This is a genomic window from Shewanella sp. SM73, from assembly GCF_025653795.1.
GTDB lineage: Bacteria > Pseudomonadota > Gammaproteobacteria > Enterobacterales > Shewanellaceae > Shewanella > Shewanella oncorhynchi.
This window is the reverse complement of sequence record NZ_JAKKRY010000006.1, coordinates 1-115,343: the sequence shown is the minus strand read 5'-3', so window position 1 is coordinate 115,343 and position 115,343 is coordinate 1. Positions and strand designations below refer to the sequence as shown.

96 protein-coding genes and 2 tRNA genes (1 of these 98 running past the window's edge) are annotated in these 115,343 nt (G+C 45.9%); 63 read left to right on the top strand and 35 right to left on the bottom strand.

Features of this window, described 5'->3' with window-relative positions:
• The 13 genes from ftsH to rpsO form a co-directional block, all read left to right on the top strand.
• Positions 1-649: the 3' end of an ATP-dependent zinc metalloprotease FtsH gene (ftsH, locus tag L5M51_RS10795; protein ID WP_263172664.1), read on the top strand. 1,322 nt of this gene lie to the left of the window's left edge; the window shows 649 of its 1,971 coding nt (coding positions 1,323-1,971); its start codon lies off the left edge, out of view; it ends in the stop codon at positions 647-649.
• A gap of 210 nt (positions 650-859) precedes the next feature.
• Positions 860-1,693, top strand: coding sequence for a dihydropteroate synthase (gene folP / locus L5M51_RS10790; RefSeq protein WP_263172662.1), 834 nt, complete (start codon positions 860-862; stop codon positions 1,691-1,693).
• A gap of 80 nt (positions 1,694-1,773) precedes the next feature.
• The gene (gene glmM / locus L5M51_RS10785) at positions 1,774-3,111 is read left to right on the top strand and encodes a phosphoglucosamine mutase (RefSeq protein ID WP_263172660.1); all 1,338 of its coding nucleotides are present in this window, start codon (positions 1,774-1,776) and stop codon (positions 3,109-3,111) included.
• A gap of 194 nt (positions 3,112-3,305) precedes the next feature.
• Positions 3,306-4,088, top strand: a complete 783-nt coding sequence (tpiA, locus tag L5M51_RS10780; protein ID WP_006082720.1) for a triose-phosphate isomerase — start codon at positions 3,306-3,308, stop codon at positions 4,086-4,088.
• A 1-nt stretch (position 4,089) separates the two neighbouring features.
• Positions 4,090-4,425 carry a preprotein translocase subunit SecG gene (gene secG / locus L5M51_RS10775; protein ID WP_028761453.1) on the top strand — a complete coding sequence of 112 codons (336 nt, stop codon included), beginning with the start codon at positions 4,090-4,092 and terminating at the stop codon, positions 4,423-4,425.
• An 11-nt stretch (positions 4,426-4,436) separates the two neighbouring features.
• A tRNA-Leu gene (locus tag L5M51_RS10770) sits at positions 4,437-4,523 on the top strand.
• Between the two features lie 82 nt (positions 4,524-4,605).
• Positions 4,606-4,682, top strand: a tRNA-Met gene (locus L5M51_RS10765).
• Between the two features lie 173 nt (positions 4,683-4,855).
• Complete coding sequence (gene rimP / locus L5M51_RS10760; RefSeq protein WP_006082718.1) at positions 4,856-5,311, top strand: ribosome maturation factor RimP; 456 nt, start codon at positions 4,856-4,858, stop codon at positions 5,309-5,311.
• Between the two features lie 29 nt (positions 5,312-5,340).
• Positions 5,341-6,840, top strand: coding sequence for a transcription termination factor NusA (nusA, locus tag L5M51_RS10755; protein WP_028761452.1), 1,500 nt, complete (start codon positions 5,341-5,343; stop codon positions 6,838-6,840).
• Between the two features lie 25 nt (positions 6,841-6,865).
• Positions 6,866-9,508, top strand: a complete 2,643-nt coding sequence (infB, locus tag L5M51_RS10750) for a translation initiation factor IF-2 (protein ID WP_105251699.1) — start codon at positions 6,866-6,868, stop codon at positions 9,506-9,508.
• A gap of 57 nt (positions 9,509-9,565) precedes the next feature.
• Positions 9,566-10,024: a 30S ribosome-binding factor RbfA gene (gene rbfA / locus L5M51_RS10745; RefSeq protein ID WP_105251700.1), complete on the top strand. Its 459-nt coding sequence runs from the start codon at positions 9,566-9,568 to the stop codon at positions 10,022-10,024.
• A complete protein-coding gene (gene truB, locus L5M51_RS10740) occupies positions 10,024-10,989 on the top strand; it encodes a tRNA pseudouridine(55) synthase TruB (RefSeq protein ID WP_028761448.1) in 966 nt (321 codons plus the stop codon). The genes rbfA and truB overlap by 1 nt, the downstream gene beginning before the upstream one ends.
• Before the next feature lie 148 nt (positions 10,990-11,137).
• A complete protein-coding gene (rpsO, locus tag L5M51_RS10735; RefSeq protein WP_028761447.1) occupies positions 11,138-11,407 on the top strand; it encodes a 30S ribosomal protein S15 in 270 nt (89 codons plus the stop codon).
• A gap of 181 nt (positions 11,408-11,588) precedes the next feature.
• Here the strand turns inward: rpsO and L5M51_RS10730 are convergent, their stop codons facing one another.
• The gene (locus L5M51_RS10730; RefSeq protein WP_263172659.1) at positions 11,589-13,643 is read right to left on the bottom strand and encodes a putative bifunctional diguanylate cyclase/phosphodiesterase; all 2,055 of its coding nucleotides are present in this window, start codon (positions 13,641-13,643) and stop codon (positions 11,589-11,591) included.
• 195 nt (positions 13,644-13,838) lie between these two features.
• On the opposite strand from L5M51_RS10730, the gene pnp reads away from it, so the two are divergent.
• The 11 genes from pnp (at position 13,839) to deoD (ending at position 27,176) form a co-directional block, all read left to right on the top strand.
• Positions 13,839-15,938: a polyribonucleotide nucleotidyltransferase gene (pnp, locus tag L5M51_RS10725; RefSeq protein WP_263172658.1), complete on the top strand. Its 2,100-nt coding sequence runs from the start codon at positions 13,839-13,841 to the stop codon at positions 15,936-15,938.
• Between the two features lie 192 nt (positions 15,939-16,130).
• Entirely contained in the window at positions 16,131-17,033 is a 903-nt protein-coding gene (gene nlpI, locus L5M51_RS10720; protein ID WP_263172656.1) for a lipoprotein NlpI, read from the top strand.
• Positions 17,034-17,132: 99 nt separating this feature from the next.
• Complete coding sequence (prfC, locus tag L5M51_RS10715; RefSeq protein ID WP_105251704.1) at positions 17,133-18,713, top strand: peptide chain release factor 3; 1,581 nt, start codon at positions 17,133-17,135, stop codon at positions 18,711-18,713.
• Positions 18,714-18,804: 91 nt separating this feature from the next.
• Entirely contained in the window at positions 18,805-19,008 is a 204-nt protein-coding gene (locus L5M51_RS10710; protein WP_263172654.1) for a hypothetical protein, read from the top strand.
• Between the two features lie 10 nt (positions 19,009-19,018).
• The gene (locus L5M51_RS10705; protein ID WP_263172653.1) at positions 19,019-19,783 is read left to right on the top strand and encodes a TatD family hydrolase; all 765 of its coding nucleotides are present in this window, start codon (positions 19,019-19,021) and stop codon (positions 19,781-19,783) included.
• A 176-nt stretch (positions 19,784-19,959) separates the two neighbouring features.
• On the top strand, positions 19,960-21,255 hold the full coding sequence (locus L5M51_RS10700; RefSeq protein WP_131523244.1) for a NupC/NupG family nucleoside CNT transporter: 1,296 nt from the start codon (positions 19,960-19,962) through the stop codon (positions 21,253-21,255).
• 347 nt (positions 21,256-21,602) lie between these two features.
• Positions 21,603-22,442: an outer membrane protein OmpK gene (locus tag L5M51_RS10695; RefSeq protein WP_113939307.1), complete on the top strand. Its 840-nt coding sequence runs from the start codon at positions 21,603-21,605 to the stop codon at positions 22,440-22,442.
• 421 nt (positions 22,443-22,863) lie between these two features.
• Positions 22,864-23,634, top strand: a complete 771-nt coding sequence (gene deoC, locus L5M51_RS10690) for a deoxyribose-phosphate aldolase (RefSeq protein ID WP_006086931.1) — start codon at positions 22,864-22,866, stop codon at positions 23,632-23,634.
• A 184-nt stretch (positions 23,635-23,818) separates the two neighbouring features.
• A complete protein-coding gene (deoA, locus tag L5M51_RS10685) occupies positions 23,819-25,150 on the top strand; it encodes a thymidine phosphorylase (RefSeq protein ID WP_198572939.1) in 1,332 nt (443 codons plus the stop codon).
• 9 nt (positions 25,151-25,159) lie between these two features.
• Positions 25,160-26,374 (top strand): phosphopentomutase, encoded by a 1,215-nt coding sequence (locus L5M51_RS10680; protein ID WP_263172650.1) that lies wholly within the window; start codon positions 25,160-25,162, stop codon positions 26,372-26,374.
• A 91-nt stretch (positions 26,375-26,465) separates the two neighbouring features.
• Positions 26,466-27,176, top strand: coding sequence for a purine-nucleoside phosphorylase (gene deoD, locus L5M51_RS10675; RefSeq protein WP_006086929.1), 711 nt, complete (start codon positions 26,466-26,468; stop codon positions 27,174-27,176).
• A gap of 190 nt (positions 27,177-27,366) precedes the next feature.
• Here deoD and L5M51_RS10670 read toward each other — a convergent pair whose 3' ends face one another.
• Positions 27,367-28,401: a YtjB family periplasmic protein gene (locus tag L5M51_RS10670; protein WP_411569249.1), complete on the bottom strand. Its 1,035-nt coding sequence runs from the start codon at positions 28,399-28,401 to the stop codon at positions 27,367-27,369.
• Positions 28,402-28,480: 79 nt separating this feature from the next.
• On the opposite strand from L5M51_RS10670, the gene serB reads away from it, so the two are divergent.
• A complete protein-coding gene (gene serB, locus L5M51_RS10665; protein ID WP_263172646.1) occupies positions 28,481-29,461 on the top strand; it encodes a phosphoserine phosphatase SerB in 981 nt (326 codons plus the stop codon).
• A gap of 115 nt (positions 29,462-29,576) precedes the next feature.
• Positions 29,577-30,563 carry an alpha/beta fold hydrolase gene (locus L5M51_RS10660; RefSeq protein ID WP_263172645.1) on the top strand — a complete coding sequence of 329 codons (987 nt, stop codon included), beginning with the start codon at positions 29,577-29,579 and terminating at the stop codon, positions 30,561-30,563.
• Here L5M51_RS10660 and L5M51_RS10655 read toward each other — a convergent pair.
• Entirely contained in the window at positions 30,560-32,941 is a 2,382-nt protein-coding gene (locus L5M51_RS10655) for a PilZ domain-containing protein (protein WP_263172644.1), read from the bottom strand. The two genes, L5M51_RS10660 and L5M51_RS10655, sit on opposite strands and share 4 nt — an antisense overlap.
• A gap of 100 nt (positions 32,942-33,041) precedes the next feature.
• On the opposite strand from L5M51_RS10655, the gene radA reads away from it, so the two are divergent.
• The gene (radA, locus tag L5M51_RS10650) at positions 33,042-34,406 is read left to right on the top strand and encodes a DNA repair protein RadA (RefSeq protein WP_006082696.1); all 1,365 of its coding nucleotides are present in this window, start codon (positions 33,042-33,044) and stop codon (positions 34,404-34,406) included.
• A gap of 81 nt (positions 34,407-34,487) precedes the next feature.
• Here radA and L5M51_RS10645 read toward each other — a convergent pair whose 3' ends face one another.
• Positions 34,488-34,859 (bottom strand): PilZ domain-containing protein, encoded by a 372-nt coding sequence (locus L5M51_RS10645; RefSeq protein ID WP_263172643.1) that lies wholly within the window; start codon positions 34,857-34,859, stop codon positions 34,488-34,490.
• Positions 34,860-35,552: 693 nt separating this feature from the next.
• On the opposite strand from L5M51_RS10645, the gene L5M51_RS10640 reads away from it, so the two are divergent.
• Positions 35,553-36,905: an NCS2 family permease gene (locus tag L5M51_RS10640; RefSeq protein ID WP_105251716.1), complete on the top strand. Its 1,353-nt coding sequence runs from the start codon at positions 35,553-35,555 to the stop codon at positions 36,903-36,905.
• Positions 36,906-36,967: 62 nt separating this feature from the next.
• On the opposite strand, the gene L5M51_RS10635 is transcribed toward L5M51_RS10640, so the two are convergent.
• The 3 genes from L5M51_RS10635 to L5M51_RS10625 all read right to left on the bottom strand — a co-directional run bounded on the left by L5M51_RS10635 (position 36,968) and on the right by L5M51_RS10625 (position 40,497).
• Complete coding sequence (locus tag L5M51_RS10635; RefSeq protein ID WP_113939315.1) at positions 36,968-37,399, bottom strand: CBS domain-containing protein; 432 nt, start codon at positions 37,397-37,399, stop codon at positions 36,968-36,970.
• A 115-nt stretch (positions 37,400-37,514) separates the two neighbouring features.
• Positions 37,515-39,401 (bottom strand): lysophospholipid acyltransferase family protein, encoded by a 1,887-nt coding sequence (locus tag L5M51_RS10630; protein WP_263172642.1) that lies wholly within the window; start codon positions 39,399-39,401, stop codon positions 37,515-37,517.
• Positions 39,391-40,497: a UDP-2,3-diacylglucosamine diphosphatase gene (locus L5M51_RS10625; protein WP_263172641.1), complete on the bottom strand. Its 1,107-nt coding sequence runs from the start codon at positions 40,495-40,497 to the stop codon at positions 39,391-39,393. Before L5M51_RS10625 ends, L5M51_RS10630 begins: the two co-directional genes overlap by 11 nt.
• Positions 40,498-41,233: 736 nt before the next feature.
• Here L5M51_RS10625 and L5M51_RS10620 point away from each other — a divergent pair.
• The gene (locus L5M51_RS10620; protein WP_263172640.1) at positions 41,234-41,590 is read left to right on the top strand and encodes a nucleotidyltransferase domain-containing protein; all 357 of its coding nucleotides are present in this window, start codon (positions 41,234-41,236) and stop codon (positions 41,588-41,590) included.
• Complete coding sequence (locus L5M51_RS10615; protein WP_263172638.1) at positions 41,577-41,987, top strand: nucleotidyltransferase substrate binding protein; 411 nt, start codon at positions 41,577-41,579, stop codon at positions 41,985-41,987. The genes L5M51_RS10620 and L5M51_RS10615 overlap by 14 nt, the downstream gene beginning before the upstream one ends.
• A gap of 89 nt (positions 41,988-42,076) precedes the next feature.
• Here the strand turns inward: L5M51_RS10615 and ltrA are convergent, their stop codons facing one another.
• Positions 42,077-43,426 (bottom strand): group II intron reverse transcriptase/maturase, encoded by a 1,350-nt coding sequence (gene ltrA, locus L5M51_RS10610; protein WP_263172636.1) that lies wholly within the window; start codon positions 43,424-43,426, stop codon positions 42,077-42,079.
• Positions 43,427-43,913: 487 nt separating this feature from the next.
• On the opposite strand from ltrA, the gene L5M51_RS22835 reads away from it, so the two are divergent.
• The 3 genes from L5M51_RS22835 to L5M51_RS10600 all read left to right on the top strand — a co-directional run bounded on the left by L5M51_RS22835 (position 43,914) and on the right by L5M51_RS10600 (position 45,306).
• Positions 43,914-44,405 (top strand): DUF6864 domain-containing function, encoded by a 492-nt coding sequence (locus tag L5M51_RS22835; RefSeq protein WP_411569247.1) that lies wholly within the window; start codon positions 43,914-43,916, stop codon positions 44,403-44,405.
• Positions 44,406-44,407: 2 nt separating this feature from the next.
• A complete protein-coding gene (locus L5M51_RS10605) occupies positions 44,408-44,725 on the top strand; it encodes a hypothetical protein (RefSeq protein WP_263172635.1) in 318 nt (105 codons plus the stop codon).
• Between the two features lie 98 nt (positions 44,726-44,823).
• Positions 44,824-45,306 (top strand): hypothetical protein, encoded by a 483-nt coding sequence (locus L5M51_RS10600; RefSeq protein ID WP_263172633.1) that lies wholly within the window; start codon positions 44,824-44,826, stop codon positions 45,304-45,306.
• A gap of 529 nt (positions 45,307-45,835) precedes the next feature.
• On the opposite strand, the gene L5M51_RS10595 is transcribed toward L5M51_RS10600, so the two are convergent.
• Complete coding sequence (locus L5M51_RS10595) at positions 45,836-47,194, bottom strand: YjiH family protein (RefSeq protein WP_173243401.1); 1,359 nt, start codon at positions 47,192-47,194, stop codon at positions 45,836-45,838.
• Between the two features lie 705 nt (positions 47,195-47,899).
• Between L5M51_RS10595 and L5M51_RS10590 the strand changes: the two genes are divergently transcribed.
• Positions 47,900-48,613, top strand: coding sequence for a hypothetical protein (locus tag L5M51_RS10590; protein ID WP_263172631.1), 714 nt, complete (start codon positions 47,900-47,902; stop codon positions 48,611-48,613).
• 36 nt (positions 48,614-48,649) lie between these two features.
• Here the strand turns inward: L5M51_RS10590 and L5M51_RS10585 are convergent, their stop codons facing one another.
• Together L5M51_RS10585 and L5M51_RS10580 are read right to left on the bottom strand one after the other, a co-directional pair.
• Positions 48,650-49,537: a U32 family peptidase gene (locus L5M51_RS10585; RefSeq protein WP_263172630.1), complete on the bottom strand. Its 888-nt coding sequence runs from the start codon at positions 49,535-49,537 to the stop codon at positions 48,650-48,652.
• Positions 49,538-49,574: 37 nt separating this feature from the next.
• Complete coding sequence (locus L5M51_RS10580) at positions 49,575-50,585, bottom strand: peptidase U32 family protein (protein WP_263172629.1); 1,011 nt, start codon at positions 50,583-50,585, stop codon at positions 49,575-49,577.
• Positions 50,586-50,723: 138 nt separating this feature from the next.
• Between L5M51_RS10580 and L5M51_RS10575 the strand changes: the two genes are divergently transcribed.
• Positions 50,724-51,257, top strand: coding sequence for an SCP2 domain-containing protein (locus tag L5M51_RS10575; RefSeq protein ID WP_105251724.1), 534 nt, complete (start codon positions 50,724-50,726; stop codon positions 51,255-51,257).
• A gap of 109 nt (positions 51,258-51,366) precedes the next feature.
• Here L5M51_RS10575 and L5M51_RS10570 read toward each other — a convergent pair whose 3' ends face one another.
• The 3 genes from L5M51_RS10570 to yegQ all read right to left on the bottom strand — a co-directional run bounded on the left by L5M51_RS10570 (position 51,367) and on the right by yegQ (position 55,401).
• Entirely contained in the window at positions 51,367-53,256 is a 1,890-nt protein-coding gene (locus tag L5M51_RS10570) for a S8 family peptidase (RefSeq protein ID WP_263172626.1), read from the bottom strand.
• A 521-nt stretch (positions 53,257-53,777) separates the two neighbouring features.
• Positions 53,778-54,029, bottom strand: a complete 252-nt coding sequence (locus L5M51_RS10565) for a YfhL family 4Fe-4S dicluster ferredoxin (RefSeq protein ID WP_006082676.1) — start codon at positions 54,027-54,029, stop codon at positions 53,778-53,780.
• Positions 54,030-54,033: 4 nt separating this feature from the next.
• Positions 54,034-55,401, bottom strand: coding sequence for a tRNA 5-hydroxyuridine modification protein YegQ (gene yegQ / locus L5M51_RS10560; RefSeq protein ID WP_105251727.1), 1,368 nt, complete (start codon positions 55,399-55,401; stop codon positions 54,034-54,036).
• Between the two features lie 328 nt (positions 55,402-55,729).
• Between yegQ and L5M51_RS10555 the strand changes: the two genes are divergently transcribed.
• Both L5M51_RS10555 and L5M51_RS10550 read left to right on the top strand, forming a co-directional pair.
• Complete coding sequence (locus L5M51_RS10555; protein ID WP_028761421.1) at positions 55,730-56,572, top strand: HDOD domain-containing protein; 843 nt, start codon at positions 55,730-55,732, stop codon at positions 56,570-56,572.
• A gap of 90 nt (positions 56,573-56,662) precedes the next feature.
• Positions 56,663-58,156, top strand: coding sequence for a putative bifunctional diguanylate cyclase/phosphodiesterase (locus tag L5M51_RS10550; protein ID WP_263172776.1), 1,494 nt, complete (start codon positions 56,663-56,665; stop codon positions 58,154-58,156).
• Between the two features lie 214 nt (positions 58,157-58,370).
• On the opposite strand, the gene L5M51_RS10545 is transcribed toward L5M51_RS10550, so the two are convergent.
• Entirely contained in the window at positions 58,371-58,796 is a 426-nt protein-coding gene (locus L5M51_RS10545) for a thioesterase family protein (RefSeq protein ID WP_263172624.1), read from the bottom strand.
• 352 nt (positions 58,797-59,148) lie between these two features.
• Here L5M51_RS10545 and L5M51_RS10540 point away from each other — a divergent pair, with 352 nt between their 5' ends.
• Positions 59,149-60,129: a chemotaxis protein gene (locus L5M51_RS10540; RefSeq protein WP_028761419.1), complete on the top strand. Its 981-nt coding sequence runs from the start codon at positions 59,149-59,151 to the stop codon at positions 60,127-60,129.
• A 152-nt stretch (positions 60,130-60,281) separates the two neighbouring features.
• Here L5M51_RS10540 and L5M51_RS10535 read toward each other — a convergent pair whose 3' ends face one another.
• Entirely contained in the window at positions 60,282-61,538 is a 1,257-nt protein-coding gene (locus tag L5M51_RS10535) for an adenylosuccinate synthase (protein WP_028761418.1), read from the bottom strand.
• Between the two features lie 140 nt (positions 61,539-61,678).
• Here L5M51_RS10535 and L5M51_RS10530 point away from each other — a divergent pair, with 140 nt between their 5' ends.
• Positions 61,679-62,569 carry a LysR family transcriptional regulator gene (locus tag L5M51_RS10530; RefSeq protein ID WP_263172623.1) on the top strand — a complete coding sequence of 297 codons (891 nt, stop codon included), beginning with the start codon at positions 61,679-61,681 and terminating at the stop codon, positions 62,567-62,569.
• A gap of 28 nt (positions 62,570-62,597) precedes the next feature.
• Here L5M51_RS10530 and L5M51_RS10525 read toward each other — a convergent pair whose 3' ends face one another.
• Entirely contained in the window at positions 62,598-63,422 is an 825-nt protein-coding gene (locus L5M51_RS10525) for a substrate-binding periplasmic protein (protein ID WP_263172622.1), read from the bottom strand.
• Between the two features lie 327 nt (positions 63,423-63,749).
• Entirely contained in the window at positions 63,750-64,184 is a 435-nt protein-coding gene (locus L5M51_RS10520; protein WP_012089847.1) for a PACE efflux transporter, read from the bottom strand.
• Positions 64,185-64,274: 90 nt separating this feature from the next.
• Between L5M51_RS10520 and L5M51_RS10515 the strand changes: the two genes are divergently transcribed.
• Positions 64,275-65,162 (top strand): LysR family transcriptional regulator, encoded by an 888-nt coding sequence (locus L5M51_RS10515; protein WP_131523268.1) that lies wholly within the window; start codon positions 64,275-64,277, stop codon positions 65,160-65,162.
• A 99-nt stretch (positions 65,163-65,261) separates the two neighbouring features.
• Here the strand turns inward: L5M51_RS10515 and L5M51_RS10510 are convergent, their stop codons facing one another.
• Entirely contained in the window at positions 65,262-65,879 is a 618-nt protein-coding gene (locus tag L5M51_RS10510; RefSeq protein ID WP_263172620.1) for a TetR/AcrR family transcriptional regulator, read from the bottom strand.
• A 418-nt stretch (positions 65,880-66,297) separates the two neighbouring features.
• Here L5M51_RS10510 and L5M51_RS10505 point away from each other — a divergent pair, with 418 nt between their 5' ends.
• From L5M51_RS10505 to L5M51_RS10480, 6 genes are all read left to right on the top strand, one after another.
• A complete protein-coding gene (locus L5M51_RS10505) occupies positions 66,298-67,536 on the top strand; it encodes an efflux RND transporter periplasmic adaptor subunit (RefSeq protein ID WP_263172619.1) in 1,239 nt (412 codons plus the stop codon).
• Between the two features lie 13 nt (positions 67,537-67,549).
• The gene (locus tag L5M51_RS10500) at positions 67,550-70,708 is read left to right on the top strand and encodes an efflux RND transporter permease subunit (RefSeq protein WP_263172617.1); all 3,159 of its coding nucleotides are present in this window, start codon (positions 67,550-67,552) and stop codon (positions 70,706-70,708) included.
• 443 nt (positions 70,709-71,151) lie between these two features.
• Positions 71,152-71,829, top strand: a complete 678-nt coding sequence (locus L5M51_RS10495; RefSeq protein ID WP_263172615.1) for a methylamine utilization protein — start codon at positions 71,152-71,154, stop codon at positions 71,827-71,829.
• Positions 71,819-74,125, top strand: coding sequence for a GGDEF domain-containing phosphodiesterase (locus L5M51_RS10490; protein WP_263172614.1), 2,307 nt, complete (start codon positions 71,819-71,821; stop codon positions 74,123-74,125). Before L5M51_RS10495 ends, L5M51_RS10490 begins: the two co-directional genes overlap by 11 nt.
• A 76-nt stretch (positions 74,126-74,201) precedes the next feature.
• Complete coding sequence (locus tag L5M51_RS10485; protein ID WP_263172613.1) at positions 74,202-75,083, top strand: DUF3034 family protein; 882 nt, start codon at positions 74,202-74,204, stop codon at positions 75,081-75,083.
• Positions 75,080-75,556: a group I truncated hemoglobin gene (locus tag L5M51_RS10480; protein WP_263172611.1), complete on the top strand. Its 477-nt coding sequence runs from the start codon at positions 75,080-75,082 to the stop codon at positions 75,554-75,556. The genes L5M51_RS10485 and L5M51_RS10480 overlap by 4 nt, the downstream gene beginning before the upstream one ends.
• Positions 75,557-75,668: 112 nt before the next feature.
• On the opposite strand, the gene L5M51_RS10475 is transcribed toward L5M51_RS10480, so the two are convergent.
• Together L5M51_RS10475 and L5M51_RS10470 are read right to left on the bottom strand one after the other, a co-directional pair.
• Positions 75,669-76,142, bottom strand: coding sequence for an NYN domain-containing protein (locus tag L5M51_RS10475; protein WP_263146961.1), 474 nt, complete (start codon positions 76,140-76,142; stop codon positions 75,669-75,671).
• A gap of 115 nt (positions 76,143-76,257) precedes the next feature.
• Positions 76,258-77,118, bottom strand: coding sequence for an AraC family transcriptional regulator (locus L5M51_RS10470; protein ID WP_263172608.1), 861 nt, complete (start codon positions 77,116-77,118; stop codon positions 76,258-76,260).
• A gap of 193 nt (positions 77,119-77,311) precedes the next feature.
• On the opposite strand from L5M51_RS10470, the gene L5M51_RS10465 reads away from it, so the two are divergent.
• Positions 77,312-78,223, top strand: coding sequence for a DMT family transporter (locus L5M51_RS10465; protein WP_219254132.1), 912 nt, complete (start codon positions 77,312-77,314; stop codon positions 78,221-78,223).
• A 75-nt stretch (positions 78,224-78,298) separates the two neighbouring features.
• Here L5M51_RS10465 and L5M51_RS10460 read toward each other — a convergent pair whose 3' ends face one another.
• Complete coding sequence (locus tag L5M51_RS10460) at positions 78,299-79,066, bottom strand: AraC family transcriptional regulator (protein ID WP_219254130.1); 768 nt, start codon at positions 79,064-79,066, stop codon at positions 78,299-78,301.
• Positions 79,067-79,211: 145 nt separating this feature from the next.
• On the opposite strand from L5M51_RS10460, the gene L5M51_RS10455 reads away from it, so the two are divergent.
• The 3 genes from L5M51_RS10455 to L5M51_RS10445 all read left to right on the top strand — a co-directional run bounded on the left by L5M51_RS10455 (position 79,212) and on the right by L5M51_RS10445 (position 82,893).
• Positions 79,212-80,375, top strand: a complete 1,164-nt coding sequence (locus L5M51_RS10455) for a multidrug effflux MFS transporter (protein WP_263172605.1) — start codon at positions 79,212-79,214, stop codon at positions 80,373-80,375.
• A 679-nt stretch (positions 80,376-81,054) separates the two neighbouring features.
• Positions 81,055-81,858 carry a sensor domain-containing diguanylate cyclase gene (locus L5M51_RS10450; RefSeq protein WP_263172603.1) on the top strand — a complete coding sequence of 268 codons (804 nt, stop codon included), beginning with the start codon at positions 81,055-81,057 and terminating at the stop codon, positions 81,856-81,858.
• A 111-nt stretch (positions 81,859-81,969) separates the two neighbouring features.
• The gene (locus tag L5M51_RS10445; protein ID WP_263172601.1) at positions 81,970-82,893 is read left to right on the top strand and encodes a sensor domain-containing diguanylate cyclase; all 924 of its coding nucleotides are present in this window, start codon (positions 81,970-81,972) and stop codon (positions 82,891-82,893) included.
• Between the two features lie 117 nt (positions 82,894-83,010).
• On the opposite strand, the gene L5M51_RS10440 is transcribed toward L5M51_RS10445, so the two are convergent.
• From L5M51_RS10440 to L5M51_RS10410, 7 genes are all read right to left on the bottom strand, one after another.
• Positions 83,011-86,154: a multidrug efflux RND transporter permease subunit gene (locus L5M51_RS10440; RefSeq protein ID WP_263172599.1), complete on the bottom strand. Its 3,144-nt coding sequence runs from the start codon at positions 86,152-86,154 to the stop codon at positions 83,011-83,013.
• Positions 86,154-87,263: an efflux RND transporter periplasmic adaptor subunit gene (locus tag L5M51_RS10435; protein ID WP_105251741.1), complete on the bottom strand. Its 1,110-nt coding sequence runs from the start codon at positions 87,261-87,263 to the stop codon at positions 86,154-86,156. The genes L5M51_RS10440 and L5M51_RS10435 overlap by 1 nt, the downstream gene beginning before the upstream one ends.
• 210 nt (positions 87,264-87,473) lie before the next feature.
• Positions 87,474-88,268: a substrate-binding periplasmic protein gene (locus L5M51_RS10430; RefSeq protein ID WP_263172595.1), complete on the bottom strand. Its 795-nt coding sequence runs from the start codon at positions 88,266-88,268 to the stop codon at positions 87,474-87,476.
• Between the two features lie 247 nt (positions 88,269-88,515).
• On the bottom strand, positions 88,516-89,718 hold the full coding sequence (locus tag L5M51_RS10425; RefSeq protein WP_263172594.1) for a metallophosphoesterase: 1,203 nt from the start codon (positions 89,716-89,718) through the stop codon (positions 88,516-88,518).
• A gap of 287 nt (positions 89,719-90,005) precedes the next feature.
• Positions 90,006-90,476: a nuclear transport factor 2 family protein gene (locus L5M51_RS10420; RefSeq protein WP_263172593.1), complete on the bottom strand. Its 471-nt coding sequence runs from the start codon at positions 90,474-90,476 to the stop codon at positions 90,006-90,008.
• A gap of 2 nt (positions 90,477-90,478) precedes the next feature.
• Positions 90,479-91,171, bottom strand: a complete 693-nt coding sequence (locus L5M51_RS10415; RefSeq protein ID WP_263172591.1) for a DsbA family protein — start codon at positions 91,169-91,171, stop codon at positions 90,479-90,481.
• Positions 91,172-91,359: 188 nt separating this feature from the next.
• Positions 91,360-92,283 (bottom strand): MBL fold metallo-hydrolase, encoded by a 924-nt coding sequence (locus L5M51_RS10410; protein ID WP_263172589.1) that lies wholly within the window; start codon positions 92,281-92,283, stop codon positions 91,360-91,362.
• A 281-nt stretch (positions 92,284-92,564) separates the two neighbouring features.
• On the opposite strand from L5M51_RS10410, the gene L5M51_RS10405 reads away from it, so the two are divergent.
• Positions 92,565-93,506, top strand: coding sequence for a LysR family transcriptional regulator (locus L5M51_RS10405; RefSeq protein WP_263172588.1), 942 nt, complete (start codon positions 92,565-92,567; stop codon positions 93,504-93,506).
• Between the two features lie 187 nt (positions 93,507-93,693).
• Here the strand turns inward: L5M51_RS10405 and ettA are convergent, their stop codons facing one another.
• Positions 93,694-95,361: an energy-dependent translational throttle protein EttA gene (gene ettA / locus L5M51_RS10400; protein WP_028761391.1), complete on the bottom strand. Its 1,668-nt coding sequence runs from the start codon at positions 95,359-95,361 to the stop codon at positions 93,694-93,696.
• A gap of 189 nt (positions 95,362-95,550) precedes the next feature.
• On the opposite strand from ettA, the gene glyA reads away from it, so the two are divergent.
• The 9 genes from glyA (at position 95,551) to L5M51_RS10355 (ending at position 103,170) form a co-directional block, all read left to right on the top strand.
• Complete coding sequence (gene glyA / locus L5M51_RS10395; protein WP_263172586.1) at positions 95,551-96,804, top strand: serine hydroxymethyltransferase; 1,254 nt, start codon at positions 95,551-95,553, stop codon at positions 96,802-96,804.
• Positions 96,805-97,008: 204 nt separating this feature from the next.
• Positions 97,009-97,458 (top strand): transcriptional regulator NrdR, encoded by a 450-nt coding sequence (nrdR, locus tag L5M51_RS10390; protein ID WP_006082643.1) that lies wholly within the window; start codon positions 97,009-97,011, stop codon positions 97,456-97,458.
• 119 nt (positions 97,459-97,577) lie between these two features.
• The gene (gene ribD / locus L5M51_RS10385) at positions 97,578-98,732 is read left to right on the top strand and encodes a bifunctional diaminohydroxyphosphoribosylaminopyrimidine deaminase/5-amino-6-(5-phosphoribosylamino)uracil reductase RibD (protein ID WP_263172584.1); all 1,155 of its coding nucleotides are present in this window, start codon (positions 97,578-97,580) and stop codon (positions 98,730-98,732) included.
• Positions 98,733-98,743: 11 nt separating this feature from the next.
• A complete protein-coding gene (locus L5M51_RS10380; RefSeq protein ID WP_263172582.1) occupies positions 98,744-99,400 on the top strand; it encodes a riboflavin synthase in 657 nt (218 codons plus the stop codon).
• Between the two features lie 95 nt (positions 99,401-99,495).
• Entirely contained in the window at positions 99,496-100,599 is a 1,104-nt protein-coding gene (ribBA, locus tag L5M51_RS10375) for a bifunctional 3,4-dihydroxy-2-butanone-4-phosphate synthase/GTP cyclohydrolase II (RefSeq protein WP_028761388.1), read from the top strand.
• A 130-nt stretch (positions 100,600-100,729) separates the two neighbouring features.
• Positions 100,730-101,209, top strand: coding sequence for a 6,7-dimethyl-8-ribityllumazine synthase (ribE, locus tag L5M51_RS10370; protein WP_006082639.1), 480 nt, complete (start codon positions 100,730-100,732; stop codon positions 101,207-101,209).
• An 11-nt stretch (positions 101,210-101,220) separates the two neighbouring features.
• Positions 101,221-101,625 (top strand): transcription antitermination factor NusB, encoded by a 405-nt coding sequence (gene nusB / locus L5M51_RS10365; protein ID WP_006082638.1) that lies wholly within the window; start codon positions 101,221-101,223, stop codon positions 101,623-101,625.
• A 78-nt stretch (positions 101,626-101,703) separates the two neighbouring features.
• The gene (gene thiL, locus L5M51_RS10360) at positions 101,704-102,660 is read left to right on the top strand and encodes a thiamine-phosphate kinase (protein WP_049821775.1); all 957 of its coding nucleotides are present in this window, start codon (positions 101,704-101,706) and stop codon (positions 102,658-102,660) included.
• Between the two features lie 15 nt (positions 102,661-102,675).
• Positions 102,676-103,170, top strand: coding sequence for a phosphatidylglycerophosphatase A (locus tag L5M51_RS10355; RefSeq protein WP_028761385.1), 495 nt, complete (start codon positions 102,676-102,678; stop codon positions 103,168-103,170).
• Between the two features lie 136 nt (positions 103,171-103,306).
• Here L5M51_RS10355 and recN read toward each other — a convergent pair whose 3' ends face one another.
• Together recN and L5M51_RS10345 are read right to left on the bottom strand one after the other, a co-directional pair.
• Positions 103,307-104,965: a DNA repair protein RecN gene (gene recN, locus L5M51_RS10350; RefSeq protein WP_131523581.1), complete on the bottom strand. Its 1,659-nt coding sequence runs from the start codon at positions 104,963-104,965 to the stop codon at positions 103,307-103,309.
• Between the two features lie 128 nt (positions 104,966-105,093).
• Positions 105,094-106,056 carry an AEC family transporter gene (locus tag L5M51_RS10345; protein ID WP_263146999.1) on the bottom strand — a complete coding sequence of 321 codons (963 nt, stop codon included), beginning with the start codon at positions 106,054-106,056 and terminating at the stop codon, positions 105,094-105,096.
• A gap of 290 nt (positions 106,057-106,346) precedes the next feature.
• Between L5M51_RS10345 and lldR the strand changes: the two genes are divergently transcribed.
• Positions 106,347-107,246 (top strand): LysR family transcriptional regulator LldR, encoded by a 900-nt coding sequence (gene lldR / locus L5M51_RS10340; RefSeq protein WP_105251752.1) that lies wholly within the window; start codon positions 106,347-106,349, stop codon positions 107,244-107,246.
• A 21-nt stretch (positions 107,247-107,267) separates the two neighbouring features.
• Here lldR and L5M51_RS10335 read toward each other — a convergent pair whose 3' ends face one another.
• The 3 genes from L5M51_RS10335 to barA form a co-directional block, all read right to left on the bottom strand.
• Positions 107,268-107,501, bottom strand: a complete 234-nt coding sequence (locus L5M51_RS10335) for a DUF3319 domain-containing protein (RefSeq protein ID WP_006082632.1) — start codon at positions 107,499-107,501, stop codon at positions 107,268-107,270.
• A 157-nt stretch (positions 107,502-107,658) separates the two neighbouring features.
• Entirely contained in the window at positions 107,659-108,258 is a 600-nt protein-coding gene (locus tag L5M51_RS10330) for a YjaG family protein (RefSeq protein ID WP_028761381.1), read from the bottom strand.
• A complete protein-coding gene (gene barA, locus L5M51_RS10325) occupies positions 108,233-111,034 on the bottom strand; it encodes a two-component sensor histidine kinase BarA (protein WP_105251754.1) in 2,802 nt (933 codons plus the stop codon). The genes L5M51_RS10330 and barA overlap by 26 nt, the downstream gene beginning before the upstream one ends.
• 100 nt (positions 111,035-111,134) lie before the next feature.
• Here barA and rlmD point away from each other — a divergent pair, with 100 nt between their 5' ends.
• Positions 111,135-112,487 carry a 23S rRNA (uracil(1939)-C(5))-methyltransferase RlmD gene (gene rlmD / locus L5M51_RS10320; RefSeq protein WP_263172580.1) on the top strand — a complete coding sequence of 451 codons (1,353 nt, stop codon included), beginning with the start codon at positions 111,135-111,137 and terminating at the stop codon, positions 112,485-112,487.
• A gap of 152 nt (positions 112,488-112,639) precedes the next feature.
• Positions 112,640-114,847: a GTP diphosphokinase gene (relA, locus tag L5M51_RS10315; protein WP_028761378.1), complete on the top strand. Its 2,208-nt coding sequence runs from the start codon at positions 112,640-112,642 to the stop codon at positions 114,845-114,847.
• Positions 114,848-115,343 lie beyond the last annotated feature (496 nt).

The window sequence follows — 115,343 nt, the reverse complement described above, 5'->3', positions numbered from 1 at the left end:
GCACAAGGTGACTATCATTCCTCGCGGCCGTGCCTTAGGTGTGACTTTCTTCTTACCTGAAGCTGACTCAGTGAGCCAGAGCCGTCGTAAGTTAGAAAGCCAAATTTCAGTCGCTTACGGTGGTCGTTTAGCTGAAGAGCTTATTTACGGTACTGAAAAAGTGTCGACTGGCGCATCACAGGACATCAAATACGCGACATCTATTGCGCGTAACATGGTGACTCAGTGGGGCTTCTCGGACAAGTTAGGTCCATTGCTGTATGCAGAAGAAGATGGTGAAGTATTCTTAGGTCGCAGCATGGGTAAAGCCAAAGCCATGTCCGATGAAACTGCAACTATCATCGACGCTGAAGTGAAAGTCTTTATCGATAAGAACTACGCGAGAGCGAGACAGATATTGACGGATAACCTCGATATTCTGCACTCAATGAAAGAAGCCTTAATGAAGTATGAAACCATTGATTCACTTCAAATTGACGATTTAATGAAACGCCGTGAAGTGCGTCAGCCTGCTGATTGGCAAGTAGATGACAGTGGTTCTAACGATAAAGGCAATGGTCATGGTGAACCAGCAGCGAAAGCTGAAGACAGTGTGACTGCACCTGCTGAGCCAGAACTTAAAGATCCTGATGAATCTCCAGCTAAGTAATGTGTTGTGAAACCAAAGAAAACCCCGTGAAGGGGTTTTCTTGTTTTACCTTGTAGCAATTTGACTGCGCTGTCATTGGTACTCTCTGCCACCATTGATATTTATCTTCTGACATTGGTCTTTTCGGATAGAAAATGAAGGCTTGAAATTAATGACGCAAGTTTTGCCAGTGAGTAAAATCGTAAGTGTTCGTATTACAGGAGTAAATGCGTGTTTGAACTGATTGCTGGCACTAAACGCCTTGCGTTATCTTCGCCCATTGTGATGGGTATTCTTAATGTCACTCCCGATTCTTTTTCCGACGGTGGCCAATATTCTTCCTATGAGTTTGCTTGTCAGCATGCCGATGATATGGTGGCTCAAGGCGCGGGAATGATAGACATTGGCGGTGAGTCGACAAGACCTGGCGCCGTCGAGGTGAGCTTAGCCGATGAACTTGCGCGGGTGATCCCGTTGGTGAAATATGTTGCGGCGCACCATGATGTGTGGATTTCGGTCGATACCAGTAAACCTGAAGTCATGCGTCAAGCTGTTGCTGCGGGCGCACATTTGATTAACGATGTGCGTGCCCTGATGGAGCCTGGTGCGCTTGAAGCTGCTGCAGAGTTGCAAGTCCCTATATGCTTAATGCATATGCAAGGCGAACCCCAAAGCATGCAATTTGCACCGACTTACCATAATGTTATTGAAGAAGTTTCTGCCTTTTTAACTGAGCGGATTGAAGCTTGCTTGCGAGCAGGGATCCCCCGTGAATTATTAATACTCGATCCGGGATTTGGTTTTGGTAAAAGCTTAGAGCATAACTATGAATTACTGGCGAAGCTCGACTGTTTTGCCCAGTTTGATTTACCGATATTGATAGGATTGTCTCGTAAGAGCATGATAGGAAACCTCTTAGCAAAACCGACCTCAGAACGTCTTGCTGGGAGCCTTGCTGGCGCTATGATAGCGGCCCAAAAGGGCGCTCATATCATTCGTGTGCATGATGTTACTGAAACTGTGGATATGCTCAAGGTGTTACAAGCGACACAAGCGTATTTTTAAGCATCGTTATGCTCTCGTTAAGCATTTAATTAATATTATGATCCCAAATCATTGGGACACATTTGAGTTTGTGGAGCGATATGAAAGAACGTAAATTTTTTGGAACTGACGGTATTCGGGGAAAAGTCGGTTCAGGTCAAATGACGCCTGAGCTTGCGCTTAAGTTAGGTTGGGCGGCGGGGCGCGTGTTATCCCGCAGTGGTACCAAAAAGGTGATTATAGGGAAAGATACCCGTATTTCGGGCTATATGTTTGAGTCAGCATTAGAAGCTGGCCTTTCTGCTGCAGGCCTTAATGTGATGTTAATGGGACCTATGCCAACGCCAGCAGTAGCCTATTTGACGCGCACGTTTCGCGCCGAAGCTGGGGTGGTGATCAGCGCGTCACACAATCCGTATTACGATAACGGTATTAAGTTTTTCTCCACCGACGGCAGTAAGTTAGACGATAACCTAGAGCTAGAAATTGAAGCCGAGCTTGAAAAGCCCCTCGTTTGTGTTGAGTCGCATCTATTGGGGAAGGTATCGCGTATTGAAGATGCCCGTGGCCGTTATATTGAGTATTGCAAAGGTAATTTTCCTGCAGAACACACGTTAACTGGGCTAAAAATTGTGGTTGATTGTGCCCATGGCGCAACTTATCACATAGCGCCAGCTGTGTTTCGTGAGTTAGGCGCCGAGGTGATTGCCATTGGTGATAAACCCAACGGGATGAACATCAATGATAAAGTGGGCGCGACGTCCATGGGTAAAATTTGTGAAACCGTTCTAGCCGAAAGTGCCGATTTAGGTATTGCACTCGACGGTGACGGTGACCGTATTATGATGGTCAACAGCAAAGGCGAAGTGATCGACGGCGATCAAATTTTATATATTCTGGCCTGTGATGCGAAATCCCGTGGCGTATTACGCGGTGGTGTAGTTGGTACGTTAATGTCAAACCTTGGGCTTGATCTCGCCTTGCAAGCATTAGACATCCCCTTTGCGCGTTCGAAAGTGGGCGACCGTTATGTGATGGAACTACTTAAAGAACTCGATTGGCGCATTGGCGGTGAAAATTCAGGGCATATCCTCAATCTTGATCACGGCACAACTGGTGATGGCATAGTTGCGGGGATTTTAGTGTTAGCGGCTATGCGTCGTCAGGATGCCACGCTAGAAGAACTGACTTCTGCGATGGAAATGTTGCCGCAGGTGTTAGTCAATGTGCGCTTTGAAGGCGAACATGACCCTCTTAAGTCAGATAAAGTTAAAGCGGCGCAGGCACAGGTTGAATCTCAACTGGGCGTGCGTGGCCGAGTATTATTACGTAAGTCAGGTACTGAACCTTTGATCCGTGTCATGGTTGAAGGTGACGATCATAGTGCAGTATTGGCGCACGCAAATTTGATTGCGGATGCGGTAAAATCGGCAAGCTAATATTTGCTAATTTTGTAATGAGTGCGGCTGATACCAATTTAAAATTAAGGTGTTAGCTGCACAAATGAACAGAAAACAGCTTTGGCGTGTAAAAAATAAGCATTCCAACCTGATATCTGAAAAAATTCGAATTTAGCTATTGTAACTTAATAAGTGGTTCGCTATTATTCACGCCGCTTTCAGAGGAGACAGTGATGGCACTCAGACGTCCTATGGTAGCTGGCAATTGGAAGATGAACGGCAGTGCGGCATTAGCCCAAGAGTTGTTCAAGAAATTTGCCTCTAAGCTCCAAAATGATTCAGCTGAAGTGGTTTTATGCCCGCCTTCTATCTATCTAGAGAGCGTTAGGCAACTGCTAGAAGCAAACAAGGAAGCGTTAGACGGTTCACTTGTTAGGATGGGCGCACAAAACCTAAGTCAACATGACTTTGGCGCTTATACCGGAGAAGTTTCAGGTCAGATGCTCAAAGATTCAGGATGTCGATATGTAATTATCGGGCATTCAGAACGTCGCCGTATGTACGGAGAGACGAGTAATATCGTAGCGGAGAAATTCGCCGCTGCACAAAAGCATGGCTTAACCCCAATTTTATGTGTGGGTGAGTCAGGTCCAGCACGTGAAGCAAGACGCACCTTTGAGGTGATTGCTGAAGAGTTGGATATAGTGATCCAGAAAAATGGCACTATGGCTTTTGATAACGCTATTATCGCCTACGAGCCGCTTTGGGCTGTAGGAACAGGTAAAAGTGCTACACCAGAGCAGGCACAAGAAGTTCATGCGTTTATTCGCAAACGCCTCTCTGAAGTGTCTCCGTTTATCGGAGAAAATATCAGGATTCTCTACGGTGGTAGTGTGACACCGAGTAATGCTGCAGATTTATTTGCCCAACCTGATGTTGATGGTGGACTGATTGGCGGTGCTAGCTTAAACTCTAGCGAGTTTTTAAGTCTGTGTACCATAGCGATGAGCGCATAATATGTATGAAGTTCTAGTAGTTATTTACTTGTTGGTTGCATTAGGTCTAATAGGCTTAGTATTAATTCAGCAAGGTAAGGGAGCTGACATGGGGGCCTCTTTTGGCGCCGGTGCATCAGGTACTCTTTTTGGTTCAAGCGGTTCAGGTAATTTCCTGACACGCAGTACGGCGATTCTTGCCATTGCGTTTTTCACTTTAAGTCTGCTTATTGGTAACTTAAGTGCAAATCACGCAAAAAATGAAGATTCATGGAAAGATTTAGGTTCAGACACTGAACAGGTTACCCAACCTGTTGAGCAAGGAACCCAAAAGTCAGAAACGAAAATTCCTGACTAGTAAAAGGTGTCGCCGAGGTGGCGAAATTGGTAGACGCGCAGCCTTGAGGTGGCTGTGACCTAACGGTCGTGCGGGTTCAAGTCCCGCTCTCGGCACCAAATATAACTAAGATAGACGAGATAAGTTCTCTCTTAGTTATTGCAAGAAATGACGATAGTCAATATACTTGCACACAGTTGACGCGGGGTGGAGCAGCATGGTAGCTCGTCGGGCTCATAACCCGAAGGTCGTCGGTTCAAATCCGGCCCCCGCAACCAGCTCCTAGTAACGAATAGTTTTTGAATTCGTTATGGTTTACAGGTTCTTGAAATTAATGACCTCGTGATTACGGGGTTTTTTGTTATCTGGGACTTTTAAATTTGTCGCATGCTTCGTATGTGGCGTTGTACTAGGGCTATTAAGCCCTTTTTTGTTTTTTCGGGGGTCAATCTTGGCAACGTTAGAATTCAGACTGGCAGAAATGCTCAAAGTACCTGTGGAAGCATTAGGCTTTCAGCTGTGGGGCATTGAATATGTTCAAGCGGGTAAGCATTCCACACTGCGAGTGTTCATTGATGGTGAGAATGGTATCAATATTGAAGATTGTGCCAATGCAAGTCGCCAAGTCAGTGCTGTACTCGATGTTGAAGATCCTATTTCTACAGAATATACCCTAGAGGTTTCTTCGCCAGGCGTAGATAGACCCTTATTTACTGCTGAGCAGTACGCGGGCTATGTAGGCGAGGATGTAAAGCTTCAATTGACTATGCCGGTTGACGGTAGTCGTAATTTAAAAGGCGCCATCACTGCGGTCGACGGGCAAATGCTCTCGCTGAAAGTGAATGGTAAAGAGTTAGTTGTCGCATTGGATAATATCCGCAAAGGCAACTTAATCGCTAAGTTTTGATGGTTTCAAGGTGAACGAGGCAAGACGAGATGAATAAAGAGATTCTGCTAGTCGCTGAGGCGGTTTCAAATGAAAAGGCCGTTCCACGCGAGAAAATTTTTGAAGCGCTAGAGATTGCTCTGGCCACAGCAACCAAGAAAAAGTACGAAGGTGATATTGACGTTCGTGTTGCTATCGACCGTAAAACCGGTGGTTATGATACTTTCCGTCGTTGGATGGTAGTTGATGATCACGGTGAAGCGTTAGAAAACCCTTATCGTGAAATCACGTTAGAAGCGGCACGTTACGAAAATCCGGACATCCAACCTGGCGAGTTTATCGAAGACGATATCGAGTCAGTGGTGTTTGACCGTATTACCACTCAAACCGCTAAGCAAGTGATCGTACAGAAAGTACGTGAAGCTGAACGTGCACAAGTGGTTGAGCAGTTCCAAGATCAAGAAGGTGAGTTAATCACTGGTGTGGTCAAAAAAGCGACTCGCGAGAGCGTAGTGGTTGACTTAGGCAATAACGCTGACGGCGTATTGTTCCGTGAAGACTTAATTTCACGCGAATCTTTCCGTCCTGGTGACCGTGTGCGTGCATTATTGTACTCAGTACGTCCAGAAGCTCGTGGTGCACAGTTATTCTTAAGCCGTACTAAACCTGAAATGCTGATCGAGCTTTTCCGTGTTGAAGTGCCTGAAATCGCTGACGAACTGATTGAAATCATGGGCGCTGCTCGTGATCCAGGCGCTCGCGCTAAGATTGCCGTTAAGTCGAATGATCGCCGTATCGATCCTATCGGTGCGTGTGTGGGTATGCGCGGTGCGCGTGTACAAGCCGTTTCGAATGAACTGGGTGGCGAACGTGTTGATATCGTGTTGTGGGATGATAATCCAGCACAATACGTGATCAATGCCATGGCGCCAGCCGATGTTGCCTCTATCATAGTCGACGAAGATAACCATTCTATGGATATCGCTGTTGAAGCCGATAGTTTGGCACAAGCCATTGGACGTAATGGCCAGAACGTACGTTTAGCAACACAACTGACTGGTTGGGTTCTGAACGTTATGACAGTGGAAGATATGAATAAGAAACATCAGGCAGAAAGTGCCAAGGTGGTTGATTTATTTGTTAACTCACTGGATGTCGATGAAGATTTTGCACAAGTACTGGCAGATGAGGGCTTTACGTCGCTCGAAGAAGTTGCCTATGTGCCTGTGTCTGAACTATTGGCGATTGACGGTTTTGACGAAGATCTCGTCGAAGCTTTACGTGAACGTGCAAAAGCGGCGATCTCAACTCGAGCTCTCGCTACTGAAGAAGCACTGGATGGTGTGGAGCCAAGTGAAGAGTTGCTAGCACTTGAAGGTGTTGAAAGACACTTAGCCTATGTTTTCGCTAGCAAAGGTATTGTGACTCTAGAAGACTTGGCTGAACAAGGCATTGATGATTTGATCGAAATTGAAGAATTGACAGAAGAAAAAGCAGGTGAGCTCATCATGGCAGCCCGCAATATCTGTTGGTTTGGCGAAGAAGCATAAGTCGATCAACAGGGGGATTTAACTGATGGCAGATACTACCGTAGAGAAATTGGCCACGGAAGTGGGTAAAAGTGTTGAACGTCTGATTGAGCAATTCTCTCAGGCTGGAATTAAGAAAGGCCAAGCTGATAAAGTGACTGAAGCTGAAAAGCAGCAGTTACTGGATTATCTGAAAAAGCAGCACGGTGGCGAAAATGCGCCAACGAAAATGACGCTGCAGCGTAAAACCGTATCGACCCTAAGTGTGGCCGGTAATGGTGGTCAATCTAAAGATGTTAAAGTTGAAGTTCGTAAAACACGAACTTTCGTTAAGCGTGATGCTAATGAGGCTACTCTGAAGGCTGAAGAAGAAGCGAAGGCCGAAGCAGAAGCTTTGGCAAAAGCAAAGGCCGAAGCAGAAGCTGCTGCGGCAGCAAAAGTGAAAGCTGAAGCAGATGCTAAGGCAAAAGTGGAAGCAGAAGCCAAGGCGAAAGCTAAAGCAGCAGCCGAAGTGAAAGTGGTTAAAGATATGTCACCAGAAGCAGAAGCGGCTCGTCTAGAAGCTGAACGTTTAAAAGCGGCGCAAGAAGCGGCAACTAAACGTAAGCAAGACGAAGAAGCGGCTAAAGCGGCAGAAACTGCTCGCTTACTCGCTGAAGAACATTCTAAGCGCTGGGCCGAAGAAGAGCGCCAACGTTTAGAAGCCGAGAAAAACGGTGATCATCACATCACGACATCTAAAGTAGCTCGTGCTGCTGAAGATACTTCTGATCTGGATGAAGAAAAACGCGGACGTCGTGCTCGTAACAAGAGCAACGCGAAAAAACGTGGCGGCAAAGATGCCCGTGACGGCCGTGAAAAGCACATGCGTAACCGCAGTACTGCACCTGAGTCTATGGCGCATGGCTTCAATAAGCCTGTGGCAGCAGTGAGCCGTGATGTGCGTATCGGTGAAACTGTTACTGTTTCTGAACTTGCGCATTTAATGGCAGTGAAAGCGACTGAAATCATCAAACAGATGATGAAAATGGGTTCTATGGTCACGATCAACCAAGTGTTGGATCAAGAGACTGCCCAGCTAGTTGCTGAAGAAATGGGTCACAAAGTTGTGCTTATCCGTGAAAACGAACTTGAGCACCAAGTGCTACAAGACCGTGATGATGAAGATGGCATTAAGCTAGAATCTCGTGCACCGGTTGTGACTATCATGGGTCACGTTGACCACGGTAAGACTTCGTTACTCGACTACATTCGCCGCGCTAAAGTGGCTGCTGGCGAAGCCGGTGGTATTACTCAGCATATCGGTGCATACCATGTTGAAACTGAAAATGGCATGATCACTTTCCTTGATACTCCTGGTCACGCCGCGTTTACCGCAATGCGTGCCCGTGGTGCCAAGGCAACGGATATTGTTGTGCTAGTTGTTGCTGCCGATGACGGTGTAATGCCGCAAACAATCGAAGCTATTCAACATGCTAAAGCTGGTAACGTGCCATTAATCGTGGCTGTGAACAAGATGGATAAACCGGAAGCGGATATCGATCGCGTTAAGAGCGAATTGTCACAACACGGTGTTATGTCTGAAGATTGGGGTGGAGACAACATGTTTGCCTTCGTTTCAGCTAAGACAGGTGAAGGCGTTGATGAACTGTTAGAAGGTATCTTACTGCAAGCTGAAGTTCTCGAACTGAAAGCGGTACGTGATGGTATGGCTGCCGGTGTGGTCATTGAATCACAATTGGACAAAGGTCGCGGCCCTGTGGCTACGATTCTGGTTCAAGAAGGTACGCTGCGCCAAGGTGATATCGTTCTGTGTGGTCTTGAGTACGGTAAAATTCGTGCAATGAAAGACGAAAACGGTCGTTCAATCACTGAAGCGGGTCCATCTATTCCTGTTGAAATTCTAGGTCTGTCAGGCGTTCCGTCTGCAGGTGATGAAGCAACAGTCGTACGTGACGAACGTAAAGCTCGCGAAGTTGCCCTGTATCGTCAAGGTAAGTTCCGTGATGTGAAACTGGCACGTCAGCAAAAATCTAAGCTAGAAAACATGTTTGCGAACATGACAGACGGCGAAGTGAAAGAACTGAACATCGTTCTTAAAGCAGACGTACAAGGTTCACTCGAAGCGATTACTGATTCGTTAACAGGTTTGTCTACCGACGAAGTGAAAGTGAACATCATCGCTCGCGGTGTGGGTGCACTGACTGAAACGGATGCAACCTTAGCGGCTGCCTCTAACGCTATCATGGTTGGCTTTAACGTACGTGCCGATGCACAAGCCCGTAAGACTATCGAAAGTGAAAGTGTTGATTTACGTTACTACAGCGTTATCTATAATTTGATTGATGAAGTTCGTGCAGCGATGACAGGTATGCTGTCTCCTGTGTTCAAACAACAAATTATCGGTCTGGCTGAAGTTCGTGATGTGTTCAAGTCACCTAAGCTGGGTGCAATTGCTGGCTGTATGGTGACCGAAGGTACCATCAAGCGTAGCGCGCCAATTCGCGTACTACGTGATAACGTTGTTATCTACGAAGGTGAACTCGAATCGCTACGTCGCTTCAAAGACGACGTTGCTGAAGTTCGCAATGGTATGGAATGTGGTATTGGCGTTAAGAACTACAACGATGTTCGCGTAGGCGACCAAATCGAAGTATTCGAAACCGTCGAGATTGCTCGTACTCTGTAACGATAATAAGGGCGGCTTTAGCCGCCCTTATCAATTTAAGCTATGGTAAGAAATATTATGGCAAAAGAATTCAGTCGTACTCGTCGAATCGCTCAGCAGCTTCAGCAAGAACTTGCTCAAGTGCTACAGCGCGACATGAAAGATCCTCGTATTGGCTTTGTGACTGTGAATGACGTCGACGTCTCTCGCGATCTCAGCTATGCCAAAGTGTTTGTGACTTTTTTCGAAGAAGACAAAGCTGTCGTTCAAGAAAAGCTAAACGCTTTGATCAGCGCAGCTCCTTATATCCGCACTTTAGTGGCGGGTCGTATGAAGCTGCGTGTCATGCCTGAACTGCGTTTTATCTACGATAGCTCGCTAGTTGAAGGTATGCGCATGTCTAACTTAGTTAGCCAAGTGATCAACCAAGACAAAGCGAAGCAACAGCAATTTGGCAGCGAAGACGCATCGGTTGAAGATGAAGTCTTAGGTGATGATATTGCTGATGACGCAGATGAAACGGAAGGTAAAGATTAATGGCTCGTCGTCCAAAAGGTCGTTTTATCGATGGGATAGTGCTGCTGGATAAATCCACTGGCATGAGTTCTAACTTTGCATTGCAAAGGGTAAAGCGCTTTTTTAATGCGAATAAAGCTGGGCATACGGGCGCACTCGATCCGTTAGCGACAGGTATGTTACCTGTATGCTTAGGCGAAGGGACTAAGTTTTCTCAGCATCTATTGGATGCCGATAAACGCTACTTAGTCACGGCAAAGCTTGGCGAACGGACAGATACCAGTGATTCCGATGGTGAAGTGGTGCAAACCCGCGCCATTGATTTTACCGAGGCGCAGCTATTAACTGCGCTTGATTTCTTCCGTGGTGAAACTCAGCAAGTGCCTTCTATGTATTCCGCGCTGAAATATCAGGGTCAGCCCCTGTATAAATATGCTCGTGAAGGTATAGAAGTGCCGCGTGAATCTCGCCCTATTACGGTATTTGAGCTAAATTTCATCGGTCTTGAAGGCGATGAGCTGACCTTAGACATTCATTGTTCTAAGGGCACTTATATTCGCACTATCATAGACGATCTCGGTGAGATGCTCGGTTGTGGCGCCCATGTGATTATGCTGCGCCGCACCCAAGTTGCACAGTATCCCTATGCCAGAATGGTCACTTTAGAACAACTTGAAGCGCTAGTTGCTCAAGCACATGAACAACAGATAGATCCGAGCGTATTACTCGACCCTCTGTTATTGCCTATGGACACGGCCGTGGCCGATTTTCCAGAGGTGAATGTGCCGGATGCGATAGCTCCTTACTTAATGCAAGGTCAAGCGGTTCGTGTACCGGTTAATGCAGAATTGAAAACCGATGAGTTGGTACGTATCACTTTAGGTGATATTCGCCGGTTTGTGGGGATTGGCACAATGAACGAAGATGGCTTATTAGCGCCGAAACGACTCATTGTTATCCATGACGAACCTGCAGAAACGCATTAGCCCGCTATCCATCGACAAATGATTAAATTAGTTGATGCATTAGTCCCTGCCTTTTATTGCGCTAGGGTGGGTTTATGGGTAAAATAGCGCGCCCTCTGGCTGAGTTAGTGATCGGCTAGAGATTCATATTATTTATTTGGAGATATACATGTCACTAAGTCCTGAAGCAAAAGCAAAAATTTTGGCTGATTTTGGCCGTTGTGAAAACGACACTGGTTCAACTGAAGTTCAAGTTGCTTTGTTAACTGCGCAAATCAACCATTTGCAAGATCACTTCAAAGAGCACATTCATGATCACCACTCACGTCGTGGTCTGTTACGTATGGTTAGCTCACGTCGTAAGTTAACTGCTTACCTGAAACGTACTGATTTAGCACGTTACACTGCTCTGATCCAAAAGTTAGGTCTACGTCGTTAATTTCGCGTCGACTAACGTGAAAAAGGAGGCTTAGCCTCCTTTTTTATTACCTAAAATCCAACAGAATATTGATTGTGTAAACGAGAGATATAAAGAAGTTACAGTCTAATGTTTAGGTCCGTTATGCTTAGCTTGATGTGATTAAGCATCGAATCGAAACTTAAGTGCCAATGTAAGTATCCTAAGCCCCACGTAAACCATCAAGACTACTTATTGTTGCTGTTTGTGTTGCTATATACAGCGCTTCAAATTCTGCTTGGGGTAGAGGTTGACTAAAATAGAAACCTTGGCCGACTTGGCACTGATTTTCTTTCAACCAATCCAATTGCTGCTCGTTTTCAATGCCTTCGGCCACAATGGTCAAATTAAGCTGCTTTCCCAACATTAAAATGGTCGATGCAATTGCGCTATCCCCTGGTAGATCGGAAACGAAACAACGATCGATTTTCATGGTAGTGATAGGCAAATGGCGCAGGTAACAGAGTGAAGAATACCCTGTGCCAAAGTCATCGACGGCAATACCAAATCCGGCTGATTTCAATTGTTCAAGCTTAGCGATAGCGAGTTCAATGTCGTTCATCAACGAGGTTTCAGTGATTTCAATTTCCAGCAACTCGGGTTGGATTTGATAGCGTAATGCCATCTGTTTGATATCGGGAACTAAACTTGCATCGGCAAATTGCTGTGAGGCAACATTAATCGCAATTGGGATGGCATAGTTATATTTTTTCTGCCATTCCCTAAGTACTTTACAGCTTTGCTCTATCACCCAACGACCTATAGGAATGATGATACCGGTCTCTTCCGCGACGGGAATAAAGGAAATGGGGCTGATGAGTCGTCCGTCTTTTTGCCAACGGATCAAGGCTTCACAGGCGATGACTTTGCCCGTTTGCAGATCAAGTTTCGGTTGGAAATACAGTAAAAATTCATTGTTTTTTAACGCATCATGTAAAGATGCTTCAGTGCGTAAACGAACTGCTGCTCGCTCAGTCATCTGTTGTTTGAAGAAGGCCCATTGATTCGAGCCTGCAGCTTTCGCGCTGTACATGGCAATGTCAGCGTGACGGATCAAATCTTCAGCGCTGTTACCATCTTCGGGATAAATAGAAATCCCAATCGATGCGGCAGGATGAATTGCATGTTCATTTAATTGAATCGGGACATTGAGCTGGATCAGTAGCTTATCTACAAAATCTGCTGCTTGGTCTGGGGTGTGAACTGTATCGGCCAGAATAACGAATTCATCGCCACCTAAGCGGGAAACTGTGCCTTTATCACCAACGAAGCGTTCGAGAATACGGGCGATACGAGCGAGGAATTGATCGCCTAATGCGTGGCCAAGGGAATCGTTGATATTCTTAAAACGGTCTAAGTCGATAAACATCAATGCAAAGCTGCGTTTGTGTACTCGCGAGCGTTGGATAGTGACTGCGATGGTTTCAAGCAATAATGTGCGGTTAGGTAAACCCGTTAGCGGATCTCGGGTCGCCATTTTGCGCAGTTTGGACTGGGTTTGGCTAAATTGAATAAGAATTTGGTTGAATTTTGAGGTTACTAAGCCGAGTTCATCATCCTTGTGTGCGTTGGACATAGGTAAGAGATTTTCATCTGGAGAGTCGGGTTCGATCTTATCTATGGCCTCACTGATGCGTGCGATAGGCTGAGTCAGGAAGCGATGGAATACCACGGACAGCACTAAGGTGAGTAAGAGTGCACGAGCGAGAGTAGCAAAAAAACTAAATCTTAACTGCGAGAAGAGGGTGTTTGTTAGTTCTTGGGTATCGTAGAAAACCGTCAATGTACCAATGAGTTGCTGTTGTTGGGTACCTTCAAAATAAAAAGGCCTATACAAAGGGCGAGAAATTTCTTTGAGATCATCAAATAATTTATTACTTAAACTGATAAAAGTCTGTGAGTTATTCTGCTTATTATTACTGACAGAAACAAACATTGAGCCATCGTCCAGCTCAATCACCGCCGAGCCAACATGTTCGACTTTGATGGCACCCTCTAAAGTTTGACGGGCTAAATTATCATCTAATGCCCATACGGCATTTGCTGCAGGTTGTTCAACTGAATCAAGGAGTTCTTGCAGAGTGGTCGTGAGTTGTTGTTTGGTTGATACGACGACTAAAGCGATTTCAACAATAAAAATGGCAATGGCAAAAAATAGGGCAGTAAATACGACTAGGTTAGTTTGTTTCCACGTCAGTGACTTAAAACGGCCTGTCATCGGGCGCATCCTTCATGATAATTATTCACCATCGGCGAGATTTTCCGTATCAATATAAACCGCAACTCTTTGTTGATTTAACCACTTTAGTGAAAAGTTACGTATTTGTCATCATTATCTGCTCTTTATCTATTGATCCGAATTGCAGTATACTTACGCGCGTAATTCAAGGTCATTAATTAAGGAATGGGTCACGTGAATCCTATTGTAAAGAGTTTTGAGTATGGTCAACATACAGTCACCCTGGAAACAGGTGTTATAGCGCGTCAAGCTGATGCAGCCGTTTTAGCGAGTATGGGTGACACGACAGTGTTAGTCACTGTTGTCGGTAAAAAAGATGCAGATGCAGGCCGTGACTTTTTCCCTCTGACTGTTAACTATCAAGAAAAAACCTACGCAGCGGGTAAAATTCCTGGTGGTTTCTTTAAGCGTGAAGGCCGTCCTTCAGAAGATGAGACATTAATCGCTCGTCTGATCGATCGTCCAATTCGCCCTCTTTTCCCTAATGGTTTCAAAAACGAAGTTCAAGTTATCATTACCGTAGTATCTGTCGATCCACAAATCGAGCCAGATATCATCTCCATGATCGGTACTTCTGCGGCACTGGCTATTTCTGGTATTCCATTCAGCGGTCCTTTAGGTGCTGCACGTGTGGGTTACATTGATGGCGAATACGTGTTGAACCCAAGTGTTGCACAACTTGCAACCAGTCAACTGAACTTAGTGGTTGCTGGTACTGCTGGTGCAGTATTAATGGTGGAATCAGAAGCCCAAGCATTACCAGAAGAAGTGATGTTAGGTTCTGTAGTTTACGGTCACGATCAACAACAAGTGGTTATCAAGGCGATTGCTGAATTTAAAGCAGAAGCCGGTAAACCAACTTGGGATTGGACTGCACCAACGCAAGATGCCGATTTAGTTGCCCAAATCAAAGAGCTTGCTGAAGCTGGTTTAGGTGATGCGTATAAAATCCAAGTTAAACAAGATCGTTATGCTCAAGTTTCTGTAGTTAAAGCAGCAGCAAAAGAAGCCTTGTTAGCGAGTAATCCAAGCGTTGATTTACGTGAAGTTGACAACTTACTGGGTAGCTTAGAGAAGAAAGTGGTTCGTGGTCGCATCATCCGTGGCGAGCCACGTATCGATGGTCGTGAACCAGACATTATCCGTGCCTTAAGTGTGTTAGCGGGCGTATTGCCACGTACTCACGGTAGCGCATTGTTCACTCGTGGCGAAACTCAAGCGTTAGTCACTTGTACTTTAGGTACTGAACGTGATGCACAGAAGATCGACAGCATCATGGGCGAGCGCACTAACCGTTTTATGCTGCACTATAACTTCCCTCCATACTCTGTTGGTGAAACAGGCATGGTGGGATCACCTAAGCGCCGCGAAATCGGTCATGGTAAGTTAGCATGGCGCGGTATCAATGCTGTTATGCCTTCAGCTGCTGAATTCCCATACAGCGTGCGCGTTGTATCTGAAATCACTGAATCTAACGGTTCAAGCTCTATGGCGTCAGTATGTGGTACTTCTTTAGCGCTTATGGATGCTGGTGTGCCTATCAAGACTTCTGTAGCGGGTATCGCTATGGGTCTAGTGAAAGAAGGCGATGATTTCGTTGTTCTTTCTGACATCTTAGGTGATGAAGATCATTTAGGTGACATGGACTTTAAAGTTGCGGGTACGCGTGATGGTATTACTGCACTGCAGATGGATATCAAGATCGAAGGTATCACTAAAGAAATCATGGATATCGCACTGCAACAAGCCTATGGCGCACGTGTACATATCCTGAACGTGATGGATCAAGCGATTGGTTCACACCGTGATGATATTTCTGATCACGCTCCACGTATCACTGTTATTAAGATTAACCCAGAAAAAATCCGTGACGTTATCGGTAAAGGCGGCGCAGTTATCCGTGCTCTTACTGAAGAAACCGGCACAACGATTGAACTGGAAGATGATGGTACTGTGAAGATCGCTTCTTCAAACGGCGAAGCAACTAAAGAAGCTATCCGTCGTATCGAAGAAATCACATCAGAAGTTGAAGTGGGTCGTATCTACAATGGTAAGGTTATCCGTATCGTTGATTTCGGCGCGTTCGTGAACATTCTGCCGGGCAAAGACGGTTTAGTACACATTTCACAAATCAGTGATGAACGTGTTGCTAACGTGTCTGATCACCTTGAGCTGAACCAAGAAGTTGCCGTTAAGGTGATGGAAGTGGATCGTCAAGGCCGCGTACGTCTGTCAATTAAAGAAGCACAAACGAAAGAAGCTGCTGCTGAATAATGAGTCTTTGACTTATTTATAGGCACACACTTTCTAAGTGATTGCATCAAAAGGAGATCAAATGATCTCCTTTTTTGTTTTGGCATTAAGAAAGTCACTATTAATCTTAATTCCCTAATAGCGGTCCTGTGGTGGGATTGCTATCATGAAGATTCTTCTGCGTATGTTGGGAATCTAAAAAGGTAGAAATGGATGAGTCTTAAAATTAGAACCGCTGTCGTTGCTGTGCTGGCGAGTGCCAGTCTGTTGTTAGCCGGATGCGCAACCACCCAGTCTCCTTTAGATAACCATAATGATGTTGAAGGTAAATTGGTTGTCGCGCCGGTTATGCCTGATTATAAAGTCGAAGTGACACTGGCAAAACTCAACGAGATTTTGGCTACGGTCGAACTGACGAACGAACAGAAAGCCAGATTTCATTACGATCGTGGTGTGATTTACGACAGTGTAGGCTTAAGACTGCTCGCACGGATTGATTTTATGCAAGCGTTAAAACTTCAGCCTGATCTTGCTGATGCCTATAATTTCCTTGGAATTTATTACACCCAAGAAGGTGAATACGACAGCGCCTATGAAGCTTTCGATGGCGTATTAGAGTTAGCACCTAATTATGATTATGCCTATTTGAATCGCGGTATTGCTTTGTACTATGGCGACCGTATTGATTTAGCGACTAAAGATATGCAGGCGTTTTATGCAGGCGATAATAAAGACGGTTATCGGGCATTATGGCTGTATTTGATTGATTTGAAAGCTGACTCCGTTGAAGCTAAAAAACAGTTAGCGCAGCATCGTCAGAATTTAGAAAATGACGCTTGGGCGACCATTATCGTCGATTATTATTTAGGTAAAAAAAGCCGTGATGAGGTGTTTTCTGCCGCAAAAGTAGGCTTAACATATCCGAAAGAATATGCTGAACGTTTATGCGAAGCTTATTTTTACCTTGCAAAAATGGCGATAGAAACTAAGCAATATCAAGATGCGGCTAACTATTTTCGCTTAGCATTGGCAACCAATATCTATGATTTTGTCGAGCATAGATATGCGCGTATTGAACTCGCCAAAGTCAAAGGTTTGCTCGAAGCCACAAAATAACCTCTCTCAGCCCGAGTTCATCTCGGGCTTTGCCTAGCCAAGCTCGAACTGAGGCGCTATAATTTGCGCCTTTTTAGCGATACAAGTGCATAGGTTAACATGTCAGGCAATAAAGTAGAGGTCGATAAACGTCGCACCTTCGCGATCATATCGCACCCCGACGCGGGTAAAACAACCATTACCGAAAAAGTGCTGTTATTCGGAAACGCTTTGCAGAAAGCGGGTACGGTTAAAGGCAAAAAATCGGGTCAGCATGCTAAGTCTGACTGGATGGAAATGGAGAAAGACCGTGGTATTTCTATTACTACGTCTGTCATGCAATTTCCCTATGGTGGCGCCCTTGTTAACCTACTCGATACGCCTGGTCACGAAGACTTCTCTGAAGATACTTATCGTACTCTGACGGCCGTTGACTCATGTTTGATGGTGATCGACTCTGCTAAGGGTGTTGAAGACCGTACTATCAAGTTGATGGAAGTGACACGTCTGCGTGATACGCCGATTGTGACCTTTATGAACAAACTCGACCGCGATATCCGTGATCCTATTGATCTGATGGATGAAGTCGAAAGCGTGCTGAATATTGCCTGTGCACCTATTACTTGGCCTATTGGCAGCGGTAAAGAGTTCAAAGGTATTTACCACATACTGCGTGATGAAGTGGTCTTGTATCAAGGCGGTATGGGACACACGATCCAAGAGCGTCGTGTAATTAAAGGCATTAATAATCCTGATCTTGAGAAAGCGATTGGCAGTTATGCCGCTGATTTGCGCAATGAGATGGAATTAGTGCGCGGCGCGTCGCATGAATTTGACCATGCAGCTTTCTTGAAAGGCGAGTTGACGCCAGTGTTCTTCGGTACTGCGCTAGGTAACTTTGGTGTGGACCATATTCTTGACGGCATCGTCGAGTGGGCACCTAAGCCATTACCGCGCGAAAGCGATACACGCGTTATCATGCCTGATGAAGAAAAATTCACCGGTTTCGTGTTCAAGATCCAAGCAAACATGGATCCAAAACACCGTGACCGTGTCGCCTTTATGCGTGTGTGTTCTGGCCGTTACGAGCAAGGCATGAAAATGCACCATGTGCGTATTGGTAAAGATGTTAACGTTAGCGATGCATTGACCTTTATGGCGGGCGATCGTGAGCGTGCTGAAGAAGCTTACCCAGGCGATATCATCGGTTTACATAACCATGGCACTATCCGTATTGGCGATACGTTTACCCAAGGTGAAAAATTCCGTTTCACTGGCGTACCTAACTTCGCCCCTGAAATGTTCCGCCGTATTCGTTTGCGCGATCCGCTTAAACAGAAGCAGCTCTTAAAAGGCTTAGTACAGTTATCTGAAGAAGGTGCTGTACAAGTATTCCGCCCAATTGATACTAACGATTTGATTGTTGGCGCTGTGGGTGTACTGCAGTTTGAAGTGGTTGTTGGTCGTCTGAAGAGTGAATATAACGTCGAAGCTATTTACGAAGGTATTAGCGTGTCGACAGCTCGCTGGGTTTATTGTAAGGATGAGCGTAAGCTTGAAGAGTTCCGCCGTAAGTGTAGCCAAAACTTGGCACTCGATGGTGGCGATAACCTAACCTATATTGCACCAACTATGGTTAACCTTAATCTTTCGATGGAAAGATATCCTGATATTGAGTTTGCAAAAACCCGCGAACACTAATAGGGTTCGGTTTAGAATAGTGGTTGAAATGGCGGTGAATTCACCGCCATTTTTGTATCTAATGAAAACTAAAAATCGGTTCTGGATGTAAATGATGGCGAATTGGATCACAAAAACATGGCAGGCTTATATTCATTGGTGCGACCGAATGGGGCTGACACCTGAAAATCGTCGCTGTTGCATGCCGCGCCTTGAAGATCCTCCATTAGCGGTAAAATGCGCTAAAGCTTTGGTGGTTGACGCAACGGTATCGCTACCCGAACTTCATTCAATTGGTAAATCGACCGCAGAGTGAGGAATTTGCTGTGATTGATACCCACGCCCATTTGGATTTTGCTGAGTTTGATGTTGACCGCGACGATGTGGTGTTGCGAATGCACAGTGTTGGTGTAGATAATCTGATTATTCCTGGTGTGTCCCCGCGACATTGGCACAAACAGCTTGCCGTTGCCGAACAATACCAAACTTATTTTGCCCTCGGTATTCATCCTTGGTTTTGTCCAGAGGATGTTGATGCAGGGATCTTAGCATTAACATCTCAAGTTTCGGCGTTACTAGAATGTCCTCGCTTTGTTGCTATTGGTGAATGTGGCTTAGATAAGCTCTATTCCTCAACATGGTCTCAGCAGCTCGCATTTTTTGAGGCACAATTAGCTTTAGCTAAGTCCGTTAATCTGCCAGTTATTATTCATAGCGTAAAAGCACATTCAGAGGTTTTAGAGTGTTTGAAAAAGTATCAATTGCCTAGAGGCGGTGTGATACATGCTTTTTCTGGCAGTACTGAAATTGCACTGGAATATATCAAATTAGGTTTTAAGCTGGGAATTGGTGGTTTGATTATGAACCCTAATGCTAAAAAATTGCTCAAAACTGTCAGCGAATTACCACTTCAGCACTTCATACTTGAGACTGACTCTCCTGCAATGACACCGATAAATGTTACTGAAAAACGTAACCAGCCCGCTAACCTTGTTCTTTTTATAGACAAAATTGCCAATTTGCAAAAAAAATCAAGTGTTCTAATATCAGAACACTTGGTGTCGAATGTAATGCAACTGTTTGACCTTTAGCTGTTTTTAAATAAACAGGTGTAGGTCGCACTAGCATTCTGCACTAAGCGATTGAAATTAAACTCCAAAAATATGATCAAAACGACGATTTTCGACTTTGCCTCGGGTATAATCTGACTCGGAAATAGGTTGATTAACAACATAATTAAAAAGTGTTAACAATAGGGTGATGGTTAATGGATATATTAATGAGTTTAGTAGGGGTGGTCACCCTACTTGCGATAGGTTTCCTCCTATCGAATAACAAAAAAGCAATTAATTTACGTACAGTGGGTGGCGCGTTAGCTATCCAAGCTGCCTTCGGTGGTTTTGTACTGTATGTTCCAGTTGGTAAAGACATTCTGAAAGGGATGTCTGATGCGGTTTCTAGCGTTATTGGTTACGCACAAAACGGTATCGGTTTCCTGTTTGGTGATTTAGCTAACTTCAAACTTGGCTTTATCTTCGCAGTTAACGTGTTACCCGTTATCGTGTTCTTCTCTTCTCTGATTGCGGTTCTATATTACTTAGGCGTTATGCAGTGGATCATCCGTATCATCGGTGGTGGTTTACAAAAGGCATTGGGCACAAGCCGTACTGAATCTATGTCAGCAACTGCTAACATCTTCGTTGGTCAGACTGAAGCCCCATTAGTGGTTCGCCCATTCATTCCAACTATGACGCAGTCTGAACTGTTTGCGATCATGGTGGGTGGTTTGGCATCAATCGCGGGTTCAGTATTAGCTGGTTACGCGCAGATGGGTGTACCTATCGAATACTTAGTTGCCGCTTCATTCATGGCAGCACCAGGTGGTCTATTAATGGCTAAACTGATGCACCCTGAAACTGAAGCTGCTAAAAATGACATGAGCGATTTACCAGAAGATCCTGACAAACCAGCTAACGTATTAGACGCCGCTGCTGCAGGTGCTTCATCTGGTATGCATTTAGCCTTAAACGTAGGCGCTATGTTGTTAGCCTTCGTTGGTTTGATCGCTATGGTCAACGGCATTATTGGTGGTGTGGGTGGTTGGTTTGGCGTTGAAGGTTTAACACTTGAACTGATCCTTGGCTATGTGTTTATGCCATTAGCATTCCTTATCGGTGTGCCTTGGAATGAAGCATTAGTAGCAGGTTCTTTCATCGGTCAAAAGATCATTGTTAACGAATTCGTTGCTTACTTAAACTTTGCTCCATATATCTCTGATGCTGCCACTACTTGTACAGCGGTTGCTGCTGAAGTTGTTAAAGGCCTGCCGTTATGCGTTGCTGAAACTCAAGCTGTGATGACTCATAGAACACAAGCGATTATTTCGTTTGCTCTGTGTGGTTTCGCTAACTTGTCTTCAATCGCGATTTTGCTTGGTGGTTTAGGTGCTATGGCTCCTAACCGTCGTCATGATTTAGCTACAATGGGTATTCGTGCGGTTATCGCCGGCTCTTTAGCTAACTTAATGAGCGCAACACTTGCTGGTTTGTTCTTAGCTATCTAAGTAACAGCAGCAGGGGGAAACCCCACTAACTGGGTCCTGACCATGCAGGGCAGGGCCTAAGTTAATTCAACCATTTTCCAGTAGTGATTCCTGTAGTGAATAGTTTCTCCAATTGAAAGATACAGAATGCAACTGAAGTGTAGCTGTCATTCTGTCTTAAATGTCGTGAGTCTACGGTTACGTTAATTAATCGTAATGCAGAAGTCGCGACTTTGTTCACAATTAAGAATTTTGTGTTTGTGATTTTACGCTAGATTATTGAGATTTTTTTTAATCTAGGTAGAATGCGAACGCCACAAAAAGAACGCTACCCTCGATGGTAGCAAACAAGATAAATGGGGTTGATGATGAAAAACGTTAAAACTTTAGCTTTAGCCGCTACTGCAGTAGCAGCAATCTCTGGCAACGCATTTGCTGCTGATCGTACTGATCTTCACGGTACTGATTATAAGTGGATGCAGTTCAACGCTATGTACTCTATTGGTGAAAAGCCAGATAACCCAGCAACAGGCGATCAACATAACTATTTAGAAATGGAATTCGGCGGTCGTTCTGGCGTATTCGATCTATACGGTTATGTTGACGTATTCAACTTAGCAAACCAATCAAGCAGCAACGGTGACAAGAACCCAGGTTCTGGCACAAGCAAAATTTTCATGAAGTTTGCTCCACGTGTGTCTATCGATGCTTTGACTGGTAAAGACTTATCTTTTGGCCCAGTTCAAGAAGTTTACTTCTCTACTCTGTTCAACTGGGACGGTCTGAATGGTGAAGGCGTTAACTCTTCATTCTGGGGTGTTGGTGCTGATGTAAACGTGCCTTGGTTAGGCAAAACAGGTATGAACCTATATGGTTTTTACGACCTGAATGCTAAAGAGTGGAACGGATATCAGTTCTCTGCTAACTGGTTCAAACCTTTCTACTTCTTTGATAACAAGAGCTTCCTGTCATTCCAAGGTTACATCGATTATCAATTCGGTGCAGATGAAGACCAAGCTGCTTTCGTACCAAAAACGTCAAACGGTGGTAACATCTTCTTCGGCCTATACTGGCATTCAGATCGTTATGCTCTGGGCTATGGCTTGAAAGGCTTCAAAGACGTTTATCTGTTAGAAGATGGTGCTGGTGCTCTAGCTCTAGAATCAACAGGTTGGTCACACTACCTGTCAGCAACTTACAAGTTCTAATCTCTTGTAATTATTGCTTGTTGGAGCCGCATTATGCGGCTCCATCTTTAGTTTTACCATGAGTCTTTATCTAAGCCTATTAGGCTAACAAGTGGATTTATATAAAGGTTTGTGTTTTTCTCGCGCTAAAATGGATTTTTCGCGGAAAAGTAGGAGCAAGATTTTATTCGTATCCTCTCTTCCGGTCTTCAAGGATTCAAGTCGTGGTCACTTATAAGTTATTTTAAGTGTCAGGATGCCTATTGTTCTTTATGACTTAGGCAAGATTGAATACCTACAACAAGGTAGTTTGTACAAGCAAATTACTCGGCACCGCCTGAAGGCCCGGCCATATAAAAATAATCAAAATAATGCCACCTCTCAAGCGTTGCTTTTATGCGACTGATTTCTATTCATTTAATTTTTATTTTGGAGAGCTATTATGACTGATTTAAAAAAAGCAGCACAACGCGCCATTGAGTTAATGGACTTAACGACTTTGAATGATGACGACACAGATCAAAAAGTGATCGACCTGTGCCACAAAGCGAAAACGGCTGCGGGCAATACTGCCGCTATCTGCATTTATCCACGTTTCATCCCGATTGCACGCAAGACGTTAGATGAGATCGGTGCTGAAGATATCCAAATCGCCACTGTGACTAACTTCCCCCATGGCAATGATGACATTGCCATTGCTGTGCTAGAAACTCGCGCCGCTGTTGCTTATGGTGCCGACGAAGTTGACGTGGTATTCCCATACCGCGCACTGATGGAAGGCAATGAAACAATTGGTTTTGAATTAGTTAAAGCCTGTAAAGAAGCCTGTGGTGAAGTCTTGTTAAAAGTCATCATCGAATCTGGCGTGTTAGCTGATCCTGCGCTTATCCGCCGTGCATCTGAGCTTTCAATCGATGCAGGTGCTGACTTTATTAAAACCTCTACTGGTAAAGTGCCTGTAAACGCCACACTTGAAGCGGCTGAAATCATGTTAACTGTGATCAGCGAGAAGAATACCCAAGTAGGCTTCAAGCCTGCCGGTGGTGTGCGTGATGCTGCACAAGCGGCTGAATTCCTCGGTGTTGCTGAGCGTATTTTAGGTGCTGATTGGGTTTCACCACGTACCTTTAGATTTGGTGCTTCAAGTTTACTAAACAGTTTGTTACACACACTAGAATTAGCTGATGCGCCTAAGCCGACTCAAGGCTATTAATTGCAAACTATCGCTGATTAATACTATCAGCGTATAGCGAGCCTAATTAAGTGTGACCTAAATCTATTTGGCAAACTCAAAACTTCGATAGTATGAACTTGTAATATTGCTACAGTTTTGATGTTTCATTGCAAAGATAAGCACTAGCGACAGGGTTGTTAGTGCCTATCTTGGAGGCAGTATCATGTTTCTAGCTCAAGAGATTATTCGTAAAAAACGTAATGGTTTAGCGCTAAGTTCCGCAGAAATACAGTTTTTTGTTCAAGGTATCACTACCAACTCCGTATCTGAAGGTCAGATCGCCGCATTAGGTATGGCGGTGTATTTTAATGACATGAATATGGATGAAAGAATCGCTTTAACGACAGCGATGCGTGATTCTGGCACTGTGCTTAATTGGCAATCATTGGGACTCAACGGTCCTGTCATCGACAAACATAGCACTGGTGGTGTCGGCGATGTGATTAGTCTCATGCTTGGTCCTATGGCTGCGGCTTGTGGTGGTTATGTACCTATGATTTCTGGGCGTGGCCTAGGTCATACGGGCGGCACGCTCGATAAGTTTGATGCCATTCCGGGTTATCAAACTGAGCCATCAAGTGAATTGTTCCGTAAAGTGGTTAAAGAAGTCGGTGTGGCGATTATTGGTCAAACAGGCGATCTCGTTCCTGCCGACAAACGTTTCTATTCTATCCGCGATAATACCGCCACCGTTGAATCTATTTCCCTCATCACAGCGTCGATTCTGTCTAAGAAATTAGCCTGTAATTTAGATGCACTAGCGATGGATGTGAAAGTCGGTAGTGGTGCTTTCATGCCAACCTATGAGGCATCGGAAGAATTAGCTCGCAGTATCGCTGCCGTTGCAAATGGCGCAGGTACGAAAACGACGGCTTTGCTGACGGATATGAATCAAGTGCTTGCATCTTGCGCCGGTAACGCGGTTGAAGTGAAAGAAGCCATCGACTTTTTAACGGGGGCTTACCGTAACCCGCGTTTATATGAAGTCACTATGGGTCTTTGTGCTGAGATGCTGCTTCTAGGCGGTCTTGCAAGCAATGAAGCCGACGCTCGCGCTAAACTGAATCGTGTGCTCGATAATGGTCGCGCTGCAGAACTCTTTGGCAAGATGGTGTCGGGTCTTGGTGGTCCAGTCGATTTTGTTGAAAACTACAGTAAATACCTACCGCAGTCACAAATTATTCGCCCAGTTTTTGCCGATATGCAAGGTTATGCCTATAGCATGGATACCCGTGAATTAGGTTTAGCGGTTGTGACCTTAGGTGGCGGCCGCCGTAAGCCCGGTGATGCACTAGACTATAGTGTTGGCTTAACCCAAGTGTGTGCTTTAGGCGATAAAGTAGATTCATCGACTCCGATTGCCGTTATCCATGCACAGTCTGAAGCCGCCTTTGCTGAAGCAGAACTTGCGGTGAAAAAAGCGATTCACATTGGTGAAACCGCTCCAGAAAAAACACCTGAGATCTATGCCTATATTCGTGCATCGGATCTTTAAGGAAGAATTATGAAACGTACCATTATTATGATGTTGGACTCCTTTGGAGTCGGTGCTTCTGCTGATGCAGCAAGCTTTGGTGATGTCGGTTCCGATACCTTTGGTCATATTGCTAAAGCATGCGCCGAAGGCAAAGCCGATATTGGCCGTGAAGGCCCGCTGAAATTACCTAACTTAGCGCGCTTAGGTTTAGGCCATGCAGCGATGGAAAGTACTGGCGCCTTTGCCCCCGGTTTTGGCGATAATGTTGAGCTGATTGGTGCTTATGGTCATGCACAAGAGTTAAGTTCGGGTAAAGATACGCCGAGCGGTCACTGGGAGATGGCGGGCGTGCCCGTACTATTCGAGTGGGGTTATTTCAGCGAGCATCAAAATTCTTTCCCTAAAGAACTGACGGATAAGATCTTAGCCCGTGCAGGTCTGGATGGATTCTTAGGTAATTGCCATGCCTCAGGTACAACCATTTTAGAAGAGTTAGGCGAAGAGCACATGCGCTCTGGCAAGCCTATTTTCTACACCTCTGCTGATTCAGTATTCCAAATCGCTTGTCATGAAGAAACCTTCGGTTTAGACAATCTCTATCGTCTTTGCGAAATAACCCGTGATGAGTTAGAGCCTTACAACATAGGTCGCGTCATTGCCCGTCCATTTGATGGTACTGGTCCAAGTGATTTTGCCCGTACTGGCAATCGTAAGGATTATTCTCTCGCGCCACCTGCAAAAACTGTACTCGATAAGCTGAAAGAGGCTGGCGGTGAAGTAGTGAGTGTGGGCAAGATTGCCGACATTTATGCTTACTGTGGTATTACTAAAAAAGTGAAGGCGAACGGCTTAGAAGCACTTTTCGATGCGACCTTAGCTGAAGTGAAATCTGCGGGTGATAACACTATAGTGTTTACTAACTTCGTTGATTTCGACTCTCACTACGGTCATCGCCGTGATGTTGCTGGCTACGCCAAAGGGCTGGAATATTTCGATGCCCGTTTGCCTGAAATGCTCGCATTATTAGGTGAAGACGATCTGCTGATTTTAACGGCGGATCACGGTTGCGATCCAACATGGCAAGGCACGGATCATACCCGTGAATATGTGCCAGTATTAGCCTTTGGCGCTGGATTGAAAGCGGGATCGCTGGGTCGTCGTAATAGCTTTGCCGATATCGGCCAATCTATTGCGAGCCACTTTAAGCTTGAACCTATGGCCTATGGTGAATCGTTCCTTTAGGCAAATTAGCATTTATTTCGATTTGGCGGCTGACATTTGCCGTCAGTAAACAAAGACTTAAGTCTTAATAAAATAAACAGGGGTTATTTCGATGGCAACACCACACATTAATGCTGTAGAGGGCGCATTCGCTGAGACAATGCTGTTTCCAGGCGATCCATTACGTGCAAAATATATTGCTGAAACATTCTTAGAAAATGTTGAGCAAGTGACTGATGTTCGAAACATGCTAGGTTTTACTGGTACTTACAAAGGTAAGCGTATTTCAGTAATGGGTTCTGGCATGGGTATTCCTTCATGCTCTATCTATGCAACTGAATTAATTCGTGATTACGGCGTTAAGAACCTGATCCGTGTGGGTACTTGTGGTGCGATCAGCACTGACGTTAAAGTACGTGACGTGATCATCGGTATGGGTGCATGTACTGACTCAGCGGTTAACCGTTTACGTTTTAAAGGCCAAGATTTTGCCGCTATCGCTAACTATGAGCTGATGAATGCGGTTATCGAATCTGCGAAAGTTCGTGGTACTAAAGTTCGCGTAGGTAACATTTTCTCTGCGGACCTGTTCTACACTCCTGATCCACAAATGTTTGACGTGATGGAGAAGATGGGCGTATTAGGCGTAGAAATGGAAGCGGCTGGTTTGTACGGCGTTGCCCATGAGTTTGGTGCGCGTGCCCTGTGCGTTGTGACTGTATCTGACCACATCCGCACCGGTGAAAAGACTTCTGCAGAAGAACGTCAAACCACATTCAATGACATGATCATCATGACATTAGAAGCGGCGATTACACTGTAACTGTTACGCTGTAAGAGTGTGCTACTGAAAAAGGGTTCGCAATGCGAACCCTTTTTTATGCCAATTTTTAGCGGCTGTTCTATTCGACTTTGTTATTAATGGTTTGGTTATTAGAAATTGCTTGTTTATGGCTTATCTAGAGCTTAGCTATCAATAGATTAGTGATTTACCTTATCTATCGAAATAGATATTAACCTGTTGAATCTGTGTCGAGATCACTTGGTTCACTGGGTGTTTTTGGCGTCGAGGTTTCGGCCGCAGCGGCTGTTGCTTTAGTCGCGTGTTTTACCCGACGGACACTTTTCACTTTAGGTTTAACCTTAACAGGTACCGCTTGTTCCGCATCGTTTGCCGCGTTTTCAACTGCTGTATTATCCTGTAATTCCAATGATTTTTCTGACGTTTTTTCGGCCTTAGTTTGCACACTGGTCTGAGTGAGCTTATCGGTATTTGCCTCTGTCACTGCTTTTGGCGCCTTAGTGGGTTTAGCCGCTTTTTCTTGTGGATGATCAGTGGTCGACACTGTTTGATCTTCGGTTAGCACTTGCGCCAAACCATCATTAACACTTTCTGATGGCTCTTCAGTTGAGGATCGTTTCTTAGGTTTTTTCGGCGCTTGACGCAACTTAACCCGAAAGCGGCGGCGGTCGAAGTCGGCACGTTTGAAAGACAAAGAGCGTGAAAGCAACATACCAATCAAGCCTGCAACCAGCAGCATGATTTGTTGTTGCTCCATGTTTAAATTATGGGCTTCTTTGATTTCGTTGAAAAATAACTTGGTATCAAGCCTGACTTCGACATAACCTAGATTTTTCCCTTCTTGGATCACGGGCTCTACATAGGGAGGATATTTGCTTAGCAGCAAATTCATTTCTTCCGAGTCAGGATCAACTACATCCTTAGTGATGCTTTGAGCGAAGGATAGCCGCATGCCTTGGTCACTGAAGATGGCGGCGGACATTACCTTAGGATCTTCTACTAAAGCGCTGGCGAGCCATTGCAACTGTTCGTCATTTTGCAGTTGTAGCGCGGGTGCGGCACCATAAGCGGTTTGCTGTACCAGTAATCTGGCCATCTTTTGAGTTTGGGACTTTAGAAGCAACTGACCTTGTAGTAGGCTTGTCTGCCACAATTGCACTAAGCCGAATATTAAGGCGAAGGCGGCGGCAATTTGGATCAGTCTACTGATTTTATGGCTTTTCTTTAGCCCTTTAAGATATAACACTTTGACCCTTAAAATGTAGAGCGCTTGCCTAATCATAATTGATTCTGAGTGAGCCCGATAGTTGGAGAATTTAAGTCCGATGGAAAGCTTGAACCAAGATGCGCTTTTTTTGTGGTTAGTCTCTGACCATTCCCCAAGGTTTGAACGCCAAGGGCAAGTGTTTGAACGTTATCAAGAGTCAGCAAACCCCGCAGGTGTTTCACGTGTGCGAATTATTTATCAAGATGCCGTGGTAGAGGCGACAATATCGGCATGGATAGCGCAATTACCTCAGTCTAACGTTATCGGTATTGCTCATATCGAACGCCAAGTTGGTTTACATTGTATCGAGTTGGCACTGGTAAATTTGCCTTCTCAGGCGCAGTTAGCGGCATTCCCGCAATCTTTAGCTGAACTGCATGTCATCAATTTTGATTTGCCTCGCTTGAATCAGCCCGGTTTATTAGTGATGGATATGGATTCCACTGCGATTCAGATTGAATGCATTGATGAATTAGCGGCTATGGCGGGCGTTGGCGAGCGCGTGGCGGCGATTACTGAACGTGCTATGCAAGGTGAGCTAGATTTTGAGCAGAGTCTGCGCCAGCGCGTGGCACAGCTTAAGGGCGCTGATGCCAGTATTATCAAGACCTTGTGCGAAAACTTGCCTTTGATGCCAGGGCTTGAGCCTATGCTTTTAGAGCTTAAATCCCATGGCTGGCGTTTAGTGGTGGCATCTGGCGGCTTTACGCCTTTTGTTGGCCATTTAAGGCAGCTTCTAAACTTAGATGCGGCCTTTGCTAATGAGTTAGTGATCACTGACGGTAAACTTGCGGGGGAAGTAACAGGTAAAGTTGTGGATGCACAGTTTAAAGCGGATGTGGTTGAGCGTTGCAGTGAGCAGTGGCAAATTCCAAAAGGCCAAAGAGTCGCGATCGGCGATGGCGCGAATGATATTCCTATGGTGATGGCAGCGGATTTTGGTATCGCTTTCCATGCCAAACCTAAGCTGGCAGCGGCGGCGGATGCCAATATTCGTCACCTCGACCTGCGAGTTCTACCTTACCTGCTACAAATCTAGGTTATTCATTTATTTAAATATAAGTCTAGATAGAGACTGAGTTAGAGTAAGGACTCTTGTCTTTTATTGATGAGCTGGTAGTTTAGGGATATTGATAAACTACCAGTGACTTATTTTGACTCAGCTCGCCCAAGGCTCAATTTCGACCATTTCACAGTCTTCAATCTACCTGCCGTACCGCGATGGTCAACTGCATCTACGCCAGTTATTACCGGCTGCGCCTGATTTTTCTAAAACGCCTATCCTTATGCTCCATGGTGCTATGTCTAACGGTCGGGTGTTTTATAGCCAGAGTGGCCGTGGTCTTGGTTGTTATTTAGCGAAGGCGGGATTTGTGGTGTATGTGCTGGATACTGCAGGAAGAGGGCTCAGCTTGCCTAAAATCGATCGTGATTTTACCTTAGGGCAGGGTGAAGTGATCCGCGAGCAGTTACCTTTAGTGCAGCAGGCGATTCTCGATTTACATCAAAAAGTCTGCCAAGAGCAGACGACTCATAAAGCCGTTGCGCCTTCGCAGGTGCATTGGTGTGCCCATTCATGGGGCGGCGTGTTGATGGCGAGTAGTTTGGCCCGATATCCTGATTTGCAGCAAAGCGTTCGTTCACTGCTTACTTTCGGTAGCAAACGGACAATTCGGGTTAAGTCCTTCAAAAAGTGGTTAATGGTTGATGTTTTTTGGAATCGTTTAGCGCCAGGTTTAGCGATGGGCCAAGGTTACCTTGCCGCCGATAAGCTGCGTATTGGTATGGACAATGAAAGTCGCGCCTCATTAGTTCAAAGTATCGATTGGGTGCGGGGTGATTGGATCGATCACGATGATGGGTTTGATTATGCGAAAGCGGCAAAGCACGCTCATTGGCCACCGGCTTGGTTTATCTCAGGGCAAAACGATACTGTGTTGGGGCACCCAGAAGATGTGGCGGATATGGTCGTAGAGTGTGGCTTTAAACGGGTTAAATCGACGCTTCTTTCTAAGGAGAATGGCTTTAAGCATGACTATGGCCATGCAGATATGCTGACGCATTTAGATGCCACCAGCGATCATTTTCCTAAGATAAGGGATTGGTATTTAAGTTTTGATCTGGCGGTATTGAACAATTAAGACTGCTTTTTATGAAGTACTGGGTATCTTAATTCGACTTCTTGGGTAATATCTAACAGTTCGCCGACACCAATCACACGCCATAACTGTTCTTCTAACTGTTTAGCTTTATGGTTTGCATGAATATTAATGTATTCCAATTCACGGCGTAGGTAGTTCATGTCTGGCTTCTCTGTCGCGCCGCGATAAATGCGTAGGGCGAGGAACCTGCCTAGTGCTTTACTCTGATTGATAAAGGTTATCTGTGCTTCGACACCACCGATTTCAGTTGCAAGAGTGCACTTTAAAAAGATTTTTCCGTGAGATTGACGAATTAACTGAATAAACACTTCAATAAAATCCATGTCCTGTTGAGGTTTCATTTGACGGATAGGTTCGAGAATATCTCGCTTAAAAAAACCGTCTTTTAGCAGCGGCGCTAAATTATATTGCAGAGTATCTGAGGTGCCCGCGGCAAAAATATCGCTGATCTCATCCTGTTGTGTACCAACGCCTAAACAAGCGACTTGGGCAGATTTTGTCGTTTTTTCAACAAAATAGGGCACAGAATGTAAATCATGCATCAAAATATTTTTTAAACCATCGGCAAGTTCTTTGATTTCACTATTGTTTTCGGTGAGTTGCTCTAATTTTTCTTTGTTATGGGCAATAAGTTTATTTAAAAATTCCACTCCAACATGGGGCGTATGACCCATAACGGCGGTTAAATGCAAGGTTACACCATTCTTGCGGGTACGCACTAAGCGGTAGGGGAGGTTATCTAGCTGTGTTTTGCCTGCAATGGTTTGGAGCTTTGGGAAGCTTAACAGTAGTGGTTTATTTGATGAAAAATCTGCAGGATTATCCAAGGTTAATTGCATGCCTCGGCTAGAAATATCTAAAGTAATGCCCGTGGCTTTGTGCTTGTCTTGAGTCACATTGACTAAGGTTTTAAAGGCGAAACGCGCTTCTTGGCGTCGCTCGCTAAACTGCATGGAAACTAACTTAATTTGATTGGTGGTCAGTCGTTGTTGACCAAAGGTTTTTAGGGCGTTGGCATTACTGTCGTCTTGCCAAGCTTTGTAATGGCCTCTGGTATCTTCGTTGCTGATTTCGATGAGCTGAAGCAAATGACTAAATTGTGATAATTGTTGTTCGACCAATGGGCTAAATTTTGCTTCATCTCCTGGGAGGGTCGCACGTCGATAACCCTTATCATGATAAATTTTATCTTGGGTGACTTTGAAGATCCGCCAGCTGGGCTTGGTCGATGCAAAGCCTAAAAATAAAGGCATCATGCCCTTAGCTTTAAGCTCTGCTAAGGTGGCAGAGTAAAAATATAAGCAACCTTGGGCATTATAGGTAAAGCTAAAAAATAGCCCATGGTCGGGATTTTCAGGATGATTAAGTAGCTCAGATAAACGGCTTGGTGTCAGCATAGCTGGTAACTGACTCACATCATTTTCATCTTGAAAATAATGCACTATCTGCTGGTTATCTCGGCTGAGTAGCATGTGGCTCAAACCTTGAGTTTGAGTATTGAAATATAAAGGTAAGTGCGGCAAATGGGGTAAATAATGACGCTCAAATCCAAGCCCTGTTGCTGTGACTATCACATCATTCACATCTACTTTGTAACGCAGTTTGTAGCCGCGGATTAAATTGCCAAGCATTTCACTTAAGGCTTCGCTGCCCCCAATACGCTTGAGTCTTAACCAAATATATTCGCCATTGGTTTGGCTATCGACAACCTCATAGTCAACACCGAGCTGGAGATCGGGATAGTAAAACTCTTCACTGAGTTCCAGTAGTTTTATTTTAAGGGGATGGTCGAGATCGAAGGGATGGTTAGCTGCAAGGCGAATACGGGCACCACCTACGGATAAATCTGCAGTTATCCCTTGTACTTCACCACGGCCGGTTTGCGATGCTGCGATGCGAATACTGTAATTCATCCGCTCTTCTGTGCGGTTGAAATAACTGCCTAATACCACGCCGGGCACCATAAAAGGCTCTGACTCAGCCGCTTCCACTTGCGTGACACTTTGGCGCAACTTTAACCGACGTTGTTGGTGAGCATTGAGCACATACTCGTATACTCCCAAGGTATATTGATTGCGAAACAGTGACATGGCCTCATGCATACTGTTTTTGGCGGGTTCATCTAAAAAATGTCGCTGTTGACCTAACATCACTTCAATACAAGGAAGCTCTGATTTATCCCTGAGATCGATAATTCGCGTGCATGGTGAAGCCAAACGACTGAGTTCCATTTTCACTAGAAAACGGGTCGAATTGGTTTCATCTATCGTCAGCTGCTGGAAAATCTCTTGGAAGTTAGGTTCCATGAGCAATGGCTTGAGCTGTTCGATGAGTGCACTATGGTTATCTAGACTCATGTAGGGTTCTTTTTAATGCTTATTTTGTATTGGGCTGTTAGTCTTATGTCGGCAGTATTCGCAGTTACTTAAATTGATTTTATACAGATTTTAATGAGTTATGGCAAAGAATAAAACGGCGTACGTATGTAATGAGTGTGGGCAAGACTTTCCTCGTTGGCAAGGGCAGTGTAGCGCTTGTCAGGAATGGAATACGATCACTGAGGTGAGGCTCGGTGCAGCTTCGCCTGGGCGTAGCACTAAGTTTGTCGGTTATGCCGGAGCAAGCAGCAATGAAGTGAAGACATTAGATCAAATCGATCTCAATGCCTTACCGCGGATCTTGAGTCATTTTGGCGAATTAGATCGAGTGCTCGGTGGTGGGATTGTACCTGGTTCTGCCATTTTGATTGGCGGACATCCAGGCGCAGGTAAGAGTACGCTTTTATTGCAAACTCTGTGTCATCTGGCCGAGCAAATGCCTGCACTGTATGTCACGGGTGAAGAATCGTTGCAGCAGGTAGCGATGCGCGCCCATCGTCTTGGTTTGCCAACCAATAAATTGCGGATGTTGTCTGAAACCAGCGTCGAGCAAATTTGCGAAGTTGCCCTTAAAGAATTGCCTAAAGTCATCGTCGTTGACTCGATTCAAGTGATGCACATGAGTGATGTGGCATCGAGCCCTGGCAGTGTGTCGCAGGTGCGTGAATCCGCTTCTTACTTAACCCGTTTTGCGAAAGAAAATGGCATTGCCGTGATTATGGTCGGCCATGTAACCAAAGATGGCAGTTTGGCTGGGCCCAAGGTATTGGAACATTGTATCGACTGCTCTGTGATGTTCGAAGGGGATAGCGATAGTCGTTACCGCACCTTGCGCTCCCATAAAAATCGTTTTGGCGCGATCAATGAATTAGGCGTATTTGCCATGACAGAGCGCGGCTTAAAGGAAGTCGCCAATCCTTCGGCAATCTTCCTTTCTCGTGGTGAAGAAGAATCTTCTGGATCGCTTGTCATGGTGGTTTGGGAAGGCACACGGCCCTTGTTGGTGGAACTGCAAGTGCTGGTGGATAACTCGGCCATGTCTAACCCGCGCCGCGTGGCTGTGGGTATGGATGCAAATCGTTTGGCGATGTTGCTTGCCGTAATGCACCGCCATGGTGGTTTGCAGATGTCGGATCAGGACGTGTTTGTTAACGTGGTGGGCGGCGTGAAAGTAACGGAAACCAGTGCCGACTTAACCTTGCTGCTTGCTATGGTATCGAGTTTTCGCGGTGATATTTTGCCTAGCGATTTAGTTGCCTTTGGTGAGGTCGGGCTGTCCGGTGAAATTCGTCCTGTGCCCAATGGGCAAGAGCGATTAATCGAAGCCGCTAAGCATGGTTTTAAGCGAGCAATAGTGCCCAAGGCCAATGTGCCGAAAAAGCCTCCTGCTGGGATGGAAGTGGTGGGTGTTTCTAAGTTATCCGAAGCGCTAGAAGCGATTTAGCATCAAATGCACGCGAGTGAGATTAACACCAGCAAGCAAAACAGCGCCATTAGGCGCTGTTTGTATTTGTGAGCGAGTGTCTTAAGCTGTGATATTGTGTTTTTCGATAAACAACATGAGTTCACGATTCAGCAAAGAAGCATCACCTAGGTTCAGTTCCACCATACGTTTTAGGTGGCTGATACTATCAACATCGATAAAGTTACACTTCAAACCTAATTGGGCATTTTTTTGATGGACCAACTCAGTTTCCATACGGATCTCAATGTCAGATTCTGGTAAGGCAAAACTGAGGGTAATAGGATCACCCGAATTAATAAAATTTTGCGGTTCTTCAACCAAGGCGCCATTTAGACTCAAATCGAGAATGGTCGTCTCCCACTGTGCACCACCTTGTTGTAGATGTGCGCTCGTGGCAAATAGAATCCGCGAAAACTTACGCCTTTCGTCCATACCCAATCCTTTTTCTTTCATAGTCAGCTAAGTGTAGTCCCATCAGTGCCTCTAAGCATAAGTCATATTGATGTGACTGTAAAAGCAGAGTAATTTTTTGTTCAATAAAGCTACCAAGATCGCATATTCACGCAGGCGGTGTGAATGACGAGGTGTTCGTTACATAAAGCGTAAGTGTGGCTCCTTGTACAACAACCCCTGTAACATTAATACACCAAGTATCAATACACTAAGTATCAAGGTTTGGTTGACTTGCCATATTCTAATATTGGGAGATGAAGGAGAGGGAAGTTAGCGAACGTTTACGCGGCACTGGCAGACTCTTATCGTGATTAATGTGATATTAAGTAGCAGTTATTACATAGGTTTAGGCGTTTTTTTAAACAACAGATTTCAGTTTTTGCCGCTAATTTTTTATCGAAGTGTAGGCGATGTCTTAGCTATCTTTGGGAGATTCCAGTATCATCCGCGGCCAACAACGGCTGCGTCTACATGGTTAATGGCTTTTTAATCATCGCGAGGCATCACTGCTTGCAGATCATGGATTTTTCCCACAGTAGGAAAATGATGTGGATCTCTCACCCAAGTCTGATGGATTTGGGGCTCTAATCTGCCGCAGCCAGCGTCGCCAATTGCGTTTTAGGGTAATTGGTACCGACCCCATTTTAAGAGATCACAAGGTATAACAATATTATGTCTGAGCAATTGAGTTCAACAGCCGTATCCTCTGGTTCGTTTCTGGACCGTTATTTTTCTATTCAACAACGTGGTAGCACAGTTCGCCAAGAAGTGATTGCGGGATTCACAACCTTCCTCGCTATGGTCTACTCAGTGATTGTGGTGCCTAACATGTTAGGCCAAGCGGGATTTGATCCCGGCGCCGTGTTTATCGCCACCTGTTTAATTGCTTCATTTGGTTCTTTGCTCATGGGTTTATGGGCTAACTTACCTATGGCGATTGGCTGCGCTATTTCGCTCACGGCCTTTACTGCGTTTAGCTTAGTGCTAGGTCAGGGAATGTCGATTCCAGTCACCTTAGGCGCTATTTTCCTAATGGGTGTGACGTTCACACTTGTGAGTGTGACAGGTATTCGCCAGTGGGTGCTGGCTAATTTACCAAAGGGCATAGCCCACGGTACAGGCATAGGTATCGGCTTGTTTTTACTTTTGATTGCGACTAACAGTGTGCAGTTGATTGTGGCCAATAGCGCAGGCTTACCGGTGAAGTTAGGCGACATTAACAGCTTACCTGTTATCGCTACCGTTATAGGTTTAGCGGCGACAATTGGTTTAGAGCGCCGCGGTGTACCAGGCGGTATTTTGTTGGTGATTATCGCGCTATCGGTATTTGGTTTAGTGTTCGATCCGAGCGTTAAATACCAAGGTTTGTTCGCCTTGCCTGATTTTACCTCAGAGCATTCACTGATTGGACAGCTCGATATTATGGGTGCCTTTAATCCTGTGGTATTGCCTATCGTATTAGCGTTAGTGATGACGGCGATTTTTGATGCGACCGGCACTATCCGTGCTGTGGCTGGGCAAGCGAATTTACTCGATAAAGACGACAATATTGTCGGCGGCGGTAAAGCCTTAACTTCAGACTCAGTCAGCAGTATGGTGGCAGGTTTAGTCGGCGGTGCACCAGCGGCTGTGTATATCGAGTCGGCGGCGGGGACTGCAGCGGGCGGTAAGACAGGTTTAACCGCGACTATCGTTGGCGTACTGTTTTTATTGATGATGTTTTTAGCGCCATTAAGCTACTTAGTGCCTGCCTATGCGACAGCGCCTGCTTTGATGTATGTGGGTTTGTTGATGCTGAGTAATGTGGCGAAACTCGATTTTGACGATAAAGTTGATGCCATGTCGGGCTTAACCTGCGCTGTGTTTATCATCTTAAGCTGTAATATCGTTACCGGTATTATGCTGGGTTTTGTGACACTGGTGGTAGGCCGTATTTGCAGTGGCGAATGGCGTAAACTGAAGTTAGGCGTGCTTGCCATCACCTTAGGTTTAGTGGTGTTTTATATGGGTGGTTGGGCGATTTAAGTTAGGCAAACTGAGTGAGTTGAACTTAGTTATTGAGAACAGAAGCGAGTGCAGTCTTAGGATTAGCACTCGCTTTGATTTTGTGCTCTGTACTCACAATAGGCACGTAATAAGTCTTTCCAAGTAACAATCCCAACCAATTTACCGTCCTCTAACACGGGTAAACAGCCTATATTGTTATCTAGTAACATGCGGGTAGCCGTGTCTAAATTGATGTGGGGTGCGACGGTAACCGGATTACGCGTCATCACTTGATGCACACGTTTTTGTAGGGTTTCTAAATCTCTTGCGGTTTCGGCGCTACTGCCCAAGTTCGGGCTAATCGCGCGCAATAGATCCCGCTCCGATAACACGCCTTCAAGTTGATACTCATCGACGACCAACAAGTGATGAAAGCTCGCTTGGTCGAAGATTTCCTTCGCCACAGTTAATCGATCGTCCATTTCAACCGTGACGACTCGGGTACTCATAATATCGGCGATAATGATCGGCATGATGATCCCCTGTTAAGCTTGCGCATCCTAGGATGCGCTCTGTTAATGCGCTGCATTACAGTTACTTATAACAGAGTGGTGCAAGTTTAGCCAACACCCATTACAAAGTTTTAACTCAAAGATCTTGGACCTCTAGCTCATCATCCGCTGTGATTGGCATCCGCTCCGATTCGGGCAAGTGTGCGCCTATGTAGCGTTGATACTTTTTACCTTTCAGTTTGTGGGTGTCCACCAGCACTAAGCCATCGATACAATCGCCAAAGTCGGCGTCGATACCAAAGGCGAGAAACTTAACCCCATCCGCTTTACACAGTTCACCATATTGTTTGTAGAGCGTAGGTACGGCCGCCCCCATACTCGCGAGCACTTGTTTGAGTTGCTTAAAGTTACTCTGATAATCCTCGGAGAAATACAAGTCATCTAACTTAGCTTTTTGGGATTTAGATAAGCCAAAGGGTGACATGGAAACTGCCATCTGCTGCGCAGGTGCAAATTCCCGCGCATAAAAGTGCACTAGCATTTCCCTAGCACTTCCAGGCAGTTGATTACTGATGGACACTGGGCCAAATAGATAACGATATTCAGGATGCTTGGCGAGATAAGCCCCAATGCCAAACCACAGATAATCTAAACTGCGTTTACCCCAATATTTAGGCTGCACAAAGCTGCGACCGAGTTCTAACCCTTGCTTCACAAAGGGCATAAAGCTGTCGGCGTATTGGAATAGGGATTGGCTGTAGAGTGCGTTGTTGCCATATTTTGCTAAGACTTGCTCACCACTGGCAAAACGATAGGCGCCGATAATTTCAAACTGCTCTTTATCCCACAACACTAAGTGTTGGTAGTAGGAATCGTATTTATCGATATCGCGGCGCTTGCCCGAACCTTCGCCTACGGCGCGAAAGGCGATTTCCCTCAGGCGGCCGATTTCCCGCATGATGGGATTACTGTCGTTGTGTTGGTACAGATAAATCAACTTGTTATCTTGCGTTTCCCCTAGAAGTTCACATTGTTGCAGTGCCGCTTGCAGTTCACGGCGCGATTCGGGGTGGGCGATAGCGCTCTGGGTGATAAACAGAGGATCTTTATCTTTGCCAATACGATACAAGTGATTTTTAAGCAGTTTTATCTTGGTCTTGAGTGGAAAGTCCATTGAGCGTACGGCTTCATTAGAAATGAGCTCGCCAATGCGGATCGGCATATTACGTTTAGCCTGCTTGAACATTTCCTTCACTAGCAGCAGTGTCGCAAGTGGCTTGTAAATCATAGATGCGCCGTAGAAAGTGGCAGAGTTTTTGGCATCTAAAAATATTGGCAGTAGGGGCGCATTGCAGGAAATCGCCATCTTTAAAAAGCCTGAGTGCCATTGGGTATCACGCACGCCGTTAGGGCGCAGACGCGAGACTTCGCCCGACGGAAAAATCAGCACTGCGCCTTCGTTACGCAGGTGCTGGTGGATTTTTTCTAAATGCTGTTTCGGTGTGCCGCCGGTCATATTGCGCACTGGCAGTAGGATTGAGTGCAGCGGTTCCAGCGCCATCAAGAGTTCATTCGCGACGACTTTTATATCAGGGCGAACTTCACTGATGAGTTTGATGAGCGCTAATGCATCGAGTGAACCTATAGGATGGTTCGCGAATATGACCACTCGGCCTTCACAGGGAATGTTTTCTATCTCGTTGGCGGGCACGGTAAAACTAAAGTCAAAACTCGCCAGCATTTGTTCGACAAAGTCTACGCCCTGTAAATAGGTATATTGACTGGCGATATCGTTGCACTGTTTTTCATTGAGCAGGTAACGCAGCATGGCCTTGGCAGGTTTAGCGAGCCAAGGTTTGTCATTGATCGCTGGCAGATTTTGTTCAACCACATTATCAACGGTAAAAATCATGTTATTCGCCTTGAACGGCACAGTATGCTTGTTATGGCTAAGGCTGCTGTTTAGCATTTGTTCATTGTATTCCATAGCATTATGTAATTGATTCATAGTGTTAGGCAACATCCCTTGGGCGAGTTTCGCCGGTATTTATGTTTGGCATTTGCTGCGCTGCCGTTTTTTGTTGCTTGTCTTTGTGCGTCTCAGGCGGCTGTTGTACCAGCGCTATACTGTTGAGAATATCGAGCTTGAGCGTTTGCTCGTTCCAGCGGCAAAGTTGTAATTCGCCGCTTAAGGTTTCTGTGATTAAACTGCAGTTTTCGACCCAGTCACCGTCGTTGGCGTAGATGATCTGCCTCTTTTCAGGGGGACTGAGTGGTGAGTAATATTGGGCTGCTCTGGGGTGAGTCGAGAGTTCGGGCTGATGGATATGACCGCAGATCACACCGTCAACATCAAAGTGCTGGGCATAGTTGAGTACCGCTTGACGGTAATGTCCAATAGCCGCTTGAGCCTTGCCCACTTTGGACTTGATATAACTTGCCAGTGACCAATAGGGATAACCTAAGCGTTCCCGCAAGCTATGGAGATTGCGATTGAGGAACAACAATAGGTCATATAAATGGTCGCCCAATATGGCGTAGAAACGGCCGACACACACATCGGCATCAAACTGATCCCCGTGGAGCATCAAGAGTTTATGGCCGCCGATTCCGTGGTGAATATGTTGGCGGGCAATTTTGATATTCCACAGGCTTAGTTCGGCATAGGGTTTAATCAGTTCGTCGTGGTTGCCCGGCAGATAAATCACTTGGGTGCCGTTTTGTGCCAGTTCAATGAATTTTTGCAGCACCTTATTGTGGCTATCGGGCCAGTGCAGCTTACGTTTCAACGCCCATAAATCGACTATGTCACCGACCAGATACAAGTGCTGACAATGCACGGTTTCAAGCAAACTGAGCAGGTAGTCGGCCTTGCAATCTTTACAGCCTAAATGGATATCCGATAGCCAGAGGGCGTTAACTGTGATGATTGGTGTATGGGGTGATGCCGTCTGGTCTGAAGTTAATGCGGATGGGGTAATAGCGGCACAATTGGATTGATTTGAGGATGTTGGTGCTAATGTTGGCGTTGAGCGATTAAAGATGGGAGGGGAAAGGCTGGGGTCATTTATCTCTTCCCGCGTAGACCTCTCAAGTTTCCTGAAATTAAATCCTGTCATCTCGTATTCACCCCATTAGGCTGTTAACGAATATGAGCTTAGTGGGGGGCTTTGACCGAATGATGAAGTTTAGATGACATGCAGATGACAAAAGGTGGATTAGCCTAGACTGAACCTGTCAAGATTCACATCAGGATGCAATTAGATCCGATAGGTTGGTTTAACTTACTTCTGCCCCAAAGCAAGATAACTTTGTTGTCAGTTTGCAGCATAATTGTCATTGTTTCCCTTGTGACTCGCCGCCCTTGCATTTAACAAGAAGCGTCCCTGAGGGCTCGACGACGGCATCCATGCCGCCAACGGTCACAGTTGCAACAATGCCAATCTTAATTAACACTTCTGCTGTTCGTTTAGCTAAAAAGCTATTGCCCCATTCCTTGTTTCGGTTTGTTGGCTCAATAGAAAACTCCTACTCTTGTTGCCATACAAAATCTCATCCATTTACCTAATGTTTGGACCTAACGTAAAGCGACTAACAATGTATGGGTATACAGTCGTATTTAAATTTAGGTGTTTTGGTATGATTTTCAGACAAAATCAGTGCGCACTAATTCTATCCGAAATATATAAAACTCTATAAAATCAGGTGAATATAGTAACTGAATTTTAGTTAATAGGTTCGGAAAACGCGCATGCGCGTTTTTCCTGATGGTGTATTTGGCAGAAAGCTGATAAGTTCTTTGCATACAGATAGTTAACCGTGCGCGTTTTCACTGGTCCAACGAGGTAAACGCGCATGCGCACTAATAAAATTTTAGGTGAAGGAGTTCATTTGCAAGTCAATTTGCGTAAAATTAGCCCTCTACCAATCGAGGCTATTAAGTTTCTCGATGAACTAAGTCAAAGAGACTCTGTTGAAAAACTAATTATTTTTGGTTCAAGAGCATGCGGTGACTATGACAAATATTCAGATATTGATTTGGCAGTCGTCGCGCCATCTTTTACTAAAGCTGACTGGGTGATGTTACGAGCGAAGGCTATTCATGACGTAAGAGTTGTTTTTAGAATTTCAATTGTAAACTTCTTGAGTAACCCTGAACGACTGCAGAAAAGAATTTATGATGATGGAGAAGTAATATATGAGCAATCCTAGGAAGTTGCTGGATAGCTTGGGTAATCTGCGTAAAGCTGTAGATAAACTTGAACAGGCATTGCAAATTCCGAGAGATCGTGAGTTGGTAGTTGAAGGAACAATTCAGCGTTTTGAAACTGTCGTAGAGCTGGTTTGGAAAACCCTCAAAAGAGGGTTGAAATACGAAGGAATTCATCCAAATAGCCCTAGAGAAACAATGGTCGAAGGTTTTGCTGCAGGTTGGTTAAGTGGTGAAATTGTATGGCAAGACCTTCTAGATCATAGAAATAAATCATCTCACGAATATCTTGATGATGATTTCATTGATGAATACTACGATGAGATTGGTGAGTTGTTCACCCCAATTAAAGATCTGCTTGAATTTCTTGAGAATAGGTATAGTAGTTTATCAAATTAATCACCTAATCGGGTAGCCGGAGGTATCTAGCCTCCAGCCCCCACACCACCCTGCATGCGGCTCCGCACCGGGCGGTTCATTTAGAACTCCTAACCTGTTTTCTGGTTAGGATAATGAACTGCAATCCATCCATCTCTTAGTGAATACAATCCAGCTTTCGTAAGGTACTCGTTACTCAGTGCTTGCTGTATTCCTGGTGTTTTCGAACTAAGCCAAGGACCTTTACTTGTGATCCCACAAGCAACGGCTGCTTGGATCCTGACACCTCGTTTAAGTAGATTCTGCACCTTAGTCCGTGGTTTTCGCCACTGACGCCAGTAACACATACGCACTCGACGGCGGATCCAATGGTCTAAATCGACACACCCTTGATAAGCGTTGGCTATGCCAAAGTAATTGATCCAACCTTGCATATATTGCCGCAGTTTAAACAGTTGATAACTCATACTGACTCCCCAATTGCGGTTCGTCAGTCGTCTTATCTTTTGTTTGAAGATGTGTAATGTTTTAGCATGCCATTGGATCTTTCCACGGTTAAAGGTAAACCCTAGGAACTTGCTCTGGCCTACCTTAACCACTTGGCTTTTCTGTTCGTTAACAACCAGTTTTAGCTTAGTGGCAAGATAGTGAGTAATACTCTTGAGGACACGTTCGCCCGCTCGTTGAGACTTGACCAAGATGATAAAGTCATCCGCGTAGCGGGCGAAGTGATGCCCTCTGCTTTCCAGCTCTTTATCCAGACTATCCAACATGATGTTTGATAGTAATGGTGAGAGTGGGCCGCCCTGAGGTACGCCTTCGAAGCTTGCTTCAAATTGGTCGTTGATCATCACGCCAGCACGCAGGTATTTACCAATAAGCGCCAGCAGACGCTTATCCTGTACCTTGATCCTTAACTGAGTCATTAAGAGATCATGATTTACTCGATCAAAGAACTTGGACAGATCAACATCGACGGCAAATTTGCGTTTATGTTTGATGATATCCCTGACTTGCAAGACTGCTTGTTTGGCATTCCTATTCGATCTAAAGCCGAAGCTATTAGCCGAGAAGGAAGGGTCAAACAACGGCGTGAGAATTTGAGCAATTGATTGCTGTATCACACGATCAATGACGTTAGGGATACCCAGTTTGCGTTTACCGCCATCGGGTTTGTCGATCTCTACGCGTCTGACTGCTGAGGGTTGATATTCACCTAACTCAAGTTGAGATTTACACTGTTGCCAACCGCCTTGCTGCACCCAAAGCGGGAAGGCTTCGATGGTCATGCCATCGATACCAGCCGCGCCATTATTGGCTTTAACCTGACGCCAAGCTCGGTGTAGATTCTCAGGCTGAAGCAGTTGTTGGAATAAATCGCTGTTGAAGGCTGGTTGCATATCAATACGCTGCTGATAGTAATCGTCTGGCGACGTAGTGGGTATCAACAAGTTTGACAAGACTCCTCTTCTTCTAAATGTTCAGGCCTTCACCATGTACCCACCACGCTAACGCGGGGTATGCTATCCCATCCATTACGATGGGCGTTGGGCTACTATGCCGTCTGCTGACTTCTGCTTAATCACATGCCGAGTTGCCCCGTCATGCGCTATCGGTTTTCATCTGGTTCGCTCTTTTCAGTCGATGACACTGAAAAGCCAAGGCACTTATAAACCAGAGCCTGACTGGTTAATGACCGATCGCGTGTTAAGCAGATCTCCCCAGATAAAAACATGAACTTTCCTTGCACTGCTGCATCATTTACGGTGGCCATTAGATCACGTGGTTTCGTCGTCTTGTGCCAACTCACCTCTAGCCTACGCCTCATATGATGTTCTTGTTCATCAGCTCGCAAATTTGCTAGCGGCTTCCTTCAGACCAATCCTCGCGGATAAGCCCTTGCCATTCGCTAGTAGTTAACGTTTAATAACAGGATGTTATTGAACGGTGACCTTCCTACAGAGGACTTTCACCTCATTAGTTCATGCCCATGCTGGGCGTACACAAGTAAATCCAGGTGACGTCTACGACGCACCTGATTTAGGCGTTAGAATCACAACTTTAAAATCGGGGAACGTCACATTGTTACAGCACTCTGAATACCCACTCAAAATCACCACCTCGGGATATGAGGTCATTGCATCCGGAGTTGTGCACTTGACTGCGCCAGAGGTGAAATTTTCACTAGCCAATCTCGTTATAAAATATCAATTCAAGAATAGCTCAGAAGACTCTCGATTTATCGCGGAAGTGATTGACAATGAACTAGTTATTAGCCTTTATAACTTCAACAACTCGCTAGGCCAGGGAAGAATAGAACCTATTGAAATTGGGACTCTCGGAGGAAAAAGACTCTTCGCCACATGGTTTGTAAACACCCCGACTGGTTCGGGAGACATTCGGCAGTTCTGCTACACATTTATGCTAATGGGAGCTTAAGCATGCAAGGATCTATCAAGCTTCCAGACACCAAAGAAAGTACTATTGAAGGAAAACCCGGCTCACTTACAAGTAAAGAGATTGCCGGAAAAATTGCCGGGCATATTGGCACCGGCAGAAATGCAAAAGACTCATTCATATGGATGACGATAACCTGGAGCTTCATCATTGCATCCGGGCTAAGTGCTCTTCTTTTTGTACGATCTTTTTTTGTGACATCTGAGGGCGACGCACTATTGCAGTCAATAGTTCAAATATGGAGCGTTTTTGTTCCAATTATCACGCTAGCACTTGGCTATGCGTTCGGAAAAGGTGAGTGAAGGTTCTAACTACTGGTTCAAATCGTTCGCTGCGCTCACAGGGATCGGCTAAAGCCGGCCCCTTAACCAAACGTTAGGCCGCACTGAAGGGATCACATATGGAAGCTGCAATATTCGGATTTGTAGGCGCATTGATAGGAGCTGTTCTTGGCTTTATCGGTTCGATTCTTAGCACCTTTGGCAAATCAAAGGATGTTCAGCTAGACGTTCGCACGAAAGTCGTCACAAATGAGCGAGCTCAATGGCGCAAGGACATGCGAGAACTGTCTGCTGAATATGTCGCGCTATCCAATCGTGTGGCCGTTGCGCCGAGGGAAAATGACGAATACGAGCTAGAGCGTACTCGGGTTCTGATTCGACTCAGGCTGAATGTAAACCCAGACCATAAGCTCGATGCAAAGCTGCTTCTGGTGCTCCCTGTTATATCTCAAAATGCCCGCACCAAGAATATAAATGACCTCAAATCGAAGTTAGAAGAATTCGAGACAGATATGCAGGCATTGCTTAAACGGGAGTGGGATAAATCCAAAGGTGAGGCAGAAACCGGCAACATCGCTGCTTCGGATAGCCGTGCGGCCTAACCATTCAATCCAGGGGACTCCGAAAAAGCTGCGCTTTTTCTCTGCCCCTGAGCTCAAACGTTAAACCCATAGAAATTTTAATCCGAAACTCAAAAATTAGTGTTGGGGATCTAACACGCTTTTGTCCAAAAGCGTGCTGGGTATCTCCTTCATACAGACTGGTTACACTAGTGCCCAAAAGGTGAGCAATGGTGATTGGCGAGACGACCGTCCGCCCCATGGACGGACTTGCTGCGAGTCGACGAGCGAATGCCATGGCAAGCCTGTGCGAGTGGATACCCGTAAACGCTAAACTTCTAACAACTGAAATTACTGCTCCCCAAACACTACTTTCCAACACATTTCTGTCCCAAAGTGAGTTGTGTGGTTACGAGTGGAGGTTGTACGATTAAGTCACGCTATATAATCAAATCAGCCAGTTCGTGTATGAGTTAGTGCAAAAAGGGGAATCAGTTAATCTGACTCCCCTTTTTTAGAACGTTTGTTGGACTTACATTAAAACCTACGTTAGGCCCAAACTAGCGTAATGTTAGAACAATAAATGCGCTACACCTGCGATAACAGGCAGTGTCACTAAGGTGCGTAGAATAAACACCACGAAAAGCTCAACGAAGTTGACGGGAATTTTACTGCCGATAAGCAGTGCACCGACTTCACTCATATAGATCAACTGAGTCACAGATAAGGCTGCAATTACAAAGCGGGTCATATCTGATTCAATTGAGCTGGCAAGGATTGACGGAATAAACATATCCGCAAAACCGACTACGATTGTTTTAGAGGCTTCAGTGGCTTCTGGAATATGCAGTAATTCGAGTAATGGAATAAACGGCATACCAAGATAGTTAAAGATGGGCGTGTGCTCGGCAATAATCAGTGCCAGCGTACCAATGGCCATTACCACAGGGATAATACCAAACACCATATCGACAACGTTTTTAATACCTTCATTTAAGACCGCTTTTATGCCACCAGCACTGGCGGCTTTTTCTAAGGCTTTATCAAAGCCCCAAGATAAGGCGCCATGTCCTGCTGGGATCAGCTCATCATCTGGCATGCGTGGTGTGTCATCTATGTAGTTGTCTTTCTTCCACGATAATGGTGGCAACTTAGGCACAATCACAGCGGCGGCAAAACCCGCGAGGCACACAGTCAAATAAAAGGGCACAAACATATGCTCTAACTTAACTTGTGAAATCACCACTAAGCTGAAGGTAATCGATACCGCCGAGAAGGTTGTACCAATAACTGCGGCTTCTCTCTGGGTATAAAAACGGGCTTCGTATTGTTTGCTGGTCAGCAAAATGCCGACACTGCCATCACCTAACCATGAGGCCATACAATCAATAGCGCTACGACCCGGTAGATTGAACACGGGACGCATGACTTTCGTTAAGAGTGTGCCAAAGAGTTCGAGTAGGCCGAAGTTCAGCAGCAGCGGCAGTAACATACCCGCAAAGATAAATACCGAGAATAACACAGGTAATAAGTCGTTTAAGACTAATGCGCCAGTGCTCGAGGAGTTGATGATCTCTGGACCTAAACCTAAGTAAGTCAGTACGATAAACACTGCACCTAAGATCCGAGTCGTCAACCACATAGGGCTGACATTCAATAAACCATTAAGGAAGTGATTTTGCGTAACGAATGTGGGCTTAAACACTTTTGACAGTAAAGAGGCCAGCGCCGTAGTCACAACAATAATAGTCACTATGAGGGTTAGCACACCGCTCAATGCGCCTTGCAGTGCTTTAGATATGATAGCGATAGGAATTGTGATCGCATCGTTGTAGCTGATAGGGGTCATAAATAACAACAGACCAATCAGCGAAGGGACGATAAAGGTGAGTATCGTCTTAATGTTTCGGTTTTTATTTTCAGTAGCCAATGTTGTACACCTTAAAGTACGAGTCGTACATGGTAAATTTGAATAAATAGCCGCACGTAACAAGCTGTCGACGCTAATTAAGGTGCATTTAAATTCAACTCAAAAACGAGAATGGGGAAGATTACTCGCTTAACTTCTCTATGTAAAACGATTCGCTAGTTAGTTTGATATAAGCAGCAAAACAGCATAGTTATTTTACTTCAGTTGTCGATAAATTAAGAGTGGCTATATTGGCTTGCATTACTGTAAAGCATTATTAAACATAGTATTACCATCACTTACCTTAGGTTGGTTAACGACTGGTTAATTACTTGTTTACTGATGTGTGTGAAACTATCTAGATGTTATTTCTGCACAAAAAAACATCAGCAACTTTAGCCCTACCGCCATGTTGGCTGGTTTTCTGTTCGATTTGAAAGTGCAATAGAGATAACTCTGGCTATATAGCGTTGGCGAGAACCTGTTGTTTATATCGCGGTAATGTTAAGGAGCCTTGGGCACTAGGACACATTTTTATGCGATAAGCCTTTAAATCGACTTATCTCTAAAAGTGACCTTCTCCACTATCTTGATGCTTTTGTGATTGACTAAAAAGTCGCAAATAACGATGAAAGTAAAAATATTATTCATAAAGCGGATACCCGCCGCTTTAAATCTTCTCATTTCCATGTAAGTTAGTATTACTCCCATCCAGCTCTAGTATTCATGATCGCAAAAGTACAGAAGGTTACGATTAAAGGCGGCTCAACACTGGCCATTAAGTTTGGTTTTTTGGGGATCTTTGGGCTTTTAATTGGCATTGTTATTACTGTTTTGGGGTTCGATGATTCTGAATTCCATCGCTTCAATTTTTTGAATCACACCCTAAGTGAATTAGGGACTTATGGTCATTCGTCTTTCGCTGTCATTCTCAACGGTGGGTTGTTTTTTGGCAGTTTAAGCCTCGTTTTCTATTGTTTGTCTTCATTGCAGCTGGTGACTTCTTGCTGGGGATACCCTTTCTTTATCAGTTTGGCTCTCACTTTTCTGGCTTTAGCGAGCGTGGGATTATTTCCGGTGAACGTGTATCACTTGCATGTTCTTGGGCTGAAATGGTTTTTCTATCTGGGGAGTTTGAGTGCGATCTTCTATTTAGCCTTGGTCTGTTTCGGCAAGTCTAACTTTGGCCGTTGGACTGGGTTGTTGGCGTTAATAGTCTTATGTAGCATGTTGACGTTTCTGTATGCACCACAGCTCAATTTAGGTTTGACCGAAGGTGATAGACCGTTTTATCAGGAGATGGTATTGCAACTGCCGCGTCCTACTTTGTGGTGGCCAGCCCTACTAGAATGGATTGGACTGGGAAGTTTATTGTGCTGGACAAGTGTGCTGCTTTTTAGCCAGTTAAGCTTCAGCCAAGATCCCAAAATCATTGGCTGAGTTATCTTTAAATTTAGGCTTATCTTCAGCTTTAGGCTATGGATTCACATGCATAGCAAGGCCCGCTTCACCAAACCAATAACCGTTGCACTGGGTTATATCAAGGTTGCTATTCATCGAAAAATCCTGAGTATTTTTAGTCGCTTGAATCGTATCGACCAAAGCATTGGCTTTAGTGATGCAGTCAAGACTACTGGGTGATACTCGAAACACATCGACCCCCATCTGTGTCATTGCCGCTATTTCACTGCGTAAATCTAAACAGCTAGCGGATTGGGTTTGAATTCCATTGAGTCTGAGTAAAGGTTGCTGCTCTTGGGTTTGCGCGAGTAGTCCTTTACTGTATTCACGGCACACAGTTTCGCAATGATCTTTCGTGAGCTGTTTGTGTCTAGCGGTAAAGCAGCGCGCTGAATGGGCGAGTGGTAAATAGCCGTGGCCGAGCACTTCCACCTCAAATGACGGCTGTTCTTGAATCACTTGTTGCAACCAAGCCTTAGATAGCTCCACTGGCATCACAAATCTTTGCATTCCAAACCGCTGCAAAATGTCTAAACTGGCGCGATTGTAGTTATTGATACTCGCGCCGCAGACAAAGGGCAACTTACGCTCTTTAGCAAGATACACTGCCGCCATATCGTTTGCTTCGACGATAAATTCACCGTTATCGACCTGGCGTTTGAGCTCAGTATATTCAGATGGCGCTTCGATTAAGGCCAGCGTCGAAAGCACGACTTCTTTACCCGCCTGCTTGAGCATTTGCGCCAGCTCTAGATAATCGCCCCACTTGAGTTCGCGTCTGCGGCTACAAACCGCCTCACCTAAATACACTAAGGGAATTTGACTGGCGGCGACTTGCTGGTAAAAGTCAGCGACTTGCTGTTTCTGCCAGCAATACAACAGTGGTCCTAGGGAAATCTTCATAAGGTGTCCTTTGTCAATCTTGCTCTCTATTTACCTTTTATTGCCAATCGCGCTCGTAGGCGCCAAGCGTAGTGATCTGACCCTCGGATACTTTCGCTAGAGCTTGTTCCCAATGGGGTTTATTTTGGCTTTGTGAGTACAGCGCTGGATTATTTAGATAGGTGTCTATGGCTTGACGCCATACTCGAGTGACTTGTTCAACATAGGCGGGGCTGCGTTGACGTCCTTCGATTTTCAGCGACACTATGCCCGCCTTGGCTAGCTCTGGAAGTAAGCTTAAGGTATTCAAACTGGTTGGTGATTCGAGTAAATATTGCGGCGAATCTTGATCTGCAGTGATGTAACGGCCTTTGCATACCACGGGATAACCCATTTGTTCGTCGAGGGCCGATTTATCAATTAACACATCGTTGAGCCGGGTTAATCGGTTCTGTCCTTCTTCTTGCCAGCGAACGTGTTTTGCCGGTGAACAAGATCCACCGGTGTTGGGCGATTGGCCCGTTACATAGGATGATAGCTGGCAACGCCCTTCGGCCATAATGCACAGACTACCAAAGGCGAATACTTCCAAATCCACTGGGCTGACTTTAGCAAGATCCCGTACTTGTTTCATGGATAACACCCGTGGCAATACTACTCGGGCGATGTTAAAGGCTTCTTTATAAAAGCTCAGCGCCCCCAGATTAGTTGCACTGGCCTGCACCGATAAATGCAGTGGCAGGTTTGGATAGTGCTTATTGGCATAATCGAGTAAAGAAAGATCGGCGACAATTAATGCATCCATACCCAGTTTTGCCGCTAAATCGATAGCCTGATACCAACGATGCTCTTCACCGGGCTTTGGAAAAGTATTTAAGGTCAAAAAGATTTTTTTGCCGTGCTTTTGCGTCAGCTCAGTGGCTTCTTGCAATTTTGCGGGGGTGAAGTTTAATCCTGCAAACGAGCGCGCGTTGGTGTCGTCTTTTAACCCTAGATACACAGCGTCGGCTCCGGCATGTAATGCCGACTTTAGCGAGGCCAGATTTCCTGCTGGACACAACAGCTCCATAGTGATGCTCCCGATAAAATGATAGCCGCTGAGTGTAGGTAAGATTGAATGGCGATGAATTGATTTAAAACAGGTTTAAGATCATAAAATCCCGATAAACTGGGATATATCATGTTTTATTCTTGTAGGGTTCCCGCTATGTCCGCTGTTTTTTTCGCAAAATTTGCTCAGCAACTTTTAGAGTTCACCCCAAAAGCCATCGGCTTTCCCCTTGCTAAGATGCCGTTTAGCCTCAAAGCAAAAGCCATCAGCCAATTGCTTGAACTCTTACTTGCCGAGCAAGCTGCTGGCGATGAGCTTGGATTTTTGACGGATAAATGGGTCGCGATTCGAGTGGAAGATATAAACTTAGCCTTCGAAGTCAGTTTTAATGGCAAGTGGCAAGTCAGAGAGCTCACCAATGCGCAGGTGACCTTCAGTGCCAACTCTGCTGAGCTAGTGTTAGTGGCGGCGGCGAAGGAAGATCCCGACACGCTATTCTTCCAGCGTAAGCTGAGTATTCAAGGTGATACTGAATTAGGACTCGAAGTGAAAAACCTGCTGTTAAGTATCGAATTTGCCAGTATGCCAGCCCCAATTCGTCTTAGTGTTGAAAAGCTTGCCGCTGTGATTGAGCGTCTGCAAATTGAAGCGAAACCGACAATTATTCTCGCCAAATCCCCAAGCTTTTAACGTTATGTAGTGAGACTACACACTGCTAATTCCATAAAGAAGCCCGCTAAGTTGTTATCTTAGTGGGCTTATTTTTATTTAAACTTTATTGTATGGTTTGGTCAATGAGTTAGTAGCTTGCACTCAGTTGTAGTCCCGAGTAGCTCGAATAAGCGCGTAACATCACATGGTAAGTTCCCGCTTGAGTCACGGTAATCGAACAGCTTTCATTGTTCCCGTTTTTATAGGGACGGCAATCATAGCTGGTGGTCGTTGGGGTAGTGCCTGCTTTAACATACAGGTCTACATCTCCAGTTCCGCCACTGGTGGCAATGTTGAGTTGGCTATTGGCTGGAACCACTATCTTATACAGTTTCTCTGTTGCCGTTGCCCCGCTTAAATTCGTGACAGGTACGCCATTGGTTAAGCAGTTTGCATCGGTGCAGCTTCCGCCACCATTCAGGTTATAGCTGGCTGTCAGTTGGGCATTGGCGTAATTATTATAGCCTTGCACCATCACATACCACCGACCCGCCGTAGGTGTGGTGAAATTACAGCTCTCGTTGTTGCCATTTTGATAGGGGCGGCATTGGTAGCTTGTTGTCGTCGGTTTTTGCCCTTGGCTGACATAAATATCCGCATCACCAGAACCACCCGCTAGATTGATCCCTAAACTTGCCGCATTGACTGGGACATCGATGTAGTAATACGTCGCAGAACCTGTGGCACCACTGATTGCGACACCCACATTATTTTGCAGTGGTGTTTCATCGACGGGACAATTATTGCCACAGCCACCATCATCGCCTGCGAGTGAAAAGAGTAATTTATTGGGTGAACCTGTTTTCGCGTCTGTAACTTTATTTGACGTGGCGCGCGTCGTAAGTAAGTTTGTCACCTGTGCGGGAGAGAGATTTGGATTTTCATCTAAGTATAATGCGGCAACGCCTGCCACATGTGGGGCTGCCATTGAGGTACCACTTATGGTATTAGTCGCTGAATTCGAGTTATACCAAGCGGACGTAATGCTCGAACCTGGCGCATAGATATCAAGGCAAGTCCCGAAGTTAGAAAAACTCGAGCGGGAATCGTTACTGGTGGTTGAACCAACCGTGATGGCATTTACCGCCCGTGCGGGTGAGTAATTACAGGCGCTGCTGTTGTCGTTACCCGCCGCCACTACGAAAGTGACCCCTGCGGCAACTGCGGCATTGACTGCATCATCAGTTGCTTGGGAGGCGCCGCCTCCTAAACTCATGTTTGCGACGGCGGGGCCGGAAGCATTGTTTTTCACCCAGTTTATCCCTGCAATCACGCCAGAGTTACTACCTGAACCTGAACAGTTGAGTACTCTGACGCCCACAAGATTGACGTTTTTAGCCACACCGTAGGTAGCACCGCCAACAGTTCCTGCCACATGGGTACCATGGCCGTTACAGTCAGTTGCATCGTAATCATTATCCACAAAATCATAGCCACTGTTGGCGCGACCACCAAACTCATTGTGAGTATTAAGCACGCCAGTATCGATCACAAAGGCGGTTACACCAGAGCCGTCGAAATCCGTGTGATAGTTACTATCCAATGGCAAGTTTCGTTGATCGATTCTGTCTATGCCCCAGGTCGGACTCGGTTGATTGGCATTGGCTTCAACCATAGGCGTTACTGACATGATTTGATCTTGTTCTATGTATTTCACATTTGGATCTTTACGCAGTGCTTTAATCTGTTGGGCGCTGGCCTTGATGAGTACACCATTGAGCACACTGCCAAAGTTTTTCATCACAGTGACATCATATTGGTTGACTAAACTCTCGGCTTGTTTCGTCGCGAATTCAGCTATGGTGTTGTTATTACTTAGATTAAGAACGCTTGGGGTATTGAATACAACAATGTAAGTATCTTTGATGGCTTTAGATTGTGGGACACTTACCATACTCGCTTGGTATTCATTAGCGTTAACAGGGAAGTAAGCAAGTCCAGTTGTGACCGCGACTGCAATTAAATGTTTCTTATGCATGTTGAACTCCATTTTCTTTTTATGTCTCCACGGACTTCGAGACATAATTCAATGTAGAAGGTATTTTCAACCTGCCCAGTTCGATGCTTAAGGTATATCTAATTCACGGGGTTGAAATGTAACACTTGATTTACAATTTGACCGTGGGTGACTTTTTACTTAGCTAAAGAGTGAGGTGTACAAATAAGCGTCAAAATAATAACTATTAGTCTATTAAAACAACCTAGTCTGTAAAAGTGGTGATTTATCAAGCGACATTTTGTCCGAATCATAAACTGTGAAGCAGCGATAAATTCCGTCTGCTACTTTTTTGACATTCACCGCTGAAAAGAAGTCAGTCTAAAGTAGTGTTTTGACTAATGCTGAGATAAAGGCTTGGATTTAAGCGATTTAAAGGTTTCTCATACCGTTAAATGCATCTTTATTGTGATTTTTTATGCGGATTGTTTTGCGCAGGTTATGGCAGGTATTAGAGCAGATTTGACCAAGAGGCATTATAGCCACTCGGTCAGGTGACGTGATTAAGCTTTTTGCGTTAACACGGCAAATTTCACTAACAATTCGTCGTTAGATTCGACACGGTTTGGATCTGGGTCGATGCAATCAATGGGGCAGACAGACACGCAAGTCGGTTTGTCGTAGTGACCCACACATTCGGTGCAACGGTCTGGATCGATTTCATAGATCTCTTCGCCCATAGTGATGGCCTGATTAGGACATTCAGGTTCACACATGTCGCAATTGATGCAGCTATCGTCGATCAGTAGTGCCATGATCTTAACCTAGTTCATGTGGGTTGCGAGTATCTTGACCTTGGGGCAAGTTACGCAGCAAAATACCGTGGCTCAAATCGACTTCTTTCGGCACGGGTAGATACACAGTGTGCCCAGAACCTAAGCCTGCTTCAACTGCTTCAGCTTTGCGATTTTCGAGTTGTTCAATCGTCAAACTGATATTGCCTTGCGGTGTCATCAGTTCAACACTGTCGCCAACGGAGAACTTGTTTTTTACTTCAATTTCGGCCAATCCTGCAAGATTACGTTTGCCCGTCAGTTCACCTACAAATTGTTGGGTGTCACTAACTGAGTAGCCATAGTCATAATTTTGGTATTCATCATGCACATGGCGACGTAAAAAGCCTTCGGTATAACCACGGTGGGCTAGGCCTTCTAATTGATTCATTAGGCTGCGGTCGAAATCTTTACCCGATGAAGCATCTTCAATCGCGCGGCGATACAGTTGTGCGGTACGGGCAACGTAATAGAAGGACTTAGTGCGACCTTCAATTTTGAGCGAGTCTATGCCCATTTTAGTCAGGCGCTCAACGTGCTGAATGGCCCGTAAGTCTTTAGAGTTCATGATATAAGTGCCGTGCTCATCTTCGAAGGCGGGCATGTATTCGCCGGGGCGATTGGCTTCCTGTAGTAGGTAAATTTGATCTGTGGGGGCGCCTGCGCCTAAGGTCGTTGGCGTTTCAATTTGCACCGCATTTGGCATGGCAATGATGTCACCGCTGTCATTTTGCTGCGCTTCGTGTACATCGTATTTCCAGCGACAAGCATTAGTGCAGGTGCCTTGGTTAGGATCGCGTTTGTTGATATAACCCGAGAGTAAACAACGGCCTGAATACGCCATACACAGGGCGCCGTGCACAAACACTTCAAGCTCGATATCGGGGCAGCGCTGACGAATTTCTTCGATTTCATCTAAAGACAATTCGCGTGACAGGATCACGCGTTTGATGCCTTGGGTTTGCCAAAACTTTACCGAGGCCCAGTTGATGGCATTCGCTTGCACGGATAAATGCACCACTTGATCAGGAAACGCTTCACGCACCATCATGATTAAACCGGGATCGGACATGATCAGTGCGTCAGGCTTCATCGCCACTACGGGTTCCATGTCCTTGATATAGGTTTTTAGCTTGGCATTGTGGGGCGCGATATTGCTCACCACATACAGCTTTTTACCGAGTGCATGGGCTTCTTCAATCCCAGTGGCTAGGTTTTCCATTTTAAAGTCATTGTTACGTACCCTTAGACTATATCTTGGCTGACCGGCATACACTGCATCTGCGCCATAGGCAAAGGCGTAGCGCATGTTCTTTAAGGTTCCAGCTGGAGACAGTAGCTCAGGTTTAAACATAATCACTCTCAAATGGGTTAATAAATGACGCGGTGCGCGGGGGCGGCATTTTACACAATGAAAGTAGGGGTATGCAAATTGCCTTCACTAACTTTAGTAGTACTTCACATTTTGCGAATATAGGGCGTTTAGCGTGAGCGAGCAGCGAGGAATATTTCAGCTCTGGTGATGATTACTGTAGAAGATTAAAGCCGATAATTAAGGCAAAATTGATAACGCAATCATACAATTTATTAACGTCCGTTGCTTTTTTCTACGTATCTAATGACAGCCAACTGATATACTCCAACTATCCAATGTTCATGTTTACAGATTGATGGGAGCTAAGATGTCTACCGAACATCTACTGTTAGTCAGTTTATTAAAAAAACTAAAAGATGATGCCTTAGTGCTACCGACCTTGCCTGAAGTGGCGATGCGGGTGCAAGAAGTGGTCGGACGCTCAGATGCTAGCCTTAAACAAGTGGCAGAAGTGATCGGCCAAGATGCGGCGATTTCTGCGCGTATTATTAAGGTGGCCAATAGTGCCTTATACAGCCGAGGCGTCCCCGCTGAAAGCATTAATAGTGCGGTTTCACGCATTGGGTTAATTCAGATTAAAAGCATTGCCACTTCGGTGGCGATGGAGCAATTGTTCATTTCCACCAATGAAATGGTGTGGGAAGTCATGGACGAAGTGTGGCGTACCTCAATCGATGTAACCGCTGCGTCTTGTGCCATGCTGCAGATGTACAATAAGCGTCATTCAACCAGTCGGTTAAATTTTGATACCTTAACCTTAGCTGGACTCGTGCATAACATTGGCGCCTTACCTGTATTAACAGAAGCGGAGGCGCATCCCCATTTATTCACTAGCATTGATCAATTACGCGCGCTCGTACGTAAAATGCAAGGGCCTTTGGGTCGTGCTGTTTTGAAAAGTTGGGATTTCTCTACCGAAGTGATGGAAGTGGTTGAGCGTTGGGCTGATTTACCTTATCTACCCGATCATGTCACCTATCTTGACTTTATCCGTGCAGCGGCCTTTTATACCGGTGAATTGCGAGCGGGCACTGAACTAGAGCAACGTCTCGGTGTGTTTGTCGCCCGTGGATTACCTGTGACGACCGATGATTTAGCCAGTGATGAGTTTATGGAAAAATTCCATTCAATTAGAGAAAGTTACCAATAATCGTTAGGCCTAAATGGAATTCAAATGGCGCTGATATCTTTTATCGTGTCATTTGAGAAAAAGCTTACGTGGTATGGCAGAGGCCAAGGTATGTTCGTAATCGGGTTAGTTGTCGCTTCTCTCGCTTTATTGATATTTTCATTGTATATCCTGCAGGCAAAATACAGATCTTTACGGTCGCAGCAAAAATTCTTAGCACAGCTTTGTACCCAGCTAGAGCAGCAAAAGGTTGAACGCCAAGCTTTAGACATTGGCATTGTCCCCCAAGCGTTTGCTCCTCTCTACCATACTTTAAATGAATTATTAAAGGCGTTACCGGCAAGTGTGGGCAAGGATAAGCTAACAGGACTTGTTAATCGTGTCGGCTTGAAACGTACTCTTACCGGCATGATGCCGCTGACTCAAGGGACATTAGTGCTAATTGATATTTATCGATTTCGCTATGTGAATGATCTCTTTGGTTTTGTGTTTGGCGATATCCTGCTGAAGCAATTTGCCGAACGCCTAAGCAGCTTAAGTTTATCCCCGAGATTAATCGCACGGCTCAATGGTGATGAATTTTGTTTGTATTACGAGCAAGCGTTGACTGAGGAGCAATTAGTCCACTTAAGAGGGCGGTTGCAAGTGCCTTTTAGCATTAAGAACACACCCGTCAGCGTTAAGCTTCAAATCGGCTGTCTGCATTTACAAGAACACCACGCCGACACGAGTCAGATGCTACGTCGAGTCGATTTGGCGCTGAAGAAAGCCCGCCATTCTCGTAGCGCGATTGCTTACTATGCCCAAAATGATGATATTCGTCAGTTAAGAGAACTGAAAATTATCGATAGTTTGCCTAAAGGTTTGCAACGTAATCAAGTATATATGGTGTATCAAGCTAAACAGGATATTGTAACGGGTCGATGTTTTCAGGTTGAAGCCTTGATGCGTTGGGAGCATGACGAACTCGGGATTATTTCTCCTGGAGAATTTATTCCCTTAGCCGAATATGCTGGCATGATTGATTTAGTCAGCCAATGGGCACTCGATCAGGTTTTAGCACAGCAGGCAAAATGGCGCGCGGCGGGGATACAATTGTGTGTTGCAGTTAACCTGTCGACACGGGATCTTGACAGTGAAACCTTACCCCAAGAAATTGCTGCAAGATTAGCCTATTACCAGCTCCCACCCGAATCCTTGATGATCGAAATTACTGAAAGTACTTTAATGGCGGATTTAACTAAGGCGGTCGAAACCTTAGATAAAATTCGTGCGTTAGGGGTGAGGCTTGCAATTGATGATTTTGGTACCGGTCATTCTTCACTGGCTTACTTGAAGCATCTACCCGTCAATGAAGTCAAAATCGATAAAGCCTTTTTAAAGGATCTTGAGCAGGATAAACCGTCGGAATACATCCTCGAAGCCGGTATTAATATTGCCAAAAAACTCGGCTATGAGGTAACTGTTGAAGGAATTGAAACGCTTGAGATTAGAAATATGTTGGTGGCTATGGGGGTTGATACTATACAAGGCATGTATTACGCGAAGCCCATGAGTGCCGCCGAACTCGAAATGAACTGGGCCCAACTACATAATACAATCTAAACCTTGTGCTCATTAAAGTAAGCGCTCGTTAAATCAAATGCTCGTTAAATCAAATGCTCGTTAAATCAAGAGTACTAAGGCTTACAGCCGCGCCTTAATACTGTCCAGTTATCGTTATTTGAGTTGTACTTCTTTGAGTGATTTTTGTTGCCTTTGCTGATGTCGAAATAAGCTCAGGAAATCGCGCGCGTACTTGTATGTAAGAGTATTAGCTTTATTCGCTTGATGTGAAACCAAGACTTAATATGGCGATTAAATCTGCTGGCATAGGCGCTAGTTGGCGGGCTTGATTCATACACACCATTTCAATGGTTGCCGTGACCGCAGGCTTTTTACCCTGTGGACGCCAAATCTCCTGCTGCCACACAGTGCGGTACTTACTCTCAAAGTAAAACTTAGTGCGAACATCGATAATATCGGCAAATTCCACCCCCTCATGGCACAACATATCGCTACGATACACAGCAAAACCCAGTTGGTTTTGTTGCCATAATGCACTTAAACGCTCAGCACCAATCACATGCTCACGGGCTCGCTCGAAGTATTTCAAAAAGTTGGGGTGATACACCACGCCAGAAAAATCAGTATCTTCATAGTAGATTTGCACTGGGAAAGAAAAGGTCGGGCTAAATTGCGGCATGGGGTACGGCTATTCTAGATAGTTTTATTGCGCAATAGTTTAGCGGCTTATCTCTTAAAACAAAACCTCTAATGCGGAGAGACAAAAGCGCTGTTAAAGGAAATGTGCAGACTACTTTAGGTCGGCAACGGCGATGCTTAATCTGGACATGATTGACAATGTGACTACTGAAATCGTCATTAGATTCGATTATGGGACGCTTTTCTGCTTATAGATAAAATGCTTGTTACCCAAAAAATATCACGCTAATCAGGCAGTAAAATCACACTATCGTGCCTAATTTATTAACCCCTTCCTATACTGATAACTGCAATCCCTTTCTTACGTTGATTTGCTAGGTTGAGAGCTTTATATGAGCGAAATTAAAAAATCAGAAATATTGACTGAGAGTGGCACAAATGAACTCGAAATTATTGAGTTTCATCTACATAAGACACTTCCCAATGGTGGCCATAAAGTGTGCCATTACGGTATTAATGTCGCCAAAGTGAGAGAAGTAATTAGGGTGCCAGAAACGTCAGATTATCCCAATGCCCAGCGGCACATGGTTGGGGTGTTCTCGCTGCGAGAAAAGTTGATCCCTTTGGTCGATCTTGCCGGTTGGCTTGGAATATCGACACCTGAGGATTTAACACACAAAGTGGTCATAGTGACTGATTTTAATAAGATGATTAATGGATTTTTAATCGATAGTGTTCGTAGCATCCATAGAGTGTCGTGGGAGCAAGTTGAATCGCCGAGTCAATTTTTAGAAGCGGGTGAAAATGATTGTGTCGTTGCCGTAGTGCGCCGTGATGGCATGCTCATTATGATATTGGATTTTGAGAAGATTATTGCCGATATCAATCCTGAACTGAGTATGGATAAGTACGATGTCACGCTCGATAGAAGTGTACTGATCAATGATAAAATGCTGGCGAAACGTGAAGCGAAAACGATTTTAATTGTCGATGATTCCGCTTTTATTCGTAAGATGATCGAAAATACCCTTCGCAGCGCAGGTTACAACATTATCACAGCCAAAGATGGTGGTGATGCCCTTGAAATGCTAATGGAATTTGAGAATCTTGCTGACCAAGATAATGCTTCGATCTCTGATTTTGTCAGCGCCATTATTACGGATGTTGAGATGCCTCGCATGGATGGCATGCATTTGGTGAAACGCTTAAGAGAATCCAAGGCGTATCGACAAATGCCAATTGTGATGTTTTCCTCTTTAATGAGTGAAGATAACCGCGCAAAGGCGATGGCATTAGGTGCTAACGATACCATTACTAAACCAGAAATTGGTCGTATGGTCGGTATGATAGATAAATACGTATTCGAAGAGTAATGCTATTTCACTTAGCGGCGATATTTGAATATGGGGTATTCGAGTCATCTCTATCAACGTCTTGAGTGATTCTTCAATGACAAACCATATCAAAGTAAAAAGCCATATTCACCGAGGCGAATATGGCTTTTTTGTAGGGTAAACGTTGTTTACTAGCGAATGATCATTTGATCGCGCTCTGGTCCAACAGAAACCATGCTAACGCGCACACCCATTAAGTCTTCAATACGTTCAACATATTGTTGTGCGGCGACTGGCAGGCTTTCGAAGGTGCGACAACCAGTAATATCTTCGCTCCAGCTTGGCATTTGCTCATACACTGGGCTTAACGCAGCAGTTTGTGGCCAAATTGGGTTCTCAGTGTGTTCACCAGCATAGGCAACACAGATTTTCAGATCTTTCATGCCAGAAAGACAATCAATCTTAGTCAGGGCAATTTCGGTTGCTGCTTGTAGCTCAACACCATTACGGGTGGCAACAGCATCAAAATATCCCATGTCACGTGGACGGCCGGTCGTTGCACCAAACTCGTTGGCATTTTCGCGGAAGGCGTCTTGCTCTTCCATTGCGGTCACTAACGTGCCTGTGCCGACTGATGAGCTAAAGGCTTTCGCGACAGCAATGACGCGCTCTGGACGCAGGGCTGGTAAACCGCTGCCGATACCCGCGTAAGCCGCAGTCACGTTTGAAGATGTGGTATAAGGATATTCGCCGTAGACTAAGTCGCGGCCAGCACCTAATTGCGCTTCAAACAGTAAGCTCGCATCTTGTTTTTGTAATGCTTTTAATGGCTCTGTCACGTTACAAATAAACGGACGCCAAGGTGCCGTCACTTCTAATAACCATGCGGTCATTTCGGCGGCGGTTTGATTAAAATCGCAACTTGGATAAAGTGCTTTTAACTGCGGTAATTTCCAGTCGAGCATAAATTGAATGCGCTCTTGCAGCACTTCAGGTTGGTTTAACCAGCCGACTAAAATGCCTTTTTTCATCACGCGATCGCCATAGGCTGGCGCAATCCCTTGACGGGTTGAACCATAGGCGAGGTCGCCAAGACGTTGTTCTTCTAAGGTATCTTCTAATGCATGTAGAGGTAAGCACAAGGTAGCACGGTCAGAAATGCATAATTTGACTTCAATGCCAGCCGCTTGCACTTCAGCAATTTCTACACTGAGTTTTTCAGGGCTGATCACCATGCCAGGGCCTAAAACTGCAACGCAGTTAGGGTTGAAAATGCCACTCGGTAATTGGTGTAATTTAAAGGTGCCATAGTCGTTGACGACGGTATGGCCAGCGTTGTTACCACCTTGAAAGCGAATACTGGCAGCGGCATCCGCGGCTAAATAATCTACGATGCGGCCTTTGCCTTCATCACCCCAATTTGCACCCACAACCACGATCGACGGCATAACAACATCTCCTCATTGATTAAGACGCTATGCTAGACCCGTCATTTGAATAAGAGAAATTAATTATGGTTATCATCCCAATAAGAATTTCATATATCATTGGCTATCATTAACTCTAATACTTTGCAAAAGGTGGCGTTATGCTCGATATCCATTGGTTAAAGACCTTCGTGACTTTGGCTGAATACAAGCATTTTGGGAAAGCGGCCACAGCGCTGCACATGACGCAGCCCAATGTTAGCTTGCATATTAAGCAGTTAGAGCAAAGCACTCGAGTCAAGCTGATTGACCGTAATCCCTTTCGATTAACGCAAGCGGGATTTCGCCTGTTAGAGAGCAGTCAGAAGACGTTAATGGAGCTACAAATTTGTCAGGCGGATCTCAATGCGATTAATGACCTTAGTCAAGGCACCTTGACCATTGCCGCCAGCGATATTATCTCGCGGTTATTATTGATCCAGCCGTTTCAGCTCTTTAAGGCGGAGTTTCCGGGAATAGATTTCTCACTGCTCAACACAACCTCATCACAAGCCTCTGAATTGGTGAAAAATGCCGAGGCAGATTTAGGGTTTGTGATTGCGCAGAAGGAAAGTCAGCCACTGCATTTTACTGAGCTACAACAGATTAAATGGTGTGCAATCGGAGATAATTTACTGCAATGGCAGCAGGCAAAACCCTCTGTGGATACGCCCTTAGCCGAGCAACCGACGTTGATTTTATTAGGACACGATACGCGAACCCGCGAATTGCTCGATCCCGCATTGCCGTCGCTGAACTTATCGAATTACAGAATAATGGAAGTCGGTAGTGTTGACGCGCAAATCGATTGGGCTGAGGCGGGATTTGGTGTGGCTATCGTACCGGAGTTTTCGGTTTACACTAAGGCGAATCTCACCACTAAAGTCACTCCTCTACCGCAATTCCCTACAACGAGTTTAGGTTATATTGTGCGCCAGAATCAGATCCTGTCGAAGGCTATTAAGCAACTGTTATATTGGGTGAATCAAGAGATCATTCGCTCGCAGCGGTAATCTATCATTCGCTTGTAGCGATAGTGGATTAGTCAGCGACTAAGAGCAGTTTGTCGTATTGGCCTGTGGCTTTTAGCTGTGATAAGCCAGCGTCGAGTTGGCTTGCTAAGGTTTGTGCTTGTGGATTTCCTTTCGAGAAGGCCAAAAAAATATCGCTGCTGTGGTTAGCAAATGCAGGAATAATCTCATCATCTACCCCCATTTTTTTCAGGTTTTCCTTCGCGACTAAGTCGAACATCAAGGCGGCATCTATGCGACCAATCAACAATAAATTGATGAGCTGTTGTTGGTTGGCGACGGTGACGATATTGAGCTGTTGCTGTTTAACTAATGCGGGAAACTCATCGCCATATTCATAGCTTTTAATCACGCCGATAACGGTGCCTTTAGGTAGCGCCCATTTATTGTCTGCCAGAATAGGTTTTTGTTTCTTTTGATAAAAAGAAGCCGTGGCGATAAATAATGGGGTGTTTCCAAAGATGAAGCGTTGCTCAGTACTGTTCTCGCGGGTGACGTTAAACACCCCATCAACTGCACCTTTTTCCGCCATCATTAAGGCACGGGAGTAGGGTACAACTAAGCTATTCACTTCAATATGCGACTGTTTAAATGCGGCTTGGATTAAACGATGGGAAATACCTTGACCAAACTGATTGGCGAAAGGTGGCCAACTGTCTTCTGCGGCTAAGGTTATGGCTTGAGGTTGCGATTCTGCTGGTATTGCATTACTTTCTTTAGCGAGTGCCATGTTGCAAATAATGGATACGAGCAATAAAACGATGCTAAGTATCAATGCTGACGGCAAATTTAATGCCTGCTGCATCCTGAGCCTCATTCTGTTCCCTGCGCGCATTTTGCTTCCATCTCCCCGCTTAATATATGGCTTTTATAGCATAAAGAATTATATCTAGACTAATGATTTGAATATTAATTACTGATAGTTAGTCCTTTTGTGACGTTAATAGGATATTTTAACAACCTCAGTTTACTGTGTGCGGGTCTATTATTTTTATGTATTGTGTTTAAGGGGAATTTTACGCTGGGCAACACATGAACTGGTTTAGCTTTCTTGCTAAGTAGAAGAAATTGAAATGGATAAGTTTCAATGTTGCCATCAAACGAATCGCTAAATTGTTTAGTGAGGTTCGTTTGATGGTGATGTGTGTTGATGTTAGCTGCGCTATTTGATCTTAGTGGCTTGCATCGTAAACCAAGTCTTATAGGGCTGATACTTGTCATAGCACCAATGGAATAGGGTGCTGTAGAAGAAGAAAAAGATCAAAAAAACCGCTTCTAAGCCCATGGCTGCCAACCAACCTATCTGTAGAAACCAGGCGATGGTCGGTATGCTAATGAAAATAAGTCCCCCTTCAAATCCAAAGGTATGCAGTATTCTGGTTTTCAAAGTGCGTTGCTCTCGATTTGCCCCAAATACCCTGTCGAATCCTAGGTTGTAGAAGTAGTTCCATACCACGGTATAAAGACTCAAAGCGATACCAACTATGACAAGTTCACTGGTTCCCTTGCCTGATATAAGGGCAGAAACGGGGATAATAATAGCGAGTGCAATCGCTTCAAAGAGTAAGGCGTTAAAGATACGTTCTGTCGTTTTCATGGCTATTTCCCATTCATTTAATGTGACTATGGCCATAATTTTATCTAGTATAGGGATAAGTTATAGTTAGATAGTATCGGTAAAAACGATATGTTTAGTCTCGAACAACTCGAAGCCTTTATTGAAACCGTAGAATCGGGTTCATTTTCGAATGCTGCAAGGCAACTTAAGAAAGCACAATCCGTGATTAGCCAGCATGTGATGAATCTTGAAATTGACTGTGGGGTTGAGTTATTTGACCGTTCGGGTCGTTATCCGGTATTAACGGCCGAAGGTAGTAAATTACTGCCCTACGCAAGAGCGACGATTCTTCAACATCGTAGGCTCAAACATACCGCCTTATCGCTCTTCAGTAGTCAATCTTCAGAAGTGTGCCTTGCGATGGATGAAGGCATTCCGATACAGAGAATATCTGAAATTATTCGGTTGTTAGAAGGTGATTTCCCTAATATCGAACTTGAGTTTCTCAGTGCCTCAAGCATAGATATTATCGACATGGTGCATTCGGGAAGAGCATCTACAGGATTGATTTTTAGTGAATTATCTATGCCAAGTAGTATAGATTTTGAGAGTATTGGGGTGATTCAATTCGATCTTTATGTGGCGAGTTCGCATCCCTTAGCAAAATCAGTTGCACCGAATATGGACTCATTGCGACTGTATCGACAATTACTTATCCGCTCACGGAATACTAAAACCAGTAGTTTTCAGCAGGCGTTCAGTCCTGATGTTTGGTATGCCGATAACTATTACGTGTTATTGGAGCTCGCATTACAGGGCCATGGTTGGTGTCTATTGCCCGAGCATATGGCGTCCAATTTAGTTTCATCGGGTAACTTAACTCGCGTCCCCATAGAATTTGAGCAGATAGGCTGGCATGCAAACGTCGATGTGATCCAGCATCAAGATAAAAGCAGCCTGCCATTATTGAAACGACTCAGACAACTGTTTAGAGAACTCTTGGTTGGACAGAAATAAATGGTTGGACAGAAATAAAGCAAAGCATAAATAAAACCCCAGTTAAGTGAGTACTCTACTGGGGTTTAGTTTTTGTGGATCAGGATTGGTGAATCAGGATTAATCATTACGCGGAAAGTTAGCCAGCACTAGTTCGGCGACTTGGCGCAGTTCATTCGGGCAAATCCCACTGGTCGCTTGTACGGCCATGCCTTGCAATACTGTGCCGACATAACGGGCAAGCAGTAATGGCTCGGCATCTGCGGGCAAATCTCCTTCATCTTTGGCGCGTTGCAGTCGTTCGCACAGAGCGATTTCACCGTCGCGGCGACGATTAATCAAAGTGTCTTTAATCGCTTGCCCTGCTTCACTGCAGGTTAATGCCCCTTGAACAATCAAACATCCCTGCGGATGGCTTTTATCCACAAAAGAGCTCGCGGCCCCGAGCAGCATCGACTCGACCACCAGATAGGCGGTTTTCTGCTCAAGTGCGGGATAGAAAAACGCACAGGGGCGCTGTTCATACAATTCTATCGCTTTGAGAAATAACTGTTCTTTATTACCGAAAGCGGCATAAAGGCTAGGTTTATTAATGCCCATAGCTTGGGTGAGATCGGTTAACGATGTACCTTCAAAACCTTTGCGCCAGAAGACTTCTAAGGCTTTTGCTAATGCATCGTCAGTGTCAAAAGCTCGTGGGCGACCAACACAGGGCGTCTGGGTGACGGTTGACATCATTAGGCTCCTCAATTCTCAATTGCCCCTAGGATAGACATGGGTTTAGTCCCTGTCCAGCCACACTTGCCACCGATGACGGACTTAGGGGGATATGTCTACTTAGTCATTCAAGTTGTCACCTAAGTTCAGCATGTTATCTGCGTTAGTCAGTATTTGCTTCAATATTCATCAAAATGCTTTGCCGTTCAAACTCGTAGCCTTTTGCCTCTGGACGCATTGTATGCCTAGGGTAAGTGCACACTTTTAATTAAATACCGTTCGGTACATAAATTTGTTGACAGCATCATTTTACGCTATATATTACCGTCCAGTACAGAATATTTTTTACCAGTCGGTATTTAATTGGTTTGGTTTGTAACACAGCTGCATGTGTGTGGTTCGAACAGCGTGAAATGCCCGCCACTTTGAGGATAGTAATATGATGAGTAACAAACCTTTACGAATAATGATGTTAACGGCAGTGGCTGCTTTCGTCCTTTCAGCTTGTGGTGAGCAAACAGCGCAGCAGGGACCTGCACCGAGTGCGCCTAAGGTGGATGTCGCTCAGGTATTACATGAGCGAGTCACCGAATGGGATGAGTTTACCGGTCGTTTACAGGCGCCAGAAAGTGTCACCCTTATCCCGCGGGTGTCGGGCTATATAGACTCCGTAAATTTTAAAGAAGGCGCCTTAGTGAAAAAAGGCGAGGTGTTATTTCGCATCGATCCAAGCGTGTTTGAAGTGGAAGTGGCCCGGTTAAAAGCAGATCTTGCTAGCGCACTCTCTGCAGAGCAACTGGCCACTAATGATTTTGAACGGGCACATAAATTATTTGACCAAAAGGCGGTCTCGGCCGAATTACTCGATACCCGTGAGTCGAATAAACGTCAGACTGCAGCCGCAGTCGCTTCGGTGAAAGCAGCACTCATGCGCGCCGAGCTTGATTTAGCTTATACCCAAGTACAAGCGCCGATTGATGGCCGAGTATCCTACGCCAACGTCACTGCGGGTAACTATGTCACCGCAGGGCAGAGTGTGCTGACCAGCTTAGTCTCTACCGCCAGCATGTATGCCTATTTTGATGTGGACGAGCAAACCTACCTTAAATACGTGAAGTTAACCGCGCAGAACAAACGTAACGATCCCCGTGCTGGCGATAATCCTGTTTACATGGCTTTAGCCAATGAGCGCGATTATCACCATATTGGCATGGTCGACTTTGTGGATAATGCGATGGATAAGCAGACGGGTACTATTCGAGTGCGTGCGACTTTTAACAATGAAGACAATAACCTATTGCCAGGCTTGTTTGCGCGTCTTCGTACTGCGGGCAGTGGCGCCTATGAGGGGATCTTGATCGACGATAAAGCCGTTGGCACAGATCTCAATAATAAGTTTGTGCTGGTCGTCGGTCATGATGGCACGGTCGAATATCGCGGCGTGACCTTAGGCGAAAAAGTCCAAGGACTGCGTATCGTGACCCAAGGCTTGATGGCCGAAGACAAGATCGTCGTCAATGGTATGCAACGCGTACGCCCTAAGATGCAAATTGAGCCAAACATAGTGGACATGGTCGACAGCGACAAGCTCGAGGCGCTACGCCAAGCCCAGTTAATACTCGATAAAAATCAAGATCATTTGACGGCGCAAGCGGTCGAAACGGCGAGCCGCGGTTAAGGAATAACACACTATGTTGTCGCAATTTTTCATTAAAAGACCGATATTTGCAGCCGTACTGTCATTGCTGTTTCTTATCACGGGGGCGATTGCCGTTTGGCAGTTGCCTATTACCGAATATCCAGAGGTAGTGCCGCCAACGGTAGTGGTCACTGCTAATTATCCTGGCGCAAATCCTAAAGTGATTGCCGAAACCGTGGCTTCACCGCTGGAGCAGGAGATCAACGGCGTTGAAGACATGTTGTATATGTCATCGCAGGCGACGTCCGATGGACGCATGACCTTGACTATCACCTTTGCGATTGGCACAGATGTGGATAAGGCACAAACCCAAGTGCAGAGCCGAGTGGATCGCGCTATGCCCCGTCTGCCGCAGGAAGTGCAACGTCTTGGTATTGTTACTGAAAAATCATCGCCAGACTTGACCATGGTGGTGCATTTGTTATCGCCGGATAACCGTTACGACATGTTGTATCTGTCTAACTATGCGGCGCTAAACGTCAAAGACGAGTTAGCGCGGATTAACGGTGTCGGCGCTGTACGTTTGTTTGGCGCCGGCGAATACAGCCTGCGGATTTGGCTCGACCCGAATAAAGTCTCGGCGCTGGGTTTATCGCCAGCGGACATTATTGCCGCCGTACGTGAGCAAAACCAACAGGCAGCAGCGGGCAGTTTAGGCGCGCAGCCCAGTGGTAGTGCTGACTTTCAACTTTTGATTAACGTGAAAGGCCGTTTAACTGAACTGTCTGAATTTGAAGATATCATCATCAAAGTTGGTCAGAATGCTGAGGTGATCCGCCTAAAAGATGTTGCCCGCATCGAGTTGGGTGCAACGAGTTATGCGCTGCGCTCTTTACTCGATAATAAGGATGCGGTGGCTATTCCTGTATTCCAAGCATCGGGTTCTAACGCGATTCAGATTTCCGACGATGTGCGCGCCAAAATGGCTGAGCTGTCTAAAGGATTCCCTGAAGGACTCGAATATGAAATCGTTTACGACCCAACAGTGTTCGTGCGTGGCTCGATTGAAGCTGTGGTAAAAACCCTGCTCGAAGCCGTGTTACTGGTGGTGTTGGTGGTGGTGCTATTCCTGCAAACTTGGCGCGCATCGATTATTCCGCTGGTGGCCGTGCCTGTGTCTTTGGTCGGTACCTTTGCCTTTATGCATTTGCTCGGTTTCTCGTTAAATGCCTTGTCGCTATTCGGGCTGGTGCTCGCCATCGGGATTGTGGTTGACGATGCCATCGTCGTGGTCGAAAACGTCGAGCGTAATATTGCCGCAGGATTAAGCCCTGTTGCGGCAACACAAAAGGCGATGAAGGAAGTGACTGGCCCGATTGTGGCAACCACCTTAGTGCTGGCGGCGGTGTTTATTCCAACGGCCTTTATGAGCGGTTTAACCGGGCAGTTCTATAAACAGTTTGCCTTGACTATTACTATCTCGACCTTTATCTCGGCGATTAACTCACTCACTTTGAGTCCGGCATTATCGGCGCTGTTACTCAAGAGCCATGATGCACCTAAGGACGGCTTAACGCGTCTAATGGATAAGTTGTTTGGTGCTTGGTTATTTGTGCCTTTTAATCGTTTATTTAACCGTGCATCCGATGGTTATGGCTGGTTAGTGCGTAAGGTGATCCGTTTTGGCGGCATTATCGGCCTAGTGTATTTAGGCATGGTGGCGTTAACGGGAGTGCAATTTGCCAATACACCAACGGGTTATGTGCCCGGCCAAGATAAACAGTATTTAGTGGCCTTTGCCCAGTTGCCCGATGCGGCATCCCTTGAACGTACGGATAGTGTGATCAAGAAGATGTCTGAGATTGCACTAAATCACCCCGGAGTAGCGCACTCGATTGCCTTTCCTGGCCTTAGCATCAACGGTTTTACCAATAGTCCTAACTCAGGCGTGGTGTTTGTTGCGCTCGATGATTTTGACTCGCGTACCAGTCCTGAACTGTCGGCGAATGCCATTGCAGGACAATTGAATCAGCAATTTGCTGCTATTCAAGACGCGTTTATTGCCATCTTCCCGCCGCCACCTGTGCAAGGCCTCGGTACCATAGGAGGGTTCCGTCTGCAAATTCAAGACAGAGCCAACCTTGGTTATGAGGCCTTGTATCAGGTGACCCAACAAGTGATGTACAAGGCGTGGGCCGATCCTCAGTTAGCTGGCGTTTTCTCTAGCTATCAAGTGAACGTGCCACAACTTGAACTGGATATCGATCGGACTAAAGCGAAACAGCAGGCAGTGTCGCTCGATCAAATTTTCCAGACATTACAAACCTATATGGGCTCGACCTATGTCAACGACTTCAATCGTTTCGGTCGAACCTATCAGGTGAAGATGCAAGCCGATGAGGCGTTCCGTCAAAGTCCGCAGCAGATAAGTCAGCTAAAGGTGCCGAATCTGAATGGTGACATGATCCCGCTAGGGTCGTTCATCAACGTCAGCCAAAGCTCAGGCCCAGACAGAGTGATGCACTATAACGGCTTTACGACCGCTGAAATCAACGGTGGCCCAGCAGCTGGTGTGAGTACTGGCCAAGCGCAGGCAGCGATTGAGAAAATCCTCGCCGAAACGCTGCCAAATGGTATGACCTACGAATGGACTGAGTTAACTTATCAGCAAATCTTAGCAGGCAATACGGGCTTGTTAGTCTTCCCGCTGGTGATCTTGCTGGTGTTCATGGTGCTCGCTGCTCAGTATGAGAGCTTAAGCTTGCCATTGGCGATTATCTTAATCATTCCAATGACCTTGCTCTCAGCCCTCAGTGGAGTGTTAATTTACGGTGGTGACAACAATATCTTCACCCAAATTGGCCTCATAGTGCTGGTAGGACTTGCGACTAAGAACGCTATCTTGATTGTCGAGTTTGCAAAGGAGAAACAAGACCATGGTATGGCACCTATGGAGGCGATATTAGAGGCAGCAAGATTACGTTTACGTCCTATCTTGATGACATCTATCGCCTTTATCATGGGAGTGGTGCCTATGGTGTTCTCCACTGGCGCGGGCGCCGAGATGCGCCAAGCCATGGGCGTGGCAGTATTCGCCGGTATGATAGGGGTGACAGTTTTTGGTCTTATCCTAACGCCGCTGTTTTACTATGCCTTAGCAAAGAGAGGCGGTAAAAAAGCCGATGAGTATAAAGAGATAACCGTCGGTTAAGCTTGTTTTCTAGTTGAAAAATACATGAAAGGTCTACATTGAGTAGGCCTTTTTTGTTTATTCACGGCGAGAGCGATTAGATTTGACTATCTTTAGCTGGGGTTAATTAACATTAGGTCAATTGATGTTTAGTGATGGTATTGCTCGCCAGATTAAAACTAAAACCAGAAATGAGGAATATCGTTGGTATTTTCTGGATCATCAATAAGAAACAATGAATAACTATTACCGGACCATTCTGTTAGCTTATAACTTATTGCCACTTGAGCGCGTCATTATCACAGTATGATTAGAATGGTTACTGTTTTACGACTTTTCTATATAATTTGATGATTATTCAATACATTAGTAATGTACAATGCTAGATGAATCTAGATCGTTTTTTTACGCAGAACTCAGCTAAGGTACTTGTTGGCCTTGCATCACTATGCCCGAGGTAACGGATGATCCTATATCGCGTTTTATATGCGTTAGTACTTTGCGTTTTGCTCTATTTCACGCCTCAAGTCATGGCTGCTGAACTCAATATTAATGTAGTAGATCTGCAACAACAGGCCATTGCCGATACTGTCGTGGAGCTGATCCCTGCAGTGATGCCCGATAATTCGATACCTGTCGAACATTATGAAATGTCGCAAAAAAATCGAACCTTTATCCCCTTTGTACTAGCGGTGCCTAAAGGTGCAAAGGTGGATTTTCCCAACTTAGATCGTACTCGCCACCATGTGTATTCTTTTTCAGAAGCTAAACCTTTCGAACTTAAATTGTATGTGGGTCAGGCCGAAGCGCCGATTCAGTTCGATAAACCCGGCTTAGTTGCACTTGGCTGTAATATTCACGATTATATGCAGGCATTTATCTATGTGGCAGATAGCCCTATTGTCGCTGTGACGGACGAAAAAGGTGAGATCCAGTTTAAGGGACTTATCGCCGGTCAATATAAAGTTAAGCGCTGGCATCCATGGCAGAAGGCGGCATCAGAGCCAACGGATTTACTGATAGTTAATGGCCCTAATCAACTCAGCCTACCCTTAGACATTGAGCGTCAAGCTAAACCGTCGGCTCCGCCGTCGGGATTTGGTCACTACGATTCTGAAGGTAAGCCATTACATGCTAAATAGTTTTCGCGCTCGGCTGATTTTAGTTTTCTTTATTGTGCTGACGTTAGTGCAATTTGCCACGGCATTTTCCGTGTTGACAGCGACCGAAAAAGATAACTTTTTACAGCAACAGAAAAGTCTCGATATTGGCGCGAATGTGTTTCTCGAAGTGTTATCGAATCGCGGTATTCAGCTCAGTCAAAGTTTGTCCGTACTCAGTGCCGATTTTGGTTTTAAGCGCGCGATTGCAACTGGTGAGCAAGAAACCATTGAGTCAGTGTTATCTAATCACGGCTCTCGTATTGGTGCCGACGCCGCTGTATTGCTATCACCTAAAGGGGAGCTCTTGACCTCGAGTTTGCCCGGACTCACTCAGGATGATATTCAATCCTTATTTAATATGACCACCAGCAATCATAATGCGTTAGCTATCCTTAATTTTGATCATGCTAGCTATCAGTTTGTGCTGCAGCCGGTGAAGGCGCCGACCTTAATCGCTTGGGTTGGCATGGGGTTTCTATTAGATGAGAAGGTCGCCCAACAAGCTAAAGCCATTACGGGCATCGATGTGAGTTTTGTCAATCAGGCAACGGGCCGCACTGAAATCGCTTCAACCTTATCAGATAATGAAAAGTTAAGCGTAATTGAGCAGGCGAGCTTATTGCCTAGCTTGCTGAAAATGCCTAGTGAAAGTATTCCCGTAGATCATCTGTCTATGGGCATCAAACTTTATGATCACAACGGCAGCCAATTAGCGCTACTACATCAATCAAACCTTAAGTGGCAGCAAAGTTATCAGCAACTACGCAATAATATGCTGCTGATTTTTGCTTTGACCTTAGCACTGGCGATTGCGATTGCGATTTGGTTGTCGGGCAGTTTGACTGAACCTGTGCATCAACTAGTGAATTATGCCCGTAAAATCGGTCAAGGTAAGCAGCCTGCCAATATTCAAGGTGCGCCAGCAGAGCTGAGGGTGTTGGCCAAGAGTTTGTCCTTAATGCGCGATGATATTGAAGCGCGGGAAAAGGATTTAGTCTACCAATCTCGCCACGATAGCTTGACAGGTTTACTCAATCGTTTTGCGGCAAAACAGCATTTGGCGGATCTTAACGATAAATTATCCGGTGCTATGGTGTTGTTAGATATTAAACATTTCCGCCATATCAACGATATTATTGGTTTTGCCAACGCCGATACTTTGTTACTGCTTTTTGCTCGTCGCCTAGAGCAATTAGCACCGACACCGGATTTATTGGCGCGATTAGACGGTGACTCATTTTTACTCCTTTACAGTCAAGGGATCCGCCCCGAGCACTTGCTGAAATCATTGGATATGCTGGAGTCACCCTTTCCAATCCAAGGCTCAAATATTTCTCTTACCGTGCGTGCGGGATTACTTGAAATCGATGGTAATGGTGCTGATATCGATGTGTTAGTGCGCCGCGCCGAAATTGCTCTCAATCAAGCCTGTCTCGAAGAGCAACGCATTGTCAGTTATCGTCAAGGCGCCGATGAAAAGTATCAGCGTGAGCTGACGATTATCCGTGATTTGCCTATAGGTTTAGCGCAAAACCAACTGTATTTAGTGTTCCAACCTAAAGTGGATTTACGCCTAAACCAGTGCACTGGCGCCGAGGCATTGATCCGCTGGCAACATCCTACGCTTGGGTTTATTCCGCCCGATGAATTTATTCAACTGGCTGAAAACTCTGGCAACATTGATATCGTCAGCCAATGGGTGTTGAAGCAGGCGATTAAACAATTAGTCGCATGGCAGCAGCGAGGTATGCAGCTAAAACTGGCCATTAACCTGTCGGCCCATGATTTAGTCGATACCCGCTTGCCGAATCAAATCGCCATTTTACTAAAAGATAATAATCTGCCAAGCGGTGCACTCTGTATCGAAGTCACTGAAGGCGCCGTGATGAAAGATGCACAGACAGTGGTGAGTGTATTACAGCGATTCCGTGACATGGGCGTGTCTGTTGCCATTGATGATTTTGGCACAGGTCATTCATCATTAGCCTATTTGAAAATTTTACCTGTTAATGAAGTGAAAATTGATCGCAGCTTTATCAAAGACATGCTCACTGATAGCCAAGATGTGATGATAGTCGATACGAGTATTAAATTGATCCATGGCTTAGGTTTTACCGTAGTAGCCGAAGGCGTTGAAGAACAAGAGGGGGTTGATATATTGCGCAATCTCGATTGCGATATCATTCAAGGTTATGTGTTTTCGAAACCCTTAAAAGCGGCTGAATTTGATCTGTGGTTCGAGGCGTTTAACCATCCAAATACTTCTGATGCATAAGCGCATTTACTCAAGTCAATATGCAAAGACGCTAGACTAACGATTCATCGTCGAAAGAATTAGAACGGAGCATCAAGTGAACATTTCCATAAATGTATTGAAGTTGAATTCATTAACTTGGACTTATGTTAAGGCTTTGTTTTGCCTATTTTTACTATTGGGCACTGTTCCTACGTTTGCTGAAGGTAGCCGTGTGGTCGCGACTGGCGGCGGGACGATGATTGAAGGCAGTGCTGGCGGTGGCATAGTGCCATGGGCCGTGATCAACGGTTATGGTAGTAGCGGTGAATGGTCGGCAACGGCGATGGCGACGGGTGTCTATGTCGATGATTTTACGCTGAAAGTGATCGGTGCTTCTTTGAGTTTTGATAATCGATTCGAGCTGAGCGTTGCGCGGCAAACCTTTGATTTAGATACTATGGGCGGCGAGTTAGGCCAAGATATCTTCGGCGTAAAATACAAGCTTGCCGGAGAGCTGCTTTATACGGCTATGCCGCAAATTACCTTAGGTGCCCAGTATAAAAGAGTCGATGACTTTGCGATTCCTCAGGCGGTTGGGGCGCGGGATGATTGGGGTTTAGATGTGTATGTTGCTGCCAGCAAAGTATTTTTTGATGCGGTAGCGGGACGAAATGTATTACTTAATGGGACCGTGCGCGCGACCAAGGCGAATCAAACGGGTTTATTGGGTTTTGGTACTCAAGCTAATCATGATTACCAGTTTGTGCTCGAAGCCTCTGCCGCGGTATTGCTGACGGATAATGTGGCACTGGGTATCGAATATCGCCAGAAACCCGATGAGTTAGCTTTTGCCCGTGAGGATGATTGGCAAGATGTGTTTTTAGCGTGGTTTATCAATAAGCATCTTTCCGTGGTTACGGCCTATGCGAATTTGGGCAGCATTGCGGGGTTTGAAGAGCAACGGGGTTGGTACCTATCGGTGGAGGGGGCGTTATGAGGCGTTTACGGGTGAAGCTATTACCTTTCGTCGTAGTATTTTTTTTCACTGGCTGTGCGGTGCCAACGACCGAAACCTCAGCATCACAAACTCACTCGAGTCATCAAACCGCAAGCCATCAAACCTTATACCAAGATTTAGGTGGTAACGCAGGCGTATCGGCGATAGTCGATGGTTTGCTGGCACGTATTGCCACAGATCCACGCATAGTACATCACTTTCAAGAGACAGATATTGCGTTATTTCGTGAGCGTGCCATTGAACATTTCTGTCTGGTTGCCGATGGCGGCTGCGTGTATCACGGCGAAAGTATGCAGCACAGTCATAGAGGATTGAATATTACTCAAGCGGATTTTGATGCCTTAGTCGGTCATTTGATTGAATCGATGAAAGAGCAACATATTCCGCTATCTACCCGTAATGCCTTTCTAAAACGTCTCGCCCCTATGTATACGGACATTACCTATCAGTGACTTGCTTCATCTTTAAAGTAGAAGCTCTACATAGTGTCTCGACATTGTGGGGCGAAAGAGTGAATGAGTCAGATACGGTTAGCGTGATGGATAGCCGCATTCTGTCTTGTGACTAGAGCAATAACGCCTCATCTATGGGATGAAATTGAGAGGCTGCATCCCTTAAGGATTTAGCCGTCAGGGTAGGGACGCCATACACTTGGGTTTCAACGCCATGCTTTTGATGAATTTTTTGCAGCAATAAATCGAAATCGCCATCACCAGACAATAAGATCACTGTATCCACTTCACTCGCCGCTTCCATAATATCTATCGTGATTCCCACGTCCCAATCGCCTTTGGCTGAGCCATCGCTGCGCTGAATAAACGGTTTTAACTTCACCTCAAAACCTATGTGCTTTAGTGCGTCTTGAAATTTCAATTGCCCATCGTCGCCCTTATGGATGGCATAAGCCACGGCCAACGTTATATCACCTTCATAACCTAAGTGCTGCCACAGTTTACGATAATTAAATTGGCGACCATAGGCTTCGCGGCAGGTGTAATAGATGTTTTGTACATCGACAAATAAAGCGATTTTTTTCAAGGCGTTTTCCAGCGGCTAGGGGAGTAAGGGCACTATAGCATATCGAGGCAATGGGGTTTTCAAGGATGTTAGGGTGTTGGGTTCAGCCGTCGAGATGGTGAACCCAAAGCGTATGTTAGTTTCTATGGTATTTTTGATATTCGCCCGGTGACATGCCGCTGAGTTTTTTAAAGTAACGCCCCATATGACTTTGATTGGCAAAGCCATTATTGAGTGCGATATCGGTCAATGATTGCGCTGAATGGCTCAAGCTTTGTTTGACCTTTTCAATGCGCACTTGCAGCAAATACTCCTGCGGCGTCATCGCAAATTGGCATTTAAACATGCGACAAAAATGGTACTCGCTAAGTTGGGCAAGCTCGGCCAACTCAGACAAGTAAATTTGCCGATGGGAATGGCAATGAATAAACTCTTTGATCGCTTTGGCCACTTTAGGTGCGAGTCCCCCCTTAATTGGCCCCACCGACAAATTAAAGCCTGAGCTTTGCAGCAAAGTCACCAGCACAGTGTCGGTTACCTGTTCCATCATCAGATGGTGATCACTCGTCTGCCAATCGAGCCCGGCAACTTGATGTCGAAACAGCGCCTCTAATCTCGGATTATCGACAAAGGTCAACTCAGGTAAACGCACTTGGCGTGGATCTTTATCAAAGACTCGCACCGCCAATTTTTTAAGATGTTCATCGCTAAAATACAAATGCATAAACTGCTGCGGTTGCCCCAGTTGCCAATGGCTTTGGCAGCCTTGGGGCATAAGACAAAACTTACTGGGCGCGCCATAGTCGGCCTTGATATCGGTTCTGTGGGTTTCGTAGCCGCCATCCAGATACATGCTCAGCGTATGTTGTGCATCGTTTTGGTAATACAGACGCTCGCTCGCATTTTGATAATGAGCCCAAGATAAATCCTCCGTAATCGCTTGTTTACGAATACAGGTTTTGGCGGATTTATCAAAACTGATGTATTTGGGCTCCATGGGTTCCTAGTGATCTCACTGGCTAAGCATTTTGTCTTTCCAAATTATCGCACTTATGGGCGTGGCTCAACGTCCGCTCGCGATTAAAACCGCAATATCGTGTTATGGCCAACAAGATGGTGACATAAGGACGAAAGCCATCGCTGTATAGTTTGCCTCATTAAGCATTTTATGAAGGTGTAGGGGACTCATTATGGCTGCTGTGATGTATTTGCTGATGATTTTTGTGTGGGGTTTTTCGTGGATTGCCATTAAGTGGCAGCACGGTGAGGTGGCGACGGAAGTCTCGATTTTCTATCGGTTTGCGATTGCGAGTCTCTTGATGTTCGCCATTGGCTTTGCCTTTAACAAGCTGCAAGCGGTAAAGCTTAGGCAGCATCCTTGGTTTGCGCTACAAGGCGTATGTCTATTTTGTTTGAACTTTATCGCGTTTTATACCGCAACCCATTATATTGCGAGCGGTTTAACGGCAGTAATTATGGCCACTGCCCCCATTTTTAATGCGATACATGGCCGCATTTTTTACGGTACGCCCACCAGTCGTAATTTTTGGTTAGGCGTCGGTGTCGGTCTGGGGGGCATTAGCTTACTCTTTGGTGCTGACTTGCTCGCGACTCAGTGGTCACAAAATTTAGTGTGGGGCTTATTGTTTTCGCTGCTAGGTACGTGGTTTTTCTCGATTGGTAACATGATCAGTATGCGCAACTCGCGCGATAATGTGTCGCCCTTTACTTCAACAGCGTATGCCATGTGCTATGGCAGTGCGGCGTTACTGCTCATCATCTGGTTTAAAGATTTAAGCTTTAGTTTACCGCTGACAACCAGCTATCTTGGCAGCTTGTTTTACTTAGCCGTTATCGCCTCTGTGATTGGCTTTACCGCTTATTTGATCTTGGTTGAGCGAATTGGCGCTAATGCCGCTGCGTATCTGTTGGTGATAACCCCTGTGGTGGCGTTAAGTGTATCGAGTGTGTTTGAGGATTATCAGTGGACTTGGTATTCAAGCGTGGGACTCTTGCTGGTCGCGCTCGGAAACATGTTAACGCGCCGTCAAAAACCGCTTGTTTGGTTTAAGTCTTCTGCCACGCCAGCGGTGAAAGCTTAACGTCGCAGCTAGCGTCATGAAAGTGCATATGAGACAAGGCTCGATTCGACGATTGTAAGTCAGTCGAGCCAGTACTTATTTGAAATATTGTGCCGGTGTGGTGCCAGTATATTGCTTAAAAAAGCTGATAAAGGCACTGTCGCTGGAAAATTGTAAATTAAAGCCCACCTGCGCCACCGAGATTCCCGTTGCTAATTGTTCTATGGCCGCGAGTAAGCGCCATTGCTGGCGCCAGGCTTGATAAGCCATGCCCGTCTGCGCGCTAAAAATGCGGCTAATTGTGCGTTCACTGGCACCGATTTCTACTGCCATATCCTTAAGATTGGCTGGCGGTTTTTGATCTTGCTGTAGTTGCGCTAGCCAGGTTGTTAAACGTTTATCCTGTGGGAGGGGTAAAGCCAGATTTTCTTCCGTGGCATTGCCCAATTCTTCGCAGAGCAGCAAAAAGGCATTGTATTGAGTGCTTCTTGGTTTGTCCCAAGGCCAAAACGACATAGTGTCGATTAAGGCTTTGAGTAGCGGATTTACATGGAAAATAGTGACTTTATCGGGCAATAAAGTGACGGTTTCTGGTTCAAAGTAGAGTGAGCGATAGGCAACCACATTACGCATGGTGACGCTGTGCTTAACGCCAGCTGGCAACCAAGCCGCACGCGTTGGCGGTAACACCATTTGAGTATCGGCTAGGGTGAATCTCATCACGCCTGTGGGGGCGTACAGCAGTTGCGCCTTCCTGTGGTGATGCATTCCCGAGTCGTGTTCGCCCATATCGGCGGCAATGCCAATAACCAGATTATCCAGCAGATCTGGATTAAATAGTTGTTCGGGTTGAATAAAGGCCATCTTGTCCTATTTTTGATGTTTTTTGTCTAAGTGTTGTTAGTTGTCACATTTGGATTTTATCTATACTGCGCCATCTTTGACAAGTATGGAGTGACATTTCGGTAAACCAACTCATTTGTTGGAGTGCTGAAATGGATTAAAAATCATGAATATAAAACCCCCTTTAGGGCTTGCTGTGCTGCTAATGATGTTTCCGCAAATTATGGAAACCATCTATAGCCCAGCGTTGCCTAATATTGCAGAACACTTTGCAGTGTCGATTGCTGGCGCATCGCAAACCTTATCTGTGTACTTTATTGCCTTTGCTATCGGCGTATTTTGCTGGGGCCGTTTAGCCGACATTATTGGTCGCCGCAAAGCTATGCTCGCGGGATTAGTATGTTATGCCATTGGCTCAACGTTAGCCTTGATGGTGAGCGATTTTAGCCTGTTGTTGCTGGCCCGTGTATTGTCGGCTTTTGGCGCGGCAGTGGGTTCTGTGATTACCCAAACTATGATGCGTGACAGTTATAGTGGTGAAGAATTAGCCAAAGTCTTTTCTGTGATGGGAATGTCACTTGGGATAAGCCCTGTCATCGGATTGCTATTGGGTAGCGTTCTCAGTGCTTATTGGGGATATCAAGGTGTGTTTGCCACACTCATGGTCTCTGCAATTGTGCTGCTGTTTTTGTCGGTAAAAACCTTACCCGAAACGAAACCCGTACATACCCAGAAAATCGCGATAGGCGAGTTAGCGATTAAGATGCTTACCGACAGCGAGATTATTAAGAGCAGCTTGTTGGTGGCGGCGTTTAACCTAATGTGGTTTAGCTACTTTTCACTGGCGCCATTTATGTTTGAGGCGCAAGGCTTATCGACACTCGCGTTTGGTACTAGTGGCTTACTGTTAGGCTTTGGTGCTTTCCTTGGTAGTTATGTTAATAAAATAATGCTGGGTCGAGGCCACACCAGCGCACAACTCGTTCGCTTAGCCAGTGCTATTGCACTTGTCGGTGGGCTGGGTATTTGGCTGATCCAATCGACCTTTATAGGGCTGGATAATGTTTACTTTTTAGCCCCTATGCTATTGATTGTGATGGCTTACGGTATCGTAATTCCGAACATACTCAGCTCGGCTCTGGCAAACTACCGCACCTATGCGGGCTCTGCTGGCGCACTCTTCGGACTATTTTATTATATTCTGTTGGGGCTAGGTTTAGGCGGCGCGGGAATCATCCACCATTTAGGTATTGTGATTACGTTAAGTGCACTGCTTTGCGTTGGCTTAGGTTTACTTTTAGGCTTAGCCAATAAAGCAAAAAACGCTTAAAACGCAAATGAAAAAGCCAAGATAGTAAGTACCTTGGCTTTTTTTATGTAATTTCTACATTTTGTGTAGACGTGAAAGCTAGGCTTTAGATGCGAGTTCCTGCTGTTTTGCTGTCTCTTGGGCTGCAGTTGAAATCAATCGAGGCATGGCAGGAAGTAAAGTTAACTTCATCATTGAGTAGATCACAGTCTATTCATAAGCCGAGTGTAATGAAGGGTGACGGTTACGCATCTATTCTTCCGCTAAATCCCATCATCTCAAAGTTTCTATTGAATATTGTTACTACTGATCAGTACGAAAAATGAGCATCTGAACAAAGGGAATCAATGTCTTTTCAAACAAACACTTTCCATTAGTGTTTTCTTAAGTAATTGTCATTCCATCATTTTAGATGTACTCAAAGTCACTTTCTGATTTTACGATATGCGATTGTAGCGTTTTTATATCGACGACAGCCTAAGTGAGTTCTTGTCCTCACAAATCATATGTGGTTCTATCACACTAAATGTTATCTCTATGTTATTCGTTGTATGGGGAGATACGGATGCGTCGACTTTTTTCAGAAGATAGTGAAGTCTTATTATTCAAAAGTTTAAATTATATACCTATCCCAGTTCTATTATCTGAGGCCTTGGACGTTGAAGGACGTCGCCCTAGCACTCATAGGGTGCATAGATTTATGAATCATGCATTTATTGAGCAATTGGGCTATACCATGTCGGACATCCCCGATATTGAATCTTGGTTTCATACTGTTTACCCCGACCCAATCCTTCGAGACAAAGCGATGCTCGAGTGGGATAGTGCTGTATATGAAAGTGAAAAACAGGGACTGAGCACCGCAGGTTTTCAAACTTACCTTCGCTGTGGCAATGGTGAATATCGTTGGTTTTTAATCACAGCTCAAATTACCACAGAAAATCAATCAAACTTAAACATAGTCACTATGAGAGATGTCCATCAGTTGCAGTTACTGATTGAGGATAACAAGCGACAGTCTAATACCGATTTACTGACGGGACTTGCCAATCGTCGTCAAGTGGAACTGCACCTCGCTTTAGCCATAGAACACAGTGCCGATGCACAAGGTTCACTCTGTTTAGTGATGTGTGATATCGATTTTTTTAAGAGTATCAATGATAACTTTGGTCATTTGTGTGGTGATGATGTGCTTAAATTAGTAGCGGATCAGCTTAAGCGCTATGCTCCCTCAGCTTCCTGTGTCGCACGTTGGGGAGGGGAAGAGTTTCTGATCATGCTGGAAAACACTGAACTTGAAGTCGCTATAGAGCTTGCCGAGAAGCTGCGTTGTGATATTGAATCCACGGATTACCAATCCTATGGCCAGCATTTGCATTTGACCATGAGTTTTGGGTGTGTCGGGCATCAAGTTGCTGAAAGCTTGCATAGTCTATTATTTCGGGTTGATAGCGTTTTATATAAAGCTAAAAATGATGGCCGTAACCGTGTTGTTTTTGATTGAATTCTGAATAAATTCAAACGTTAAATTATATTTTATCTATCATCTTTTAGCCCCAATTAGGTTTGGGATGTGATGACTGATCTTTGTCTGGAATTTGAGCGGAGAAGGTTAATGACAGCACGCAATACCAGTGAGGTAATTCTCTTTAAAAGCTTAGATTTCATTCCTATTCCAATCCTGCTTTCAGAATCACGCATGAATGAGATGTCTGGCCGTATACAGCGGATCCATCGTTTTGTTAATCATGCCTTTATCGAACAGATTGGTTACACATTAGTCGATATTCCCGATATGGATGCCTGGTTTAATACTGTGTATCCAGATCCTTTAGTGCGCCAAGCTATGGTTGAAGGATGGGCAAAAATTGTTGAAAACAGTATCAATGCAGGAATCGATACGGCTGAAATGCAGGCTCGCATTCTTTGTCGTAACGGTGAGTACCGTTGGTTTTTGATCACGGCACAAATTACCACGGAGAATCAATCGGACTTGAATATAGTAACGATGAGAGATATCCATGATTTACAATTGCTTATTGATGAAAATCAAACTTTGTCTAATACCGATGTGTTAACTGGACTCGCTAATCGCCGTAAAGCGGAAGCAGTGTTGGAGAATGCCTTAAGTACCGCAAATGGCTCTGACCTTTGCTTATTAATGTGCGATGTCGATTATTTCAAAGCCATTAATGACACGTTTGGTCATTTATGTGGGGATGATATCTTAGTACAAGTCGCAAGGTTACTTGAAGGGCTACAGCAATCCGCTGCTTGTATTACACGTTGGGGAGGTGAAGAATTCTTGATTGTTTTACAAGGTTACTCCTTAGATGAAACATATCAAATTGCAGAGCAATTACGTTTAGATTTAGCGTCGACGGATTTTTTATATCAAGATAAACAACTGAATTTGACTATGAGTTTTGGCTGTATCCGTGTTCAAGATAATGAGAGTCTGCGCAGCGCACTTTTCCGGGTAGACAGTGCGTTGTATAGCGCTAAATCCGCTGGCCGAAATTGTGTTGTGATTGGATAGATAAATTCCCAATATCCTATGTAGGGCAAGGAAACTTGATTAAGACGCCAATAAAAAAGCCAAGACACTGAGTGTCTTGGCTTTTTGTTCTGTGATCTTCTGCAGTTATTATTAGCGCTAGGCTTTAGGTGCGAGTTCCTGCTGCTTTGCGGCCGCCTCTTGTGCCGCTAACTCTTGTGCTTTAATCGCCGCTTCGAGCTTAGCTTCAACATAACCAGGAGAGTGCGTTGTGGCCGAGATTAATCGATACATGGCGGGGATCACCAGTAAGGTCACAAAGGTAGCAAACGCCATTCCGAAGAACACTACAGTACCTACAGCGATACGGCTTTCTGAGCCCGCGCCCGTTGAGAAAATTAACGGTACAGCACCCACTAAGGTGGTGAAGGCTGTCATTAGGATTGGCCGTAAACGACGGGATGACGCATCGATAATGGCTTTATCGAGTTCAAAGCCGCGGTCGCGCAATTGGTTGGCAAATTCCACGATGAGGATACCGTTTTTAGTCACCATACCAATTAACATGATCATGCCTATCTGGCTGTAGATGTTGATCCCTTGGCTCGTGATCAGTAGTCCTAAGAAACCACCGAATACACCCATAGGCACAGTAAACATCACCACTAACGGGTTGATAAAGCTCTCAAACTGTGCGGCTAATACTAAGTAGGCAACCAGTAAAGCTAAACCAAATACGATAAAGATACTGCTTTGGTTTTCTTTAAAATCTTTGGATTCGCCCGTGTAACCAATCGAAATATCCTTAGGTAATAATTCAATGGCTTTAGCGTCAAGGAACTTTAAGCCTTCACCTAAGGTGTAACCTTCACTGACGTTAGCCTTGAGGGTGATCGATTTTTGTTTATTGGTGTGGCTTAATCTTTGTGCAGAGGCAATTTCTTCTATATGAGTGACAGTATCGAGAGTGACTAATTCGCCCTTAGCTGACCGCATGTAGATTTGGCTCAGGTCACCGACATTATTGAAACTGTTTTCATCACCGCGTAAATACACATCGTATTCTTCGCCTCGATCAACAAAGGTCGTTTCGGTACGGCCACCCAGCATGACTTCTAAGGTTTCCGATACTTGGTCGACACTGATCCCCAGTTCTGCGGCGCGCTCTTTATCGACAGTAACAATGAGTTCTGGCGTTGTTTCTGCGTAGTCTAAGTCAGCCCCTTCCATCATAGGGCTAGCGTTAGCCTCTTCTTTCAATATCTGCGCCCACTTAAACAGTTCGGCATAGTCCGAACCACCAAATACAAATTGCACGGGTTCGCTCGATTGCCCTCTAAAGCCTGGCATCATAGGGCGAACCATTACATCTGGAATATCCTTTAAGGCATTGCTAATAATTCCAAGGGCTTGTTGCGCAGTCACATCGCGGTGTTCCCAATCTTCTAGCTGCATGATGACAAAGCCAGTTTGATCGCCAGCACGGCCACCAAAGGCGGGAGCTTGTACGCTGAAGGATCGCAGCACACCTTTACCTAGCAAGGGCATGAGTCTGTCTTCGACTATGTCCATGTTGGCTGTCATACGGTTATAACTGGTGCCTTCGGCGCCTTTAATAAAGGCGAACAACACGCCGCGGTCTTCCTGCGGCGCAAGCTGTGACGGTACTTGTTGCATTAACCAAGCGCTGCCGCCGATACAAGCGAGTATGACTAGCGGTGCGAGTAGACGAAATTTAATCGCTCGTGTCACGGCGACACGATAAACGCTTTCCATGCGAGCAAAGCCGCTGTCGACCCAACGATTAAAGTGATTCGGTTTGACGTTGGCTTTGAGTAATTTACTGCTCAGTACAGGCGTAAGTGTGAGTGCCACTAAGGAGGAGAACAGCACTGACACCGCCAGCATCACGGAGAACTCGGTAAATAGTAGCCCGACCATGCCCTCCATAAAGGAAATAGGGAGGAATACCATCACCAGTACCGCCGTAGTGGCGATAACGGCAAAGCCCACTTCTCGAGTACCTTTATAGGCGGCGAGTAAGGGCTCTTCACCTTTTTCGATATGGTGGAAAATGTTCTCGACCACCACAATCGCATCATCCACCACTAGACCGATGGATAGGATTAATGCCATCAATGTCAGTAGATTAATCGAATAACCTAGCATGTTGGCGGCGATAAATGCCGAGATCAAAGATACTGGAACAGTCACCGCTGGGATTAACGTTGCTCGTGCTTGTCCAATGAAGATATACAGCACGAGTACGACCAAGGCGCCCGTGACATAAAGGGTGCTATACACTTCGTTAATCGAGCGGTCGATAAATACGGTCGAGTCGAAGTCGACCACTAGGCTAGTGCCTTCGGGCAGGAAGTCTTGTACGCGATCAACTTCTTTATGTACTTCTTTGGCAACGAGCAGAGGGTTGGCATCGGACTGGGCAATAATGCCTAAACTGATGTTAACTATGCCGTCGCTTTTGAAGGTCGAGTTTTCGTTTTGTGCTCCAACAGCCACATCGGCGACATCTTTTAAGTAGATAGCCGTGCCATCGCTGGCGGTACGCACCACAAGATAGTCGAAATCCTTCGGCGTGTAGTACAAGCGTTTGGTACGCACCGACATCACAGTGGTGTCGTTGCGCACTTGGCCGCCGGGCGTTTCTATATTCTCTTTACGCAGGGCGTTGATAATATCCGTTGCGGTAACATTACGCCCTGCCATTTGTTCGGGTCTTAGCTTGACGTACATGACCTTATACAAGCCGCCGGAAATGCTGATAGAACTCACGCCGCTGATTAAGCTGAATTTGTCCTCGAGTACTCGCTGGGCGTAGTCCGTTAATTGAGTGCGGTCCATCACACTCGAGCTTAAATTCACATAGACAGAGGGTTCGCCGGAGCCGTTGTCTTTTGAGACGACGGGGTCTTTTGCATCTTCTGGGAGTCTGCGTTGGGCGCGGGCCACAGCATCACGCACATCGCTGACCCCTTCGGTTAAGTTCCAACCGAGGAGGAATTTAACTGTGATACGCGAGCTACCGTTACGTGTGGTCGAGGTGATTTCGTCAATACCACTGATCCCTGTTAGCTCATCTTCTAAAGTCTTAGTGATCTGGCTTTCCATAATCGCCGCCGATGCACCCGAGTAACTGGTGCTGATGGTGACCACAGGGCTTTCGACGTCGGGCATTTCCCGTATCGACAGTTTAGTGAACGACACTATGCCAAATACACACAGCAGTAAGCTTAAAACGATGGCAACGACAGGGCGTTTAACCGAAACATCGGATAACCACATTATTTCGTCTCCGTTGCTTTAGGACCTGAAAGCTCTGTCGCACGGGCTGAGGCTTTACCATCGAGCGTGACTTCATTGATTTGCAGGCCATCGCGCATATTGACTAAGCCCTGTACCACGACTTTGTCACCTATGTTTAAACCGCTTTCGATTAAGACTTGGTTATCGATACGTGCCCCTAGTGTCACTTCTGTGCGGTGGGCAATGTGGTCGGCGCTAACTACGTATACGTAACGTTTAGTTCCTGAATACTCAAGAGCTTGTACTGGCACCATAGGTGCTGAAATCGCTGGGAAGGTGATGGTTGACGACATCATCATGCCCGGTTTCAAGCGTTTCTTCGGATTATCGAATAGCACCCGTACTTTGAGGTTTAAGGTTTCCTCATTGACGCGGGGATCGATAGCCACCATTTTGCCAGTAAAGATTTCATTCGGCCAAGCGCGACTGGTGGCTGACACTTGCATGCCAATACTCAGTTGCGATAGGAAATGCTCAGGCACTTGTAAGTCGAGGCGCATGCTGGACAAATCATCTAGCGACATCAACTCAGTGCCCATGCTGACCATCTTGCCTTCGCTGAAATTAATCAGGCCAGTATTACCCGCAAACGGCGCTATCAGCGAGTGGTAATGTAAATCTGCTTGGGCGGAGGATAAGCGTGCTTGGGCGATATCAACACTGGCTTTTTGTGCGTCAATCTCGGTTTGGGTAATGGCGTTACGGCTGATCAGTTTTTCAAACTCTTTGAGTTTACGTTTTTCATCATTGAGGAAAGCATTGGCCTCGGCGACGGCGGCTTGGGCTTTCATATCATCGAGTTCGATCAGTAACTGGCCTTTTTTTACCGCTTGGTTTGAGGTCACTGCGACTTGTTTAATCTTACCTGTGACTTGCGGTGCAATGATCACTGCACGTTCAGCCGCGAGTTTGCCGATAAGAGAGATAGATTGCGCTAATGGATATTCAATCACTTCACCCGTGACCACAGGAACGGTACGCATAAGATGTGGTGCGTTCTCGGGTTTAGCCGCTTGAAGGACATCACTAAAACTCACCGCTGTGGCGATAATCGCAAGCAGGGCAATGGCAATAATGGTTTTTTTCATTGTAATTATTATCTCGCGCAAAGGCAGTTTAAAAAGGTAATCGCTCTAATGGCGCTATTCTAGTGAATAACGTACGCCAGTTGGGTAAAAGTTTGTAAAGGTAAGCGAACGAAAATGAAAGAAATTGTGTTTTTTGAGCATTGAGCACAATTCAACGAGAGTTTTGCTGTTTTTTTGTGCTGTTATTGCTTTTTAAAAGCTGGACGGATTTTAGGGATGGACTTCAGTTCGCGTTTTTTCAATCGGCGCTTGAGTCGTTTCAACCTGAGGATATTGGCTTAAAATTGCCGCTAATCGTCCATCGCGGCGCATACTCTCTAAACCTTGATTAAAATCCGTCACTAACTGCGGATGATCCGCTACAGCCAAAGAGATCCCTAAATGAAATACCTCAGTCGCTATGGGTGGGCCGACTTGCTCAAAGGCACCCTCATATTCACTTGGTCCTTTTTTAATTAAATACCTCGCTAAGTTATGGCCAATCAAGACTAAGTCAATACGCTTTAAAAACAGCTTTTTGAGATTCATCTCATCCGAATTTCCTTCCTCTGTGGTGAGCCCCGCGGCGAAGATTTCTGGTGGATTAGCGTAACCGCGACCTATACCGATAGTGAAAGGTTTAAGATCTGAAAGTTGACTGAAACTCAGCGGTGAATCTTTACGTTTGTAAAACACAATTTGTACGGGTTGGATAGGCGCAGAATATTGGGCCCATTGCTCGCGCTCTTTACGATACCAGAGCCCAATGATGCCATCAGCTTGGCCTGTTTTAACGAGTAAAGCCGCGCGGGCGAAGGGATAAAACTTGAGGCTGGCAGTGTAACCTTTGCGTTTAAAAGCTTCTTTGACGACTTGCGCAACGCCGCCCTGTTCAGGTAAAGCATCGGCATAAAAAGGAGGATAGTTAGTGGCGACTAATTGGAGTTCCCTGCCCGCAAATGCAGGGGGATAGAAGCTGAATAGAAACAAGCAAAAGCTAGATAATGTGAGTAATTTCTTCCCCATTTCTACTCCAGCACTTAGGTGAGTCGCACTTGGCTTGAGTATAGTCAGAGTTAATTAGAACAGGCGAACTTATGGATATTAAGATGGGTGAATGTTGAGAGCCATACGATTGAGTGTTATGCCGATTTAGATCCATGGCGGGCGCCCGTTTTACCCTTGCTTATTCATGCCTTATTGCCCCAGCGCATTCGTGGATTAAGGCGCTAGCTCATGCACGTATTGGGGCAAAAGATATTAGTGAGGCAGGTTATAGCGAAACCTGCTCACCCTGATACAAACCTCGGCGGAGTTTGCCGGCGTCGATAAGTAACAGCTCACCGGATTTACCATTCTTAATACTGCTATCTATCGCAATGATTTTATTATGATAAAGCCCAAGTACTTGTTCCTGCGATGTGTGCCCTACGACGATATGATCGACCTTGAAATAGCTCAGTATGCTATCGATATCCGACTCTTTCAGTTCATCTTTAAAGTAGCCACGATACCAAGTTGGACCATTGGTAAAAAACAAAAAGTTGAGTAAATCGTCTTGCTTCAAATCGGCTTTTTTATCATCTAAATGCTGACGAAATAATTGGTTAGCATCGCTGATATGTAATTTACGCTCGACCCATTCAGGGCTGATGCCGCCGTGCATAAACAAGATATTATTGATTTTGACTAAGGTATGTTTGCTGCGAAGCCATTGGCCGATTTCGGTGTCTTTGTTGTAGAGCGCATCGTAGCTGCGTTTGAGTAAATCGGCCGCGACTTGGTAGCGTTCGTTGACGTAGCGTAAGTCGCCGCGAAACACCATTTGCTCGTGATTGCCCATGAGTAGATGTAAGCGTCCGCCCGCAGCTTGGGCTTCTTGGTCTAAGGAATATAAAAACCACAATACTTCATTGACTTGATGACCACGGTCAAACATGTCGCCCGTCATCACCATATGGCCGTCACCAAAGGCCCAGTGGTTATCTTTGTTGATAATCTGATGGGCTTTTAGCAAGTTAATCATTACATCAAACTGGCCGTGTACATCGCTAAGGGCGACAATTTTTCTGACCTGGGTGAAGGTATCTGGCTCAACCGTGACAGCTTGTGTATGAAGGTGCGGTTGGGGTAATTCACCGCAATTGGTAGGGCGAGTTAACTGCGCCTTCGCAATCCTTGTTTGTTTTAGCTCGCTTTGGCAAATCCAATAGGCAGTGTCCTTTTGAGTGTCATCTAAAAACACATAAGGGCCATCGGTGACGCTGTTTTCTTGAATTTTTAGCTCTAGCTCGGCTTCACTTGCATTGGCCGCTAATGAGGTCAACGCCAGTGAGGTAAAGGGGAGTGCGGTGACAAGCCATAACAGGGGCGTGAATTTTCTCTGTTGCTTGAGTATCCATTGGCTGGCTCGGCTAAGTCGCGTCATAGATAGCGTGATTGGGTGAGCCCCGACTGGCATCGAATTGATTCGCATTAGACCGCATCCTTGTTCTTGTTTTAGTTATTCATTCTGTCATTTTAGACACTTGAGTTGATGAGTCTTCGAATGTGTAACTTTACGAAGTTAATCTCAAGTGTTCAATTTTAAACGCTTAATCTTAAGTACTTAATGTCAAGTGCTCAACATATTGAAAACACTAAATCATACGGATAAGGCTTAGGGTCGACAAGTCACGAGGCGGGCTAAATTAAACTTGCCCACCTCACTATTCAGTTATTTCATGTCTCAATATCATGACTTCAGTTACATGATATTGACCGTTACATGGCATTGACGACGGTATGACTATCGACAAACTGCTCAAAACTGACGATTTTGCCGCTGTGTATCTTCCATAAGTGGGCGACTCTGGCGCTAAAATGCTTGCCCGTTTTGACATAGGTTCCTGAATAAGTGCCGAAGGCAAAAACCTTATCGCCTTGGGCAACATAGTCTTCGATATCGACGCGATAGTTATCCCATTCTTTTTCGAGGCGGGCGAACACCTTGGTGGCTATCGCGCTAAAGCCTACGTAAGTGCCCGCATAGGGAAAACCTACCGCCTCTGTCCAGCGTGCGTCATTTGCCAGTGCATGCTCAAGATTTTTGGCATTTTCGGCAGAGCTGTGTCCCTCGTAAGTACTTTTGACAAGTGCAAGATTCGCATCAGTTTGCCTTGCTGTTTCGATAAGATTTAACTGAGCAGGCTCACTCACTAAAGAGCTTGTTGGAACACCATTAAGCGTTGGCATGATTACGACTCAAACTGTGTTTCAAGATGGCTTAACCACTGGGCGGGTTGGCCGTAGAAGCGGTTGATATTAATGGCGGTGATGTTGCCGTTATTATCCTCTATAGCCATCGAAGGGAAACCTTGGGCACCTATCAGATTCAGTAATGCTCTGGATTCAACAATATGCTCATATAGCTTGTCTTCACCTTGGGCATAATGCTGCGCAAAGCTCATAGGGTCGAGCCCAAGTTCAGCGGCTAAGCTTGCGAGATTACCTTCATCACTGGCGCTGTGACCATCACGGTAATGGGCCAGTTGTACTGAGTGTAGATAGGCCAAACTGTCGCCACCCATAGCATCGACTGCGAGCATGGCTTTAATAGGAGGCGCCGAGTCGAGTACGATTGTGGTATCGCGCAGCAGACCATCAAAATAGTTTTCCCCAAAAGGTTGTCCGGTTAGCTCGGCAATACGCAGATCGTGGGGCATAACATAGTCGCGCCAGTTAGCATCGATTTGTTTACGTCTTGGGCCTGTGAGCATACCGCCGCCGTGGAGCTTAATGGTAAAGCCTGCTTTTGCGGCGGCATCGAGTAAAGGCGCTGCGGCATAACACCAACCACATAAAGGGTCGATAATGGCGTGCAGAGTGCGCTCTTTGGCCGTTGCTGTGCTGCTGGTTGTGCTAGTTGGATGAGCTGTTGGCTGAGTCATAGTGTTAAACCTTTTGGCTTAAGTTCGTCGCGACATTAGCGACTTAAGCCCTTTGAGAACATCGATTAAAATAGTTAGGTTGGTACCGTTATTTAGCTAAAAAATGGCACGCAATCGCTCACGTGCCTGTCTTTAACTATTTGCACTTAAATGCTTGTATCTAATCGCCTAGATAGGTATGACTAGGCTTACATAGGCCAGGTCATTTCGCCCATGTAAACTTTGGCGCTGATCTCAAGCCCTGCATCGGCTGGCATTTGTGGGTATAGCGCCAGCATCTTTTGGATTAATTCGGCTGAATCTTTCGAGGCTTTTGCCGCGATTTCAAAGGCTTTTACATATTTACGGGTAAAACAGATGGCGTGGGTATTAAATCGCGCTTTGCCTAAATAGTGCCCTGGGATCACTGTGGTTGGCAGCAGTTTTTCCATTGCATCTAAATGGGTTAACCATTCCTGACGCTCAGAGGCAGTTTGAGTGTCAGCCATCCAAACATGCGTGTTATCAAATACTTCCACGCCACCTGTTATAGTTTTTGCCGATGGCACCCACAGGAAAGTGTGTTTAGGGTGTTTATCATTAAAACCTTTGATAATCACTTGCTCACCGTCGATAGTAAAAGTGTCACTGTGAATCGCCTTAGGTAACACTAATTCGCTTGGCGCATTATCTTTTAAAATCGGCCCCCAGTAGGCGAGTTTGCCTTCCATTGAGGCTTTAATAGCATCGACAGTGGTTTGAGTCGCGACGATTTGTGCATCGGGGAAATTCTTTTTAATCACGGCTAAGCCGAAATAGAAATCAGGATCGCTATGGCTGATATACACCTGAGTCAGCTTTTTACCGCTGGCCTTAATGGTGTCGACCAATTTTTGGGCATCGTTATTTTGAAATTGTGCATCGACTAGCATCATTTCGTGTTCGCCGCTGATAAAGCTCGATGACACGGCAAAGATGCTGTTTTCGCCCGGATTAAAATGGCTCACTTGCAATGGCGCAGCATTGACCGCGCTAAGCCCTGCCAGCAACAAGGTGGCGGCTAGGCTGATTTTAGACGAGGCCTTCAATGTGGCGTTAACTGTGTTACGTATTGCATAGGTTGATGTGTTCATTTGGGGCTCACTTATAGTCACAGGGTGAAAGAGTAAAAGGTTCGATTTAGCATTCATTGATTTGCAGCTGCTGCAAAAGTGAGTTAAGTATAGGTTGCAAAAATCAATAGATAAATGCGAGTATCTGCCCATGTTTGTTGCATTAATCGGACGAATAGCTGCGTGTACTATTGCATTCTTAATTACTAGTTACTTAGTTATGTGGGTACGCGAGTGAACCTTCGAGTGATTTGAAAGTGAGTGATTAAACGTTATTGATTTAACGCGAGTGGAGATAAATCATGGATAGACTCGAAGCGGCTAAAGTGTTTGTCACTATTGTCGAGCGCGGCAGCATGATCAGCGCCGCCAATGCCTTAGATATGTCGCGTTCTATGGTGACCCGTTACTTGAGCGAAATGGAAGAATGGTCTGGTGCTAGGTTATTGCATCGCTCGACGCGTAGCCTCAGCTTAACGCCAGCGGGTGAGCAAGTGCTGGACTATTGTCATCGGCTGCTCGAACTGGCTAACGAAGTGCCTGCGGTAAGCCATGCCGCTGTGGCGATTCCGCGGGGATTACTACGTATTAGTTGCTCCCAGTTTTTGGCGCATCAGATTTTAGCGCCCGTGGTGCGCCAATACTTAGCCAGTTATCCGCAGGCGAGTGTGAATTTCCACGTGAGCAGCCAAACCGTCGATTTAGTCGCCGAGCGGATTGATCTGGCTATTCGCATCACCAATGAACTCGATCCCAATCTTATTGCTAGGCGCTTAGGGGAGTGTGAGTCTGTGGTGTGCGCCGCACCGAGTTATCTTGCCGCGCGCGCCGCCGTGCTGCATCCCGAGGATTTAACTCAGCACAACTGCTTAACCTATTCCTATTTTGGCGATGTGATGTGGCGCTTTTATAAAACCGATGTAGGTGCAAAACAGGCTCAAGCGCTGAACTCCGATCCTACGTTAAACCAAGGCCAGGCGTTTAATGTGCCTGTGAATGGGAATTTTAGCGCCAATGATTCCATGGTGGTGCTCAATGCCACGCTGGCGGGTGAGGGAATTGCTATGCAGCCTGTTTGGGCGGCGAAACCCTATTTAGACTCGGGTCAGCTAGTGCCTTTATTAACTGAGTTTAAACCTCAGTCCCTCGGTGTGTATGGCGTGTATCAATCCCGCAAACACATGCAGCCTGCACTCAGGGTGATGATGGACATGCTGGTGGCCTACTTTGCCAGCTTGAATTGAAATAGTTTCAGTTTGAAATAGCACCTTTGAAATAGCGCCAAAGTCTACGGCACTCATAGCGTAACTGGATGCCATAAAAAAGGAGCTTAACCCTTTCGAGCTAAACTCCTCAGATTTACACTTGTCTAGATTCTAGATTCTAGATTCTAGATTCTAGATTCTAGATTCTAGATTCTAGATTCTAGATTTACTTTATCATGCGCTTGTATTTCAAGCGGTGTGGCTCAACCACATCGGCGCCATAGGTGTTTTTCAACCATGCCGAGTATTCTGTGTAGTTACCTTCGTAGAAGTTCACTTGTCCTTCGTCGCGATAATCCAGAATGTGGGTCGCGATACGGTCGAGGAACCAACGGTCATGCGAAATAACCATAGCGCAACCAGGGAACTCCAGAATCGCTTCTTCCAGTGCGCGCAGGGTTTCAACGTCTAAGTCGTTGGTGGGTTCGTCGAGTAATAAGACGTTACCACCCGCTTGCAGCAGTTTGGCTAAATGCACTCGGTTACGTTCACCACCCGACAGAGTGCCGATAACTTTTTGCTGATCGCCACCACGGAAGTTGAAGCGGCCTACATAGGCGCGGCTCGGAATTTCCATGTTGTTGATACGCATGATGTCTTGACCACCGGAAATTTCTTCCCAAATGGTGTTCTTATCATTCATCGAATCGCGGAACTGCTCAACCGAGGCCAGTTGCACAGTATCACCCAGCTCAATGCTGCCGCTGTCTGGCTTTTCTGCGCCGGATAACATGCGGAACAGGGTCGATTTACCCGCGCCGTTGGCACCGATAATGCCGACGATCGCGCCCTTAGGCACAGAGAACGACAGGTTGTCGATCAAAACGCGGTCACCGTAAGATTTGGTCAGGTTATTCACTTCAATAACCTTGTCACCTAAACGAGGTCCGGGCGGAATAAACAGCTCGTTGGTTTCGTTACGTTTTTGGTAATCGTTAGTGTTCAGTTCTTCAAAGCGTGCCATACGGGCCTTGCCTTTAGACTGGCGGCCTTTCGCGCCTTGACGTACCCATTCCAATTCCTTGGCAATGGTCTTTTGGCGAGCGCTTTCGGTAGCCGATTCTTGCTTCAGACGGGCATCTTTCTGCTCAAGCCATGAAGAATAGTTACCTTCCCACGGAATACCTTCACCGCGGTCGAGTTCTAAAATCCAGCCAGCGGCATTGTCGAGGAAGTACCTGTCATGGGTAATCGCGACCACAGTACCAGCATATTCCTGCAGGAAGTGCTCAAGCCAAGCCACAGATTCAGCATCCAAGTGGTTGGTGGGTTCGTCCAGGAGCAGCATTTCTGGCTTTTCAAGCAGCAAACGACAAATCGCTACGCGGCGACGTTCACCACCGGATAACACTTCGATTTTTTCATCCCAATCTGGCAGACGCAGTGCGTTGGCGGCGCGCTCAAGGACGTACTCTAAGTTATGGGCATCTTGGGCTTGAATAATGGCTTCGAGTTCGCCTTGCTCTTTTGCAAGGGCGTCGAAATCGGCATCCGGCTCGGCGTAGGCTGCGTAAACGGCATCGAGGCGAGTCAGGGCATTTTTTGCCTCTGCTACCGCTTCTTCAATCGCTTCACGCACGGTTTGATTCGGATCGAGTTTAGGTTCCTGCGGCAGGTAACCGATTTTCAATCCCGGCATTGGGCGCGCTTCACCTTCAATTTCGGTGTCAATACCCGCCATAATGCGCAGTAGTGTCGACTTACCTGAACCGTTGAGGCCGAGTACGCCAATTTTGGCGCCGGGGAAAAAGCTTAAAGAAATATCTTTAAGGATCTGCTTCTTAGGCGGAACAATTTTACCCACCCGCAGCATGCTGTAAACAAACTGAGCCATTTTTCTCTATCTTAAGTGACTAATGATGCGGCTAATTCTACTCGATTGCGCGCCGAACTCAACTCGACAATGAGCCAAGTTCAAGCACTCTCTGCAGGAATTTCATGTTTCAAATACTGGGATTGTGACCGCGTTCCGAGTAGAATACCGCGCAACCCTACCTATAAGAATTGGCAGCTGGAGTAAGCAATGCTGAAAAAAGATATGAATATCGCAGATTATGATCCGGAACTGTTTAAGGCAATTCAGAATGAAACTCTGCGTCAAGAAGAGCATATTGAGCTGATTGCTTCTGAAAACTACACCAGTCCACGCGTGATGGAAGCGCAAGGTTCACAGTTAACCAATAAGTACGCTGAAGGCTATCCAGGCAAGCGTTACTATGGTGGTTGTGAGTATGTGGACGTAGTTGAAACCTTAGCGATTGAACGTGCGAAAGAACTGTTTGGCGCAACTTACGCTAACGTACAACCTCATTCAGGTTCACAGGCAAACAGCGCAGTTTACATGGCATTGTTAAAACCTGGCGATACCGTACTGGGCATGAACTTAGCTCATGGTGGTCACTTGACCCACGGTTCACCGGTTAACTTCTCTGGCAAACTGTACAACATCATTCCTTACGGTATCGACGAGTCTGGCAAAATTGACTACGACGAGATGGAACGTATTGCCTTAGAACACAAGCCTAAGATGATGATCGGCGGTTTTTCTGCCTATTCAGGTATCGTTGACTGGGCAAAAATGCGTGAAATCGCAGACAAAATCGGTGCTTATTTATTTGTCGATATGGCACACGTTGCCGGTCTTATTGCTGCGGGCGTTTATCCAAACCCAGTACCACACGCACACGTTGTGACATCTACGACTCACAAAACCTTAGCGGGTCCTCGTGGTGGCGTGATCCTATCTGCTGCTGATGATGAAGACTTGTACAAAAAGTTGAACTCTGCGGTATTCCCTGGCGGTCAAGGTGGCCCATTGATGCACGTTATCGCAGGTAAAGCGGTGGCGTTCAAAGAAGCCCTAGAGCCAGAATTTAAAGTTTACCAACAGCAAGTGGTTAACAACGCTAAAGCTATGGTTGAAGTGTTCCTTGAGCGCGGTTACAAAATCGTCTCTGGCGGAACCAGCAACCACTTAATGCTAGTTGACCTGATTGGTCGTGACTTAACGGGTAAAGAAGCCGATGCCGCCTTAGGTAGCGCTAACATTACCGTGAACAAAAACTCAGTGCCAAATGATCCACGTTCACCCTTTGTGACCTCAGGTGTGCGTATCGGTACGCCGGCGATTACGCGCCGCGGCTTTAAAGAAGCGGAATCGAAAGAGCTGACTGGCTGGATTTGTGACATCCTTGATGATGCAAGCAATCCTGCTGTGATTGAGCGTGTTAAAGGCCAAGTATTGGCACTTTGCGCACGTTTCCCTGTTTACGGCTAATCTGTAAATAGTCTCCTTTTTGTGGTGCTGAGCCTAACAAGCATCAGGTGGTTAACCTCAGCCCATAAATAGGATAAAATCCCATGGCCGCATCTCGCGGCCATTTTTATTGGTAAAATCTTAGGCTTAAATTCATAGCGTTTGGCCGAGATTTAACAGGTAAAGCCATTAACGCTTTACCACCATTCACTGGCAGGAGGCTCAATGCATTGTCCATTTTGTAGCGCGACAGATACTAAAGTCATCGATTCCCGATTAGTGGCAGAAGGCCACCAAGTGCGCCGTCGCCGAGAATGCACCGAATGCCATGAAAGATTTACCACCTTCGAAGGCGCCGAATTAGTCATGCCTAGGGTGATTAAGCGCGATGGTTCACGCCAACCCTTCGATGAAGAAAAACTCCAAGGTGGCATGTTGCGCGCCGTTGAAAAACGCCCCGTGTCTATGGATGAAATCGAGCAAGCGCTGAGCAAAATCAAGTCTACTCTGCGCGCCACTGGCGAGCGGGAAGTGCCGTCAGAAATGGTCGGTAACTTAATGATGGAGCAATTGATGAGCCTAGATAAAGTCGCCTACATTCGTTTCGCTTCCGTGTACCGTGCCTTTGAAGACGTGTCTGAATTTGGTGAAGCCATCGCCAAGCTGCAAAAGTAGTCATTGAGTTTTGTCGCCGATAAGGCAGACGTTTACGAGCGATTGGCGTGAAAGCACAAATTTAAAAGACAGGTTTGTAAGACTGGTGAAAGCCGGAACCTTTAACAACAGGGTTGAATATGAGCTTGAACATAAGTTGGTCCGTACTCGATACCCAAATGATGAGCCGCGCAATTCAATTGGCGCGCAAAGGATTTTACACCACGAGGCCCAATCCCAGTGTGGGCTGCGTTATCGTTAAAGATAACCAAATCATTGGTGAAGGTTATCATCAAAAAGCGGGTGAGCCCCACGCCGAAGTGCATGCGCTACGTATGGCTGGCGAACGCGCCCGCGGCGCAACGGCCTATGTCACTTTAGAGCCCTGCAGCCATTATGGCCGCACGCCGCCCTGCGCCTTGGCGCTGATCAATATTGGCGTTAAACGTGTGGTGGTCGCGGTGGAAGATCCTAATCCGCAAGTAGGTGGTCGTGGCATTCAAATGCTGCGCGATGCCGGTATTGAAGTGGATGTGGGATTACATCGCGATGAAGCCTATGCCTTGAATTTAGGCTTTATGAAGCGCATGGAATCGGGTTTACCCAGAGTTACAGTCAAATTGGCTGCGAGTCTCGATGGTAAAACTGCGCTGTCTAACGGTGTGTCTAAATGGATAACTGGTCCAGAATCTCGCCGCGACGTGCAGCGATTACGTTTACGTTCTTGTGCGCTGATCACAGGGATTGAAACCGTATTAGCCGATGTTCCCTCGCTCAATGTGCGTTATCAGGAACTTGGCAGCTTAAAAGACAGTGTAACCGAGGCGCAATTACTACAGCCATTAAGAGTCATACTCGACAGCCGCGCCCGTTTGCCGTTATCGGCCGCCTGCTTAGCTATCGTATCGCCGATACTCTTGGTCTCGACCGTGGCTTATCCCGCAGAGTTTCAAGCACAATTGCCTTCCCATGTGAGTTGCCTCGTGTTACCTGCAATTGCAGGTCGCGTCTCATTGCCTGAACTATTAAGCTATTTAGGCCAAAGCTGTAATCACGTGTTGGTGGAAGCGGGTGCAACCTTAGCGGGCGCATTTTTAGCGCAGGGGCTTGCCGATGAGTTAGTGCTGTACCAAGCGATGAAAATCCTCGGTGGGTATGGGCGTAATCTGCTGCAATTGCCCGATTATCAAACCATGGCGCACATTCCTGCACTAACTTTGGTAGATGAGCGCAAATTAGGGCCAGATACCCGTTTAACTTTGAGCGTTAAGCTTGATAGTTCTTTATTTAATTAAGTGAGTTAACCATGTTTACTGGGATTATTGAAGCCGTTGGCACCCTGCGAAAACTGGAGCGTAAAGGCGACGATATTCGCCTTACCGTCGCGAGCGGCAAACTGGATTTAAACGATGTGCGTTTAGGCGACAGCATTGCCACTAACGGTGTGTGCTTAACGGTTGTGCAGCAATTAGCCGACGGTTATGTGGCTGATGTCTCTGCCGAAACCGTGAGTCTAACCGGCTTTGCTCACTACAAAGTGGGCACTAAGGTGAATCTTGAAAAGGCCGTCACCCCAACCACACGCTTAGGCGGCCACATGGTCAGTGGCCATGTGGACGGTATGGCAACGGTTGAGCAACGCTTAGTGCGTGGTCAAGCCATTGAATTTTGGTTAGCCGCACCCGTAGAGCTTGGGCGTTATATTGCCCATAAAGGTTCCATCACCATTGATGGTGTGAGTCTGACGGTTAACGAAGTGGACGGCAGTCGATTCCGCTTGACCATAGTGCCGCATACCGCAGGGGAAACCACGTTAATCGACCTGCAAGCGGGCGATAAGGTGAATATCGAAGTGGATTTAATCGCCCGTTATCTTGAACGTTTGATGAATTATGATGGCAAAGACAGCAAGAGCGGTGGCGTCACCATGGAAATGTTAGCCCGTGCCGGCTTTGTGCGTTAGTGCACAGGAGCAGATTATTTAACTTAAGCTTATCGGCAGCTTAGGTTATTTAGGTATAGAATTTCATAATAACAGCAAAATCATAAGGTCCTACAATGGCGCTGCACAGTATAGAAGAGATCATCGAAGATATTCGTCAAGGCAAAATGGTTATTTTGATGGATGACGAAGACAGAGAAAACGAAGGTGATTTGATCATGGCGGCCGAAATGGTCACGCCAGAAGCGATTAACTTTATGGCTAAATATGGCCGTGGACTTATTTGCCAGACCATGACTAAAGCCCGTTGCCAGCAGTTAAACCTGCCTTTAATGGTGACGAATAATAACGCCCAGTTCTCGACTAACTTTACGGTTTCTATTGAAGCGGCGGAGGGTGTGACTACCGGTATTTCGGCCCACGATCGCGCTGTAACGGTGAAAGCGGCTGTGGCTAAAGAGGCTAAAGCGTCTGATTTAGTGCAACCAGGGCACATCTTCCCGCTAATGGCACAGGATGGCGGCGTATTAACCCGCGCAGGCCACACTGAAGCAGGCTGTGATTTAGCCCGTCTTGCGGGACTTGAGCCATCGGGCGTTATCGTTGAGATTTTGAACGAAGACGGCACTATGGCACGTCGCCCAGATTTGGAGATTTTCTCCGAGTTGCATGGCATCAAAATCGGCACTATCGCGGCTTTAATCGAGTATCGCAACACCAAAGAAACCACGGTTGTGCGTGAAGCGAAATGCAAATTACCGACCCGTTTCGGTGAGTTCGACATGGTGACCTTCAGAGACACTATCGACAATCAACTGCACTTTGCCTTAGTCAAAGGTGAGGTGAAAGAAGATTGTTTGGTGCGCGTGCATTTGCAAAATACCTTCAACGATTTACTCCACTCAGAGCGCGATCAGCAACGCAGCTGGCCACTCGAAAAGGCGATGGAGCGTATTTCTGCAGAAGGTGGTGTATTGGTTTTACTCGGGAATCAAGAACACCCCTGTGAAATCCTCTCTAAGGTGAAAGCCTTTGAAGCCGAAGATCAAGGCCAAGCGCCTGCTTCTGCAAAATGGCAGGGGACATCGCGCCGAGTGGGTGTGGGTTCGCAAATCCTCGCTAGCCTTGGCGTGACTAAGATGCGTCTGCTCAGCTCGCCTAAACGCTACCATTCACTTTCAGGCTTTGGCCTTGAAGTGACTGAGTATGTGGCGGACTGAAACCCAAAGTTACACTGAAGTAAAATTAACAATTTCTGATAATTTGCATAGGGCTCTGGGCAATTGGCTGTGATATCATGTCGCCACTTTTCGCCCCGAGCTGGGTGCTTTAGCTAAATTAGGTAAGATAATGAACGTAGTTCAAGGTAATATCGAAGCGAAAAATGCCAAAGTTGCGATTGTAATTTCGCGTTTCAACAGCTTTTTAGTTGAGAGCTTGCTTGAAGGTGCACTTGACACGCTGAAACGTTTTGGCCAAGTCAGCGACGACAATATCACTGTTGTCCGTGTACCAGGTGCGGTTGAGTTGCCGCTAGCTGCGCGTCGCGTAGCTGCCAGTGGTAAATTCGACGGTATTATCGCATTAGGTGCGGTGATCCGTGGTGGTACTCCTCATTTTGATTTTGTTGCAGGCGAATGTAATAAAGGTCTAGCTCAAGTTGCTTTAGAATTTGATCTGCCTGTTGCTTTCGGTGTTTTGACCACTGATACCATTGAACAAGCGATTGAACGTTCAGGTACCAAAGCGGGTAACAAAGGCGGCGAAGCTGCTCTAAGCCTGCTTGAAATGGTCAATGTTCTGCAAGAACTTGAACAACAGTTGTTATAGTAGGAAAAATAATGAAGCCTTCTGAGCGCCGCAAGGCCCGCCGTTTAGCCGTTCAAGCCATCTATTCATGGCAACTAAGCGGGAATAATATTGCCGATGTCGAGCATGAGTTTTTAACTGAACAAAGTCTCGACGGTGTTGATGTAGCTTATTTTCGTGAGCTATTTTCAGGCGTTGCAACGAAGAAAACCCAATTGGATGAGCTGATCATCCCGCATCTGGAACGCCCGATTGATGAAGTGTCTCCAGTAGAGAAAGCCATAGTTCGTTTAGCGACCTATGAGCTGACTTTCCGTAAAGATGTGCCATACAAGGTCGCGATTAACGAAGCGATTGAGTTGGCAAAAGCTTTCGGTGCGGACGAGAGTCATAAGTTTGTGAACGGACTGCTCGACAAACTGGTTGCACGCAAGTAATAAAGACAAACGGTATCTTAGGATACCGTTTTTCATTGCTAACAAAGGTGGCCGATGTAAGTCGTGCCAAACTGTACAGTGAAAGAATTCCAATTAATTGAATGTTATTTTAGCAACCGCGGCCCCACTCGCCGTGATGTGAAGCTTGGCATCGGTGACGATTGCGCTTTAGTGCAACCCGCAGAAAACAAGTCGATCGCTATCTCCTGTGACACCTTAGTCGAAAATGTCCATTTCTTCCCCGATATGCCTCCCGCTGCCTTAGGTTACAAAGCTTTAGCGGTAAATTTATCTGATCTGGCTGCCATGGGCGCTGAACCCGCGTGGATGACGCTTGCCTTAACTCTACCCGAAGTCGATGAGACTTGGCTCAGTGGTTTTAGTGAAGGCTTGTTTGAAGCGGCCGATTACTATGGCATCGCCTTAATTGGCGGCGATACGACTCGTGGTCCACGGGCGATTAGCATCACAGTGCACGGCCAAGTCCCACAGGGTAAGGCACTCACGCGTCATGGTGCTAAAGCGGGTGATTGGATTTATGTCACGGGCACGCTCGGAGATTCGGCCTTAGGTCTGGATATCATTCGCGGCGCGCAACAGGCTAGAGCCGAGCATAAAGAATTCCTGATCAATCGCCATTATCGTCCAACACCAAGAGTCTTAGCGGGCCAAGCTTTACGTTCGCTTGCCTCCAGTGCTATCGACCTTTCCGACGGGTTTATCTCGGATATCGGTCATGTGCTTAAGGCTTCGGCAGTTGGTGCGGTTGTCGATGTTAATTGCATCCCGCTTTCACGGGCGATGCAAGATACCGTCAGCGAGGAGCATGCCTTAGGTTATGCGCTTACGGGGGGCGAAGATTATGAACTGCTGTTCACCGTTCCTGAAGCGCAAAAAGGTGCGCTTGAGACAGCGTTGAGCCATGCAGGAGCAAAGTTTGTTCGCGTTGGACAAATTTGTGCAGGCAGTAAGCTCAAGTTGCAACTCAATGGTGAGCCGTTTACACCACCGTATCACGGTTTCGAGCACTTTTAAGCGAAGAGCATGTTAATGAAATGGTTGTCAAAGGATCAGGTGCTAACGCGCCTGTCATTAAAAAATCCTGTCCACTTTTTGGCACTCGGTTTTGGTAGCGGACTCGCCGCTAAAGCGCCTGGTACTTTCGGTACCTTAGCAGCCATTCCCCTCTATTTATTGATGGCGCCATTACCGCTCACTTGGTATATCGGCTTAACCTTATTGAGCGCATTTGCGGGATTTTATATCTGCGGTAAAGCCGCTCAAGATATGGGGGTACACGATCACGGTGCGATTGTGTGGGATGAAGTGGTTGGGCTACTGATCACTATGATAGCGGCACCAGCAGGTTGGGGTTGGTTGTTAGTCGGCTTTGGTCTATTTCGCTTTTTCGACATCATCAAACCTTGGCCTATTCGATGGCTCGATGCCAAAGTTCATGGTGGTTTTGGCATTATGATTGACGATGTGTTAGCGGGCGTGTTTTCGTTTATTTGTCTGCAAGGGCTAGTCTGGTGTTTTAGCTAACATTATCGCTAACCCGACATGTTAGTTAGCATGGCCAACAACTAACCCTTAGTTTTTGATATAGCCCCTTAGCTTGTGATATAGAGTGTGTAGATTCAAGCGTTTAGCGACCTCATTCGTTATCTGATCCATACTACTATTGCAGCAGTTCCCTTGCGTTCGCGAGGGTATTGCTGGTGATAGTATCGCCACCTAACAGTCTTGCAAGCTCTTGGATACGCTGCTCACGATCGAGCGATTTCATTGTGGTCTCAGTACTGCCTGCCTTATTAAATTTATCGACAAACATGTGTTGATGACCATTGCCCGCAACTTGCGGCAAGTGAGTCACGCACAGTACTTGGGTCGATTCCCCTAAGCTGCGTAACATGCGGCCCACTACTGCTGCGGTGGGGCCGGAAATCCCGACATCCACCTCATCGAAAATTAATGTCGGTGTGGCAACTTTCTTCGCGGTAATCACTTGGATCCCTAGCCCTATCCGTGAGAGCTCACCGCCAGACGCGACTTTCGAAATCGGTTGCAAAGGTTGGCCAGGGTTAGTGGTTACCATAAATTCGATATTGTCACTGCCATTGGCTGACATTTGCTCGGGGTGGAAATTGACTTCGATCGTAAATTTACCCTTAGGCATATTCAGTTCGTGGATTGACTGAGTCACCAGTTTGTCGAGTTCTTTAGCATAGCGGGCTCGGCTTTGGCTGAGCTTTTGCGCATTGCTAAGATAAGCGGCTCTACTTGCCTCGACTTGAAGCTGAATTTCTTCAAGTTTACTTTCATCACTGTCTAAGGTGCTTAGCTCAGCCTTTAATGCTAAATGATGCTCGGCCAGTTTATTCGGGCTAACATGATGCTTACGCGCCAGTTGCATGGCTTTTGATAGCCGTTCTTCTAAATAGGCAAAATGGGTCGGATCGAGTTCAAGCTTACTCAAATAGTGCTGCAATTCGCCGGCACTTTCTTGCACTTGGATTAAGGCATCATTGAGCATAGTGTTGATATTGCTTAATGCAGGATCGTAGCTTTGCAGATCTTCGGCGAGGGAAACGACTCGATTGAGCAGCGACTCTATATTGTTCTCTTCGCCCTCTGTGAGTATATCTAAGCTCGCCTGACAGGTATCAATCAACTCAGTGCCATTGGCCAGACGTTTGTGCTCTTGCTCAATCTCATCGAACTCATCAACTTTAAGATCAAACTCATCGAGTTCTTCTACTTGATATTGTACTAATTGCTTACGGGCAATACGTTCATGCTGGGAGGCTTCGAGTTGCTTTAGATCGGCCTCAATTTGCTTGCAGCGTTGAAAGCTAGCGGCAACCGTATCGATAAGCAATCTGTGGTTGGCATAACTGTCGAGCAGGGTGAGTTGATGTTCACTTTTTAACATTGCATGGTGGGCATGTTGGCCGTGAATACCAATAAGCAACTGACCCAGTAATTTTAGCTGCGTCAGCGGCACTGGATTACCATTGATGTAGGCGCGTGAACGGCCATCGCTACCAATAGTCCGACGTAGAATGCACTCATCATCGAGTTCAAGATCGTTATCTTCTAACCAACGTTTTGCCAGTGGAATATCATCCAAGGAAAAGCGGGCGCTGACCTCGGTTTTATTGGCTCCGGGACGAACACTGCTGGCATCGGCGCGATTGCCTAGGCATAGGCCTAGCGCATCGATGGCAATCGATTTACCCGCACCGGTTTCACCTGTGATGCTGGTCATACCGGGGCGAAAATCCAGTTCTAAAAAACGGACGATAGCGAAGTTATTAATGCTGAGTTGGCAAAGCATAGTGAATTCCTGTCGAAAAACATACCAAACCACTGTATTGATAAACAGTATATACTGATTTTATATACAGTAAAGTGGCTTGGGTAAATAATCGGCATTATTGGTAGTAAATATTTTTAATTAACTGATTATGCATAGGTTCTTACTAAGCTTTCTAAGATAGGTAAACTGAAGAAAGTGACTAAGGTGCCAAATAGAATGCCTTGAGCACTGGTTGAAGCCTGAGTGTTATAACGCTGGGCGAGTAAGTACACGCTAGCCGCGGTGGGCAGTGCGCTCAAGATCACGCCCATGATCAGGTAGTCACCACTTACGCCAAAACGGTTAAGCATAAAGTAGACGAGTGCCGGTTGGATAGCCAGCTTGAAGAGGTTGATAAGGCTCAGTTCGATAAAATTCTTGGGGCTAAATACGCTGCTATCTTTCTGGTAGCGCATCGCTTTGGCGAGTACCATGCCGATAGCAAATAGGGCGCAGGGGCTTGAGGTATTGCCTATTTGCTGGATCATTAGCGCCAGCCCTGACGGCAGTTTTATCTCTAGCGCCGAAATGCCGACGCCAATTAAGCTACCAATAACGATAGGGTTTTTACCGACCGCCATCGCCATTATGACTAAGGCGTGGTGTTGTCTTTGGGTGTTAGTGGCCAGTTCCATCGAGACTAAGGCGACGGCAAACATCAGCACGGATAATAAGCTGGCAATCGCGGCGGCGACTAACGCACTTTGCTGCTGCGGAAAGAGGATGATGAGCAGTGGAATACCAATAAATGCCGTATTACCAAAGGTGGCATTGAGGGCTCGAATAGCGGCAACCGCATGCTGTTTAGGGTTAGCGATCAGCGATAGCCCAAGGCAGACAAGATAAGTGATTACCATAGCTGTGCTGTAGCCCGCAATAAATCCCCATTGCAAAATCTCGTCAATCGGCTGCTGGGCGAGGGCGATAAGCATGATTGCAGGGAACGCAATATAGTAGACATATTGGTTTAGCACTTGATCCGTATCGACGGGCAAGAGTTTTAGTTTTTGCACAAGTGTGCCGAGCAACATGATCCCGAAGACGGCAAACAGAGGGGTTAAAATGGTCATTTCCCTCACTCATCCTTACGATTAAATTTGAATAAACTCGCCCACCGTCGTCATTTTACTGTCGCTATGATTCTTGGTGGCCAGAGTTACAGCACTTGCTTCTTTTTATGTCACTTTAGAGCCAGATTTAGCGCCAGCGCAGTAAAACTCGCCACAAAATAACATACCATTTCAATCTAAGGCTATTGCGCTATGGTCGTATAAGTGAATAATTCAATGTTTAAAACACAATCACTTAGTGAATTTAGCGTTTTAACGTCAATACCCAATATGTGAAATTAGGATATGCAATGAGTGATGATTTAGGCGCTGAACTACAACTTGTCTATCTTTTTGTGCATTTAGTCAATGCGGGCAGTTTTTCGCAGGCGGCGAAGGAGCTCGATATGCCCATCGCCACTGTGAGCCGCAAGTTAGCGAAGTTGGAAGAGAAGCTCGATAAACAGCTCTTTATGCGCAGCACCCGTAAGTTGCGACTGACAGAGGAAGGGCTGGCGCTCTTTCAACGCTACCAGAGTGTGGTTGCTCAATTTGATGAACTAAGTGGTTTAGGCAGTGATAAACCCGAGGGGACCTTGCGCATCGCCGCGCCGATTTCGATTATTTCCATTGTGTTTATTCAGGCATTGAATGAGTTTGGCCGTTTGTATCCTGATATCCGTTTGCACATTTCCCAGAGTAATGAGTTAGTCGATTTGATTGACAAAGGCATAGATGTGGCGATTGTTGGCGGGGCTCAGCCTGATTCTTCTTGGGTGTCGAGTACCTTAGGCGAGCTCGACTATTGCCTGTTTGCCACGCCAGAATATTTGGCTCAGGCACCTAAACTTGAGCATCCCGATGATCTTGAAGCCCATCAACTGATAAAAGTCTGGCCGCTGTTTAATTGGCATTTAAAGCATCCAAGCGGCGAGTCTTTTTATTTTAATGGCCCGACTAAGCTCACCCTCACGGATTTACACGGAGCGATTCAGGCGACCTTAGGCCATGGCGGGATCTTGTATGGTCCTGAACTATTTGTAAAACAGCAGATTAAAGAGGGAAAACTTAAAGTATTACTGCCGGAATGGATTGGCGAACAGAGGCGAATTTCGATTTTATATCATCAGCGCAGCCAGCAGCCGCTAAAGGTAAGAGTCTTTATTGAGTTTATGCAGTCAAAGGCGCCAGAGTTATTCTCTATGCGTTGATTTAACGAGGGGAACTGATTTTTAGCGTCTTTTAGGTTTTACGGTGTTTTTGCTCATAGTATTTTGCGTTTGTTTTGCGTCTTGCAGGCTGGAGCGTGTCGCGGGCAGTATGCCGAGTTCTAAGAAGTATCCCACTAAACGCCGCAGTTCGAATAAAGAACCGATACGCTGTTGATCTTTGATGGTCAGTTTCCAACTGTCGGTTCGTCCTTCGCTATTGGTTAAGACAAATCCTTGATAAACAATCTTTTTCATTGGAATAACTCAATATTGGCTGATGGAACTTGCTAGCCTTGGTCTTACTCGTTTTGTGGCTTGCATGAAAGTGATTGCAGTCGAGACTAGAGGCTTATTGTTTAGAAACATTGTTTAGAAATAAGGGTGCTTGAGTAACCCCAAGCACCCCCATCAATTAAGCGACGCTGATACCGATATTTGATACGCCAGCTTCGATAATGTCTTTGCGTAAACCTTTGACCAGTTCTGCGGTGATCTTCGGATTTTCTTCAATAATTTCCAGCAGAGAATTTTGTAATTCTTTCTCTTCTTCCATGACTTCATGGGCGAAAACGAAATCATCTAACGCTTCATCCACCAAATCGACATCGCTGATCGCTTCGATGTAGTTAGCCACTGTGCTGGATGATAATTTGCTGATATTGACTATATCTTCTTCAATTTTGCCTTGAATCGCACCTAGTAAGGTCGATATGGCGACCACAGCATCCATGGCAGGATAGACGCCATAGGCTTCAAAATCAGCAGGATCTGGGGTGTTATCTTCCAGGCGTTGCAGATGCACATCGACATTGAATTTGAGCTTGGAGTCGTACTGGGATTGCCACAATAGTTCTAATGCGGTACTCAACACAGTAGGATCGCCAAACTCACAGACTTCGGAAAACAGTTGATAGTTGGGCAACATACGTTGGCAAAGTGCAGTGGCAAAGAGTTGTTTTTGTGGCAGTGTTAACGCCTTGAGACGTTTAAAGAAGCCCGTTTTTTTGGTCATCTGTTATTTCCGCTGATAGCTGTGATATCACTTGATTTGCCGCAGATTCTACCTTAGTTAACTCATCAAGTAACTCTAGTATTTCGGGTTCGAGATCTTCAACCGATGTTTCACGTTTTAGTGCCGATTCAATTTCTTGGCATAATCTTTGGGTTGTTGGCACGCCGCAGTAGCAGCTCGCACCATGCAGCTTATGGATAGTACTGAGCATGACAGGGTGATCGTTTTGACTTAGCGCCGTTTGAATCGTCGCCACGGTTTGCGGCAATGAGTCGAGCAACATTCTGAGCATATCTAAGGCGAGATCGGCCTTGTGATTGGCTTGGGTTAAGCATAAATCCCAGTTCAGCGTATGCAGGTCAAAATGGGTGAACTTAGGTCGAGTGATCCAGCGATGAATAATATCTTTGAGCGCCGCTTCATCAATAGGTTTAGGTAAATATCCATCCATACCACTGCCTAAAATCAGTTCGCGTTCTTCGGCAATGGCATGGGCTGTTACGGCAATTATCGGCGTGTTGCGGTTCATCGAGCCTTGGCGAATTTGCTTCGTGGCACTAATGCCATCTGTGCCAGGCATTTGAATATCCATAAAGATCAAGTCGAAGGTGCGAGTCTTCGCCTGTTTAACTGCCTCATCACCACTGTTGACGGCAACCACAGTCGTCACTAATTCGCTGAGTAAAGTATCAATCAGTTTTAAGTTGGCAAAGTTATCATCTACCGCGAGCACAGTTAAAGATTGGCGCGCAACCGGCGTTGATATTGTCGCAGGGGCTATGATGTCGTACTCCATCGGTGGATAGAGTAAGTTGCGCGCAAGCTGATGCTCACTGACTGGCAGAGACAACACCACATCGGCATTCGGGCGAATAAATTGGGTTAAGGCATCCTGTTCTTGGCAATCGTATAGCACGATAAGGCAATCTGTTTTGGTCTTCGCTAAGTTTAGTGTACTCACCAGTTGTGCTGAATCGCTAAACCCATGGCAACTCAAGAGAACATAGTCGTATGGCGCTTCAGCCGTGGTGAGCGTAGTCAACAAGCTTGGGATATGCTGATGATGGGTGACTTTTGTATCCCATTGATTCAATTGGCGGCTCAAGACAGCATGAGTCAGCACTCGCGGTTCGTAAAACAGTATAGTTTTGTCTTTGAGTTTTTCGAGCGGCAGTGAGTCACCGATTTGGAATTGACCTAAGCCGAGCGGCAAACTGAACCAGAAGTTTGAGCCTTTTTCTGGGGATGAAGTAAAGCCGATTTGGCCGCCCATTTGATTCACTAAACGTTTAGTGATCACTAAACCTAAGCCAGTGCCACCAAAGCGGCGCGAAATCGACGAATCGGCTTGGCCAAAGGCTTGAAATAAAAAGTCCTGCTGGCTTTCATCGATGCCGATACCTGTGTCGACCACATCACAGCGCAGTACCACTTGTTCATCCGATTGGCTCTGCAGTTCGATTTTGACCATCACGCTGCCAGAGTCAGTGAATTTAATCGCGTTACCAACCAAGTTATTGATGATTTGGCATACGCGCATGGCATCGCCATTGACATTGTCGGGCACGTTGGGGGCGATATCGACGACGAGTTCTAGGCCTTTGGCCTGGGCGCTGCCCGAGATCAAGGTAATCGTATCGCTTATGGTTTCCCTAAGGCCGAAGGGCATGTTTTCTAACACCATTTTACCGGCTTCGAGTTTAGAAAAATCGAGAATGTCGTTGATGATACCCAGCAGGTTAGTGGCGCTGCGTTCTATAGTCTTGATGTAATCCACTTGGCTCGAATGCAATGGTGTTTTGACTAATTGCCGCGCAAAACCGATAACGCCATTGAGCGGCGTACGTAACTCGTGGGACATATTCGCTAAGAATTCAGATTTAATTCGGCTGGCTTCTAGGGCGCGTTTTTTAGCTAAATCCAGCTCGACGTTTTGGATTTCAATCTGCTCTAAGGTTTCCCGCAGATCCGACGTTGCTTGGTCGATATTTTGCTGCATCTCATCATGGTATTCCGATAGCGACCCCGCCATGGCATTGATGCCGCGTTTGAGTAAGTCCAGCTCACCAATCAAGTTGCCATCTAAGCGGGCGTCTAATTTACCTTCACGGATTTTAGCGACGACGCGCACCATTTCAGTAATGGGCTGAGTGACGTTTTTCACTAGCCGGAAAGTAAATAGCAGGTTTAACTGCACGCCGATCAACACGATAATAAAGGCGGCGACTGCGGCTCTATGCTGCTCTAACAAGGCGCGTTCTTTATTGATTATTATCGAGATATAACCTAAAAGATGACCATCGTCTGTCTGGATATCGTAATTAGCGGGAGCAGCAATGGGGCCTGTGGCAAAAATGGGCGTCCGTAAAATAAGGCTGTCGTCCACATGTTCAATTTCGGTTTTATGCAGCGTGTTGAGGGCTTCTTTGTAGCGCATAATCTCAAAGTCTTTGTGATAGTGGGAGGTCACAAAGAGTTGATTATTGGCATCGAAAATCGCGATGGATTTTACTAAGGTGGATTTGTTGAGCTGTGCCGCCGCGAGTAAGCGTTTGGTCGCCTCGCGATCATTCGCCACTAAGCCGATCTCACTGGCAATCGACAGCGGCTCGATAATATTGCTGCCCTGTTCGACGAGCGTATCTTCGAGCTCATAAAAACGGTTTATGGTAAAGTAGCTGCCTAGAAGGATACCGACCAAGATTGTTGGCGCAAGCGCCAGCACAAGAACCCAAGAACGTAGGCTGTATTTGGTCATGTTGTTGACAGGGTTCATAGCAGCGGCGGTGTTTCCTGTGACAGAGACTAAGATAATTTTATAAGACTGCCAGAAAGAGGGCGGTCTTTGCCAGTATTTTATTGATTTAGAGGCCGAAATGGCGCAATTTTTTAAAGCAAAACCAAATAGTTCCAAACAGTTGTCGGCTAAGTTATCACTGAGCGTAGAACAGCTCGATCACTTAGGGGCTGGTATAGCACAACATCAAGGTAAAGTCGTGTTTATCCCTGGCGCTTTGCCCGATGAAACCGTAACGGTACAGCTCACCGAGCAAAAGAAAAATTATGCCCGTGCCAAGTTGATTAAAGTCGATTCATCAAGTCCTGAGCGCGTTGAGCCAGAGTGTCCACACTACCACACCTGCGGCGGCTGCGACTTACAGCATATGTCATTATCGGGTCAGCGTGAGCATAAAGAAGCCGCGTTGCTGGATATTATGGCTAAGTTTGCTGGCACTGAAGGCGGTGCTTTATCACCCGCACTCACGGGTGAAGGTTGGCATTATCGTCGCCGAGCCCGTCTTGCAACTTTATTTGATAAAAATACCAAACATTTAAGCTTGGGTTTTCGTGCCGCTAGTAGCAGCAATGTGGTGCCAATCAGTCAATGTCTGGTGTTAGCTAAGCCGTTATCGGACTTGATCGTACCCTTTGCTAAGTTGCTGAACCAATTGTCGGCTAAAGCCAGCTTAGGCCATCTTGAGTTAATTGCCGCCGATAATGGTCATTTCGCCGTGCTGCGGATCACTAAGGCGCTAAACGATAAAGATTTCGCTAAGTTGTCAGTCTTTGCTGAGCTGCATCAGATCCATATTTGTCTGCAGGACAACGAAGGGCAATTCCAAGGCGTCGGCGCCAAGTTAGTGTTACCTGTTTATCAACTGTTAGATGAAAATGCGCAGTCGGATGCGGTGAGCTTAAGTTTCACACCAGGTAACTTTGTGCAAGTGAACGGACAGATTAACAAGGCCATGGTCGCTCAAGCGATGGATTGGTTAGCGCCAGCGCCAGATGAGCGCATTTTGGATTTGTTCTGCGGCATGGGTAATTTCAGTTTGCCCTTAGCGAAAATGGGCGCGGATGTGATTGGCGTCGAAGGGGTTGCCGAAATGGTGACTCAGGCACGGGTGAACGCGAAAGCTAACAATCTGGATAAACTGACCTTTTACCACGGCGATTTAAGTGCGGATTTATCCCTTGAGCCTTGGATGGGCAAGATTGATAAATTACTGCTCGATCCCGCTCGTGCGGGGACATTTGAAAGCTTGCAATGGCTGAAGAAAATGAAGCCGCGCAAAGTCGTGTATGTTTCGTGTAATCCTGCGAGCTTGGCTCGCGATAGCGCTGTACTGTTAGAGCGCGGTTACCGATTACAGCAATTGGGACTTATCGACATGTTCCCACAAACACACCATATCGAAGCCATGGCACTGTTTGAATTAACCAAGTAATTTGCGCTGGCAAAGTAAGCAAAGCGTTTGAATAACGTAAAAAATGTGATTATTACGTCGGTTGGGTTTGACAAGTTCGCGCCAATGCTGAAGATAGGAGAGCTGAAGTGGTGCCCACTTTCTCTCTGAGCACGGATAAGGAAATAAATTAGATGGTCTCTGTTCGCGAAGCGCACTTTAATGATCCCGATTTTCACTTAGAAGATTGGGTAGCTCGCTATGTTGGTCATGCCGATGAAGCGCAGATGCTGCTCTCCTTGATAGGGCAGATTGACGCCTTACCCGCCAAGAGTCCTGCGGCGAAGAGAGAACTGCTCGAACGTGCTCGAGAGATGATTGAAATCCTCGCACCACTAAACATGGATATTGAAACCCTGCAGGCGGCAATTTTGTTTGTGGTGCTCGATGCTGGGTTACTGACCGAAGAAGCCATCCAAGAAAAATTTGGTGAGCCGCTGGCGCGTTTAGTCGCGAGTGTCGTGACCATGAACGCGATTGGCGCCTTGAAAATCAATCCTAATAGCCGCTCAACCGAGCCGCAAATCGACAATATCCGCCGCATGTTATTGGCTATGGTCGAAGATGTGCGCGCCGTGGTCATCAAACTGGCCGAGCGTGTGTGTTTGCTACGGGCGGTGAAAAATGCCGACGAAGAAACTCGCGTGCTGCTGGCCCGTGAAATTGCCGATATTTACGCGCCGCTGGCTAACCGTTTGGGTATTGGTCAATTAAAGTGGGAGCTGGAAGATATTTCTTTTCGCTATCTGCATCCTGATACCTATAAAGACATTGCTAAGCAATTAGATGGCAAACGACTGGATCGTGAAGTTTTTATCGACAAGTTTGTCAGTCAGTTGCAACAAAGATTAGATGAAGATCAAATTCGCGCTAAGGTCTACGGCCGGCCGAAACATATCTACAGTATTTGGCGCAAGATGAAGGGCAAGCACCTTAAATTTGATGAGTTGTTTGACGTGCGCGCCGTGCGTATCGTGACTGAACGTCTGCAGGATTGTTATGGCGCGTTAGGTGTGGTGCATACGCTTTGGCACCATATTCCTCGGGAATTTGACGACTATGTCGCTAACCCAAAACCTAACGGTTATCAATCGATTCATACGGTGGTGGTGGGGCCTGAGGGCAAAACCGTTGAAATTCAAATTCGTACCCAAGACATGCATGAAGATGCAGAGCTGGGTGTGGCCGCCCACTGGAAATACAAAGAAGGCAATCATTCCGGTAAGCAAAGCGGCTACGAAGAAAAAATTAACTGGCTGCGTAAAATTCTGCAATGGCAGGAAGACGTGGTCGAAAGTGGCAACTTGGTCGAAGAAGTGCGCAGCCAAGTGTTTGAAGATAGAGTCTATGTGTTCACCCCTAGCGGTGAAGTTGTCGACTTGCCACTGGGCTCAACCGTGCTCGACTTTGCCTATTACATTCACTCTCAAGTGGGGCATAAATGTATTGGTGCTAAGGTCGATGGCCGTATTGTGCCGTTCACCTATCAGGTTGAAACGGGTGAGCGAATCGAAATCATCACCTCGAAACAGCCCAACCCTAAGCGTGACTGGCTTAACCCTAACTTAGGTTATATCCGTACCTCGCGGGCGCGTTCGAAAATCCAGCATTGGTTTAAGCAGCAGGACAGAGACAAGAATATTGTCGCCGGCAAAGAAATGCTCGAATCTGAACTGGCGCGGGTGAGCCTTAAAATTAAAGACGCGGCCATTGCGGTCGAGCGCTTTAATATGGCGAGCATGGATGACTTACTGGCGGCCATTGGCGGCGGTGATGTGCGTCTGCATCAAGTGGTTAACCATATTCAAAGCCGTCTGCGACTCGACGAAGTGTCAGAAGAAGATGCCGTCGAAGAGTTAGTTAAGAAAGGCCAACATAAGCCGACCTCCAGTGGCCGTGGTCAGGTTGAAGTCAACGGTGTGGGTAACTTGCTTAACCATATCGCCCGTTGTTGCCAGCCCGTTCCCGGGGATGAGATTTTAGGTTTTATCACTAAGGGCCGCGGTATTTCTGTGCATCGCGCTGATTGTGAACAAGTTAAAGAGTTAATGCGGGTTCACCCAGAGCGTGGCGTTGATGTGGTCTGGGGCGAAAATTACTCCGGCGGTTATCGGATGCGTTTACGGGTATTAGCCCACGATCGCAGTGGTTTATTGCGCGACTTAACCTCAGTGCTGGCTGCTGAAAAATCCAATGTACTGGCCATGAGTTCGTCATCGGACACTAAAAATCAGACCGCCGCGATTGAGTTGGAACTGGAGCTTTATAACCTCGATGGTTTATCGCGGGTGTTATCTAAACTGACCCAAGTCGATAGCGTGATTGAGGCAAGACGACTTTAAGGCTTGTAACGCCTTTCGAAGCGAATAGCCTCGAAATCTCTAGCAATATAAAAGATACATAGAAGGCATCTAGAAGCTAGAAAGAAAGTAATCAAGGATTGGGGCGGCAAGGCGAATTTCGCTGGCCGCCTTTTTTATTTGGTTTTTATGGAAATTGAGCGGGATTACCAGTCAATTTAGTCTTTGTATGCTTAGCTGTTGCTGCAAGCCATTCATAATGGCTTGCCATGGCATTTGCTCCCCGACTCGCAGCAAGTCCTATATGGACACCTCGAATAGATCAACCACTTTTTGAGTAACAGAAAGTAATACTGCGTACGTATATCCGACCTGTTTGTGAGAATCTTTGTTCTCTGGCCTTAATGAGAACCGCGCCTTTGCTGCTTATCGTCCTTTCGGAGTCATATGCTCCTTGTACTCTCTCAGCATCTGCAAAGGCCGGTATTACCTGTTACTTCATTATCTGTAGTCGTGTTTTTGGGGTGAGTTTAATACT

Bases quoted from the DNA above. Each gene is read 5' to 3' on its own strand.
- L5M51_RS10525 (WP_263172622.1), bottom strand. From the start codon at position 63,422: ATGCGCGCAGGGAACAGAATGAGGCTCAGGATGCAGCAGGCATTAAAT.
- L5M51_RS10635 (WP_113939315.1), bottom strand. From the start codon at position 37,399: ATGCCGATCATTATCGCCGATATTATGAGTACCCGAGTCGTCACGGTT.
- L5M51_RS10620 (WP_263172640.1), top strand. From the start codon at position 41,234: ATGCGCACTAATAAAATTTTAGGTGAAGGAGTTCATTTGCAAGTCAAT.
- relA (WP_028761378.1), top strand. From the start codon at position 112,640: ATGGTCTCTGTTCGCGAAGCGCACTTTAATGATCCCGATTTTCACTTA.
- prfC (WP_105251704.1), top strand. From the start codon at position 17,133: ATGTCAGGCAATAAAGTAGAGGTCGATAAACGTCGCACCTTCGCGATC.
- nusB (WP_006082638.1), top strand. From the start codon at position 101,221: ATGAAGCCTTCTGAGCGCCGCAAGGCCCGCCGTTTAGCCGTTCAAGCC.
- L5M51_RS10575 (WP_105251724.1), top strand. From the start codon at position 50,724: ATGTCCGCTGTTTTTTTCGCAAAATTTGCTCAGCAACTTTTAGAGTTC.
- nusA (WP_028761452.1), top strand. From the start codon at position 5,341: ATGAATAAAGAGATTCTGCTAGTCGCTGAGGCGGTTTCAAATGAAAAG.
- nlpI (WP_263172656.1), top strand. From the start codon at position 16,131: ATGAGTCTTAAAATTAGAACCGCTGTCGTTGCTGTGCTGGCGAGTGCC.
- L5M51_RS10695 (WP_113939307.1), top strand. From the start codon at position 21,603: ATGAAAAACGTTAAAACTTTAGCTTTAGCCGCTACTGCAGTAGCAGCA.
- L5M51_RS10425 (WP_263172594.1), bottom strand. From the start codon at position 89,718: ATGCGAATCAATTCGATGCCAGTCGGGGCTCACCCAATCACGCTATCT.
- L5M51_RS10710 (WP_263172654.1), top strand. From the start codon at position 18,805: ATGATGGCGAATTGGATCACAAAAACATGGCAGGCTTATATTCATTGG.
- L5M51_RS10680 (WP_263172650.1), top strand. From the start codon at position 25,160: ATGAAACGTACCATTATTATGATGTTGGACTCCTTTGGAGTCGGTGCT.
- L5M51_RS10700 (WP_131523244.1), top strand. From the start codon at position 19,960: ATGGATATATTAATGAGTTTAGTAGGGGTGGTCACCCTACTTGCGATA.
- L5M51_RS10730 (WP_263172659.1), bottom strand. From the start codon at position 13,643: ATGACAGGCCGTTTTAAGTCACTGACGTGGAAACAAACTAACCTAGTC.
- L5M51_RS10415 (WP_263172591.1), bottom strand. From the start codon at position 91,171: ATGACTCAGCCAACAGCTCATCCAACTAGCACAACCAGCAGCACAGCA.
- glyA (WP_263172586.1), top strand. From the start codon at position 95,551: ATGCTGAAAAAAGATATGAATATCGCAGATTATGATCCGGAACTGTTT.
- L5M51_RS10335 (WP_006082632.1), bottom strand. From the start codon at position 107,501: ATGAAAAAGATTGTTTATCAAGGATTTGTCTTAACCAATAGCGAAGGA.
- radA (WP_006082696.1), top strand. From the start codon at position 33,042: ATGGCAAAGAATAAAACGGCGTACGTATGTAATGAGTGTGGGCAAGAC.
- L5M51_RS10615 (WP_263172638.1), top strand. From the start codon at position 41,577: ATGAGCAATCCTAGGAAGTTGCTGGATAGCTTGGGTAATCTGCGTAAA.
- L5M51_RS10520 (WP_012089847.1), bottom strand. From the start codon at position 64,184: ATGAAAACGACAGAACGTATCTTTAACGCCTTACTCTTTGAAGCGATT.
- rbfA (WP_105251700.1), top strand. From the start codon at position 9,566: ATGGCAAAAGAATTCAGTCGTACTCGTCGAATCGCTCAGCAGCTTCAG.
- truB (WP_028761448.1), top strand. From the start codon at position 10,024: ATGGCTCGTCGTCCAAAAGGTCGTTTTATCGATGGGATAGTGCTGCTG.
- serB (WP_263172646.1), top strand. From the start codon at position 28,481: ATGGAAAGCTTGAACCAAGATGCGCTTTTTTTGTGGTTAGTCTCTGAC.
- L5M51_RS10440 (WP_263172599.1), bottom strand. From the start codon at position 86,154: ATGTGGTTATCCGATGTTTCGGTTAAACGCCCTGTCGTTGCCATCGTT.
- L5M51_RS10530 (WP_263172623.1), top strand. From the start codon at position 61,679: ATGCTCGATATCCATTGGTTAAAGACCTTCGTGACTTTGGCTGAATAC.
- L5M51_RS10330 (WP_028761381.1), bottom strand. From the start codon at position 108,258: ATGACCAAAAAAACGGGCTTCTTTAAACGTCTCAAGGCGTTAACACTG.
- L5M51_RS10495 (WP_263172615.1), top strand. From the start codon at position 71,152: ATGATCCTATATCGCGTTTTATATGCGTTAGTACTTTGCGTTTTGCTC.
- deoD (WP_006086929.1), top strand. From the start codon at position 26,466: ATGGCAACACCACACATTAATGCTGTAGAGGGCGCATTCGCTGAGACA.
- L5M51_RS10625 (WP_263172641.1), bottom strand. From the start codon at position 40,497: ATGACAGGATTTAATTTCAGGAAACTTGAGAGGTCTACGCGGGAAGAG.
- glmM (WP_263172660.1), top strand. From the start codon at position 1,774: ATGAAAGAACGTAAATTTTTTGGAACTGACGGTATTCGGGGAAAAGTC.
- L5M51_RS10565 (WP_006082676.1), bottom strand. From the start codon at position 54,029: ATGGCACTACTGATCGACGATAGCTGCATCAATTGCGACATGTGTGAA.
- L5M51_RS10490 (WP_263172614.1), top strand. From the start codon at position 71,819: ATGCTAAATAGTTTTCGCGCTCGGCTGATTTTAGTTTTCTTTATTGTG.
- L5M51_RS10535 (WP_028761418.1), bottom strand. From the start codon at position 61,538: ATGCCGTCGATCGTGGTTGTGGGTGCAAATTGGGGTGATGAAGGCAAA.
- L5M51_RS10540 (WP_028761419.1), top strand. From the start codon at position 59,149: ATGAGCGAAATTAAAAAATCAGAAATATTGACTGAGAGTGGCACAAAT.
- L5M51_RS10430 (WP_263172595.1), bottom strand. From the start codon at position 88,268: ATGGGGAAGAAATTACTCACATTATCTAGCTTTTGCTTGTTTCTATTC.
- L5M51_RS10510 (WP_263172620.1), bottom strand. From the start codon at position 65,879: ATGATGTCAACCGTCACCCAGACGCCCTGTGTTGGTCGCCCACGAGCT.
- ribD (WP_263172584.1), top strand. From the start codon at position 97,578: ATGAGCTTGAACATAAGTTGGTCCGTACTCGATACCCAAATGATGAGC.
- ribBA (WP_028761388.1), top strand. From the start codon at position 99,496: ATGGCGCTGCACAGTATAGAAGAGATCATCGAAGATATTCGTCAAGGC.
- L5M51_RS10460 (WP_219254130.1), bottom strand. From the start codon at position 79,066: ATGGCCTTTATTCAACCCGAACAACTATTTAATCCAGATCTGCTGGAT.
- rlmD (WP_263172580.1), top strand. From the start codon at position 111,135: ATGGCGCAATTTTTTAAAGCAAAACCAAATAGTTCCAAACAGTTGTCG.
- L5M51_RS10500 (WP_263172617.1), top strand. From the start codon at position 67,550: ATGTTGTCGCAATTTTTCATTAAAAGACCGATATTTGCAGCCGTACTG.
- L5M51_RS10545 (WP_263172624.1), bottom strand. From the start codon at position 58,796: ATGCCGCAATTTAGCCCGACCTTTTCTTTCCCAGTGCAAATCTACTAT.
- L5M51_RS10445 (WP_263172601.1), top strand. From the start codon at position 81,970: ATGACAGCACGCAATACCAGTGAGGTAATTCTCTTTAAAAGCTTAGAT.
- tpiA (WP_006082720.1), top strand. From the start codon at position 3,306: ATGGCACTCAGACGTCCTATGGTAGCTGGCAATTGGAAGATGAACGGC.
- L5M51_RS10605 (WP_263172635.1), top strand. From the start codon at position 44,408: ATGCAAGGATCTATCAAGCTTCCAGACACCAAAGAAAGTACTATTGAA.
- L5M51_RS10550 (WP_263172776.1), top strand. From the start codon at position 56,663: ATGTTCGTAATCGGGTTAGTTGTCGCTTCTCTCGCTTTATTGATATTT.
- L5M51_RS10455 (WP_263172605.1), top strand. From the start codon at position 79,212: ATGAATATAAAACCCCCTTTAGGGCTTGCTGTGCTGCTAATGATGTTT.
- secG (WP_028761453.1), top strand. From the start codon at position 4,090: ATGTATGAAGTTCTAGTAGTTATTTACTTGTTGGTTGCATTAGGTCTA.
- L5M51_RS10405 (WP_263172588.1), top strand. From the start codon at position 92,565: ATGGATAGACTCGAAGCGGCTAAAGTGTTTGTCACTATTGTCGAGCGC.
- L5M51_RS10355 (WP_028761385.1), top strand. From the start codon at position 102,676: ATGAAATGGTTGTCAAAGGATCAGGTGCTAACGCGCCTGTCATTAAAA.
- L5M51_RS10515 (WP_131523268.1), top strand. From the start codon at position 64,275: ATGTTTAGTCTCGAACAACTCGAAGCCTTTATTGAAACCGTAGAATCG.
- L5M51_RS10590 (WP_263172631.1), top strand. From the start codon at position 47,900: ATGATCGCAAAAGTACAGAAGGTTACGATTAAAGGCGGCTCAACACTG.
- rpsO (WP_028761447.1), top strand. From the start codon at position 11,138: ATGTCACTAAGTCCTGAAGCAAAAGCAAAAATTTTGGCTGATTTTGGC.
- yegQ (WP_105251727.1), bottom strand. From the start codon at position 55,401: ATGTTTAAACCTGAGCTACTGTCTCCAGCTGGAACCTTAAAGAACATG.
- L5M51_RS10655 (WP_263172644.1), bottom strand. From the start codon at position 32,941: ATGAGTCTAGATAACCATAGTGCACTCATCGAACAGCTCAAGCCATTG.
- L5M51_RS10585 (WP_263172630.1), bottom strand. From the start codon at position 49,537: ATGAAGATTTCCCTAGGACCACTGTTGTATTGCTGGCAGAAACAGCAA.
- L5M51_RS10435 (WP_105251741.1), bottom strand. From the start codon at position 87,263: ATGAAAAAAACCATTATTGCCATTGCCCTGCTTGCGATTATCGCCACA.
- ribE (WP_006082639.1), top strand. From the start codon at position 100,730: ATGAACGTAGTTCAAGGTAATATCGAAGCGAAAAATGCCAAAGTTGCG.
- L5M51_RS10630 (WP_263172642.1), bottom strand. From the start codon at position 39,401: ATGTTGCCTAACACTATGAATCAATTACATAATGCTATGGAATACAAT.
- L5M51_RS10480 (WP_263172611.1), top strand. From the start codon at position 75,080: ATGAGGCGTTTACGGGTGAAGCTATTACCTTTCGTCGTAGTATTTTTT.
- L5M51_RS10580 (WP_263172629.1), bottom strand. From the start codon at position 50,585: ATGGAGCTGTTGTGTCCAGCAGGAAATCTGGCCTCGCTAAAGTCGGCA.
- L5M51_RS10410 (WP_263172589.1), bottom strand. From the start codon at position 92,283: ATGAACACATCAACCTATGCAATACGTAACACAGTTAACGCCACATTG.
- L5M51_RS10465 (WP_219254132.1), top strand. From the start codon at position 77,312: ATGGCTGCTGTGATGTATTTGCTGATGATTTTTGTGTGGGGTTTTTCG.
- L5M51_RS10570 (WP_263172626.1), bottom strand. From the start codon at position 53,256: ATGCATAAGAAACATTTAATTGCAGTCGCGGTCACAACTGGACTTGCT.
- L5M51_RS10345 (WP_263146999.1), bottom strand. From the start codon at position 106,056: ATGACCATTTTAACCCCTCTGTTTGCCGTCTTCGGGATCATGTTGCTC.
- deoC (WP_006086931.1), top strand. From the start codon at position 22,864: ATGACTGATTTAAAAAAAGCAGCACAACGCGCCATTGAGTTAATGGAC.
- nrdR (WP_006082643.1), top strand. From the start codon at position 97,009: ATGCATTGTCCATTTTGTAGCGCGACAGATACTAAAGTCATCGATTCC.
- L5M51_RS10640 (WP_105251716.1), top strand. From the start codon at position 35,553: ATGTCTGAGCAATTGAGTTCAACAGCCGTATCCTCTGGTTCGTTTCTG.
- deoA (WP_198572939.1), top strand. From the start codon at position 23,819: ATGTTTCTAGCTCAAGAGATTATTCGTAAAAAACGTAATGGTTTAGCG.
- L5M51_RS10645 (WP_263172643.1), bottom strand. From the start codon at position 34,859: ATGGACGAAAGGCGTAAGTTTTCGCGGATTCTATTTGCCACGAGCGCA.
- L5M51_RS10470 (WP_263172608.1), bottom strand. From the start codon at position 77,118: ATGGAGCCCAAATACATCAGTTTTGATAAATCCGCCAAAACCTGTATT.
- recN (WP_131523581.1), bottom strand. From the start codon at position 104,965: ATGCTTTGCCAACTCAGCATTAATAACTTCGCTATCGTCCGTTTTTTA.
- L5M51_RS10505 (WP_263172619.1), top strand. From the start codon at position 66,298: ATGATGAGTAACAAACCTTTACGAATAATGATGTTAACGGCAGTGGCT.
- L5M51_RS10420 (WP_263172593.1), bottom strand. From the start codon at position 90,476: ATGCCAACGCTTAATGGTGTTCCAACAAGCTCTTTAGTGAGTGAGCCT.
- lldR (WP_105251752.1), top strand. From the start codon at position 106,347: ATGAGTGATGATTTAGGCGCTGAACTACAACTTGTCTATCTTTTTGTG.
- L5M51_RS10450 (WP_263172603.1), top strand. From the start codon at position 81,055: ATGAATCATGCATTTATTGAGCAATTGGGCTATACCATGTCGGACATC.
- L5M51_RS10380 (WP_263172582.1), top strand. From the start codon at position 98,744: ATGTTTACTGGGATTATTGAAGCCGTTGGCACCCTGCGAAAACTGGAG.
- L5M51_RS10600 (WP_263172633.1), top strand. From the start codon at position 44,824: ATGGAAGCTGCAATATTCGGATTTGTAGGCGCATTGATAGGAGCTGTT.
- ettA (WP_028761391.1), bottom strand. From the start codon at position 95,361: ATGGCTCAGTTTGTTTACAGCATGCTGCGGGTGGGTAAAATTGTTCCG.
- infB (WP_105251699.1), top strand. From the start codon at position 6,866: ATGGCAGATACTACCGTAGAGAAATTGGCCACGGAAGTGGGTAAAAGT.
- L5M51_RS10555 (WP_028761421.1), top strand. From the start codon at position 55,730: ATGTCTACCGAACATCTACTGTTAGTCAGTTTATTAAAAAAACTAAAA.
- barA (WP_105251754.1), bottom strand. From the start codon at position 111,034: ATGAACCCTGTCAACAACATGACCAAATACAGCCTACGTTCTTGGGTT.